Below are 115343 nucleotides of genomic sequence, written 5' to 3'. Positions count from 1 at the left end.
ACCCCCAAGGGTGTGCTGGTCGAGCACCGCGCCGTTGTCAACTACCTCAACTGGTCCACCCACCACTATCCGGCGGCCCGTGGCGCGACCCTGGTCCCGACGTCCGTGGCCTTCGACCTGACCGTCACAGGCCTGTACACCACCCTGACCGTCGGCGGCCGAGTCTATCTGTCCACCCTCGACGACCTCGCATCCCGCGAGAACACCGTCCCGGTGGCGTTTCTGAAGGCCACCCCCTCGCATCTGCCGATGCTGGAGGAGCTGCCCGGGCAGTGGTCGCCGGGCGAGATGCTGATCCTCGGAGGCGAGGCGCTGGCCGCCGATGTCCTCGCGCAGTGGCGCAAGGAGCACCGTCGGGTCACGGTCGTCAACGCCTACGGGCCGACCGAAACGACGGTCAACGTCACCGAATACCGCATCGGCCCGAAGGACAAGCTGCCCGAGGGCCCGGTGCCCATCGGCCGGCCGTTCTGGAACGTCCGGGCCTATGTGCTCGACGACCGGCTGCGGCCTGCGCCGACGGGTGTGGTGGGCGAGCTGTACATCGCGGGTGTGCAACTGGCCCGTGGCTACGTGGGCCGGTCCGGCCTCACCGCGGAGCGGTTCGTGGCCTGCCCCTTCGAGCCCGGCGTACGGATGTACCGGACCGGCGACCTGGCACGCTGGCGTCCGGACGGCAATCTGGAGTACGCGGGCCGGGCCGACGAGCAGCTCAAGATCCGCGGATTCCGGATCGATCCGGGCGAGGTCGCAGCCACCCTCCAGGACCACCCGGACGTACGGCAGGCCGCCGTCGCGGCCCACGGGACGGAGCAGGGCGACACCCGGCTCGTCGGGTACGTCGTACCGAAGGCGCGGACGGGGCCGGCCACGGACGGCGCGACGTCCACCGCCCCCACCGGTTTCGACGCCGCCGCTCTGCGCGCGCATGTCGCGGAGCGGCTGCCGGAATACATGGTGCCGTCGGCGGTGGTGGCCCTCGACGAGATCCCACTGACGCCCAACGGCAAGCTGGACCGACGGGCCCTGCCCGCGCCCGAGTTCGGCGCCACCAGCGGCGGCCGCGCGCCGCGCACGCCGCGGGAGGAGGTGCTGTGCGGCCTGTTCGCGGGCGTACTCGGTGTGGCGCGGGTCGGCATCGATGACAGCTTCTTCGAGCTGGGCGGGCATTCCCTGCTCGCCACCCGACTGGTCGCCCGGATCCGTCAGGTCCTGGGCGTCGAGGTGCCGATCTCCGAGGTCTTCGAGGCGCCGACCGTGGCCGGTCTTGCTCCCCGGCTGGACGTGGGCGGCCGGGCCCGTGCGGCGCTGGAACCCCGCCCGCGCCCGGACGCGGTGCCGCTTTCCTTCGCCCAGCGCCGCCTGTGGTTCCTGCACCGGCTCGAGGGGCTGTCGGCCGCGTACAACTGGCCCTTCGCGATCCGGCTGTCGAAAGCGGTGGACCAAGAGGCGCTGCAGGCGGCGCTGCACGACCTGGTGGACCGGCACGAGTCGCTGCGAACGGTCTTCCGTGAGACGGACGGTGAACCGCGGCAGGTCGTGCTCGACCCTGCAGAGGCCCGACTGCCCCTGCACACGGAGGTGGTGGCGCCGGAACGGCTGCACCAGGCAGTACAGGACGCCGTCGGCCACCGCTTCGACCTCGACGGCGAACCACCGGTGCGGGCACGGCTTTTCGTACCGAATGCCTCCGCCGCCGCTGACGGGCCGGTGCTGATGCTCCTGATGCACCACATCGTCGCCGACGGCGCCTCGCGAGCACCGCTGATGCGTGACCTCGCCCGGGCGTACGAGGCCCGGCTCGCCGGGGCGGCCCCCGACTGGCAGCCGCTGCCCGTGCAGTACGCCGACTACGCGCTCTGGCAGCAGGAACTTCTCGGCCGGACCGACGACCCGGACAGCCTGGTCTCGCAGCAACTCGCGTACTGGAAGAACGCGCTGGACGGTATCCCCGCCCAGCTCGAACTGCCCACGGACCGCCCGCGGCCCACCGTCGCCGGCTACCGCGGCGAGGTCCTTCCCTTCACCCTGGACGCTGAGCTGCACGCCGGACTGGGTACGGTCGCTGCCCAATCCCAGTCGACCCTTTTCATGGTCCTGCAGACGGCGTTCTCCGCCCTGCTCACCCGGCTCGGCGCCGGCCACGACATTCCCGTCGGCGTCCCCCTCGCGGGTCGCACCGACGAGGCGCTGGCCGACCTGGTGGGGTTCTTCGTCAACACCCTGGTGCTGCGCACCGACACCGGCGGCAACCCGGCCTTCGACCGGCTCCTCGCGCGTGTCCGGGACGGCGCGCTGACCGCGTACGCTCACCAGGACCTGCCGTTCGAGTACCTGGTCGAGGCGCTCAACCCGGTCCGGTCGCAGGCCAGCAACGCGCTGTTCCAGGTGATGTTTGCGCTCCAGAACATGGACACGGCCACGCTGAGTCTCCACGACATCGAGGCCACGCCGTACCCGCTGGACAGCGACAGCGCCAAGTTCGACCTGTTCCTGAGCCTGACCGAGGCGCAGACGGACCAGGGCGCGGCCGGTGGGCTGAGCGGAACGCTGGAGTACGCCACCGAACTGTTCGACCATGCCACAGCCGAGAAGATCGTCGCGTGGTATGAGCACTTCCTGCGCGCGGTGGTGAGCGACCCGGCGGTGCGTATCGGCGACGTCGAACTGCTGTCCGCCGACGAGCGGACCGAGGTGCTGGTCACCCGCAACGGTCTCGCGGCCCCGCCGCCCGCCCTCTGGCCGCACGAGCGGTTCGAGCGGCAGGCAGCGCTGGCCCCCGGCGCGCTCGCGGTGCGCGCCGGCGACGAGGAGGCGGACTACGGGCGGCTGGACCGGCGCGCCAACCAGCTGGCGCGGCTGCTCCTTGACAGCGGTGTCGGCGCGGAGAGCGTGGTGGCGCTGGCGCTGCCCCGCTCGGTGGACATGGTCGCGGCGATGCTGGCCGTCATGAAGGCCGGCGCGACCTATCTGCCGCTGGACCCGGCCCACCCCGCCGACCGGCTGGCGTACCTCCTCGGCGACGCCGCCCCCGCCGCCCTGATCACCACCGCGGCCATCCGTGCCGGCTTGCCCGACCCGCTGCCGGCACTGTCCTTCCTGCTCGGCGACGCCGACGTGGAGGACCGGCTGAGTGCCCTCGCGGCGGACGAGGTGACTGATGCCGAGCGCCGAATGCCGATCCATCCCGAACACGCCGCATACGTCATCTACACCTCGGGATCGACCGGCTACCCCAAGGGGGTGGTGATCTCCTACATGAGCATCAGCCACTTCCTCGACGCCGTTCTGGCCCGCGTCCCGCTGACCCGGAACGACCACATGGTGGCCGCCACCACCATCACCTTCGACATCGCCGCCGTGGAGATCTACGCGCCGCTGCTCGCCGGTGCGAGCGTGGACATCGCCACCGCGGAGGTTGCCAAGGACCCGGTCGCCCTGCGGCGGCTGATCGCCGACCGCGGTGCGACGGTGTTCCAGGCCACGCCCTCGATGTACCGCTCGATCCTGGCGCGGGCCCCGGAGGGGCTGTCGGGCGTACGCCTGCTCGTCGGCGGCGAAGCGCTGCCCGCCGAGCTGGCCGGGCGGCTGCACGCCCAGGGCGGCGGCGCGGTCAACCTCTACGGCCCGACCGAGGCTACGGTCTGGGCGACTGCCGCCGAGGTGACCGGACCGGCGGACGGCCCGCCTCTGATCGGCCTGCCGCTGCGCAACGCCCGGGCGTACGTGCTGGACGAGCGGCTGCGGCCGACCCCGGACGGCGTCGTCGGCGAGCTCTACCTGGCCGGCCCGTGCCTGGCCCGCGGCTACCGCGGCCGCTGCGGGCTCACCGCTGAACGCTTCGTGGCGAACCCGTTCGACGCGCCCGGCGACCGGATGTACCGCACCGGCGACCTCGTCAGATGGCGTGCCGACGGCCGACTGGAGTTCGTCGGCCGGGCCGACGACCAGGTCAAGGTGCGCGGCTTCCGTATCGAACTGGGCGAGGTCGAGGCCGCGCTGTCCCGGCAGGAGGGTATCGCCGCGGCCACCGTGCTCGTCCGCGAGGACAACGGCGACCCGCAGCTGGTCGGTTACGTCGTACCCGACGAGGACTGGGCGGACCGCTACGACTGTGCGGAGGCCGGCCGTCAGGTCGACTCCTGGCAGGAGGTCTATGAGTCGGTGTACCAGGGTCAGGCCGAACGCGGCGGCTTCTGGGAGGACTTCGGGATCTGGACGAGCAGCTACGACGGAGAGCCGATACCGCTCAGCGAGATGCAGGAGTGGCGTTCCTCGGCCGTCGCGGAGGTCCTGCGGCTCGCGCCGGGCAAGGTCCTGGAGCTGGGCGTCGGCAACGGTCTGATCTTGTCGCAGGTGGCACCGCACTGTGACGCCTACTGGGGCACCGACTTCTCGGCGTCGGCCATCGAGAGCCTGCGGACGCGGACGGCGGCCCGGGGGGATCTCGCGGAGCGCGTCGAATTACGCGCCCAGGCCGCCGACGACACCTCGGGCCTGCCACGGGACTTCTTCGACACCATCGTCGTCAACTCCGTGACCCAGTACTTCCCGCACGCCGACTACCTGACCGACGTCATCCGCAAGAGCCTGGACCTGCTGGTTCCCGGCGGTTCCCTCTTCCTCGGTGACATTCGCAACCTGCGGTTGCTGCGCCACCTCCAGGCGGGGGTGGTCGCACACCGGCAGGCCGTCGGCACGGACACCTTCCCGGACGCACTCGCGGTCCGGGACGCCGCACGGGCGCTGGTGGAGCAGAGAGTCATGGAGGAAGAGGAACTGCTCCTCGCTCCCGACTTCTTCGTCATGCTCGCCGAAACCCTGGCGGACGCCGGTGGCGTCGACATCCGTCTCAAGCGCGCCGGCCACGCCAACGAGCTCTCCCGTTACCGCTACGACGTGGTGATCCACAAGTCCCCCGTCGACACGATGACGGTGGACAGCCTGCCGGAGCTTTCCTGGGAGGCGGTGGGCGCCGCTGCAGGGGGGCTCGCGGCGGTGCTGCGTGACCATCCCGGTGGGCTGCGCCTGGCCGACGTGCCCAACGCCCGGCTGCGGGCCGACCACCGGGCGCTGAGCTCCTTCGAGGGGGGCGGCGCGGACCAGGAGACCGCCACCGACGCCGGCCTCGACCCGGAGGCGGTGTACGAAATCGCTGGCGTTCAGGGCATGGAGGCCGTGGCGACCTGGTCGAACTCCGGCCGGGACGACGCCTTCGACGCCGTCTTCCGGCCCGCCGGGACAGCCTCGCCGGTGGCCGCCTACCGCGGCTCCCAGGCGACCCGGGCCCACGCCCAGCACGCCAACAGCCCCGCCAGATCCCGTCGGCTGATCGAGCTGAACCGGGAACTCCGTGCCCAGCTGCGCAGCTGGCTGCCGGAGTACATGGTCCCCGCAGCCTTCGTCATCCTGGACCGGCTGCCGCTGTCCCCCATCGGCAAGCTCGACCGCACGGCGCTGCCCGTACCCGACTACGGAGCGCTCAGCGCAGGCCGCGAGCCGCGGTCCCCTCAGGAAGTCGCGCTGTGCGGGCTGTTCGCGGAGGTGCTCGGCCTGGAGCGGGTCGGCATCGACGACAGCTTCTTCGACCTCGGCGGCCACTCCCTGCTCGCCACCCGGCTGGTCAGCAGGATCAGGGGCACGTTCGGGGTGGAGGTGCCCATCGGCACCGTCTTCGACGATCCGACCGTGGCCGGGCTCGCCCGGCGCCTGGCCGGCAGTGGCCGGGCACGCGCCGCGCTGGTCGCGATGGACCGCCCCGGGGCCCTACCCCTTTCGTACGCGCAGCGCCGCCTGTGGTTCCTGCACAAGCTGGAGGGCCCCTCGCCGACGTACAACATGCCGCTGGCGCTGCGGCTGACCGGCCGGCTGGACCGGGATGCGCTGCACGCCGCGCTGCGGGACGTGGTCGCCCGGCACGAGTCGCTGCGTACGGTTTTCCCCGAAGTCGACGGCGAGCCCCGCCAGTTGGTGCTGGATATGGACCGGGCCTGGATCGGCTGGGAGACCCGGGCGGTCACCGAGGAGGAGCTGCCCGCGGCGCTGGACGCCGCGGCGCGGCACGGATTCGACCTCGCCACCGAGGTGCCGCTGCGCGCCTGGCTCTTGGAGACCGGCCCCGACGACTGCGTCCTGCTGATGCTGCTGCATCACATCGCTTGTGACGGCTGGTCCCTGGCACCACTGGCCAAGGACCTGGCCGCCGCCTATACCGCGCGCACCCGAGGCAACGCCCCGCAGTGGGCCGAGCTCCCCGTCCAGTACGCCGACTTCACGCTGTGGCAGCGGGAGGTGCTCGGTGACGAGGACGCCCCGGACAGCGCCCTGGCCCAGCAGGTGGCGTTCTGGCGGCGGACGCTGGACGGCGCGCCGGAAGAGCTGGCTCTGCCCACCTCCCGTCCCCGCCCCGACCAGCCCGGTCACGCAGGCGAGACCGCAGTGTTCGAGCTGCCCGCGCCGGTGCACCGCGCGCTGGTGGACCTGGCGGCCGAGTCCGGAGCGACCGTCTTCATGACGCTCCAGGCCACCTTGGCGGTGCTGCTTGCCCGATTGGGTGCCGGCGACGACATCGTCGTGGGTACCCCGATCGCCGGCCGCACCGACGAGGCTCTCGACGATCTGGTCGGGTTCTTCGTCAACACCCTGGTGCTGCGCACCGACCTGTCGGGCAATCCCACCTTCACCGAGCTCCTCGGCCGGGTCCGCAAGGCCGACTTGGACGTCTACGCCCACCAAGACCTTCCCTTCGAGCGGCTGGTCGAGATCCTCAATCCCGGCCGGTCCTCGTCCCGGCACCCGCTGTTCCAGGTCATGATGTCGCTGGGCAACACCGGCCGGGCCGAACTGACCCTGCCCGGACTCGACGTCCGCTTCACCGAGACCGGCACCGTGGCCGCCAAATTCGACCTCGACTTCCTCTTCACCGAGCACTTCGCCGACGACGGTGCGCCTGCGGGGATGGCCGGCGCGCTGCGCTACGCCACCGACCTGTTCGACCACGAGGCCGCGGAGGCGCTCGTGAACCGGCTGGGCAAGGTCGCCGAGGCGCTGGTCGCCGACCCGCAGCGGCCCGTTGGTGAGATCGACGTCCTGACCGACGCCGAACGCCACCGGGTGCTGTACGAGTGGAACGACACCGGCCGGGCCGTCCCGGACACCACCCTCGTGGAGCGCTTCCAGGCTCAGGCGCAGGCCACCCCGGACGCGGTGGCGGTGGAGGCCGGGGGATCGAGGCTCACCTACGGACAGCTCAACGCGCGCGCCAACCGGCTCGCCCACCATCTGGCCGGGCAGGGCGTCGGCCCCGAGCGGTTCGTCGGCCTGGCCGTGCCGGCCTCGCCCGAGGCGCTGGTCGCGCTTCTCGCTGTGCTGAAGACCGGGGCCGCCTACGTGCCTTTGGATCTCGGATACCCCGCTGAGCGGCTCGTCCACGTCCTGGACGACACCAGGCCGGTGTGCGTGCTCACCACGACCGGTGCGCGGTCCGCGCTCCCGGCGACGGACCACGTCTACCTCGCGCCCGACAACCCGGAGACCGCGGCGGCGCTGGCCGGACTGCCGTCGCACGACCTGTCCGACGCCGACCGCACCGCCCCGCTGCTGCCCCGGCACCCCGCGTACGTGCTCTACACGTCCGGTTCGACGGGGCGGCCGAAGGGCGTGGTGATCGAGCACCGCTCGGTGATGAACTACCTGACCTGGGCGACATACCACTACCCAGCCGCGCGTGGGGCGACGCTGGTGCACTCACCGCTCGCCTTCAACCTCACGGTGACGGCCCTGTACACCACCCTCCTCAGCGGCGGCCGGGTGTGTCTTCACGGGCTCGAAGAGCCGCCGTCGCGTGCGGAGGGCGGCGAGGGCCCGGACGGCGTCCCGGTGACGTTCCTGAAGGCGAGCCCGTCGCAGCTGCCGCTGCTGGAGGCGCTGCCCGAGGAGTGGTTGCCGGGCGGGACGCTGATACTCGGGGGCGAGGCGCTGACCGGCGAGGCGGTCGGACCCTGGCGTGCCGAGCACCCCGACGTGACCCTGATCAATGCGTACGGGCCGTCCGAGCTGACCGTCAACTGTGCACAGTTCACCCTGCCGGCGGGCGTGGAGACGCCCTCTGGCCCGGTGCCGATCGGCCGCCCCTTCTGGAACACGCACGCCTATGTGCTCGACGCCGGGCTGCGGCCCGTGCCGCCGGGGACGACGGGCGAGCTGTATGTGTCCGGCGTCCAGGTCGCCCGCGGCTATCTCGGCCAGCCCGGCCTCACCGCGGAACGGTTCGTACCGTGCCCGTTCGAGCCGGGGGCGCGGATGTACCGTACGGGAGACCTGGCGCGGTGGCGCGTGGACGGGCAGCTGGAGTTCGCCGGGCGCGCGGACGAGCAGGTGAAGATCAGTGGATTCCGTGTCGAACCAGGGGAGATCGCGGCCGCTTTGACGTCGCATCCGTCGGTACGGCGAGCGGTGGTCGTCGCCCGCGAGGACGGTCCGGGCGACGTGCGACTGGTCGGCTACGCAGTGCCCGGCGAGGGCACGACGGAGCTCGATGCCCAGGGGCTGCGGGCCCATCTGGCCGAGCGGTTGCCGGAGTACATGGTGCCGTCGGCGGTGGTGGCCCTCGACGAGATCCCGCTGACCCCGAACGGCAAGCTGGACCGCAGGGCCCTGCCCGCCCCCGACTACGCGGGCCCCGGCCGGCGCGCGCCCCGAACGCCGCACGAGGAGATGCTGTGCCGGCTGTTCGCCGAGGTCCTGGGCGTGGAGTGGGTCGGTGTCGATGACAGCTTCTTTGAACTCGGCGGTCATTCGCTGACGGCGATCCGGCTCCTCGTCCGGATCTGTGACGCCTTCGGTGTGGAGCTGCCGTTGCGGGTGCTCTTCGAGACGCCCACCGTGGCCGGCCTGGCCGGTCGGCTCGACGCCGCCGGCGAGGAAAACGCCCTCGACGTCCTTCTACCGTTGCGTACGCACGGCACCCGCAGCCCGCTCTTTTGCATTCACCCCGGCAGCGGGCTGAGCTGGTGCTATGCCGGCCTTCTCCCGCACCTCGACCAGGATATTCCGGTGTACGCTCTGCAGGCCCGCGGTCTGACGGGGGGAAAGCTGCCGGAATCAGTGGAGGAGGCGGCCCAGGACTATCTGGAGCACATTCTCCGGATTCAGCCGGAAGGCCCCTACTACCTTCTCGGCTGGTCATTCGGCGGCGGTGTTGCCCATGCGATCGCGGCATTGCTGGAAAAGCAAGGGCGAGAGGTGGGACTGCTGACACTGCTCGACTGCTTCCCGGTCAGCCCCGCCGACCGCCGGGAGGTGGAAGAAGGAATGGCCAAGGCGCGGGTGGCGGACATATACCGGGCCATGCTGGCGCTGTTCGACGTCGAGCTGGATGACGAGGAGGCCGAGTCGCTCGGCCACGAGAGCGTCATGGACATCCTGCAGACGAAGAACACCGCCCTGGCCGGCCTCACGGAAACCGAGGTCGGAGCCCTGTTGGAAGTGACGATGAGCAATGCCCGGCTGGCCTTGGACGCGGCCCCGCGGCCCGTGTCCGCGCCGACGTTGATCCTGGCCGCCACCGAGGGGGAGAAGGAGCACACGCTGGAACCCGGGGTGTGGGACCCCTATCTCACCGGTGAAATCCATTTCCAGAGGATAGATTGCCTGCACACCCACATGATGAACCCGGAGCCCATGCGGCAGCTCGGTCCTATCGTGTCCGAAAAGCTTCGACAGGCATTCACGGATGTCACCGGGTGAGCCACGAATGCGGGTCGCTCAACGCTGCATTCCTGTGCGTTGAGTGACCCGCGAAATCTCAACTCGTGATTACGTTTGACCTTGACGACGTCCCGGCCGACTGGTTGACTCGAATACTCGAGGATCTCCTGTCACTTGCCCGGGAAACCCATGCGCCGCGCCGGAAAATCGCTTGACCAACTGCGCCGGGCGGACCACAGAAACGCGAATCCGGCCGGCTGTCAACCGATATGTGACACCGTCAGAAAAAGGGAGCGACACGTTGGACGCCAACGGATCTCCGCAGTCCGACCGCAACGTCCTTGGCACGGACAACGAGCCGAGCCCCTCACCCGAAGAGGTGCTGTGCGGACTGTTCGCCGAGGTCCTCGGCGTGGACCGGGTGGGCCCGCACGACGACCTCTTCGAGGCCGGCGGTCATTCGCTGACGGCGATCCGGCTCCTTGTCCGGATCCGCGGCGCCCTCGGCGTGGAGCTGCTCATCAAGGACATCTTCGAGTCCGCCACCCCGGCCGCGCTGGCCGAGCGGCTCACCGGCGCCGCCGGCGGCAGCGCCCGCACCGCACTCGCTCCCATGGAGCGGTCGGACGTGGTGCCGCTGTCGTTCGCACAACGCCGCCTGTGGTTCCTGCACAGGCTCGAGAACCGCTCGGCGACCTACAACGTTCCGCTGGCCCTCCGGCTGACGGGCACGGTGGACGCGGAGGCGCTGCACGCCGCCCTGCTCGACGTGATCGGCCGGCACGAGGCGCTGCGCACGCTCTTCCGCGAGGTCGACGGCGAGCCGTACCAGCTCATACAGGACCTGGACGAGATCGAGTTCGCCTGGGACCACCAACCGGTCGCCGAGTCCGACCTGCCGCGAACCTTGCGCGAGGCAGCGCGCTACGGCTTCGACCTCGCCACCGAAATCCCCGTTCGTGCCTGGCTGTTCGAGACCGCGCCCGATCGAAGCACCCTCCTGCTGCTCCTGCACCACATCGCGAGTGACGGCTGGTCGATGGCCCCGCTCGCCCGCGACGTCATGACCGCCTACACCGCTCGGGTCGCGCACGGCTCCCCGCAGTGGTCCGAACTCCCCGTCCAGTACGCCGACTACGCCCTGTGGCAGCGCGAGCAGCTGGGCGACGCACAGGACCCGGACAGCGTGTACGCACAGCAACTCGCGTACTGGCGCGACGAGCTGGCCGATCTGCCCACCGAGGTGTCCTTCCCCTCGGACCGCCCGCGGCCCGCGGTGGCCGACTACGAGGGAGCCCGCCTCGTCTTCCGCCTCGACGGCGACCTGCACCGGCGCGTAGTGGAGCTCGCCCACCGGACGAACACCACCGTCTTCATGGTGTTGCAGGCAGGTATGGCGGCGCTGCTCACCCGGCTCGGCGCCGGCACCGACATCCCGCTGGGCAATGGCGTCGCCGGCCGTACGGACGAAGCCCTCGACGAGCTGATCGGCCTCTTCGTCAACACCTTCGTGCTGCGCACCGACACCTCCGGCGACCCGAGCTTCAAGGAGCTGCTCGGCCGCGTACGGGAGCGGAGCATTGCCGCGCACGAGCATCAGGACGTGCCGTTCGAGCACCTGGTGGAAGTGCTCAACCCCCAGCGCTCCACCAGTCATCACCCGTTGTTCCAGGTCGCCATGGTGCTCCAGAACACACCGTCGGAGCGGTTCCGCCTGCCCCGGCTCCAGGTACAGAGCGAGTTCATCGGCACCGGCACCTCGCGCTTCGACATGCTGATGGAGATGTACGAGAGCCACGACGACACCGGCGCCGCGACGGGCATCGAGACCGTCGCCGAGTACGCGACCGCTCTCTTCGAGCACTCGACGATCGAAGGCCTGCTGGACCGGTGGGCGCGGCTGCTGGATCAGGTGGTCGCGGACCCGTCGCTGCCGATCGGCAGCGTGGAACTGCTCGCCGAGCACGAGCGCCGCGAGCTGCTGTCGGCACGGAACGACACCGCCGTCGAGGTCCCGCCCGCGACGCTCGCCCAGCTCTTCGAGGCACGGGTGCGAGAGTGCGCCGACGCGGAGGCACTGGCGACCGGCGCGGTATCGCTGTCGTACGGGGAGCTGAACGCCCGCGCCAACCGGCTGGCGCGCTGGCTGATCGAGCGGGGTGTGGGCCCGGAGAAGACGGTGGCGGTGGAGCTGCCGCGCTCGGTCGAGATGGTGGTCGCCGTCCTTGCGGTCCTCAAGGCCGGCGGTGCCTACATCCCGATCGACCCGGACTACCCGGCGGCGCGGCGCGCCTTCATGCGCGCCGACGCCGCTCCGCTCCTCGTCCTGGACGAAGCCGCTCTGGCGCGGGATCTGTCGGCCCTCCCGGACACCGACCCCGAGACCACCGTCCGGCCCGAGCACCCGGCGTATGTCATCTACACCTCCGGCTCCACCGGCGCCCCCAAGGGCGTGGTGGTCACCCACAGTGGTGTGGCGAGCCTGGCGCACGCGCAGGCCGAGCGACTCGGCGTGGGCTCCACCGCCCGGGTGCTGCAGTTCGCTTCGCCGAGTTTCGACGCGGCCTTCTGGGAGCTGGTGATGGCTTTCGGCTCCGGCGCCACGCTGGTGGTGCCGGAGGACGGACGTCTGGTGGGCGAGGCCCTCCGCGGTTTGCTCGCGGAACAGCGGATCACCCATGTCACCCTGCCGCCGTCCGTGCTGGGCGCGCTCCCCGCGGGCGCGGAGTCGGAGCTGCCGCTGCTGACATCGGTGGTGCTCGCCGGTGAGGCGTCCCCCGCCGAGCTGGTGGCACGCTGGTCGTCGGGCCGCCGCGTGACCAACGCCTACGGCCCGACCGAATCGACGGTCTGCGTGTCGATGGGCGGTGCGCCGGCCGACGGCGTGGTGCCGATCGGCGAGCCGGTGACCAACACCCGGGTGTATGTGCTGGACGCGGGCCTGCGGCCGGTGCCCGCCGGAGTGGTGGGCGAGTTGTATGTGGCGGGCGCGGGGCTGGCGCGTGGTTATGTCGGTCGTGCGGGGTTGACGGCGGAGCGGTTTGTGGCGTGTCCGTTCGAGCCGGGGGCGCGGATGTACCGGACTGGTGACCTGGTGCGGTGGCGGGTGGATGGCCGGCTGGAGTTCGCGGGTCGCGCTGATGAGCAGGTGAAGTTGCGTGGTTTCCGTATTGAGCCGGGTGAGATCGAGTCGCTGCTGATCGGTTCGGAGGGTGTTCGTCAGGCGGTGGTGGTTGCTCGGGAGGATGTGCCCGGTGATCACCGGTTGGCCGCTTACGTGGTGCCGGACCTGGAAGCCGCCGAGGCTGCGGGCGCCGTCGAAGAGGCCCAGGTGGAGGAGTGGCGTGAGATCTACGACGCGGTCTACTCCGGACCGGGCGCGGGCGGCTTCGGTGAGGACTTCTCTGGCTGGAACAGCTCGTACACGGGCAAGCCTATTCCGCTCGACCAGATGCGGGCGTGGCGTGATGCGGTCGTGCAGCGGGTGCGAGACCTCGGTGGTCGGCGCGTGCTGGAGGTGGGTGTCGGCTCGGGTTTGCTGATGGCGCATCTGGTCCGGGGGGTGGAGGAGTTCTGGGGTACGGATCTCTCCGGTGCGGTGATCGACCGCTTGTCGGCGCAGGTTGAGGCCGAGGGTCTGTCGGATCGGGTGCGGTTGCGCTGTCAGGCTGCTGATGTGGTCGAGGGGCTGCCGACGGCGTACTTCGACACGGTGCTGATCAATTCCGTTGTTCAGTATTTCCCTGATGGGGCTTATTTGGCGCGGGTGATCGATCGGGCGTTGGATCTGTTGGCGCCGGGCGGGCGTGTGGTCGTTGGTGATGTCCGGCATGCGGGTTCGCTGCGTGCGTTGCATGCGGCGGTGAACGGTGGTCGAGGGGCTGGTGCGAGGGCGGTGGTCGACCGCGCCGTCCTCATGGAGAAGGAGTTGGTGGTCGCGCCGGAGTTCTTCGCTGAGCTGGCGAAGGGTGACGAGCGGGTCGGTGGTGTGGATATCCGGCTCAAGCGGGGTGACTACCACAATGAGTTGACCCGGCATCGTTATGAGGTGGTGCTGCACAAGGCTCCGGTGCGGGTTGTGGATGTGGCCGACGCGCGGCGGGTGGTGTGGGGGCGTGAGATCACCGCCCTGGACGAGCTGGACAGCCGGTCGCTCGGTGCGGAGCCGGTACGTCTGACGGGGATACCCAGCGCGCGGCTGGTGGCCGAGGTGGCGGCCGAGTGCCGGCTCGACGGCCACGACGCCGAGGACATCGGTGAGGCGGTGGACCCGGAGGATCTGGTTGTCTGGGGCCGGGAGCGGGGTCTGCGGGTGGTGACCACGTGGTCGTCGCGGTCGGTGGCGCTGTTCGACGCCGTGGTCCTGCCGTCGTCGGAGCCGAGCGACGCCGTCCTGACCGGGGTCTATCGGCCCGCCGCCACGCGCGGCCCGTGGGTGAACAACCCGCTGGCCGCGCGGGGTATCGGTGCGGTGGTGAAGGCGGCGCGTGAGCGGCTGGGCGAGCGGCTGCCGGAGTACATGGTGCCGTCGGCGCTGGTGGTGCTGGACCGGCTGCCGTTGACGCTCAATGGCAAGCTGGACCGCCGGGCGCTGCCGGTTCCTGACTATGCGGCGGCGGCCGGTGGGCGGGCACCACGGACCCCGCAGGAAGAGGTGTTGTGCGGCCTGTTCGCCGAGGTCCTCGGTGTCGGCCGGGTCGGTATCGACGACGGCTTCTTCGACCTCGGCGGGCACTCGCTCCTCGCCACCCGCCTGGTCAGCCGCATCCGCACCGCACTCGGCGCCGAACTGCCGATCAAGGACGTCTTCGAGGCGCCAACGGTGGCCCGCCTGGCGTCGCGGCTGGAGGGCGGGGGCCGGACCCGTACGGCACTGGCGCCGATGGAGCGCCCGGACGTGGTGCCGCTGTCGTCCGCGCAGCGCCGCCTGTGGTTCCTGCACAAGCTCGAGGGCCCGTCGGCGACATACAACATGCCCCTGGCGTTCCGCCTGACGGGCACGGTGGACGTGGAGGCGCTGCACGCCGCACTGCGCGATGTGATCGGCCGGCACGAGTCGCTGCGCACCGTCTTCCCCGAGATCAACGGCGAACCGCACCAGTTGGTGCTCGACGCCGCAGACGCCGCATTCGGCTGGGAGCGGCAGTCGGTCACCGAAGCGCAGCTGCCCGGCGTCCTGGAGGAGGTGTCCCGTTACGGCCTCGACCTTGCCTCCGAAATACCCATCCGGGCCTGGCTCTTCGAAACCGGCGCCGGCGACAGCGTCCTGCTGTTGCTGCTGCACCACATCGCCGCTGACGGTTGGTCCATGGGACCGCTGGCCGGCGACCTCGTCGCCGCCTACACAGCACGCTCGCAGGGCACCGCCCCGCAATGGTCCGAACTACCGGTGCAGTACGTCGACTACACCCTCTGGCAGCGCGAGCTGCTCGGCGACGAGAACGACCCGGACAGCCTGTTCGCGCGCCAGGTCGACTACTGGCGCGGACAGCTGCGCGACCTTCCCGAGCAGGTGGGCTTCCCCACCGACCGGCCGCGGCCCGCGGTCGCCTCGTACGAGGGCGAGATCGTCACGTTCGAGGTGGATGACGAGCTGCACCGGCGCATGGCTGAACTGGCGCGCGCCTCCGGCTCGACCGTGTTCATGGTGCTGCAGGCAGGTATGGCGGCGCTGCTCACCCGCCTCGGCGCGGGCACCGACATCGCGCTGGGCAGCGGTCTGGCGGGTCGTACCGACGAGGCGCTGGACGATCTCGTCGGACTGTTCGTCAACACCTTCGTGCTGCGCACGGACACCTCGGGTGACCCGAGCTTCGAGGAGTTGCTGGGCCGGGTCCGGGAGACCAGCCTGGCCGCGTACGCCCATCAGGACGTGCCGTTCGAGCACCTGGTGGAACTGCTCAATCCCCAGCGCTCGACCTCCCACCACCCCCTCTTCCAGGTCGCCCTTGTCCTCCAGAACACCCGCCAGGGCGACTTCACCCTCCCGGACCTGCGCGTCAGCACTACCGAAGTGGACCCCGGCACATCGCGGTTCGACATGCTGCTCTCGCTCACCGAGCGCCATGACGCCGCCGGGAATCCCGCGGGCATCGAGAGCGTGGTGGAGTACTCCACGGACCTGTTCGACCGTTCCACCATCGAAGGGCTCTTCGACCGGTGGATGCGCTTCCTCGGGCAGGCGCTGAGCGAACCGACACAGCCGATCAGCCGGGCCGGTCTGCTGACCGATGCCGAGCGGCGGCAACTCCTCACCGACTGGAACGACACCGCGGCCGAGGTCCGCGACCGGACACTGGTAGGCATGCTGGAAGCGCAGGTGCAGCGCGCCCCGGACGCCACCGCCGTGCTCTTCGGCGGGATGACCCTCACGTACGCCGAGCTCAACGCGCGGGCCAACCAACTCGCCCGCCACCTCGTCGAGCTGGGTGTCGGTCCGGAGAAGCTGGTGGCGGTGGCCCTGCCGCGCTCCGCGGACACGGTCGTGGCGCTGCTCGCGGTGATGAAGGCCGGCGGAGCCTATCTCCCGCTGGACCCCGACGACCCGGCCGAGCGCCTGCGGTACACGCTGAACGATGCACGACCTGTACTGGCGGTCGTCTCCGGCGGTAGCGATCTGCTCTCCCTGGGGACCGGGGTCCCGTTCGTCGTCATCGACGACGAAGAGACCGCCGCCGCTGTCGCCCGGCGGTCCCCGGCCGATCTGACGGACGCCGACCGCACGGCCCCGCTGAACCCGGCCAACCCGCTGTACGTCATCTACACCTCGGGCTCCACCGGCCACCCGAAGGGCGTGCTGGTCGAGCACCGAGGACTGGCCAACAACCTCCAGTGGATGCAGGACGCCCACCCGGTCGGATCCGCCGATGTGCTGCTGTTCCGCACCTCGGTGCGGTTCGACTCCGTCGGACTGGAGATCTGGTTCCCGCTGATCTCCGGCGCCGCGATCTGCGTGGCCCCCGGCGAGGTGATCCGCGACCCTCAGCGACTGGTCGCCCACATCGCGGAGAACGGCGTCACCGTCGCCCAGTTCCCCCCGTCGCTGCTCGCCAACCTGCCTCACCCGCCCGCCACACACAAGGTCAGTCGCATCTGGTCGAGCGGCGAGGAGCTGCACACCGATCTCGCGGCGCGGATGAGTGAGGCCTGGGGCAGCGAAGTCTCGAACCTGTACGGTCCGACCGAAATGACCATCCAGGTCGCCTCCTCCACCTGGACGGGCACGGATGACGACGGCCGCGTGGTCCCGATCGGACGGCCCACCTGGAACACCCGGATGTTCGTCCTCGACGCCGGTCTCCAGCCGGTGCCTGTGGGCGTCGTGGGCGAGCTGTACGTCACCGGCGTTCAGGTAGCGCGTGGTTATGTCGGTCGTGCGGGGTTGACGGCGGAGCGGTTTGTGGCGTGTCCGTTCGAGCCGGGGGCGCGGATGTACCGGACTGGTGACCTGGTGCGGTGGCGGGTGGATGGCCGGCTGGAGTTCGCGGGTCGCGCTGATGAGCAGGTGAAGTTGCGTGGTTTCCGTATTGAGCCGGGTGAGATCGAGTCGCTGCTGATCGGTTCGGAGGGTGTTCGTCAGGCGGTGGTGGTTGCTCGGGAGGATGTGCCCGGTGATCACCGGTTGGCCGCTTACGTGGTGCCGGACCTGGAAGCCGCCGAGGCTGCGGGCGCCGTCGAAGAGGCCCAGGTGGAGGAGTGGCGTGAGATCTACGACGCGGTCTACTCCGGACCGGGCGCGGGCGGCTTCGGTGAGGACTTCTCGGGTTGGGACAGCTCGTACACGGGTGAGCCGGTGCCGCTGGTTGAGATGCGGGCGTGGCGTGATGCGGTCGTGGAGCGGGTGCGTGAGCTGGGTGGTGGTCGGGTCCTTGAGATCGGTGTGGGTTCCGGTCTGTTGATGGCTCATCTGGCGGAGGATGTGGCGGAGTACTGGGGCACTGACTTCTCGGCTGCGGTGATTGACCGCTTGTCGGCGCAGGTTGAGGTCCAGGGTCTGTCGGACCGGGTGCGGTTGCGCTGTCAGGCTGCTGATGTGACCGAGGGGCTGCCGACGGCGTACTTCGACACGGTGCTGATCAATTCCGTTGTTCAGTATTTCCCTGATGGGGCCTATTTGGCGCGGGTGATCGATCGGGCGTTGGATCTGTTGGCGCCGGGCGGGCGTGTGGTCGTTGGTGATGTCCGGCATGCGGGTTCGCTGCGTGCGTTGCATGCGGCGGTGAACGGTGGTCGAGGGGCTGGCGCGAGGGCGGTGGTCGACCGCGCCGTCCTCATGGAGAAGGAGTTGGTGGTCGCGCCGGAGTTCTTCGCTGAGCTGGCGAAGGGTGACGAGCGGGTCGGTGGTGTGGATATCCGGCTCAAGCGGGGTGACTACCACAATGAGTTGACCCGGCATCGTTATGAGGTGGTGCTGCACAAGGCTCCGGCGCGGGTTGTGGATGTGGCCGGGGCCCGGCGGGTGGTGTGGTCCGGGGATGTGGATCTGGCCGGGTTGCTGGGGCATGTTGCCGGGGCGGTGCGTCTGGAGGGTGTTCCCAACGCGCGGCTGGCCGGTGAGGTGGCTGCCGAGCGGGTGCTCGATGGTCAAGATGCCGAGGACTTGGGGAAGGCGGTGGACCCGGAGGATCTGGTTGTCTGGGGCCGGGAGCGGGGTCTGCGGGTGGTGACCACGTGGTCGTCGCGGTCGGTGGCGCTGTTCGACGCCGTGGTCCTGCCGTCGTCGGAGCCGAGCGACGCCGTCCTGACCGGGGTCTATCGGCCCGCCGCCACGCGCGGCCCGTGGGTGAACAACCCGCTGGCCGCGCGGGGTATCGGTGCGGTGGTGAAGGCGGCGCGTGAGCGGCTGGGCGAGCGGCTGCCGGAGTACATGGTGCCGTCGGCGCTGGTGGTGCTGGACCGGCTGCCGTTGACGCTCAATGGCAAGCTGGACCGCCGGGCGCTGCCGGTTCCTGACTATGCGGCGGCGGCCGGTGGGCGGGCACCACGGACCCCGCAGGAAGAGGTGTTGTGCGGCCTGTTCGCCGAAGTCCTCGGTGTCGGCCGGGTCGGTATCGACGACAGCTTCTTCGACCTCGGCGGGCACTCACTCCTCACCACCCGCCTGGTCAGCCGCATCCGCACCGCACTCGGCGCCGAGGTCCCGATCGCCACCGTCTTCGAGGCCCCCACGGTGGCCGGGCTGGCGGTGCACCTCACCGACAACGGCAGGACCCGTACGGCACTGGTGCCGATGGAGCGCCCGGACGTGGTGCCGCTTTCTTTCGCACAGCGTCGCCTGTGGTTCCAGTACAAGGTCGAGGGCCGGACCGCGACGTACAACATGCCGCTGGGGCTCCGCCTGACGGGCGGCGTGGACGTGGAGGCGCTGCACGCCGCACTGCGCGATGTGATCGGCCGGCACGAGTCGCTGCGGACCGTCTTCCCCGAAATTGACGGCGAACCACACCAGTTGGTTCTCGATGCGCAGGCCGTGACGCTGAGCTGGGAGCGCCGGTCGGTGGAGGAGGAGGAGCTGCCGGAGGTCCTGGAGGAGGCGGCGCGTTACGGCTTCGACCTCTCCTGCGAGATACCGGTCCGTGCCTGGCTGTTCGAGACCGGTCCCGAGGACAGTGTCCTGCTGCTGCTGGTGCATCACATCGCGGGCGACGGCTGGTCCATGGGCCCCATGGCACGTGACCTGGTGTCCGCCTACACGGCCCGTACCGAAGGCGCCGCGCCACAGTGGTCCGAACTGCGGGTGCAGTACGTGGACTACACCCTCTGGCAGCGCGAGCTGCTCGGCGACGAGAACGACCCGCAGAGCATCTACTCCCAGCAGGTCGGCTACTGGCGCCACCAGCTGGCAGGGCTGCCGGAGCAGGTGACCTTCCCCGCCGACCGCCCCCGGCCGGCCGTGGCCTCGTACGAGGGCACACACCTCGGCTTCGAGATGGACAGGGAGCTGCACCAGCGACTGGTACGGCTGGCACGGCGTTCGAACACCACGGTGTTCATGGTGTTGCAGGCAGGTATGGCGGCGCTGCTCACCCGCCTCGGCGCGGGCACCGACATCGCGCTGGGCAGCGGTATCGCCGGCCGTACGGACGAGGCGCTGGAGGATCTGGTCGGGCTGTTCGTCAACATGTTCGTGCTGCGCACGGACACCTCGGGTGACCCGAGCTTCGAGGAGTTGCTGGGCCGGGTCCGGGAGACCAGCCTGGCCGCGTACGCCCATCAGGACGTGCCGTTCGAGCACCTGGTGGAACTGCTCAATCCCCAGCGCTCGACCTCCCACCACCCCCTCTTCCAGGTCGCCCTTGTCCTCCAGAACACCGGCCAGGGCGACTTCACCCTCCCGGACCTGCGCGTCAGCTCCGAAGAGGTCGGCATCGGCCGTTCCCGCTTCGACATGCTGCTCAGCCTGTCCGAAAGCGTCGGCGAGCAGGGGGTGACCGGGACCATCGAGTACTCCACCGATCTCTTCGACCGTTCTTCGGTGGAGGGGTTGTTGGCGCGGTGGGTGCGGTTGCTGGAGCAGGTGGTGGCGGATCCGTCGTTGCCGATCGGGCGGGTGGAGGTGTTGGCGGAGGCTGAGCGTGAGGAGCTGTTGACGGCGTGGAACGACACGTCTGTTGAGGTTCCTTTGGTGACGTTGGCGAGTTTGGTCGAGGCTCAGGCGTTGCGGGCTCCGGGTGCTACGGCGTTGGTGCGGGCTGGTGAGGTGTTGTCGTACGCGGAGTTGAATGCGCGGGCGAACCGGTTGGCGCACTGGTTGATCGGTGAGGGTGTCGGTCCGGAGACGCGGGTGGGGGTGATGTTGCCGCGGTCGGTGGATCTGGTGGTTGCGGTGGTTGCCGTGCTCAAGGCCGGTGGTGCTTATGTTCCGGTGGATGTGGATTATCCGGCGGAGCGGCGGGCTTTTATTTTGGCGGATGCGGCTCCGGTGTTGTGTCTGGATGAGGAGGCGTTGGCGCGGGATGTCTCGGGGTTCCCGGATGTTGATCCGGGGGTTGTCGTTGAGTTGGATCATCCTGCGCATGTGATCTATACGTCGGGTTCGACGGGTCGTCCCAAGGGTGTGGTGGTTTCGCATCGGGGTGTGGCGAGCTTGGCGCATACGGAGATGGAGTTGTTGGGGCTGAGTGTGTCGAGTCGGGTGTTGCAGTTTGCTTCGCCCAGTTTCGACACTGCTTTTTGGGACATGTTGGTGGCGTTTGCGGCGGGTGCTGCTTTGGTGGTGCCTGAGCGTGGGCGTTTGGTGGGTGAGGAGTTGCGGCGTGTGCTGGCCGAGGGTCGGGTGACGCATGCGTTCATTCCGCCGTCGGTGGTGGCGACGTTGGCGCCGGGGGTGGCGGGTGAGCTGACGGATTTCGTGTGTCTGGTGGCGGGTGCGGAGGCGGTGCCGCCGGAGTTGGTGGCGCGTTGGTCGCCGGGGCGTCGGGTGATGAACATGTATGGCCCGACGGAGTCGACTGTTGCCGTGACGATGGCGGGTCCTCTGGGTGGGGGTGTTGTGCCGATTGGTCGTCCGGTGGCCAATACTCGGGCGTTTGTGCTGGACGAGGGGTTGCGTCCGGTTCCGGTGGGTGTTGCGGGTGAGTTGTATGCGTCGGGTGCGGGTTTGGCGCGTGGTTATGTCAATCGTCCTGGTCTGACGGCTGAGCGGTTTGTGGCGTCTCCGTTCGAGCCGGGTGCGCGGATGTATCGCACGGGTGACTTGGCGCGGTGGCGTGCGGATGGCCAGTTGGAGTACCTGGGGCGTGTCGACCACCAGGTCAAGGTCCGCGGCTTCCGTATCGAGCCCGGCGAGATCGAATCCCTGCTTCTCGACCACGAAGGCGTGCGCCAGGCGGCGGTCGTGGCCCGCGAAGACACCCCCGGCGACCAGCGGCTGGCCGCTTACGTGGTGCCGGACCTGGAAGCCGCCGCCGCGGCGGGCGCCGTCGAAGAGGCCCAGGTGGAGGAGTGGCGTGAGATCTACGACGCGGTCTACTCCGGACCGGGCGCGGGCGGCTTCGGTGAGGACTTCTCGGGTTGGGACAGCTCGTACACGGGTGAGCCGGTGCCGCTGGTTGAGATGCGGGCGTGGCGTGATGCGGTCGTGGAGCGGGTGCGTGAGCTGGGTGGTGGTCGGGTCCTTGAGATCGGTGTGGGTTCCGGTCTGTTGATGGCTCATCTGGCGGAGGATGTGGCGGAGTACTGGGGCACTGACTTCTCGGCTGCGGTGATTGACCGCTTGTCGGCGCAGGTTGAGGCCCAGGGTCTGTCGGACCGGGTGCGGTTGCGCTGTCAGGCTGCTGATGTGACCGAGGGGCTGCCGACGGCGTACTTCGACACGGTGCTGATCAATTCCGTTGTTCAGTATTTCCCTGATGGGGCCTATTTGGCGCGGGTGATCGATCGGGCGTTGGATCTGTTGGCGCCGGGCGGGCGTGTGGTCGTTGGTGATGTCCGGCATGCGGGTTCGCTGCGTGCGTTGCATGCGGCGGTGAACGGTGGTCGAGGGGCTGGCGCGAGGGCGGTGGTCGACCGCGCCGTCCTCATGGAGAAGGAGTTGGTGGTCGCGCCGGAGTTCTTCGCTGAGCTGGCGAAGGGTGACGAGCGGGTCGGTGGTGTGGACATCCGGCTCAAGCGGGGTGACTACCACAATGAGTTGACCCGGCATCGTTATGAGGTGGTGCTGCACAAGGCTCCGGCGCGGGTTGTGGATGTGGCCGACGCGCGGCAGGTGGTGTGGGGGCGCGAGATCACCGCCCTGGACGAGCTGGACAGCCGGTCGCTCGGTGCGGAGCCGGTACGTCTGACGGGGATACCCAGCGCGCGGCTGGTGGCCGAGGTGGCGGCCGAGTGCCGGCTCGACGGCCACGACGCCGAGGACATCGGTGAGGCGGTGGACCCGGAGGATCTGGTTGTCTGGGGCCGGGAGCGGGGTCTGCGGGTGGTGACCACGTGGTCGTCGCGGTCGGTGGCGCTGTTCGACGCCGTCGTCCTGCCGTCGTCGGAGCCGAGCGACGCTGTCCTGACCGGGGTCTATCGGCCCGCCGCCACGCGCGGCCCGTGGGTGAACAACCCGCTGGCCGCGCGGGGTATCGGTGCGGTGGTGAAGGCGGCGCGTGAGCGGCTGGGCGAGCGGCTGCCGGAGTACATGGTGCCGTCGGCGGTCATTGCGCTGCCCAGGCTCCCGCTGAACCCGAACGGCAAGCTGGACCGCCGGGCGCTGCCGGAGCCGGACTATGCGGCGGCGGCCGGCGGCCGCGGACCGCGCAATCAGCGGGAAAAGGTGCTGTGCGCCCTGTTCGCCGAGGTCCTCGGCGTGGACCGGGTCGGTATCGACGACGGCTTCTTCGACCTCGGCGGGCACTCCCTGCTCGCCACCCGCCTGGTCAGCCGCATCCGAAGTGAGCTGACGGCGGAGGTCTCGATCGGCACCCTCTTCGAGGTCCCGACCGTGGCCGGGCTGGCCGAACGCATGGCCGCGGCACCGCAGACGGCAGCCGCGAAACGACCGGCGCTGCGCCGGATGACGCGGCAGACCGGCAAGTCCTGAGGAATTCCCGGGAAAAGCAAGGGCTTCTCCCGGGAGGTTGGCAAGTCCACCGAGAAATGAACGAGGAACAGTCATGACGAACCCCTTTGAGGCCCCCGACGGTACCTACCTCGTACTCGTCAACGACGAGGGCCAGCACTCGCTGTGGCCCGAGTCCATCGAGGTGCCGGACGGCTGGACCGTCGCCAAAACCGCGGACACCCGGGACGCCTGTCTCGCCTACGTAGAGGAGAACTGGACGGATATGCGTCCGGCCAGCCTGGTCAAGGCCATGGTCGCTGCGGACGACTGAGCCGACACAGCCGGACGCCGCATTCCCGGTGGCGCTCCCCGTGCGGAGCGCCACCGGTAACTCACCACCTTCACGAGGCAGCAAGGACCATGGGCACATCGACAGACGCCGGCACGCACAGCGAAGCCGGGATTGTTTCCGCCATTCCGCGATGGCGCACCGCACCACGGCAGGCCGATATGCCGACGATTACATACGACTGCCAGGTTCCCGCTGACACCGTCCGAAGGCTCACCGGGCTCACCGAGCGCCTCCAGGTGCCTCTTGAGTCCCTCCTGTTAGCGGCGCATGCGGCGGTGCTGGCGGCGCTCACCGGCGAGCCCGACGTGCTGACGGGATACGCCGCGCCCGGCGGTGGCGGCGTGCCCCTGCCGTGCGCGCTGTCGGTGGCGGACGGCGCCTGGCGGGACCTTGTGCTGACGGCCCGCCGGGCCACGCCGGGAGCCCCGCCCCCGGTGAGCGCGGCACGGACGGACACCCCGGAATACGAGGTGGTCCTTGATCTCTCCGCACTCGCCGGAGCCGTTGTTCTCGCCGAGGAGCCGGCCGGATGGAGGGATGACGCCTCTGGTACCGAGCTCCAGGTGCCCCTCGTCCTGCGCCTCGCCTTCGCCCCGGCGCCGGACGGCCTGCGGCTGCGGGTGCTCGGCCACGGAGACGTCCTGGACCGGCCGTATGCGCAGCGGATCGCCGGATATCTGCTGACGGCCCTGGAGCTGATGGCCGAGGACGACACCGCCGGGCACCGCCGCCGCAGCTTCCTGTCCGCGCAGGAACTCGCCTATCAGATCGATGGTCTGGCCGGACCGCGGCGCGACCTCCCGGACCGCCGGATACACGAGCTGTTCGAGGAGAAGGTACGCGAGCACCCCGACCGGATCGCCGCCGTGTACGACGGAACGGAATGGACGTACGACGCGCTCAACCGCCGAGCCAACCGGCTCGCCCACGCGCTGCTGGCCCTGGGGCTGCGACCCGAAGACGTGGTGGCCGTGGTCACCGAGCGGAACCTCGACTGGATGGCCGCGGTGCTTGCGGTCTTCAAGGCCGGCGGGGTCTATCTGCCGGTGGAGCCGCACTTCCCCGCCTCCCGCATCGCCGCCATGCTCACCCGCAGCGCATGCCGTTTCGTGCTCACCGACCTCGGCAGCACCGGCACTCTCGACCAGGCACTGACGGGGCCCGGCGCCCCGCCCCGGCTCGTGATCTCCGACGTCCTGACGGGGGGCCGGGACGGCGAGGACCCCGAGGAGCGGCGCGACACCGATCCGGGCGTTGCCGTCGCGGCCGAGCAACTTGCCTATGTCTACTTCACCTCCGGCTCGACGGGCGAACCGAAGGGCGCGATGTGCGAGCACGCCGGCCTGCTCAACCATCTCTTCGCCAAGATCGAGGACCTGGAGATAGGCCCCACCCAGGTGGTCGCCCAGACGGCGCCGCAGTGTTTCGACATCTCGCTGTGGCAGCTGGTGGCCGGGCTGCTGGTGGGCGCCCGGACCCTGATCGTCGGGCAGAAGGAGATCCTGGACATCCGGCGGTTCGTCGACGCCATCGTCGAGGGCGAGGTCGAGGTGCTTCAGGTCGTCCCGTCCTATCTCGAGGTGATGCTCACCTATCTGGAGGAGCAGCCACGCGCCCTCGACCGGCTGCGCAGCGTCTCCGCGACCGGTGAGGCGCTGAAGAAGGAACTGGTCGAGCGCTGGTTCGCCGCGTTCCCGGACATCGCGTTGGTGAACGCCTATGGCCTGACCGAGACCTCTGACGACACCAACCACGAGGTGATGCACCAGGTGCCGCGCCATGAACGGGTGCCACTGGGACCAGCGGTCCGCAACGTGCGCGTGTATGTCGTGGACGAACGAGGCGAACCCGTCCCGCTGGGCGCGCCGGGGGAGATCGTGTTCTCCGGGGTCTGTGTGGGCCGCGGCTACATCAATGACCCGGAGCGCACCGCGGCCGCCTTCGGAACCGATCCGCACCGACCGGGGGAGCGGCTCTACCGCTCCGGCGACATCGGCCGGTGGCTTCCGGAGGGCTCGTTGGAGTTCCTCGGCAGACGCGACGCACAGACCAAGATCAGGGGATTCCGTATCGAGATCGGGGAGATCGAGAACCACCTGCTGCGCGTGCCAGGCGTCCGGGACTGTGCCGTCGTCGTGGCGGAGACCCCCGGCCAGGAGAAGCATCTGGTCGCGTTCTACGCGGCGGACGCCCCCCTGGACTCGGTCGGCGTGCGGCGGGCTCTGGGCGAAGCGCTTCCCCCGTACATGGTCCCGCAGCTCCTCCACCACCGGGACGCGCTGCCGCTGACCGGCAACGGCAAGATCGACAAGAAGCGGCTGGCACAGGACGCGGCCGAGGTGGCGTCCACCACCGACGCGGCTTTGGATGGCGGAGCCGACGACACCTCGTGGACGGCGACGGAGCGGCGGCTGGCCGAGCGGTGGGCCCAGGTGCTGAACCTCCCGGTCGGGGAGATCACCCGCCACCATCATTTCTTCGAGTCCGGCGGCACCTCACTGTCGGCGGTGCGCCTCGGAGTGGCGCTCGGCGACTCGGTGACCCTCCAGCAGATCGTCGAGCACCCGGTCCTGGCCGAACTTGCCCAGGCAATCGACGCGTACGCGCAGCAACGGAAGGAACCCACGGCATGACGCATCCGTCCGAGCCGGCGGCTCTCGAGGAGACCGCGGCACCCTTGGGCCGAGCCGCGGAGCTCGACCTCGAACTGGCCCCGGGCAAACCCCCGATCCTGCGGGTCGTGGAGTCCGTCGCACCCGGCCATCTCCCGGAGTGGATCGGCGAGCGCGCGGACGCCCTGGAAGCCGCCCTGCTGCAGCATGGCGCCGTGCTGATCCGCGGCCTGGGAGTGCGGGACGCCGTCGCCCTCGGCGGGGTCGGCGAGCGGCTCTCCGGTACAGTCGTGCCCGAGCGGGAGGCGTTCGCCCGGCGCCGTCCGCTCGGCGGACCGGTGGTCTCGTCCCTGGAGTGGCCGCCCGACCAGCCAATGTGTATGCACCACGAGCTCAGCTACGGGCTGGAGTTCCCCCAGCTGCTCACCATCGGCTGCTTCACTGCGCCGGCCCGTGGCGGCATCACCGGACTCGCCGACGCGCAGGCCGTCCTCGCCCATTTGCCGGAGCCGCTCGTCACCCGATTCACCGAGCAGGGCTGGTCGCTGGTCCGCGCGTACAACGATCTGGTGGGGGTGAGCTGGCAGGAGGCGCTCGGCGTCGCCGACCGCGCCGCGGCGGAGGCCTACTGCCGGGCCAACGGCACCGACTTCGCCTGGCAGCCCGACGGCGGACTGCACACCACCCAGCGCCGTTCGGCCGTGATCCGGCATCCCCGGACCGGCGACCGAGTGTGGTTCAACCAGATCGCGTTCCTCAACGAATGGACGATGGAACCGGCGGTCAGGGAGTACCTCGTGATGCAGTTCGGCGAGCGCGGGCTGCCGTTCAACACCCGCTACGGCGACGGCTCGCCCATCGACGCGGAGACCGTACGGATCATCAACGACGTCTACGAAGCGTCGACCCTGCGGGAGCCCTGGCAGGTTGGGGACGTCCTGCTGGTCGACAACGTTCGCATGGCGCACAGCCGCGAACCGTACGGCGGACAGCGCGAGGTGGGCATGGTCCTGGGCGCCCCTGTACGGCTCGCCGACTGTTCACCCACTCATCGGCCCGCCGTGGCGTCCTGAACCGCCTGTCGGGCTGTCGATTCCCCATCCGGCTGAATGGAGCCGTCCCACGTCATGAACGCACACACACCCCTTCGCCGTCGTGCCGGGCGCACAGGTCCACGAGGTGCTGACCGGGCAGGAGCGGCGCATCGGGTTCTTCGGGGCCGGGCTCATCGCCACAACCACACCGGCAGCCGGGGCACCGTCGCTCTGTGCGGCCGGGTGTCCCTGCCCGACGTCAGTCGCTACGGACAACGACGCTCGCGGCGGCCGTCATGGCTGGGGGGGCCGCCGTGCCGGTGATCACCACGCCCGCCCCCCTGCTCGGCAGCCCGTGTACCTGAAGTGCGAGGGGTTCAACTTCGCTGGGTCCATCAGGCTCGAGGCGGCCGCGAGCGCGGTGACACAGACCGAGAAGGCGGGATTGCTCACCGAGGACTCCCTCTTTGCGGAGTCCTCCTCGGACAACCTCGGAGTGGCGCTGAGCATCATCGCGGCCAACAAGGGCTACCGCTAGGTGTGTGTCACGGACAGCCGATGCGACGCTGGTCGCGAAGGACCGGGTGTTCGGGGCCGCGGCGCGCTGCCTCACGTCGGCCGATCCCGGGGTGCGGTGACCATGCTGTGTCGAGGTTCCCGCACCCCGCCCCGGGCCGGCTACGGCGCGTCCGCCCCGTCCGCCGACCGTTCCTCGTCGGCCGCCCGAGCGGCGAGCGCTCGCCGGTCGACCTTCCCGTTGGCGTTGCGCGGCAAGGACGGCAGCCGGTGCACCGTGTCGATGATCGAATGCCGGGGGAGATGCTGGGCGCAGTGCCGTTTGAGAGCGATGAGTGACGGATCATGACCTTGCGCGAGCACGATGTACGCCACAATATGGGCGTCGATTCCACTGCCCACCACCACGGCGGCGGAATCGGCGATTCCCTCATGGCTCTGCAGAACCGCCTCGATCTCGCTGAGTTCGATGCGGTTCCCACGGACCTTCACCATGGCGTCCCGCCGGCCGACGAACTGGAGGTTGCCATCTTCCAGTACGAGGGCGATATCGCCGGTCGCATAGGTGCGGTCGGTCACCTGCGGGCGCCCCCAGTAGCCGAGCATGACGCTCGGTCCGCTGACGACGATTTCGCCCTCCTCGCCCGCTCGGGCCGGCTGCCCGTCAGAGCGGAGTGCGGTGACGGTGTTACCGCACCAGGCGGTGCCGATGGGCACGGGGAGAATACGGTCGGCTGGAATCTCGTCGACCGTGTAACCGGTGCTGATAATTGTCTCGGCCGGTCCATAGAGATTCATGAACTGAATATGCGGAAGGTGTTCACGGAGTTGTCGGAGCGGGGTGATCGGGAACTCCTCGCCGGCGAACAGCAGAAAGCGCAATGCAGGTATCTCGGTGCTCAGCAGTCCGCCGTGTCGCATCATCAGAATCAGCGCGGCCGGCACCGAGTACCAGACGGTGATCGCCTGCTCCAGGAGAAACTTGACCAGCCCTTTGGGGGAATACGAGGTCTCCTGCGGAACGAGGTGCACCGAGGCGCCTACCGTGAACGGCACGTAGATATCGTTCACCGACAGGTCGAAGTGAAAAGGTGCGTGATTGGCGTAGCGGTCGTCGGCCTGCGCCTTCTGTGCCTTGGCGGCCCATGAGACAAAGGCCCACGCGCTGCTGTGGCTGTGGCACACGCCCTTGGGCTCGCCGGTCGAACCGGAGGTGTAGAGGATGAAGGCAAGGTCGTCGTCGGTGACCTCGGGTTCCGGCACCCGCCGGCCGGGTGGGGCGGTCCGGAGGGTGGCAAGCTCCTGCCAGGGGGTGCCGTCGGGCCAGGCGCACAGTGTGACGGTTTCCGTACCGAACTCGGCGAGCAATTCCCTGCGCTCGGGCCGGGTCACCATCGCCGCGGGAGCGAAGTCCGAGACCAGTTTCGCTATCCGTCGGGGTGGCGCCTGCGGGTCGAGCGGAACGTAGGCGGCTCCCAGGCGCAGCGTGGCCTGCATGACCGCGATGGCCGCCACGGATTTATCGAGCCAGATACCGACTCGGTCGCCGGCGCGTACGCCGCGGTCCGCGAGTTCACGCGCAAGCTCGTCGGCCCAGGCGTCTAATTGTCCATACGTCGCCTCACCCTCCGGCCCGACCACGGCCACGGCATCGGGTGTTTGTCGGGCTGCGTCCCGAACAAGTTGGTGCAGCATCACGGTCTGGTCTCCATGTCTCTCGGCCTGCGTCCGTCCTGCGTTGTCCGTAAAGCGTTGATCCTTGACAGATGTTCTGGCGCGACAGTAGCATGAATTACCGTCAGGTGTCTGTTTCTCAGGTAGATCAACGAGGACTTGGGGGGTATATAGGTGAAGGATAGTGAGACGTTTGAGGCTGTCAAGCTATTCATTGAAGAGAGGGTGCTGAAAGGGCAGGGGGAAGTGGATGCGGACACCCCGCTGCTGGAATGGGGAATTCTGGACTCGCTCTCCGTGGCCAGGCTCGGCGGTTTTATCGAGAGGCGTTTCGATGTGGTCCTGCCCGGTGGCAGTGACATCGGCGAAAAATTTCACAGCTTGTCCAGTGTATGCGAGTTCATTGCCGAGCTGCGCGCCCGGGATACAGTGGAAGGCTGACAGATGACCGCACCGCTGGCGTTGTCCTCGGCCCAGACCGGCGTCTGGATGGCGCAACAACTCGATCCGGACGACAGATCCTTCAACATCGGGGAGTACTGCGACATCGAGGGCCCGGTGGACCCGGTCCTTTTCGAGGCGGCGCTGCGCGAAGTCGTCGCCACCACCCCTGCCCTGCGGGCGCGGTTCGACATCGGGGACGAGGGACTGTGCCAATACGTGGACGACTTCGTCGACGTGCCTCTGCACCATATCGACGTCAGCGGTGAGCCGGATGCCCTGGCCGCCGCGGAGCGCTGGATGCGGCGGGACCTGGCGAAGGAGTACGACCTCGCCAAGGGCCCGCTCTTCACCTGGGCGTTGTTCACCCTGGGCGCTGGACGCACGCTGTGGTACCGCGCCGCCCACCACATCGTCGTGGACGGCTTCGGGCTGTCCTTGATCGCCTCCCATGTCGCCGACGTCTACACCTCCCTGGTGACCGGACGCCCCCGCCGGCCGCGGCCGCCGGGCACCCTCGAGCAGGTCATCGAGGCGGACACCGCGTACCAGGATTCCGAGGAGTACGCGGACGACCGCCGATTCTGGCTGTCACGGCTGGCCGACCAGACCGAGGTGGCGAGCCTCACCGACTGGCGCCCGCCCCGCGGCCGCGCCGCCCTCCGAGTGAGTGGCCACCTCCCGCCCTCCGACGTCGAGGTGCTGCGTGCTGCGGCCCGCCGGCTCGAGGTGACCCTGCCGGAGGTCATCATCGCCGCGGTCGCCGTACAGCTGTATCGCGCCACGGGTGTCCGCGAGCTGGTCGTCGGCCTGCCGGTAACCGGGCGCACGGAACCCCTGATGCGCCGGGTGCCGGCGATGCTGACCAATGTGGTGCCGCTGCGTTACGCCTTGAGTTCGGGACTGGACTTCGCGGCTGTCGTGGAACAGACCTCGCACCGCCTGGAAGAGGCGATCGAGCATCAGCGCTATCCGCAGGAACACCTGGCGCGTGAGATCCCGGGACTGCCCAAGGGACGACGGCAGTTCGGCCCCGACGTCAACATCATGTCCTTTCCATACCGGGGGGACTACGCCGGGCACTCTGCTGTCGTGCACTCCCTGAGCCCCGGCCCGGTGGAAGATCTGTCGATCAATGTGTACGACCGGTTGCGCGGCCAAGGGCTGGAGATCTGCTTCTACGGCAACACCGAGCTCTACGGGCATGACCAGCTGGCCGGACACCTGAGCGACTTCCTGTCCCTGCTCCGCTCCGTCGACGGACTGCGGCTGACCTGATCCGGGCGCAGCCAACGGGCTTTCGCGTTGCCGCGTGTCCAGTCCGCAGCCGTCACGGTGAGTCGGCCGAACGGCTTCCCCTGCCTCGATCCCGGCGGGTCGTCTCATCACTTGCGTAGTCCAGAGGTGGTGCACAGAGCGGACCGGCTTATGCAGGTGCCACCCTCTGTCACCACCTCTGGCAGGTCATGAGACGTATGCCGGGCCGTCAGCGTCTTTGCCCACAGCCGACCTGAAAGTCAGTTTCCTCGCTTCTCCTCGCCGCGCAGCTTGCGTCGGGGAGCGGACGGCCTCGGAGTCATGCGTGGTCCGCGCGGCGCAGATGCGTCAGGCCCTCGGCTATCCGTGCGATGCCCTCGCCGATGGTGTCTTCGTCGGCGCTGAGGCTGATGCGGAAGCACTGTGTGTCGTGGCCGCCCGGGGTCGTGCCGGTCGGCGGATGCACGAAGAAGTGGCGTCCGGGGACGATGAACACCTTCTTCGTCTTCATCAGCCCGTACAGGGCCATGTCGTCGAACCAGTCCTCGTCGATCCATAGCCAGCAGAACATGCCGCCCTTGCCCGCGTGCAGCCGCCAGTTGACCGAATCGGGCAACAGATCGGCCAGCAGGCGCTCCACGGCCAGGCGTCGCGCCTGATAGAAGGGGGCGATCACCTCGGAGGCGAGCTTGTCCAGGAGCCTGGTGGTCAGTGACCGGGCCGCCACTAGCTGCATCAGTTGGGGTGCGTGCAGAGCGGAGTTGGCCATGAACGACACCATGGGCCGGATATACCGGGCCGGTCCGATGGCAAAACCGATCCGTTCTGCCGGGAGGCCGGCCTTGGATAAGGTGAAGCAGTTGATCAGGTGCTCGTCCCACTGCGGTGTCAGGCGTGAGGCGGCGATACGCGGGAAGGGCGCCCCGTAAGCGTGATCCACGACCAGGGGCGCATCGCGCTCTCGCGCAACGCCGAGCAGACGGGCGAGTTCGCCGTCGTCGATGCTGCGGCCGGTCGGGTTGCTCGGGCTGGACAGCAGGAACATGCCTGCTTTGGGGCACCGCTCCAGGGCGTCGAAGTCGAAGCCGTAGTGGAACGACCGGTCACCCGTCACCTGGACTCTGGGGGCGATTCCGACCACGCCCTCGCGGTCCAGCGAGAGCCCCTGGTAACCGGCGTAGTCCGGAGTCATGGGCAGTATGAGGCGCTGGGGCGGTTCCGTGCCGGCCGAGCCCGTGAACAGGGCCGCCGCGATGAAGCAGAGCATCTGGCTGCCCGGCCCCACCACCACGTTGTCCGCGGTGATGTCCCACCCGTAACGGGTGTTGAAGTCGTCGACGATCGCGTCGACCAGCGTCGGCATACCTCGCGACGGCCCGTACCGGCAGCTCACCGAGGCGAAGTCCTCCGTGGCGGCCGTTATGGTCAGCTCTCTCCAGGCGTCCACCACCTCGTCGATGGGAGAGGGGTTGCCGATGCTGAGGTTCAGCCAGTCGGAAGAGCCCGCGGCGGTCGAGGTCGCGATGTCCTCCATGATGGTCCGCAGCCCGGACATGCCGGACATTTTTTCCCCGATTTGTGACAGTCCCACCGTTTCCGTTGTCCCTTCTGCGAATCTGGGTCCGAGGGGCGTCAGAGGATGCCGACGTTCTGTGCCGGGGCGGCCGGATCGAGTGGTTGATGGTGGTCGCCGACCGCAGGCAGGTGCACCAGGCGTCCGAGCTCGAATCCCGTCCGACGCCGGTCTCCTTCTTGCCCCTCGAAGGCGTCGCCGATTTCCGTTTCGGGAGCGCCTTGGAGTTTCCTGTTCCACGCTGTGGATACAACTTGATTGACCCTACAGTGCGCTGGCGAAAGATGTCCGGCGAGATTCGACAACGCATCGCGGGTGCGAGGGGAATGGCCAAAGGCCCGACAGCTGTTGCCCGTTGGCAGCCGCTGGGTTCGGCGGCGAGGGCGTGCCCGGTCATTTCCTGCCTCGTACCGTTCACGCTGCACTTCGAGCGCAGCGCGCCGGTCGAGACGATCGCGGTCGTGATGCGCCCGAGCGACAGCGGTCCGTGATCGCCCGCCCTGCGGGCGGAGAAATCCTCTCCTGGATGTCGGGGCAGATCGTCGTCGAGTTCCCGCCAGCTGTCGTGGTCTGGATCACAGCCTGCGGATTGAGTACGGTCCCCCGTGGATGTCCGTACCCCCGCGTGACGACCGAAGCCCGGATGCGAGGATGAGGCACCATGACAGCAGGGTGGTGTGCTCGCGCGATACGGGCCGCGGTGTTCGCGGCCATGTGCGTGCTGCTGGCTGCCCTGGGCCACGTCCTGATGTCCGGCAGCGACGTGCCGGCGTGGGCGCTGGCCGCCGGCGGAGCTGTGACCGGTGCCGTGGGCTGGTGTCTGGCGGGGCGTGAGCGCGGGCTGCCGTTGATCGTGACGGTCGTGGTCGCCGCCCAGACGGTGCTCCACGAGGCGTTCTCCTGCGCCCAGTCGACGTCCGGCACGTCCGACGGCTCCGCCTCCATGGGCATGAGCGGCATGGGCTCCATGGACATGGGCGCCATGCCTGTGGACCACACGGGTATGAGCCCCATGGATCACATGGGGCACTCCATGGACGGCGGTTCGTCGTCGTTCGGCATGCTCGCCGCCCACTTGCTCGCCGCGGTGCTGTGCGGCCTGTGGCTGGCGTGCGGCGAGAAGGCTGCCTTCCGGATCCTGCGGGCGGCGGTCGGATGGCTGGCGGCGCCGCTGCGGTTGCTGCTTGCCCTGCCCGGTACCCCCGATCGCCCCCGTGTCCACCTGCGACGCCGCCGCTCGGCCCGGGCGCCGCGTCTCCTCCTCCTCGTCCACGCGATCACGTCTCGGGGTCCGCCCGTGGGAACGGCTGTCGTCTGAAGACAGCTGGTTTCCCGAGGCTGCCAGCGCGCGCCTCGGGCCATGGCCGTACGACCGCACAGGCGCTGTAGCGCCACAGCGACGCCGTAGGGCCGTCTCTCCCACTTTCACCGGACCGCGCGCCGCCGTGCCCTGGTCCGGATCACGGTTGACCCGAGAAGGACACCAGGTGATTACCTCTGCCCTGCCCACGTCGCGCGCCAAGAGCTACGAACCGGCAGCGCCCGACGACTCGATCACCGCATGGGCGTTGGCCGCCCGAGGCGGTGACGCGCACGCGGTCGAGCAGTTCGTGGGCGCCCTGCACCGGGACGTCCGGCGCTATGTCGCCCACCTCTGCGGCGATCCGCAGGCGGCGGACGATCTCGCGCAGGACACCTTCGTGCGGGCCCTCAGCAGCCTGCACCGGTTCGAGGGGCGTTCCTCGGCGCGGGCGTGGCTGCTGTCCATCGCCCGCCGAGCGGTGATCGACAGCTACCGGTACGCCGCCGCCCGCCCGCGCCTGACCGACGTACCGGACTGGCAGTTGGCGATCGAACTGACCCAGCCGTGCGACCTGCCCGGCTTCGACGACGGCATAGCACTGCTGGATCTGCTGGCGTCGCTGCCCGAGGACCGTCGGGAAGCGTTCACCCTCACGCAGCTGCTCGGCCTGCCTTATGCGGAGGCCGCCGAGGTGAGCAACTGCCCGATCGGCACGGTCCGCTCCCGCGTGGCCCGCGCCCGCGCAACGCTGATGGACCTGTTGGACGATGGGGGCACCTCCCACGCCGTCAAGGCAGTGGGGGAGGACCAGCCCGCCGCGCTGGCGGCCTGACGCTCCGGGAGGGCGCCGGTGCCGGTTGGAAGAACGGCACCGGCACCCTCGCCGCCGGAGTAGCGGGAGCGGTTCATCTGAGCCGGATCGCCAACTGGCCGGGAACTCAAGGCACCTTCGCTCCGACTACTGGAGCGGGTGGCGATGGCTCGCCCGTGTACCGAGTGGATCCGGGAGTTGTTCGATGCGTTCTCGTATGTGGGGCGGTACCGCGGCCGTCGTACTGGGCGGCTTGCTGGTGGCGGGCTGCGGCGGCGGGATGAAGGACACGGCGGACGGGAACGAGGGGCAGGCCGGGAAGGCGGCTTCCGGTGGCTACCCGGTGTCCGTCACCGACTGCACGGGCGCCAGGACCACCTTCTCCAGCGCCCCGAAGAGAATCGTCACCAGCAACGCCTCCAGCCTGGAGCTGTTGCTGCGCCTCGGTGCCGGCGACCAGGTGATCGGCACCGGTTTCCCGCCCGGCAGGGGCACACTCCCCGGCACCCTCGACGCGCAGGCGCAGAAGGTCAAGGTGCTCAGCCAGACCGTGATCCCCAAGGAGAAGCTGCTCGGCTCCGGCGCCGACCTCTACATCGACACGTTCGCCTCCATGGGGAGCATGGGCGGCGGAATGGGCGACACGCCGACGCCGGAGGAGTTCGAAGCAGCCGGGATCAAACACATCTACCTCAAGTCCACCGCCTGTGCCGCCCAGAGCAAGAGCCCGGTGACCGACCTGTCGGCGGTGGAGGCCGACATCACCTCCCTCGGCGCGGTCACCGGCACGAGCGCGCGGGCGAAACAGCTGGTCGCCGGAATGAAGGAGCAGGTGGGCGCCGTCCAGAAGGCGGTCGGCGGCACGTCGCAGAGCGCGCGGCCGACGTACTTCTTCTTCGACTACGACGCCGGTACCAAGCAGCCCTCCGTCACCTGCAACCGCCAGATCGCCAACGCCGTGATCACCCTGGCCGGCGCCCGCAACGCCTTCGCCGACTGCGACGGCGACTACAAGCAGGTCGGCTGGGAGGACGTCATCGCCAGGAACCCGGACTGGATCCAGCTCGGGGTGCGCAACCGGGGTGGTGAGGCGGCGAACAAGAAGGCGTTCGACGAGGCCGAGCAGTGGCTGAGGTCCAACCCGGCCACCAAGGGCCTGAAGGCGGTCAAGGAGGGCCACTTCCTGCGCATCGGCTCCGAGCAGACCACCATCGCGGGAGTCGAGAACGCCGACACAGTCGAGGCCATCGCCAAGACCCTCTACCCGGGCAAGGTCGCCTGATCGTGGCCTTCACACTGGTGCGCCGGAAGGCCGCGGCTGCGCAGGAGCGCGGCAGCCTGCCCGCCGGTCCGCTCGCGGCCGTTCTGGCCGTGGCGCTGCTGGCCGCGCTGACGGCCGCCGTGGCCTGGGGCTCGACGTCGATCCCGCCCGGCGAGGTGTGGAGCGTGGTGTGGCGGCGGCTGTCCGGCGAGGCTCCGCGCCCCGGCACGGACGACCTCATCGTCTGGCAACTGCGGGTGCCGCGCGCCCTGCTCGCCGCGCTCGTCGGCGCGGGACTCGGTGTCGTCGGCACGGCCGTCCAGGCGCTGGTGCGCAACCCGCTGGCCGACCCCTACCTGCTGGGCATCTCCAACGGTGCCTCCCTCGGCGCGGTCGCCGCGATCGTCCTCGGCCTCGGCGCGGGCGGGGCACTGGGACTGGGCCTGTCCGGAGCGGCCTTTGCCGGCGCGCTGGCGACGTTCGCGCTGGTGTGGGCGGTGGCCCGGCGCGGTGGCGGGTTCGCGCCGCTGCGGCTCGTGCTTGCCGGGGTCGCGATCGGCCAGTTCCTCTCGGGGTTCACCAGCTACCTCGTGCTGCAGGCCGGGGACGAGCAGCAGACCCACAGCGTCCTGTTCTGGCTCATGGGCAGCCTCAGCGGAGCGACGTGGGAACTGCTCGCGTTGCCCGCCGTCGCCGTACCCGCCGCACTGCTGTGGCTCCAGGCGCGCGCCCGGGGCCTGAACGCCCTGCTGATGGGCGACGAGACGGCGGCCGGACTGGGCATCGACGTCACCCGGCTGCGCCGCGAGCTGTTCACCGTCACCAGTGTGCTGACCGGTGTCCTGGTGGCGGCCTCCGGCGCGATCGCCTTCGTCGCATTGATGGTGCCGCATGTTTGCCGCTTGGTCGTGGGAGGCGACCACCGACGCCTGCTGCCGGTCTCCGCGTTGTTCGGCGCTCTGCTGGTGGTGGTGGTCGACATCGTGTGCCGTACGGCGATGGACACGCAGGAGCTGCCGGTCGGCGTGGTCACCTCTCTGCTGGGGGCTCCGGCCCTGTTGTATCTGCTGGACCGGCGGCTGGGGAGCGGCAGTTGAGGATCGAGATCGAGGACCTGCACGTCGCCTACGCCGGCCGGACGGTGGTCGCGGGCGCCCATCTCGTCGCCGCCGAGGGCGAGATCACCGGCCTGGTCGGCCCGAACGGCAGCGGCAAGTCCACGCTCCTGCGCACCGTCTACCGGCACCTGAAGCCCACCGCCGGGCGAGTACTTCTGGCCGGTACCGACCTGCGGGAGATGACCCCGCTCCAGTCGGCGCGGCACGTGGCGGCCCTGCCGCAGGAGCGCGGGAGCGACTTCGAGCTGACCGTGCGCGAGGTCGTCGCGATGGGCCGTACGCCCTACAAGCGGGCCTTCGCCGGCGAGGACGACGCCGACCGGGACATCGTCGCGCAGGCGCTCACCGCCGTCGGCATGGCGGAACGAGCCGGACGCCGCTTCACGGCCCTGTCCGGCGGTGAGCGCCAACGCGTCCTGCTGGCAAGGGCGTTCGCACAGAACCCGGACATCCTGGTGCTGGACGAACCGACCAACCACCTCGACATCCGCCACCAGGTCGACCTGCTCGCCCTCCTGCGCGCACAGCGCCGTACGACCCTGGTGTCGCTGCATGACCTGAATGCCGCGGCCTCCGTCTGTGACCGCCTCCACGTCCTGCACGACGGAGCGGTCGTCGCCTCCGGCCCGCCGCGGGAAGTCCTCACGCCCGCGCTGATGGCGGAGGTGTTCGGAGTGCGAGCGGCGGTCGTCGACCATCCCCTGACCGGTGACCCACTCATCGCCTTCGACCACCGGACACCGGCGGACGAGGCACCGCCAGCCGTGCCGCTGGAGACGCCCACCCGGGGATGAACAGGCTGATGAACGGGCTCGGGCAGGACGACATCGCGTCCTGCCCGCTCGGCCGTCTGCCGTGATCAGGCGGCGATGGCGTACCCGGCCTCGACCATCACCGCGCGCAGCCGCTCGTCCTCAAGGTCCGTGCCGTGCACGGTGACGGCGTCGGCGGCGAGGTCGCAGTTCATTGCCGTGACGTTGTACTGCTTCTGGTCCATGGCGCAACTCCAGGGCCGACGGCGGACGTTCAGGCAGACGCCGTCGCCTCAGCAGTCGGCTGTGCGGAGCCCGGAGTTCCCCCGTACGCACGCCGATTCGATGTCCGGCGGCAGAGAAGGAACCTTCCGCGGCACGCACCGGACAGCGGGCGTGTTGAGCACTGCGGGGGAGGGCGGCCGGATGGCGCGGCTCCGGCGCGACGTGCACGGCGGCTCCCACGCGGAATGGCCTCGGGACCCTGAGCCCAGGACGATCCGGCGCGGCTGGGCGGGGATCAACGGGGGAACTTGGCGTTGTTCACGGCCACCGTGGCCGTTGTCGTAGCCCGGTATGGCTGGCTGATCCGTCGTCGACGGAGCGTTCGGCGCGGCTGTCGGCTGTGCCGCCGGGCTGATCCTCTGCGCGCTGCTGTACCTACTGCTGGAGTCGGCCGTGTCGGGCAAGCCGGCACGCGGCGGCCGCCGCGACTGATCGACGCGGGCGGATTCAGCCTGCCCGCCAGGATTTTTGGACGCGCCCGGGAACTCGTGTGCGATCTCACCCGACTTGTGGGACGAGGCTGCCGTCCGGCAGCCCACCCACGACCGTGAGGGGCGGCAACGGTGACAGGCCACAGTCCCGGTTCCCAACAGCCCGACCACATACCCGCCGGCGGTGAGGACCGCTGGCTGCTCGTTGCGGTGGCCGGCCTGCTGTCGTTCGTGGCGATGCTGGACATGAACATCGTCAACGTGGCCCTGGCGGACATCGCCGACGGTCTGCACGTCTCCGCCGCGGCCGCCCAGTGGGCGGTTCTTGGTTATCAACTGCCCGTGGTCGCTCTGCTGTTGCCTGTCGGCCGGTGGCTGGACGGGGTGGGGATGCGTTCCGCCCTGCTGGTCGCGACCGCGGGCTTCGGTCTGTGCAGCGCGCTGGCGGCCGCCGCGCCCTGGGCGTCCTGGCTGATCGGCGCCCGCCTCGCGCAGGGCGCGTTCGGGGCAGTGCTCTTCGTACTGATGCCGGTTCTCGCCCTGCGTTCGGTACGGCCGGAACTGCGCGGGCGGGCCATGAGCGTGCCCGCGACGCTGGGCCCGCTGGGCGCGGTGACCGGTCCGGCGATGGGCGGATTGCTGCTGGACCACCTGGGCTGGCGCGCCGTCTTCCTGGTCAAGATCCCTTTCTGCCTGCTGGCTCTGGTCGTGGCGTGGAGGGCGATGCCGAGGGACGGCGGCCTGCGCCTGCCCGACCGGCGGTCGGCGGCGGATGTGCTGCTGGTGGGTTCCGGGGTGACCGCCCTGCTGCTGGCGCTGACCCTGGCGTCGGGAAGCCCAGGGTGGCTGGTGCTCGCGCTCGCCGCCGTACCGCCGTTGTGGTGGTGGCTGCGGGGCCCGGGCGGCCGCCCGGTCGTCGGCGCACTGCAGGCGGCGAGCCTGTTCCGGGCGCATGCAGCGGTGCTGGCGTTGGCAGCCGGGTTCGCGGCGATGCACTACGTCGTCGCCCTGCACCTCCAGCGCGACGACGGCGTCAGCGCCACCACGACCGGTCTGACCGTGCTCGCCTTCCCGCTCGGCATGGGGTTGGCCGGGCCGGTCGGTGGTCGCCTCGCCGACATCCCCCACGCTCGGCTCCGCTCGCGCGGGGGGACCCCCACCGGGGCCCGGCCGGTGGCGGTCATCGGCGCTGCCCTCACCGCCGCCGGTCTGCTCCTCCTCGTTCCGCTGGGGGGTGACTGGTCACCGGTGGACGTGGCCTGGCGGCTGGCGCTGGCCGGCCTCGGCATGGGCCTGAACGGCGGCCCGACCCAGGCCCTCGTCATGGGCGCCGCCCCGGCGGACCGCACGGCGACCGTGGGCTCCTCCGTACAGCTGGCCCGCAGCCTCGGCTTCACCCTCGGGCCGGCCCTGGCCACGGCCGCCTGGGGTCCGGCCGGAGGCGATGACGGCGCGATGGCCGGGCTGACCCTGGCGGCGGCCGCCGCCTGTATCGCCGTACCCCTGCTCGCCCTGGACGGACGTAGGCCCGCGCCCGTCCCCGAGAAGACCACCGACGCGGCTGCCACCGCTCGCCATCCCTGACCGAGGAGTCCTCCCCATGTGCGGAATCACCGGCTGGGCGTCCTTCCACAGCGACGCCCGTCCCCAGGCCCCGGTCATCGAGGTCATGACCGCCACCCTCACCCCGCGGGGCCCCGACGCCGCAGGCGTCTGGCTCGGTGAGCGGGCCGCGATCGGCCACCGACGCCTGGCCGTCATCGACCTCGAAGGCGGCGTACAGCCGATGACCGACCGGCCCGAAGACCCGTCCATCGTCCTCAGCTACAGCGGCGAGGTCTACAACCACCACGAACTGCGCACCGAACTGCGCGCCCGGGGCCATGCGTTCCGCACGCGCAGCGACACCGAGGTGGTGCTGCGCGCGTACGCCGAGTGGGGCGAGGCGGTGGCCGAGCACCTGGAGGGCATGTTCGCCTTCGCCGTCTGGGACGAGGGCGCCCAGCGACTGCTCCTGGTCCGCGACCGGCTCGGGGTGAAGCCCCTGTTCTGGGCCACTGTCGACGGCGGCCTCGCCTTCGCCTCCGAGCCCAAGGCCCTGTTCGCCCATCCGGAGATACGGCCCCGGGTGGACGCGGACGGGCTGCGAGAGGCGTACAGCCTGCTGTTCAACACCGGCCCGACCGTGTGGTCCGGAGTCAGGGAGGTCGAGCCGGGCGGCGTGCTCGTGCTGGACCGGGGCGGTATCCGTGAACGCCGCTACTGGCGGCTGGAGGCCACCGACCACACCGACGACCAGGACACGGCCATCGAGCGGATCCGCACCCTGGTCGGTACCGCAGCGCGCAGCCAGCTCGAAGCGGACGTCCCGCTGTGCAGCCTGCTGTCCGGTGGCATCGACTCCACGGTCCTGACCGCTTTGCTCGCCGGCGAACTCCGCCTGCGCGAAGGCCCGGAGGCCCGGATCCGCTCCTACGCCGTCGACTACAGCGACCAGGCGGAACAGTTCACCGGCGACGTCCTGCGCACCGGCCACGACACGCCCTACGCCATCGAGGCCGGCGCCTTCATCGGTACCGACCACAGCACGGTCGTCCTCGACCCGCGCGCCCTGCTCGACCCCGAGCACCGCAAGGCCGTCGTCGTGGCCCGCGACTCACCCATCGGTGTCGGCGACATGGACACCTCGCTGTATCTGCTGTTCGGTGAGATCCGCCGGCACTCCACCGTCGCCCTCTCCGGCGAGGCGGCCGACGAGGTCTTCGGTGGCTACCCCTGGTTCCACAACCCGAAGGCCCTGGCAGCGGAAACCTTCCCGTGGCTGCTGGTGACGGGCGACGAGGCGGCCATGCCCCTGAACCCGGAACTGGACCTGCGTGTCGGTGAGTTCCGCGACGACACGTACCGCACCGCGCTGGCCGCCGTACCTCATACGGACGGCGAGAGTGCCGCCGAACACCGGCAACGCGAGATGCAGCACCTGTCCCTGACCCGCTGGCTGCGCCAGCTCCTGCACCGCAAGGACCGCCTCAGCATGGCGCAGGGACTGGAGGTCCGCGTGCCGTACTGCGACCACCGGCTCGTCGAGTACGCGTTCTCCACCCCGTGGGCGCTGAAGAGCTTCGACGGACGGGAGAAGAGCCTGCTGCGAGCGATGGGCGCCGGCCTCGCTCCGGACTCGGTGCTGCACCGCCCCAAGAACCACTACCCGGCCACCCACCACCCCGACTACAACCGCGGCCTGCAGGGCCTGGCCCGCGACGCGCTCGCCACCGAACAGGTCCGCGCCCTGACTGACGAGACCCGCATCAAGCCCTGCCTCGACACCCCGCCCGACCGACTGGAGTGGGGTCACCGCCTGCGCCTCGAACGCGTCGTCGACCTCGCCCTCTGGCTGGACCACTACCGGCCCGAACTCGCCTTCTGAGGAGCCTCCCATGACCCTCCAGGAACAGCATCCAGTAGCAGATCCGGACACGTTGCCCGACCCGGTGCCGCTGACGGGCTGCCCCTACAAGAGCAACCCCTACCCCCTGTATGAGCAGATGCGCGAGGCCGGCCCCGTCCACCGGGTCCTCTTCCCCAGCGGCGTCCAAGCGTGGCTCGTCACCGGCTACGACGCCGCCCACGCCGCGCTGAACGACGACCGCCTCGGCAAGGACCACGACCGAGGCAACGACCGCTGGCGCGCCCGAGCCTCGATCATGCCCGAGCCGCAGCACTCCCAGCTCCAGGTGCACCTCCTTCATCAGGACCCGCCCAAGCACACCCGGATGCGCCGCTTCGTGACGGACGCCTTCACCCCGCGCCGCATCGAGCAGCTCCGCCCCCGCTTCCAGGAACTGGCCGACGCCCTCGTCGACGCACTGCCGGAGCACGGCCCCGCGGACCTCGTCACCGGCTTCGCCGCCCACTTCCCCTTCCAGGTCCTCGCCGAAGTCATCGGCCTCCCGAAGGAACTCGCGGCCCGTTTCGACCGCGACTGGGGCAAAGTCGTCCAGCCGGTCGGCCCCACCGACCCGGGCCGCCCCCTCTACGAGGCCCGCCTGCACGGCCTGCAGAGCTACATCGCCGATGTCGTGGCCCACAAGCGTGAACACTGGGACGACGACCTGCTCAGCCGCCTCGTCGTGGCCCGCGACCGCCGGGAACTGTCACAGGAGGAGCTGGACTCGATGATCTTCCAGCTCCTCGTCGCGGGCCAGGAGCCGGTCACCAACCAGATCACCACGGCCCTGATCGCCCTGTTCCGCAATCCGGACCAGCTCGCCCGTCTACGCGGCAACCCGGACCTGCTGCCCCGCGCCGTCGAGGAACTCCTCCGCTACGACAGTGCCTTCGAGCTCACCACCTGGCGCTTCTTCGACGAGGACAGCGACCTGCACGGCACGCGCGTACCCGGCGGCGACTCGGTGATCGTCTCCCTGTGCGCGGCCAACCGGGACCCGCGCCGCTTCCCCGACCCGGACATCCTGGACTTCGACCGCTCGCCCAATTCACACCTCGCCTTCGGCCACGGCATCCACTTCTGCCCCGGAGCCGCCCTCGCCCGCGCCGAACTCCGGCTCGCCCTCGGCGTACTCCTCGCCCGCCTGCCCGGCCTTCATCTGGTCATCAGAGACGAGGACATCGAGTGGATCCCGGCCGTCCTCGGCCGTGGCACCAACCACCTCCCCGTCGGCTACGAACGCCGCCTCTGACACCGACGTACCGCTGACCGGGTCCGGCCCCACCAGCCGACCCGGCCCCGGCTGACCCACGCCCACTGACCCCAGGCGCCCGGCTTCCCCTCCCGCCACGGCGCCATGTCGACGTGTCCTCGTACCCCCTCGTACCCCAGGAGGAACGACATGCCCCTGACGACCACGCCGGACACCCTCCCAACGAGCATCGCCACCGAGATCCTGAACCTGCTCCTGCCCCACCACCGCACGACCGACCCCGCCCCCGCTCCCGCGGAAGCGTTCCCGCATCAGCTGCGCAGCATCGCCGCCTTCGTACGCGATGGCGCCCACATCGTCTTCACGCTGCCCGGCTTCCCTTGTAAGTCCCCCAACCCGGCCAAGGTCCTCGGCCACCTCCCCGACCAGGGTGAACGCCTCTCCCTGACCTTCCTGAACACCCTGTGCACCCAGATCGAGCGGATCTACCCGCCCGGCGCCCGTCTGATCATCTGCTCGGACGGCCATGTCTTCGGCGACCTCATCGGCGTCCCCGACGACCACATCGACGCCTACGCCGACGACCTACGCATACAGATAGGCCGGATGGGCCTCCACAGACTGTCCGTCTTCGATCTCCGCGACGTCCTCGGCGACCTCCCGCACGACACGAAACGCACCCACATCCATGAGCGCCACGCCCCCACCCTGGAAGCACTCCGGGCCGAGAAACGCGCCGACGAACAGGCCCTGGCCCTCTACCGGGGCATCACCCGCTTCCTCGTCGAGGACACCGCCGACTGGACCGGCACCCGCTCCGCCCTCCAACGCGCATGTCGACAACGGGCTTACGGCGTCATCCAGCGCAGCCGCGCCTGGGGCACCCTGATCGCCGAACACCACCCCCGCGCGGTACGCCTCTCCATCCATCCTCAGCCCGTCGGCGCCCCGAAATTCGGCATCCGCCTCCTCGACGCCCCCGACGTCTGGACGACCCCCTGGCACTCCGCCGCCTTGCGCCGTAGCGACGGCAGGTGGACTCTCATGCCCAGAGCCGAAGCCGCCCGGATGGGTCGACTGGTGCGGCAAGGCGGCAGAGACAGCCACTTCGACCAGAACCGGTCAGCTCGCCTGCCTGGGCTCGGCGAGGATGCACCGACGCGAGGCGGAAAAGGCGTGGCCCAGCTGCGTCCCAGGCCGTACGTGCCATGGTCGACGAAGGACAGCAGGTAAGGCGGGCCACACGGCTGTCCGTCGACGCCGGTCACGAGTGGACGATGAGTCGACTCATTGCCAGCCCGCCCAGTCCAGATCAAGATCCGTGGATGATGGAGTGGTGTGTCAGCGGTCCATCAGGACGAACACGCCCCACCCGAGGTATTCGCGCTGGTACCTGGCGTGCTGGACGGGTGCCGCAGCGAGTTCCGCGCGCATCTCGTCGGCGAGCTCGTCGTCGGGGTTGGTATCCAGCCAGCGGCGGATGTTGAGCCACTGCGCTGCGGCGTACCGGTCCCAGCTGTCCTGGTCGGCGAGGACCATTTCGACGACGTCACAGCCCAGGGTGCGGAACTGTTCGAGCAGTTCCGGCAGCGGGAGCAGATCGTCCTGGCGGGTCATGTGGCAGCCCTCGACGGTGGCCTGGTCCTGGGGCTCGCGGCGCCAGTACGGTTCGCCGATCAGCATCATGCCGCCGGGAAGGAGACTGCGCCGCAGGAGTTGGACGGTGCCCGTCACGCCTGCGCCGACCCAGGTGGCGCCGACGCAGGCGGCGATGCCCACCGGATCGTCGGCAACGTGGCCCGAGGCGTCCGCGTGTACGAAGCCGACCCGGTCGGCGACGCCCAGCTCCACGGCCCGTTCGCGTGCGGTGTCCAGGAAGACTGTGCTGATGTCCACCCCGGTGCCGGTCACGCCGTGGTCGCGGGCCCAGGTGCACAGCATCTCGCCCTTGCCGCAGGCGAGGTCGAGCACGTGGGTGCCCGGCGACGGGCTGATGGCCTGGCCCAGGATGGCCAGTTTCTCGCCGGTGAACGGGTTGCAGAGGCGATGGCTGCTCTCGCGGATGGTGAAGCTACGTGGCAGGTCCACTACGGGGATTCCTTCGGTCCGGGGAGGTCACAACGGTTGGGTGAAGCGGCCGACGGGAGTGGGCCGCGACTGCCTGAAACGTCATCAAATGCACCTCTTCGAACGTGGGAAGGTCGGGACCGGCCGAGGGTACGGGCGTCGAGATCGCCGTGTCCATCGCGTTTCCCGTCCCGCCGATACGCGCCTCATGCGATGCGGGCTGCCGGGCGTTCGACGAGGTGTCCGCGTTCGAAGCGGGCTCCGGCGCGGACGAGGGCGACGAGGTGCGTGTTACGGGCGGATCAGCTGGTCGGGCGCGCCTCCCGCGTAACGTCGGCGTCAGGAACCCTGCGGAAAGGGGGCCGCCGCGATCGTCCCGGCTTGCGGCACGCTGCCGGTCGCCCTCCTGGCCGGCGGCGGAGGACCCGGCGAGGCGTGGCGTCTCATTGCTGATCCTGCTCCGCTTCGCGGGCACCGACCTGTACGTCAAGAGCGTGACCCGTGAGCGCGGCAACCTCGGCTACCGGTGGGCCTCAGGTGTCCACCACTGTCTGCCGGTCGTCGCGGCCTGCGCACGCGTGCGCCGGGCGGCCGTCGCCTCTGCCTCGGCTGGGCTGTCGGGATGCCACTCCTCGGACCAAGCCGCGGGTTAGTCCGGCTTCAGCGGTCCTGACAAGACTCGGCGCCCTGCGGGCAAGGACCCATGCGCCTGCTGTCGACAAGGTGAGGAGCCCTGGATGGTGTCAGAGGCAGTTCGCGAGGCCCGCCCATGACGACCGACTTCGATGTTGTAGTGATCGGTGGCGGCCCCGCGGGGTCGACGGCCGCGGCGTATCTCGCCATGGCGGGACTCTCGGTGGCGGTGTTCGAGAGCGAGATGTTCCCCCGGGCCCACGTGGGTGAGTCCCTGGTGCCGGCCACGACGCCGGTGTTGCACGAGACCGGCGCCATGGCAGCGGTCGATGCGGCGAACTTCCCCAAGAAGTATGGCGCTTCGTGGACCGCGTCGTACGCCCTGCGCGTGCCGAGCAACGGTTTCGTGGGAATGGGCCACCGGCTCACCGCCGACGTCCAGTTCGTCGAGCGCGACCAGGAGGGGGTCGACCGCGACTACACCTTCCATGTCGACCGGGGGAAGTTCGATCTGCTCCTGCTGAAGAACGCCGAGGAGAAGGGCGCCAAGGTCTTCTCCGGTGTCCGCGTGCTCAAGGTGGACTTCAGCGACCCGGAGCAGGTCGGCCTGACCTGCCGCCTGGGGTCCAAGGAGGTCGGCTTCAGCGCGAAGATGGTCGTCGACGCGTCGGGTCGGGGCACCACGCTCGGCCGGCAACTCAAACTGAAGGTGAGCGACCCGGTCTTCGACCAGTACGCGCTGCACACCTGGTTCGAGGACGTGGACCGGGCGGCGCTGGCGAGCAACCCTCAGGAGACCGACTTCATCTTCGTGCACTGGCTGCCGGTCAAGGACACCTGGGTGTGGCAGATTCCCATCACGGACACCATTACGAGCATAGGAATCGTGACCCAGAAGAAGCGGTTCGCCCAGGCCAATGCCGACCGCGAGAAATTCTTCTGGGACTTCGTGGACACCCGGCCCGAACTGGCGGAGATGCTGAGAAAGGCCAAGCGGGTCCGTCCGTTCAAGGCGGAGGGTGACTACAGCTACGCGATGCGGCAGATCTGTGGCGACCGTTACGTTCTCATCGGGGACGCGGCCCGCTTCGTCGACCCGATCTTCTCCAGCGGAGTGAGCGTCGCGCTCAACAGTGCGCGGATCGCCTGCAAGGACATCATCGCGGCGCACAAGGCCGGTGGTGACTTCTCGAAGAAGAGCTTCGCCCCGTACGAGGAGAAGCTGCGCAAGGCCGTGGGCTACTGGTACGAGTTCATCACCATCTTCTACCGGCTCAACGTCCTGTTCACCGCGTTCGCGAAAGACCCCCGGTACCGGATCGACGTGCTGCGCATGCTGCAGGGCGATGTGTACGACGGTGACGAGCCGAAGGCGCTGCAGGCGATGCGGGAGGTCGTGAACGCCGTCGAGAGCGATCCGGAGCATGTCTGGTACCCGTTCCTCGGCACCCTGCGCGCACCCACCGCGGCGCCCCAGTTCTGAGCGTGGCGCCCCAGTTCCGACCTTCGCGAGACAAGGAAGAGAACGAGAAGAGGGGATCCTCGGGGATCCCCTCTTCTCGTTCTTCGCTTTCGCCCGTGCGTCAGGCGGCCTCGGGGCGGCGCGACAGGACGCGCCGGATCTCGGTGTAGGTGGCGCCGTGCGCGGCCAGGACGTCGGCCACGACGCCGGGCGGGGTGGCCAGGGCGAGCAGCAGGTGCTGGTCGCCGATTTTCTTGGCACCGTTCTCCGCGGCCTCGTGCAGCGCCCGCTGCAGCACTGTCCTGGAGCCCTCGGAGAAGGGCCGGTACTCGGGGCGCCAGCCGGGCTTGGTGCTGTCGCGGACGGCGATCGCGTCATCGCCGTGCGCAGCCTCCGTCCGCTCCAGCACGGCCGACAGGTCGATGCCGATATCGGCCAGGGCGTCGGCGTCGGCCTGCGACAACCCGGCGCGCCGGGCGGCCTCGGCCAGCGCGCGCTCGACGGAGTCGCGCTGTTCGACGACGCCGAGTGCGGCGAGCGCGCCGCCGGCGGCGGTCTGGGGCAGGTCGAAGAGGGACAGCAGCAGGTCCTCGGGGCGCAGTCCGGTGGCACCCGCCCGTTCGGAGCGCTGCACCGCGGCCCGGAGGACGGCGCGCGCCTCTTTGGTGAGCTTTTCGAACATCAGTGCCTCCCGTATTTCTTGTGCACGGCCTGCCTGCTCACTCCGAGCTCATCGGCGATTTCCTGCCAGGACCAGTTCTGATTGCGTGCATTGCGCACCTGGACGGCTTCCAGTTGCTCCAGGAGACGCCGCAGCGCGACGACCGCGCGGAGGCCGACTCTCGGATCCCTGTCGCCCGCCTGTGCGGCGAGATCGGTAGCTCGAGTCACGTATGTCAATCTACATTGACAACCGGGTGGGTGTCAACCCAGGTTTACATGAGTCGGGATTCGGGATTCGAGCCGTTCTCGGCACGTGAACGTGAAGCAGGGCCGACGGGCTCCGGGCGGGGGTTCCCGGAGCCCGTCGGCCCTGCGATCAGGGTCCGACGCGGTACGCAGGTACCGCATCGGATGCCGGCGTCAGCCGACCGGCGTGCCGAACCACGTGCGCAGTGCCGCGTCGAGACCCGCGGCGCTGCTCTCGGTGGCGGTGTCGTCGGAGGTGGCCCAGGCGATCCGGCCGTCCGGGCGCAGCAGCAGCGCGGTGGCGTCGATCTCGGCCGCCGCCTCGGCCGCCACGACGTCGACCCGGCCGGCCCAGTGACCGGCCTGGCCGCTGTGGGCGCCCGACGTGGTGAAGTCGACGAGGACACCCCGGCCGCCGTGCAGCAGTCGGCCGAGCGAGGTCGGCTCGCCGGCGGTGAGCGGCACGTCGCCGAGCCTGCTGCCCTGCAGCGCGTGGGCGGCCACGGTCTCGGGAAGCTGCGCGTACCGGAACGGGTACTGCACGTCGAGACCGCCCACCATCCGTACGAAGTGGGCGTTGACCTCGGGGATGTGGAACAGCTCGGTCAGCACGGTCCGCAGCGGCGACACCTGCTTCATGGGGTGGAGGAGGGCCAGCTGCGCCCGCGTGGTGAGGCAGGCGCGCTCCCCGACCGGGTGCCGCTCCTCGTGGTACGTGTCCAGCAGCGACTGAGCGGCCCGGCCCTGGAGGTGGGCGGCGAGCTTCCAGCCGAGGTTCACCGCGTCCTCGATGCCGGTGCTCAGCGCCTGCCCGCCGAGGGGGAAATGGACATGCGCCGCGTCGCCGGCCAAGAACACCCGGCCGCTGCGGTACGCGATGGCCTGGCGGGTCGGCGGGTTCCACCGCGCGAGCCAGCGCGCGGTGCCGGACGTTGACACGTCACCGGTGATGCGCCGGATCGCCTCGTCCAGTTCCGCGCGGTCCACCGGTACGTCCTCGGCCACCGTCCCCGCACCGAACTCCCCGGTGGCGACGCGCAGCACGTCCGGTCCGACCGGCGAGACCGTGAAGAACCCGGTGTCGGTCTGGTTGACCCCCAGCTTCGCGAAGAGCGGATCGTCCGTCGCGACCTCCACGTCGCCCACGATGCCCCGGAACTCGTTGTCCGTGCCCACGAAGTCGATGCCCGCGAGGGTACGGACACTGCTGTCGGCGCCGTCGCAGCCGACGACGTACGAGGCCCGGACCGTCTCCTCGCCGGACCCGGTGCGCACCGTCACCAGCACACCGCTCTCGTCCTGGTCGATGCCGACCACCTCGGCGCCGCGCCGGACGGAGACGCCCAGCTTCACGGCCTGCTCCTCCAGCCGCCGCTCCAGCTGCGAGTGCGCGACGGCGAACGCGAACGCCCGGGACTCCGGCAGCCGCGTCGGGTCGAGCCAAAGGTGAGCGAAGTGCGCTGCCGGGAAGGTGAAGCCGTCGCCCTGGAGCGTCTCCATCAGGCCGCGCTGGGTCAGCAGCTCGACCACGGTGGCGTTGACGGCCATCCCGCGCGACCGGGTGCTCGGCTGGTCGCGGCGCTCCAGGACGACCGTGTCCACCCCGGCCAGACCGAGCTCGTAGGCGAGCATCAGCCCGACGGGACCGCCGCCTGCGATGACAATGGGGTTACTCATGACGGGCTCCTATGCCTGTACTCGGGTGGGGTCGGGGTGCCGACCGGAGGGCGGATCCGGGACGGGCGCCCCGGCCGCTTCGGCGTGCAGATGGCGGGCGAGAGCGGTCGGCGTCGGATGGTCGTAGACGGCCGTCAGGGACATGGGCAGCCCCGCCTCACGGATGAGCGTGGTCAGTTCCAGAGCGGTGAAGGAGGAGAAGCCCAGATCCGTGAACTCGCCGTCCGGGTCCACGGATTGCGCCGAGGCGTGGCCGAGCACGGCGGCGGTCCGGCCGCGCACCAGCTCCAGCAGGACGTCGAGGCGTTCCTCCTCGGGCACGTCCGCGAGCCGTAGGGGGACGTGGTCCGCGCACGCGTCGAGCTCCGACGCGTGCCGGGCGCCCGGCACACCGCGCAGCAGCGCGACGTCCCCGCCCAGCGCCGGTGCCAGGCGCGCCCAGTCGGCGTCGGCGACCACGAGGGAGCGAGGCCGTCCCGCCGCGGCCCCGGCGAGGCCGCCGAGCAGTGCGGCCGGCGCGGTCGGAGGCGCCGCGCGCAGGCCCGGCGTGACCGGTGCCCGCGGATCGCCGTCCTGCCACGGCACGACCTGGAGGCAGAGCGCGGGCAGCCCCTCCGCCATGCGGGCGTCCGCCAGCGCGGCCAGCGCGCTGTGTGCGGGGGCCGCGTTGCCGAAGCCCGGCACGGCGAGGGCCCCCGCCAGGCCGGCGACCAGCAGCATGGGCGCGCCCCACGCACGGGCCAGCGCCTCCAGCGCTCCTGCCGTGGCCAGATCGCCGAAGTCCCGCTCGATGCCTTTGCGGTCCAGCGGCTCGGGCGACTGCCCCTCCGCCGCACGGGCGACGTGCAGTACGGCCGTCACCGGGCGCTCCGCGGACACGGCGGCCACCAGGGCCGTGCGTACCGCGGGGTCGGAGGGATCGCCGGGCACGGTCGTGACACGGTCGCCCAGCTCGGCCAGGAGCGCGTCGACCGCGTCGCTGTCCCTGTCCCGCTCGTCCAGCGGGAGCAGGACGTGCACGCCGTCGTGTCCGGCCACGCTCCGGGCCAGCTCCCGCCCGGTCGCGGTGCCCGCCCCCGCGACGACGACCGTCCCCTCCGGCCGCCAGACCTGCCGGGCGTCCTCACCGGGCCCCTCCAAGGGTTCCAGTTCGTCCAGCGCCACGGGCAGGAGCCTGCGCGCGAACACGCTCCCGGAACGCAGCGCGACCTGCGGCTCGCCGAGGCCTGCGCCGAGGACCCGGCCCAGCAGCCGGGCGTATCGGGTGTCCGCTTCCGCCCCTGCCGCCGCCCCCGTCTCCGGCGGCAGGTCGACCAGTCCGAGACGGCGCTCGGGACGTTCGGCGGCCAGTGCCTGCCCCAGTCCCCAGAGTTGAGCCTGGCGCAGGTCCGGCGGACCGTCCTGCGGCGTCACGCGGACACCGCCGCGCGTGGCGATCCAGACCGGCAGTGGCCCCGTCACCTCGTCCAGGGCCCGCACCAGGTCCAGGGTGGCGGTCAGCGCGGGGGTCGGTGCCGTACCGTCCGCTGCCGAGGCACCCCCGGCACCGGTGTCCGGCGCCCCGTCGTCGGCGAACGCCAACAGGGACAGCACCCCGTCGACGGCCGCGGAAGCGGCGAGCAGAGCGCTGAGCCGGCCGGCCAGATCCGCACCACCCCGCGGGCCGGCACCCACCGGAAGCACCGTCACCTCGACGCCTTCCGCCGCCAGGGCCGTGACGACGCCGCCCGAGACCTCACGCTCCGGCACCACCAGCAGCCAGCTCTTGGCGGCGCCGGACTCGGCCGGACCAGCCGGCTCCCAGCCGATCCGGTAATGGCGGTTGCGCCGGCGGCGCCAGTCGGTCAGCAGCGGCAGCGCCGCTTCGAGCGCGGACCGCACCTGCCCGCCGACCCCCAGGGCCGCGGCCAGCGCCTCCGGGTCCTGTCTGTCGACGGCCTCCCAGAACCTGCTCTCCGCCGCGTCCGACGCACTGCCGGACCGCGCGCCCGACGGAGCCGCCTCCAGCCACAGGCGCCGCCGCTGGAACGCGTACGTCGGCAGCTCCACGGTCCCCGTGGCCCGCTCGGCGAAGAAACCGGGCCAGTCCACCGCGGCACCCCGGATGTGCGCGTGCGCCAGCGCGGACAGGAAGGTCTGCGCCTCGGGTCGCCGGGCGCGCAGTACCGGCACGGGCACGAGGCGCCCCTCGGTGCAGGTACCGGTCACTGCCGTCAGCACCGCGTCGGGGCCCAGCTCCAGGCATGCGGTGACGCCCGCCTGCTCCAGTGCGGCGACCCCGTCGGCGAAGCGGACGCAGTCGCGTGCCTGGCCGACCCAGTAGGCGGGATCCGTCAGCTCACCGGGCCCGGCCAAGCGACCGGTGCGGTTCGACACCACGGGTATGCGCGGAGCGGAGTACGTCAGACCGCGCGCGACCGCACCGAACTCGGCCAGCATCGAATCCAGCCGGGGCGAGTGGAAGGCGTGGCTCACCTTCAACCGGGACACCTTGCGGCCCCGGCCGCGGAACTCCGCCGCGATCTCCTCGACCGCGTCCTCGTCCCCGGAGACCACCGTGGCGGCGGGCTCGTTCACCGCCGCGAGCGCCGCCCGGGGCCCGTACGCCGCCAGGACGACGCGCACCTCCGACTCGCCGGCCTGCACGGCCGCCATGGCGCCCCCCTCGGGCAGCGCCTCCATCAGGCGTCCGCGCGCGGAGACCAGGGCGCAGGCGTCGGGCAGGTCCAGCACGCCCGCCGCATGGGCGGCGGCGATCTCACCGAGCGAGTGCCCGAGCAGGGCGTGCGGCCGCAACCCGTGGTGTTCGAGCAGACGGAACAGGGCCGTCTCGACGGCGAAGAGCGCCGCCTGTGTGTAGACGGTCCGGTCCAGCAGCCCCACCAGGTCACTGTCCCGCTGCGCCCACACGACCTCCCGCAGCGGATGCGGGAGATGCGGGTCGAGGTGGGCGCACACGGCGTCGAAGGCCTGCGCGAAGACAGGAAACGCCCGGTGCAGCTCCTGCCCCATGCCGGGACGCTGTGATCCCTGCCCGGAGAACAGGAACGCCAGGCCCCCGCGGGAGGCCGTGCCCTTGAGGACGTTGCCCGCGGGCTGGTCCTGCGCCAGGAAGCCCAGTCGGTTGAGCAGGTCGGTGGTGTCGGTGGCGATGACGGCGGCGCGGTGGTCGAAGTGGGTGCGGGTGGTGGCGAGTGTGCGGGCGACGGCGGTGGTGTCGAGGTGGGGGTGGTGGGTGAGGTGGTGGTGCAGGCGGGTGGCTTGGGCGCGCAGGGCGGTTTGGGTCTTTGCGGACAGGAGGTAGGGCAGGGGGGTGTGTGCGGGGGGTTGTTCGGTGTGCTGGTTGGTGGTGGGTGGGGGTGCTGCTTCGAGGATGAGGTGGGCGTTGGTGCCGCTGATGCCGAAGGAGGAGACGGCGGCGCGGCGGGGGTGGCCGGTGTCGGGCCAGGGGGTTTGCTGGGTGAGGAGTCTGACCGCGCCTGATTCCCAGTCGACGTGGGGTGTGGGTTGGTCGATGTGGAGGGTCTTGGGCAGGATTCCGTGGTGGATGGCTTGGACCATTTTGATGACGCCGGCGATGCCTGCGGCGGCTTGGGTGTGGCCGATGTTGGATTTGACGGAGCCGAGCCACAACGGTCGTCCGTCGGGCCGGTTCTGGCCGTAGGTGGCGAGGAGGGCCTGGGCTTCGATGGGGTCGCCGAGGGTGGTGCCGGTGCCGTGTGCTTCCACCGCGTCGATCAGGTCGGGTGTGAGGCCTGCGTTGGTGAGGGCCTGGTGGATGACGCGTTGCTGGGAGGGGCCGTTGGGTGCGGTCAGGCCGTTGCTGGCGCCGTCCTGGTTGACGGCGGAGCCGCGGATGACGGCGAGGACGGGGTGGCCGTTGCGCTGGGCGTCGGAGAGGCGTTCCAGCAGGACGAGACCTGCGCCTTCACCCCAGCCGGTGCCGTCGGCGGCCGCGGCGAAGGGTTTGCAGCGGCCGTCGGGTGCCAGCCCGCGTTGCCGGCTGAACTCCACGAAGATGCCGGGGGTGGCCATGACGGTGACGCCGCCGGCGAGGGCGAGTTCGCACTCGCCGGAGCGCAGTGCCTGCGCGGCCAGGTGCATCGCAACCAGCGAGGACGAGCAGGCCGTGTCGATCGTGATCGCCGGGCCTTCGAGGCCGAGCGTGTACGACACCCGGCCCGACGCCACGCTTCCCGCGCTCCCGCTGCCCAGCAGACCTTCGAACGCGGCGCCGCCCGCGTCCATGAGGCGTGCGCCGTAGTCGCTGTACATGACGCCGGTGAAGACGCCGGTGCGGCTGCCGCGGAGCCGGGTGGGGTCCAGGCCGGCGCGTTCGAGGGTTTCCCAGGCGGTTTCGAGCAGGAGGCGCTGCTGGGGGTCGATGGTGAGGGCTTCGCGGGGGCTGATGCCGAAGAACTCGGCGTCGAACTCGCCCGCGTCGTACAGGAACCCGCCTTCCCGCGCATACGACGTGCCGCGGTGATCGGGATCGGGGTCGTACAGACGTGCCAGATCCCAGCCCCGGTCGGACGGGAAACCCCCGATCGCCTCGTCGCCCGCGGCGACCAGACGCCACAGGTCCGCCGGGCCCCGCACGCCGCCCGCGTACCGGCAGCCCATGGCTACGATGGCGATCGGCTCCCGCAGGTCCGACTCCAGTTGCGCGAGCCGCTCACGCGTCTCGTGCAGGTCCGTCGTGACCCACTTGAGGTAGTCGACGAGCTTGTCTTCGTTCGTCATGCCGTATCCATCCCCATGTGTTCCTCCCGGCGGTTGTTCACGGCGTTCAACTCCGCTTGAACTCACGGTCGATGAAGGCGAAGACCTCGTCGGTGGACGCTGCCCTGATCTGCTCCGCCACGGCCGTGCCGCCGGCGGACTCCTTCCACTGCGCCGTCAGGGACTGCAGGCGGCGCGCGATCTCACCGCGCTCGCCGTCGTCCGGGTCGAGCGCGGACAGGGCGGCCGCGATCCGGTCGAACTCGGCCAGCACCGACTTCCGTACGGGCTCCGGCGCGGTCAACCGCTTCAGGTGCTCGCCGAGCACGCGAGCCGTCGGGTAGTCGAAGACGAGCGTGGCGGGCAGCCGCAGACCGGTGATCACGTTGAGCCGGTTGCGCAGCTCCACCGCGGTGAGCGAGTCGAAACCGAGCTCCTGGAACGCCCGGTCCGGGTCGATGGCGGCGCCACCCTCATGCCCCAGTACCCCGGCGACCTGACCCCGCACCACGTCCAGCAACAGATCCAGCTGCTCCTCGTCTCCGAGCCCGGTCAGCCGCTCGGCCAGCGACGGTCCCGCCGTGTCCGCCCGGCGGGCCGGGGTGCGTACCAGACCGCGTAGGACGGGCGGCAGCAGACCCGAACCAGCCTGGGCGGCCAGTGCGGCCGTGTCGAGCTGCGCGGGCAGCAGCAGCGGACGGCCGGCGGACAGGGCGGTGTCGAGCAGGGCCAGCGCGTCCTCGGTCGGCAGCGGCGCGAGCCCGTTGCGGTTCATCCGCACCCGGTCGGTCCGCTCCAGATGGGCCGTCATGCCGCTGCCCTCCTCCCACAGCCCCCAGGCGAGGGCGGTGGCGGGCAGCCCCCGGGCACGCCGGTGAGCGGCCAGCGAGTCCAGGAAGGTGTTGGCGGCCGCGTAGTTGCCCTGACCGGGACTGCCCAGCAGACCGGCCGCCGACGAGAACAGCACGAAGGCCGCGAGGGACCGGTCCCGGGTCAGCTCGTGCAGGTTCCACGCCCCGGCCGCCTTGGGACGCAGGACGGCGTCGACCCGGTCACCGGTCAGGGAGCCGACCATCGCGTCGTCGATCACACCGGCGGCGTGGATCACCGCGGTGAGCGGGTGCTCCGCGGGAACACCCGCGAGGACCCCGCGCAGCTCCTCGCGGTCGGCGTTGTCACAGGCGGCGAACGTGATCTGGGCGCCGAGCGCGGCGAGTTCCTCACCCAGCTCCGCCGCCCCCTGCGCGTTGCCACCGCTGCGGCTGGTGAGCAGCAGGTGCCGGACCCCGTGCCGGGTGACGAGATGGCGGGCCACCAGGCGGCCCAGCGTGCCGGTGCCACCCGTGATGAGCACGGTGCCCCCGGAGTCCAACGGGGAGGAGCCGGCGGCACCTTCGGCGGCGGAGCGGGACAACCGCGGTACGAACCACTCGCCCCCGCGCACGCAGACCTGGGGTTCACCGACCGCGACGGCGGCCGCCACGGCGGTCGTCGCCGCGTCGTCCGCGCCGAGGTCGACGTCGAGGTCGACCAGGAGGAACCGGTCCGGGTTCTCCGACTGCGCGCTGCGCACCAGGCCCCACACCGGGGCGGCCGCCAGGTCGCGCACATCCTCGTCGGCGCGTACGGCGACGGCACCGCGGGTGACCAGGACCAGCCGCGAGGCCGCGACAGCGGGCTCCGCCAGCCAGCCCTGCAGCAGGGACAGCACCTCCTGCACGGTCGCGGACGCGGCGGCGGCAGGTCCGCCGAGGTTTCCCGAGTCGCCCGAGCCACCGGCGATCACCGGCGCGACGACGAACTCCGGGACGGCAGCGCCCTCGGAGAGCGCCTTGCGCAGCGTCTCCAGGCCGTCGTAACGGACCGGCGAGTCACCGGTCGCGCCCACCGCGGGCAGCACATCGCCCAGGACCGCCCAGACGCCCTTCCCGTCGGCCGGCCCCACCGAGGCCGACGCCCGCACCCAGCCCGGCTCGTACAGCGCTCCCCGCCTGCCGTTGCGGACGGCCGCGAGCTGTTCGGGCCGGACCGGCCGCAAGCTGAGCGAGCCCACGGAGCCGAGGGGACGCCCCGTGGCGTCGGCGACATGGAGCGCGGTGCCCCCGCCGTCCACCGGCGACAGCCGCACCCGCAGCGCCCGCGCGCCGTCGGACCACAGCGACACGCCCGCCCAGGCGAACGGCAGCCGCAGCTCCGACCCGGTCGGCTCCGCTCCCGCCACGGCCAGGGCGTGCAGCGCGCTGTCCAGCAAAGCGGGGTGGAGACCGAAGCCGGCCGTCGGGGTGTCCTCGGGCAGGCCGACCTCCGCGTAGACCACGTCGTCCCGCGTCCACACCTTCCGCAGCCCCTGGAAGGCCGGGCCGTACGCCAGCCCCGAGGCGGTGAACCGCTCGTAGACGTCCGAGAGATCGACCCGTTCGGCTCCGGCCGGGGGCCAGTCGGACAGTGCTTCGGGCGAGACGGGGGCGACGTCCGCGAGCAGTCCGTGTGCGTGTCGGGTCCACGACTCGTCCGGCAGGGCGGACGCTGCCTGCGAGTACACGGCCACCGGCCGCTGCCCGCCCTCGTCGGCTGGCTCGACGACCACCTGGATCCGTACGTCACCCCGCTCGGGGAGGATCAGCGGCGCCTCCAGGGCCAGTTCGGCGACCCCGCCGTAGCCCGCCTGGGCCGCGGCGTGCGCCGCCAGCTCGACGAACGCGGTACCGGGTAGCAGCACCGTGTCCAGCACCGCGTGATCGGCGAGCCACGGATGCGTACGGAGGGACAGGCGGCCGGTCAGCACGTGCCCCCTTCCGGCGATCTCCACGGCCGCGCCCAGCAGCGGGTGACCGGCCTCGGTGAGCCCAGCCATGGTCACGTCACCGGCGCCGCGGGACGACTCCACCCAGTGGCGGGTGCGCTGGAACGCGTACGTGGGAAGCGGCACGGCCGGGTGGTGCCGGCCCAGGCAGGCGGCGGCCCAGTCGACCGGCGCCCCGTGGACGTGCGCCAGGGACAGGGCCGTGAGGAACTCGCGGCGGCCGTCCCTGTCCCGGCGCAGTGTCCCGATCGCCGTGGCGGCGGCCTCCCGTGCCTCCGCCGTCTGCTCGATCCCGACGGTGAGCACGGGATGCGGGCTGATCTCGACGAAGAGCGAGTGCCCTGCGTCCAGGAGGGCGCCGGTGGTCTCGGAGAACAGCACCCGGCGGCGGATGTTGCGGTACCAGTAGTCGGCGTCCAGGCCGCTGGTGTCGATCTCCGTGCCCGTGACGGTCGAGTAGAACGGGATGCCCGCCGTGCGAGGGGTGAGGTGGGCCAGGCGGCTCAGCAGCTCTTCCCGGATCCGCTCGACGTGGTCGGAGTGCGAGGCGTAGTCCACGGGGATCAGCCGCGCCCTGACGCCGTCGGCCACGCAGGCGTCGACGAGTTCCCGTACGGCCTGCGCGTCCCCGGAGACCACCGTGACGGTGGGTCCGTTGACCGCGGCTGTACCGACCCGGCCGTTCCAGCCGGACAGCCGCTCCTCCAGGTCCGCCGCGGGCAGCGCAACCGACGCCATGGTTCCCGAACCGGCCAGCGGCAGCAGGAGCTTGCTGCGCAACGCCACTACGGCGGCCGCGTCGTCCAGGCAGAGCGCGCCCGCCACATACGCGGCGGCGATCTCGCCCTGCGAGTGCCCGATCACCGCGTCCGGCCGCACACCCGCCGCCTTCCACAACTCGGCCAGCGAGACCATGACCGCGAACAGCGCCGGCTGCAGGACGTCGACCCGGTCCAGACCCGGAGCACCGGGCGCCCCGCGCAGGACATCCAGCAGCGACCAGTCGACGTAACGGTCCAGCGCCCGCTCGCAGGCGGCCATGTGCTCAGTGAAGACCTCCGAACTCTCCAGCAGGTCCTCCGCCATGCCCCTCCACTGCGAACCCTGCCCAGGGAAGACGAACACCGTTCCGGCCCCGTCGGCCACCCCGCCTACGACCCCCTCCGCGGGCTCGCCCGCCGTGAGCGCCGACAAGCCCCGCAGCAACTGGGCACCGTCCGCGCCGAGCACCACGCCCCGGTGCCGGAAAGCCGACCTGGTGGTGGCCAGGGCATGGCCGACGGCTGCGGGATCGAGCTCCGGATGCTCGGTGACGTACTGATGCAGCCGGGCGGCCTGCGCCCGCAGAGCGGCCTCGGTACGGCCCGACAGCGCCCATGGTGTGACGGGCGCGCCGAGAGCGGGCCTACCAGGGGCATCGGTGTGCTGGTTGGTGGTGGGTGGGGGTGCTGCTTCGAGGATGAGGTGGGCGTTGGTGCCGCTGATGCCGAAGGAGGAGACGGCGGCGCGGCGGGGGTGGCCGGTGTCGGGCCAGGGGGTTTGCTCGGTGAGGAGTCTGACTGCGCCTGATTCCCAGTCGACGTGGGGTGTGGGTTGGTCGATGTGGAGGGTCTTGGGCAGCACGCCGTGGCGGATGGCCTGGACCATTTTGATGACGCCGGCGATGCCTGCGGCGGCTTGGGTGTGGCCGATGTTGGATTTGACGGAGCCGAGCCAGAGGGGTTGGTCGGTGGTCCGGTTCTGGCCGTAGGTGGCGAGGAGGGCCTGGGCTTCGATGGGGTCGCCGAGGGTGGTGCCGGTGCCGTGTGCTTCCACCGCGTCGATCAGGTCGGGTGTGAGGCGGGCGTTGGTGAGGGCCTGGTGGATGACGCGTTGCTGGGAGGGGCCGTTGGGTGCGGTCAGGCCGTTGCTGGCGCCGTCCTGGTTGACGGCGGAGCCGCGGATGACGGCGAGGACGGGGTGGCCGTTGCGCTGGGCGTCGGAGAGGCGTTCCAGCAGGACGAGGCCTGCGCCTTCGCCCCAGCCGGTGCCGTCGGCGGCCGCGGCGAAGGGTTTGCAGCGGCCGTCGGGTGCCAGCCCGCGTTGCCGGCTGAACTCCACGAAGATGCCGGGGGTGGCCATGACGGTGACGCCGCCGGCGAGGGCGAGTTCGCACTCGCCGGAGCGCAGTGCCTGCGCGGCCAGGTGCATCGCAACCAGCGAGGACGAGCAGGCCGTGTCGATCGTGATCGCCGGGCCTTCGAGGCCGAGCGTGTACGACACCCGGCCCGACGCCACACTGCTCGTGGTACCCGTGAGCAGGTACCCGTCCAACGCGTCCGCGGACCGCTCCGCGCCCAATCCGTAGTGCTGGGCGGCCATGCCGACGAACACACCGGTCAGTGTGCCGCGCAGGGCCTCCGGGCGCATCGCGGCACTCTCGATCGTCTCCCAGGCGGTCTCCAGCAGCAGTCGCTGCTGGGGATCGACGGCCAGCGTCTCGCGCGGATTGATGCCGAAGAACCCGGCGTCGAACTCGTCGGCGTCGGAGACGAAACCGCCCTGGTTCACATAGGACGTGCCCGCATGCTGCGGGTCGGGATCGTAGAGCCGCTCCAGGTCCCAGCCCCGGTTGTCCGGGAAGTCCGACAGGCCGTCCCGGCCCGCCGCCACCAGATCCCACAGCCCCTCGGGGTTGGCCACACCACCGGGGAAGCGACATGCCATGCCGACGATCGCGATCGGGTCCTCGTTCCCGAGCGGTTCCGCCGGCCGCGCAGCGGCCGCGACGGCCGGGCTCGTCTCTTCCGCACCGAGCAACTGGGACTTCAGGTGCGCCGCCAGCGCCGCCGCGGTCGGGTGGTCGAAGACCAGGGTGGCGGGCAGTCTCAACCCCGTGGCAGCGTTCAGCCGGTTGCGCAGCTCCACGGCCGTCAGCGAGTCGAAGCCGAGGTCTTGGAAGGTTCGGTCCGCGGCGATGGTGCTCAGCGTCTCGTGCCCCAGCACCGCGCCGATGTCGCCACGCACCAGATCCAGCAGGTGACGGTCCCGCTCGCCCTCCGGTAGCCGGGCGAGGGTGTGCTGCAGGGCCGAACCGCCGCCACCGGCCGTCACTGCACGTGGCGGCGCGGTCCGCAGCAGTCGGCGGGCGATGGCCGGCAGGTCGTCGCTGCTCGCCAGGTTCCGCAACGCCTTCGGGTCGAATCGTGCCGGGACGTACGACGGGAGGGCGCCGCCCAGGCAGGCGTCGAACGCCGCCAGCCCCTCCTCGGTACGCAGCGGGACCAGGCCGCCCTCGGTGAGGCGTTGGTGTTGTTGGGTGGTGAGTTGGGCGGTGATGGTGCTGGTTTGTTGCCAGAGGCCCCAGGCGAGTGAGGTGGCGGGGAGGCCTTGGGTGTGGCGGTGGTGGGCGAGGGTGTCGAGGAAGGTGTTGGCGGCGGCGTAGTTGGCTTGGCCGGGGTTGCCGAGGGTGCCGGCGGCTGAGGAGAAGAGGATGAAGTGGGTGAGGGTGGGGGTGTGTTGGGTGTGGGTGTGGAGGTGCCAGGCGGCGTCGGCTTTGGGTTTGAGGGTGGTGGTGAGGTGGTGGGGGGTGAGGGTGGTGAGGGTGGCGTCGTGGGTGGTTGCGGCGGTGTGGATGACGGTGGTGAGGGGGTGTTCGGTGGGGATGGTGGTGAGGAGGTTGGCGAGTTGTTGGGGGTCGGAGACGTCGCAGGCGGTGATGGTGACTTTGGTGCCGAGTTGGGTGAGGTGTTGGGTGAGTTCTGTGGTGTGGGGGGCGTTGGGTCCTTGGCGGCTGGTGAGGAGGAGGTGTTGGGGGTGGTGGTGGGTGGCGAGGTGGGTGGCGATGAGGCGGCCGAGGGTGCCGGTGCCGCCGGTGATGAGAATGGTGCCGTTCGGATCGAGAGGCTGCGGAACGGTCAGGACGACCTTCCCGATATGACGCGCCTGGCTCAGGAACCGGAACGCCACCGGAGCCTGGCGCACGTCGAACGCGGTCACCGGAAGCGGGCGCAGCACCCCACTGGCGAACAGCCCGGACAGGTCGGTCAGCATCTCCTGAATACGATCGGGCCCGGCCTCGATCATGTCGAAGGCGCGGTACCGCACCCCCCGATGAGCCGCCGCGACCTCGTGCGGATCCCGGATGTCGGTCTTGCCCATCTCCAGGAAGTGGCCCCCGCGCGGCAGCAGCCGCAGCGAGGCGTCGACGAACTCGTGAGCCAACGCGTCCAGTACGACATCGAAGCCCTCCCCGCCCGTCGCCGCACGGAACGCGCCCTCGAAGTCGAGCGTGCGGGAACTGGCGATGTGCTCCTGGTCGAAGCCCTGCGCACGCAGCGCCGCCCACTTCGGCGGGCCGGCGGTGCCGAACACCTCGGCGCCCCAGTACCGGGCCAGCTGGGTGGCCGCCATGCCGACACCACCCGCCGCGGCATGCACCAGCAGCCGCTGGCCCGGCCGTAGCCCGGCAAGGTCGGAGAGGGCGTAGAACGCCGTCAGGAAGACCACCGGCGCACCGGCCGCCTGGGCGAACGTCCACCCCTCGGGGATCCGCACGATCAGCCGCTGGTCGGTCAGGGCCACGGGGCCCATGCCCCCGTCGACCAGACCCATCACCCGGTCACCTACCGCGAAACCGGTCACCCCTGGACCGACCTCCGTGACGACACCGGCCGCCTCGCTCCCGATCACCGCCCGACCCGGGTACATGCCCAGCGAGATCATGACGTCCCGGAAGTTCATGCCCGCCGCGCGCACACCCAGCCGCACCTGCCCCTCACCGAGCGGCGCGGCGTGCTCGGAGCACTCCTCCAGCGTGAGGTTCTCGACCGTCCCGAACTCCTTCATGCCGACCCGCCACGCACCCGCCCCGGCCGGCGGCACGAGATCCGGCGCCGTGTCCGACCGGCCCAGCCGCGGCACGTGCACCGCTCCCGCACGCAACGCCAGTTGGGGCTCGCCCGACGCCAGTGCCGCCGTCAGCCGCTCGGCGGACGCCGTGCTCCCGTCGGTGTCGACCAGGACGAACCGACCGGGATTCTCGGACTGCGCGACCCGCACAAGCCCCCACACAGGGGCCCCCGCGGGATCACCGGCGTGCTCACCCGCCTGCGCCGTGACGGCACCGCTCGTGACCACCGCGAGCCGGGCATCCGCCCACCGGTCGTCGGCCAGCCAGGCCTGTACGAGATCCAGCGCCCAGCGGGTCACCGCGTGGACCCTGGCGATCGTGGGGTCGTGCCCTTCCTGCCCCTGCTGCCGGCTGTGCGGTTCCTGTCCGCTCCCGGCCGCCGGGAGTGTGTCCGGCACGTACGCCACGACGGTGGCGGGCACAGCGGCTCCGGCCGCGAGGGCCTCGCCCAGCGCGGCGAGGTCGGCGTACACGGGGCCGCTCTCCCCGCGGGCGGCCGACGTCTCCGCCGGCGGACCGGCGCCCAGCACCGCGAGGGCTTCGTGCGCCACCACGTCCGGGCTCTGCTCCGTAAGCGTGGAGTCCACGGTCTCCGTGACGTCCGCGACCTCGATGACCGGCCAGTCCACGCGGTGCACGTCGTCGGTGCGCGCGGCCTGTGCCGCGTTGAGCTGCTCGGCGGTGACGGACCGCACGGTGAGCGCCCGGACCGTCGCCACCGGCCGCCCGGAGAAGTCGCTCAGCGCAACGGTGAGCGTGTCCCCCGTGCCCTTCGTCAGCCGGGCCCGCACCGCGGTGGCACCCACGGCGTGCACCGCCACCTCGCCCCACGAGAACGGTAGTTGCACCTCCTCGGTCCTGCCGAGTCCCGCCAGAACGGAGGCGTGCAGCGCGGCGTCGAGCAGCGCGGGATGCACGGCGAATCCCTCCGCGTCCGCGCCCTCCGGAAGCTCCACCTCGGCGTACACGTCCTCGCCGTGCCGCCACGCGGCCCGCAACCCGCGGAATGTCGGACCGTACTCCAGCCCGAACTCGGCGAACTGCTCGTAGAGATCGACGTCAGGCAGCGGCTCGGCACCGGTCGGCGGCCACGACTCGGCGTCCGTGGTGACGGGCTGGTCACCGGCCGCACGTGAGGCAAGCACACCCTCCGCGTGGCAGGTCCAAGCCGTGTCCCTGTCACCGGACCCCTCCGCCTGCGCGTAGACGGCGACGGAACGCCGGCCCCCTTCACCGCTCGGACCCACGACGACCTGCAGCCGGACCGCCAACTGCTCAGCGAAGACCAGCGGCGTCCGGATGGTCAATTCCTCGACCTGGTCGCAGCCCACCTGATGGGCCGCGTGCAGCGCGAGGTCCACGAAGGCCGTTCCCGCGAGCAACACCGAGCCCATGACGGCGTGATCCGCCAGCCACGGGTGGGTTCCGACCGAGACACGCCCGCTCAGCAACAGTCCCTCACCGTTGGCGAACTCGGCCGCGGCGCCCAGCAGGGGGTGCTCCGCCGCGACCAGACCGACGGACGGCATGTCACCCGCCCTGGCCGTCTGCCGGGGCCAGTAACGCACCTTGTCGAAAGAGTAGGTGGGGAGGGGGGTGGGTGGGGTGTGGGGGAGGGCGTTGTCCCAGTTGATGGGTGTGCCGGTGTTGTGGAGTGTGGTGAGTGCGTGGCTGAGGGTGTGGGTGGGGTGGTGTTTGGGGTTGAGGGTGTGGGTGATGGTGGCTGGCGGGGTGGTGTCGTTGTGGGTGTTGAGGGTGTGGTTGTTGAGGGTGGTGAGGGTGGTGTCTGGTCCGATTTCGAGGTAGGTGGTGACGCCGTGGTGGTGGAGGTGGGTGATGGATTGGTGGTAGTGGACGGGTTGGCGGGCGTGGGTGGTCCAGTGGTTGGTGGGGAGGGGGTGGGTTGTGGTGGTTGCGGTGTGGTTGGTGATGAGGGGGGTGTGGGGGGTGTGGTGGGTGAGGTGTCGGGTTGTGTGGGTGAGTTGGTCGAGGATGGGGTCGAGGTGGGGTGAGTGGTAGCCGTGGGTGGTGTTGAGGGTTTTGGTTTTGATTCGTTGTTGCTGGTAGTGGGTGGTGATGTGGTGGATGGTGGTGTGGTGGCCTGCGATGACGGTGGTGGTGGGGGTGTTGTGGGCGGCGATGGTGACGTCGGTGATGTGGTGTTGGTTGAGGTAGTGGGTGATGGGTTCGGGGGGGAGGTTGATGCTGGCCATGGCGCCGGTGGGGGGGAGGGTGTGCATGAGGTGGGCGCGGGTGGTGATGAGGTGGGCGGCGTCGGTGAGGGTGAGGATGCCGGCGGTGTGGGCGGCGGTGATTTCGCCGAGGGAGTGGCCGAGGTGGTAGTGGGGGTGGATGCCGTAGTGGTCGGTGAGGAGGTGGTAGAGGGCGGTCTGGAGGGCGAAGAGGGCGGGTTGGGTGTAGAGGGTGGTGTTGAGCAGGCCGGTGAGGGGGTCGTTGGGGGTGGCCCACATGATGTGTTGGAGGGGGTGGTCGAGGTGGGGGTCGAGGGCGTGGCAGATGCGGTCGAGGTGGTGGGCGAAGGCGGGGTTGGTGGTGTAGAGGTCGTGGCCCATGCCGGGGTGCTGGGTGCCCTGGCCGCTGAAGCAGAACGCGATCTTCGCTTCGCTGTCGGTGGTGGTGGTGGTGAGGTGGGTGAGGTGGGGGTGGGGCTGGTTGTGGGTGAGGGCGTGGAGGGCGTTGAGGCGTTGGGTGGGGGTGCCGTGGGTGATGGCGGCGCGGTGGCTGAAGTGGGTGCGGGTGGTGGCCAGGGCGCGGGCGACGGCGGTGGTGTCCAGGTGGGGGTGGCGGGTGAGGTGGGTGTGCAGGCGGGCGGCTTGGGCCTGGAGGGCCTGGGGGGTGCGGGCTGAGAGCAGCCACGGCGCCGGCCCCTCCGTGCCCGGGTCGTCGTCCGCTGTTTCCTGATCGGCCGGCGCCTCGACCGGCGTCTCGACCGGTGTCTCGCACGGCGCCGCCTCAAGAATGACGTGGGCGTTCGTCCCACTCACACCGAACGAAGACACGCCCGCCCGAGCAGGACGGCCGGACTGTGGCCACGGGACGGCTTCGGTGAGCAGTCTGACCGCGCCCGACTCCCAGTCGACGTGCGGTGTGGGTTCGTCGATGTGGAGGGTCTTGGGCAGCACGCCGTGGCGGATGGCCTGGACCATTTTGATGACGCCGGCGATGCCTGCGGCGGCTTGGGTGTGGCCGATGTTGGATTTGACCGAGCCGAGCCAGAGGGGTTGGTCGGTGGTCCGGTTCTGGCCGTAGGTGGCGAGCAGGGCCTGGGCTTCGATGGGGTCGCCGAGGGTGGTGCCCGTGCCGTGTGCTTCCACCGCGTCGATCAGGTCGGGTGTGAGGCGGGCGTTGGTCAGGGCCTGGTGGATGACGCGTTGCTGGGAGGGGCCGTTGGGTGCGGTCAGGCCGTTGCTGGCGCCGTCCTGGTTCAGTGCACTGCCGCGGATGACGGCGAGGACCTGATGACCGTTGCGCCGGGCGTCGGAAAGCCGTTCCAGCAGGACGAGGCCCACCCCCTCGCCCCAGCCGGTGCCGTCGGCAGCCGCGGCGAAGGGCTTGCAGCGGCCGTCAGGTGCCAGCCCGCGCTGCCGGCTGAACTCAGTGAAGATCGCCGGGGTGGCCATGACGGTGACGCCGCCGGCCAGGGCCAGTGCACACTCGCCCGAGCGCAGCGCCTGCACGGCGAGATGAATGGCCACCAGGGACGAGGAACAGGCCGTGTCGACGGTCACCGCCGGACCCTCGAAGCCGAAGGTGTACGAGACCCTGCCGGAGACCGCGCTCGCCGATGTGCCGGTCACCAGGTATCCCTCGGCCGCCTCAAGGCCGCCGGCGAGATGCTGGGAGTAGTCTTGGCCGTTGACCCCCGCGAAGACCCCCGTGCGGCTACCGCGCAGCGCTCCGGGAATGATCCCTGCGTACTCGAACGCCTCCCACGCGGCCTCCAGCAGCAGTCGCTGCTGCGGGTCGGTGGCCAGCGCCTCACGGGGGCTGACGCCGAAGAACTCGGCGTCGAAGCAGTCGGCGTCGTAGACGAAGGCGCCCTCGCGCGCGTATGTCTTCCCGCTGCGATCCGGGTCGGGGTCGTAGAGCTCCTCGGTGTTCCACCCGCGGTGCGCGGGGAACTCCGAAACCGCGTCCCGGCCGTCCAGCAGCAGCTCCCACAGGGCGTCAGGGGATTCCGCGCCCCCTGGGAAACGGCAGCTCATCCCTACCACGGCGATCGGCTCGGTGTCCTTCGCCTGGGCTTCGCGCAACCGGCGATTGGCCTGCTGGAGATCGGCGGTCGCCCGCTTGAGATAGTCGCGCAGCCGCTCCACGTTCGCAGCGGTGTCGCCCCCGGCGGAGTTCGCGTTCATAAGACCTCTTCGCATCAGGACGTGCCGAGTCAGGACAGGCCGAGTTCGTTGTCGAGTACCAGGAACAGTTCGTCGTCAGAGGCCGACTCGAGGTCGGCGACCGGTGTCTGCTCGGCCCCGGCCGGAACGGGCTCGGCCCTGAGTTTCCACAGCAGGGCCTGCAGACGGTCCGTGACGGCGGAGAGCCGCTCGTCCTGTTCCGGCAGGGCCAGGACGGCGGCCTCCCACGCATCCAGACCCGCCAGCAACCCGTCGGAGGCGGACGGCCGTTCGCCCCCGACGAGGGTCAGCAGGTGCCCGGCGAGTGCGTCGCAGTTCGGATAGTCGAAGACAAGCGTGGCGGGCAGCCGCAGTCCGGTGGTGGCCGTGAGCCGGTTGCGCAGTTCGACCGCGGCCAGGGAGTCGAACCCGAGCTCCTTGAACGAGAGATCGGGGCCGATGTCCTGAGCGGAGGAGCGCCCCGTGACCGCAGCGACCTGACGCTTGACCAAGTCCAGTACGAGCGAGTGCTGCTCGGAGTCGGGCAGTCCTGTCAGCCGCTGCACGAGCGGAACGCCCGACGTGCCGGGTCCGGTGCGCCTCGCGGGGACGCGTACCAGGGTGCGCAGGAGCGCCGCGAGGGTGCCGTCGGCCGCCGTCGCGCGGAGCGAGGCCATGTCGAACCGCGCCGGCAGGAGGACCGGCCGGTCCAGGCCCAAGGCCGCGTCGAACAGCGCCAGCCCCTCGGCCGCGGACAGTGCCACCGCACCCTGGCGGTTGAGGCGCGCGCGGTCCGCGTCGTCCAGGTCGCCGGTCATCGCACCGCCTTGCTCCCACAGGCCCCAGGCGAGCGAGACGGCGGGCAGGCCGGCGGACCGGCGGTGCCGGGCCAGGGAGTCGAGGAAGGCATTGGCGGCGGCGTAGCTCGCCTGCCCGGGGTTGCCGAGGGTGCCGGCGGCAGAGGAGAAGAGGACGAACGCCGCCAGGCCGGCCCCTCGCGTCTGCTGGTGCAGATGCCAGGCGGCGTCGGCTTTGGGCCGCAGCACGGTGTCGAGGCGCTCGGACGAGAGAGAGGACAGGACACCGTCGTCGAGCACGCCCGCCGTGTGGACGACGGCGGTCAGTGGGTGCGCCACTGGGACGGAGGCGAGCAGCTCCGCCAACGCGGCCGGATCCCCGACGTCGCAGGCGGAGACCGTCACCCGCGCACCCAGCGCGGTGAGTTCCGCGGCCAGTTCGTCCGCCCCGGGAGCCCGCGGGCCGCGGCGACTGGTCAGCAGCAGGTGCTGTACGCCGTACCTGCTGACCAGGTGGCGGGCCACCAGGGCGCCCAGGGCGCCGGTGCCGCCGGTGACGAGTACCGTTCCCTCGCCGTCGAGGACGACGGGCCCGGCCTGGCCGGACGCCGGCGGCAGAGCGCGAACCAGCCGCGGCACCAACAGCCCGCCGTCCCGGACCGCCACCTGCGGCTCCTCGCAGGCGAGGGCCGTCGGCAGGGCCGCCACGGAGGTCCGCTCATGGTCGAGGTCGACGAGGCGGAACCGGCCGGGGTTCTCCGTCTGGGCCGAGCGCAGCAGCCCCCAGCACGCGGCCCCTCCCGGATCCCGCACCTCGTCGGACGCGATCGCGCCGACCGCGTCACGAGTGACCGCCACCAGGCAGCAGGACGCCAGCCGTTCGTCGGCGAGCCATTCCTGGGCCCGGGCCAGCACCTCGTGGGCGAGGGTACGCGCCCGGTGCGCTGCGTCACTGCCGCTCGTATCCGTTTCCGTGCAGGGCAGCACCACCCAGCGCGGGACGGGCAGTCCGGCGTCCAGGGCCGCGGTGAGGGCGGCGACGTCCGGATAGCGCGGGCAGTCCGCCGGCGCGAGGTCGTCCGCCGCCGGCCCGTCCGGGCCGAGGACGGCCCACTCCCCGGGCGGCGTCTGCGGGTCGGCGACAGCCGACCACTCCACCTGGAACAACAGGTCGTTGGACGCGCCGTCATGGTGCAGCCTCCCAGGGTCCACCGGCTCCAGCGCGAGCCCCGCGAACGTGGCGACGGGCGAACCCGTCGGGTCCGCGAGGTCCATCGCGTACGTGCCGGGCCCGGTAGGACGCAGCCGGGCCCGCAGCGCGGAACCGGCACGGGAGTGCAAAGCGGCCCCCGTCACCCGGCGGAGCCAGCGGACCCGCCCGCTGCCCGCCCGGTCGGCGCCGTCACCCCCGATGGCGGGCCCGTCCCCTGAGTCGAGCAGCACGGTGTGCAGCGCCGCGTCCAGGAGCGCGGGATGGACGGCGAAGCGTGTGTCCTCGGCGTCCTCGGGCAGATCGACCTCGACATAGAAGGCCGAGTCGTCCCGCCAGGCGGCGCGCAGGCCCTGGAACAGCGGGCCGTGCGCCACACCGGCGCCGACCAGCCGGTCGTACAGCCCGGAGACAGCGACGGCCGACGCGCTCGGCGGCGGCCAGGCGGTCAGGGAGGCCGGCTCGGCCGGGTCCGCCACGACGAGCCGGCCCGTGGCGTGCCGCGTCCAGTCGGTGTCGGACCCGGCCCGTTCGGCCCGGGTGTGGACGGACACGCTCCGCCCGCCCGCCGGATCGCTCGCCCCGACGGTGACCCGCAGCTGCAGGGCACCCTGATCCGGCAGCAGCAGCGGCGCGTCGAGGGACAGATCGGCGAGTTCCGCGCAGCCGGTCCGCCCTCCCGCATACAGTGCCAGCTCGACCAGGGCGCTGGGCGGCAGCACCGTGACGTCCAGCGCCGTGTGCTCTGCCAGCCACGGCTGGACGGCGAGCCCGAGCCGCCCGGTGAGGACCGTCCCCTGCTCCTCCGGCAGCACTGCCTCCGCGGTGAGGAGGGGGTGGTCCGCGACCGCCAGCCCTGCCGAGGTGACGTCGGAACCAGCCGGAGGCGTGTCGAGCCAGTACGACTCGCGCTGGAAGGCGTAGGTCGGCAGGTCGGCCCGTGCGGCCGGACGCTCCGCGAAGTGGGATGCCCAGTCCACGACGTTCGCCGTGACATGGGCCTCAGCCACTGAGGTCAGCAGCCGCAGCCGGCCGCCATCGTCACGGCGGAGCGTGCCGAGCGCGACACCACCGCCAGCGCCGCGCCCGTTCCCGGCCCGCTCGCTTCCGATGTCGTCGAGTGTCTCCTGGGTGCCGATGGTCAGCACGGGGTGCGGACTGCACTCGATGAACAACCGGTGGCCGCTGTGCCGGAGCGCCCGTACGGCCTCTTCATACCGGACCGTCCGCCGCAGGTTGGAGTACCAGTAGTCGGCGTCCATGGCAGTGGTGTCCAGCAGGCTGCCGGTGAGCGTCGAATACAGCGGCACGGTCGAGGGACGCGGTGTGATGTGGGCGAGAGCATCGAGTACCCGGCCGCGGATGCGCTCGACGTGGGGCGAGTGGGAGGCATAGTCGACGTGGATCGTTCGGGCGCGGACACCCTGCTCCCGGTAGGCGGCGACGATACGGTGCACGGCGTCGGTGTCACCCGCGATGACCGTGGTGCCGGGGCCGTTGACGGCGGCGACGGAGGCACGCCCGTCGTGGTGTCGCGCCAGGTCGGCGGCGACCCGGTCGGCGGGCAGGGGAACGGAGGCCATGGTGCCGGTGCCGCCGAGTTCGGTGAGGGCGCGGCTGCGCAGGGCCACGACGGCGGCGGCGTCGTCCAGGGAGAGCGCCCCGGCGACACACGCGGCGGCTATCTCTCCCTGGGAGTGGCCGACGACGGCGTCCGGACGTACCCCGTAGGAACGCCACACCTCGGCGAGCGAGACCATCACGGCGAACAGCGCCGGCTGCACCACGTCGACCCGGTCGAGCATCGGTCCCGCCTCCGAGTCCCGCAGCACGTCGGTCAGCGACCAGTCGACGTACGGTGCCAAGGCCTTTGCGCAGGCTTCGATGCGCTCCCGGAAGGGGGCGGAGGAGGCGAGGAGTTCGCTCGCCATTCCGGGCCACTGGGAGCCCTGGCCGGGGAAGACGAAGGCGACTCTGCCGTCAGCCGTCCGTCCGTGCAGGGTGTTGGGGGCGGTTTCGCCGTTGGCCAGTGCGGTGAGGCCTTCGAGTAGGTCGGCGGTGTCGGTGGCGATGATGGCGGCGCGGTGGTCGAAGTGGGTGCGGGTGGTGGCCAGGGCGCGGGCGACGGTGGTGGTGTCGAGGTGGGGGTGGTGGGTGAGGTGGGTGTGCAGGCGGGCGGCTTGGGCCTGGAGGGCCTGGGGGGTACGGGCTGAGAGCAGCCACGGCGCCGGCCCGTCCGCCGCGGGAGCCGGTTCGGCCGGTGTCTCGGTGGGGGGTGTCTCGGCCGGTGCTGCTTCGAGGATGAGGTGGGCGTTGGTGCCGCTGATGCCGAAGGAGGAGACGGCGGCGCGGCGGGGGTGGCCGGTGTCGGGCCAGGGGGTTTGCTCGGTGAGCAGTTTGACCGCGCCTGATTCCCAGTCGACGTGGGGTGTGGGTTGGTCGATGTGGAGGGTCTTGGGCAGGATTCCGTGGTGGATGGCTTGGACCATTTTGATGACGCCGGCGATGCCTGCGGCGGCTTGGGTGTGGCCGATGTTGGATTTGACGGAGCCGAGCCACAACGGTCGTCCGTCGGGCCGGTTCTGGCCGTAGGTGGCGAGGAGGGCCTGGGCTTCGATGGGGTCGCCGAGCCGGGTGCCGGTGCCGTGCGCTTCGACGGCGTCGACTTCGGTGGGTTGCAGGCCTGCGTTGGTGAGGGCCTGGTGGATGACGCGTTGCTGGGAGGGGCCGTTGGGGGCGCTGAGCTGGCTGCTGGCGCCGTCCTGGTTGACGGCCGAGCCGCGGATGACGGCGAGCACGGGGTGACCGTTGCGCTGGGCGTCCGAAAGCCGCTCCAGCAGGACGAGACCTGCGCCTTCACCCCAGCCGGTGCCGTCGGCGGCCGCGGCGAAGGGCTTGCAGCGGCCGTCGGGCGCCAGCCCGCGTTGCCGGCTGAACTCCACGAACAGCGTCGGTGTCGCGAGCACCGTGACCCCGCCGGCGAGGGCGAGTTCGCACTCGCCGGTGCGCAGTGCCTGCGCCGCCAGGTGCATCGCGACGAGCGAGGACGAGCACGCGGTGTCCACGCTGACGGCGGGGCCTTCGAGGCCGAAGGTGTACGACACCCGTCCCGACGCGACGCTGTAGGCACTGCCCAGCCCCAGGTGCCCTTCGAAGCCGTCGGGCATCCGCTGGATCATCCGTGCCGCATAGTCCCCGTACATGACGCCGGTGAAGACGCCGGTGCGGCTGCCGCGGAGCCGGGTGGGGTCCAGGCCGGCGCGTTCGAGGGTTTCCCAGGCGGTTTCGAGCAGGAGGCGCTGCTGGGGGTCGATGGTGAGGGCTTCGCGGGGGCTGATGCCGAAGAACTCGGCGTCGAAGTGGTCGGCGTCGTGGAGGAAGCCGCCCTCGCGGGCGTAGCTCGTGCCGGTGGTGTCGGGGTCGGGGTCGAAGAGGTTGTCGAGGTCCCAGCCGCGTCGGGTGGGGAAGTCGCCGATGGCGTCGCCGGCGTGGGTGAGCAGGTGCCACAGGTCCTCGGGGGAGCGGACGCCGCCGGGGTAGCGGCAGGCCATCGACACCACGGCGATCGGCTCCCGGGAAGCCTGCGTCAAGTGATCCTGCAGACGCCGCAGCCGCTCGTTCTCCAGCAGCGACGCGCGCAGCGCTGCAACGACCTTGCCTTCCGCGGGCACGCTCATCATCAGCTCCGTCCGTCGTGGGACTGGTCGGACCGGCCGTGCGTGTCCCGCGCACGAACGCCCTGACAGGATGCGAGCCGGGCGTGATCGGTCTTCGTCATGGTCACCAGGCCCTCTTAAGCCGAGCTAGGCGAGTTCTGAAGATGGCGGAGAGCCCGCACTGCCCCTGGGAACAGCAGTGCGGGGGCCGCCGGCGAACCGGGCGGCCCCCGCACGGGACCTTGTCGCGGCCCGGTTCCCGACCAGGGCCGCGTGCCGTCACCAGCTGACCGGCAGCTCGTGGACTCCGTACGTGTTCATCGCCTCTCGGGTTCTGACGTCCTGCGGCGACGCGGCCAGCCGCAACCCGGGGAAGCGGCGCAGCAGCAGCCGCAGCGCGATCCGGATCTCGGTCCTGGCCAGGTTGTGGCCGATGCACTGATGCAGACCGTGCCCGAACGCGAGACTGCCGACACCGCCTCCCTCGGCGTGGAAGGTGTCGGGATCCTCGAAGCGCCGGCCGTCACGGTTGACCGCCGAGGTGGAGATCGTGACGGTCTCGCCCTGCCGTACCAGCACCCCACCGATCTCGACGTCCTTGAGGGCGGCCCGCGAGACGAACTGGACCACCGACAGATAGCGCAGCAGCTCGTTGACCGTCTGGTCGCCCACCTGGCTCCCGTCGCCCAGCGCGGCCCGCGCCTTCTCGTCCTGAAGCAGCAAGTACACGCTCATCGCAATCATGTTCGCCGTGGTCTCATGACCCGCGACCAGCATCAGGAACGTCAGCCCGGCGAGCTCCTCGTCGTTGAGCTCACCGACAGCGATCAGCTCGCTGAGCAGGTCGTCGCCCGGAGCGGCCCGCCGCGCCCTGACCAGTTCGTGCATCAGCTCACTGGTGCGCCGTGCGGCGGCCGCGACCTCCGCGCGCGGGGTGGCCGCCGAGAGCATCGGCACCCGCAGCTTCTGCAGCTCCGCCGCCAGATCGGCGTCGGCACCCATCAGCTCACAGATCACTAGGACCGGCAGTGGCAGCGCGAACGCCGCCATCAGATCGGCCGGAGACCCGCCGGCCTCCAGCGCGTCCAGGCAGGCCGTGGCGATCCGCTCGATCGCCGGCTCCAGCTCCCGTACCCGCCGCACCGTGAAGTGCCGGCTGAGCGGCTTGCGGTAGCGGGTGTGCTCCGGCGGGTCCATGCCGATGAACATGCCGGGCTGCGCCGGACCGAGCTTGCCTCCCATCACGATGGGCGAGCTGCGCAGGTCGTGACGCGCACTGAACGCAACGTCGGCGAGCACCTCCTGCGCCAGCTCGTAGCCCGTGACCAGCCATCCCTGATGACCGTCGGGATAGGTCATCCGGGCGATCGGCCGCTCCTCACGGAGCGCACCCAGCTCCTCCGGCGGAGAGAAGGGGCAACCCCGGGCCGTCGGCATCCCGTCAACCACGTGTTCGGTGTGCGTCATTGCGCTCTCCTCGCATTCCTTGAGTTCATCGATGGCCTTCATCGGCCCGCACCCGGTTCCGCAGCCGCGGCGGACGGCTCCTGTGCGTCCTGCTCGAGCAGGGCCATCCGGACGAGGTCGTCGACACCCGCGGTCTCGATCGCGTCCGCCCGGTCCAACTCCTCGGGATCCGCCGCACCGTACGTTTCACCCGGCCCGTCCGCCAGGCGCACCAGCACGTCGAGCAGGCCGGCCTCCCGCAACCGGGCTGCCGAGACCCTCGCCAGGGCCCGGCGCAGTCTGGCCTCGTCGTCGTCCCCCTCGCTCCTGGCCTCCGCGGCGGGAACCACGAGGGTGCGCAGGTGGCGGGCCAGGGCGGCTGGTGTCGGATGGTCGAACGCCAGGGTCGGGTGCAACTGCAGGCCGGTGACCGCGTTCAGCCGGTTGCGCAGTTCGACGGCGGTCAGCGAGTCGAAACCCATGTCCATCAGGCCGCGCTCGGTGTCAACCGTGTCGGCCACGGAATGGCCCAGGACCAGGGCGATCTCGCCGCACACCAGGTCGAGGAGGAGGCGGTCCTGCTCGGCTGGTTCCAGGCCTGCCAGCCGCTGGACGACAGAACGGGCGCCGGCCCGTGCACGCCGGACGGGAACGCGCGCCAAGTGACGCAGCGGCGCCGGCAGTTCCCGGACCTCTGCCGCCGATCGCAGGCCGTGGGGATCCAGCTGGATGGGGAGGAGGGTGGGTTTGGTGGTGGTGAGGGTGGTGTCGAGGAGGTGGAGGGCTTGGGTGGTGGTGAGGGGGGTGGTGCCGTTTTGGGTGAGGCGTTGGTGTTGTTGGGTGGTGAGTTGGGCGGTGATGGTGCTGGTTTGTTGCCAGAGGCCCCAGGCGAGTGAGGTGGCGGGGAGGCCTTGGGTGTGGCGGTGGTGGGCGAGGGTGTCGAGGAAGGTGTTGGCGGCGGCGTAGTTGGCTTGGCCGGGGTTGCCGAGGGTGCCGGCGGCTGAGGAGAAGAGGATGAAGTGGGTGAGGGTGGGGGTGTGTTGGGTGTGGGTGTGGAGGTGCCAGGCGGCGTCGGCTTTGGGTTTGAGGGTGGTGGTGAGGTGGTGGGGGGTGAGGGTGGTGAGGGTGGCGTCGTGGGTGGTTGCGGCGGTGTGGATGACGGTGGTGAGGGGGTGTTCGGTGGGGATGGTGGTGAGGAGGGTGGCGAGTTGTTGGGGGTCGGAGACGTCGCAGGCGGTGATGGTGACTTTGGTGCCGAGTTGGGTGAGGTGTTGGGTGAGTTCTGTGGTGTGGGGGGCGTTGGGTCCTTGGCGGCTGGTGAGGAGGAGGTGTTGGGGGTGGTGGTGGGTGGCGAGGTGGGTGGCGATGAGGCGGCCGAGGGTGCCGGTGCCGCCGGTGATGAGGATGGTGCCGTTGGGGTTGAGGGGGGTGTGGGTGGTTGGTTGGGTGGTGGTTTTGGTGAGTTGGGGTGTGTGGTGGGTGTTGTTTCGGATGGTGGTTTGTGGGTGGGTGGTGGTGAGTTGGTGGAGGAGGGTGGTGGTGAGGGTGGTGGTGTGGGGTGGGGTGTCGAGGTCGATGAGGGTGATGCGGTGGGGGTGTTCGGTTTGTGCTGTGCGCAGTAGTCCCCAGGTGGTGGCGTGGGGGAGGTTGGGGGTGTGGGTGTCGTGGGTGGTGGTGTTGGCGTGGTGGGTTATGACGGTGAGTTGGGTGTGGGTGAGGTGGGGGTTGGTGAGGAAGTCCTGGGTGAGGGTGAGTGTGTGTTGGGTGAGGTGGTGGGTGTCGGGGAGGGGGTTGGGGTTGGTGGGGTCGGTGGGGGGGAGTGTGGTGAGGAGGATGTCGGGGGTGGGGTGGTTTTGTTCGGTGAGGGCGTGGGTGAGGTCGGTGAGGTTGGCGTAGGTGGGGATGGGGTGGTCGGGGTCGTGGGGGAGTGGGGTGCCGAGGATGGCGACGCGGGGGGTGCCGGGGGGCGGTGCCGGCTCCGCAGGAACCCACTCCAACTCCCACAACGCGTTGCGCAAGGCCGGGTCGCCCACAGCCAGTTGATCGGCCGTGACGGGGCGGACCGTCAGCATCTCCACCGCCACCACCGGCTTTCCCGAGGGGTCGGTTGCGGTGAGCGTCAGGGTGTCCTCGCCGGTGCGTGACAGCCGGACTCGCAGGGCCGTGGCACCGGTCGAGTGCAGCGTGACACCGCTCCACGAGAACGGCAGCCGCGTCGGTTGTGGCTCCGAGGCACCAGACAGCCCGATGGCGGAGACGTGCAGGGCCGAATCCAGCAGGGCGGGATGGACACCGAATCCCGCCGTGCCGACTTCATGGGCAAGACCGACCTCGGCGTACACCTCGTCCCCGCCCCGCCATGCGGCCTGCAGTCCCTGGAACACCGAACCGTAGTCCAGTCCCATGTCGCTCAGCCGCGCGTAGACGTCGTCGACCTCTACGGCGACCGCGGCCGGAGGCGGCCACTCCGTGGGGAACTCGGGCACGGACTGCGTATCGGCCGCGAGTGTTCCCTCAGCGTGCCGAACCCACTCCGCGCCGTCGACGTCATCGCCCCGCCTCGAATGCACCGCGACGGACCTGGTCCCCCCGTCGTCGGGGGCGCCGACGGTCACCTGCACGCGAACGGCATCATCCTTGGGCACGGCCAGGGGCTCGTACAGCGTCAAGTCCCGGACACAACCGGCGCCCACGTGTGCACCGACGTGGAGCGCGAGGTCGATGTAGGCGGTGCCGGGCAGGAGAGGCGTCTCCAGGACGGCGTGGTCGGCGAGCCAGGGGTGGCTGGTGAGGGAGAGCCGTCCGGTGAAGAGGTGCCCGCCGTCGGGGAGCGGCACGCCGGCACCGAGCAGCGGGTGAGCCGTCGCGTTGAGGCCCGCGGCGGTGACGTCCGCGGTGATCGCCGGATTCAGCCAGTACTGCTGGTGTTGGAAGGGGTAGGTGGGGAGGGGGGTGGGTGGGGTGTGGGGGAGGGCGTTGTCCCAGTTGATGGGTGTGCCGGTGTTGTGGAGGGTGGTGAATGCGTGGCTGAGGGTGTGGGTGGGGTGGTGTTTGGGGTTGAGGGTGTGGGTGATGGTGGCTGGCGGGGTGGTGTCGTTGTGGGTGTTGAGGGTGTGGTTGTTGAGGGTGGTGAGGGTGGTGTCTGGTCCGATTTCGAGGTAGGTGGTGACGCCCTGGTGGTGGTGGAGGTGGGTGATGGATTGGTGGTAGTGGACGGGTTGGCGGGCGTGGGTGGTCCAGTGGTTGGTGGGGAGGGGGTGGGTTGTGGTGGTGGCGGTGTGGTTGGTGATGAGGGGTGTGTGGGGGGTGTGGTGGGTGAGGTGTCGGGTTGTGTGGGTGAGTTGGTCGAGGATGGGGTCGAGGTGGGGTGAGTGGTAGCCGTGGGTGGTGTTGAGGGTTTTGGTTTTGATGCGTTGTTGCTGGTAGTGGGTGGTGATGTGGTGGATGGTGGTGTGGTGGCCTGCGATGACGGTGGTGGTGGGGGTGTTGTGGGCTGCGATGGTGACGTCGGTGATGTGGTGTTGGTTGAGGTAGTGGGTGATGGGTTCGGGGGGGAGGTTGATGCTGGCCATGGCGCCGGTGGGGGGGAGGGTGTGCATGAGGTGGGCGCGGGTGGTGATGAGGTGGGCGGCGTCGGTGAGGGTGAGGATGCCGGCGGTGTGGGCGGCGGTGATTTCGCCGAGGGAGTGGCCGAGGTGGTAGTGGGGGTGGATGCCGTAGTGGTCGGTGAGGAGGTGGTAGAGGGCGGTCTGGAGGGCGAAGAGGGCGGGTTGGGTGTAGAGGGTGGTGTTGAGCAGGCCGGTGAGGGGGTCGTTGGGGGTGGCCCACATGATGTGTTGGAGGGGGTGGTCGAGGTGGGGGTCGAGGGCGTGGCAGATGCGGTCGAGGTGGTGGGCGAAGGTGGGGTTGGTGGTGTAGAGGTCGTGGCCCATGCCGGGGTGTTGGGTGCCCTGGCCGCTGAAGCAGAACGCGATCTTCGCTTCGCTGCTGTTGTCGGTGGTGGTGAGGTGGGTGAGGTGGGGGTGGGGTTGGTTGTGGGTGAGGGCGTGGAGGGCGTTGAGGCGTTGGGTGGGGGTGCCGTGGGTGATGGCGGCGCGGTGGTTGAAGTGGGTGCGGGTGGTGGCCAGGGCGCGGGCGACGGCGGTGGTGTCGAGGTGGGGGTGGCGGGTGAGGTGGGTGTGCAGGCGGGCGGCTTGGGCCTGGAGGGCCTGGGGGGTGCGGGCTGAGAGCAGCCACGGCGCCGGCCCGTCCGCCGCGGGAGCCGGTTCGGCCGGTGTCTCGGTGGGGGGTGTCTCGGCCGGTGCTGCTTCGAGGATGAGGTGGGCGTTGGTGCCGCTGATGCCGAAGGAGGAGACGGCGGCGCGGCGGGGGTGGCCGGTGTCGGGCCAGGGGGTTTGCTCGGTGAGCAGTTTGACCGCGCCTGATTCCCAGTCGACGTGGGGTGTGGGTTGGTCGATGTGGAGGGTCTTGGGCAGCACGCCGTGGTGGATGGCCTGGACCATTTTGATGACGCCGGCGATGCCTGCGGCGGCTTGGGTGTGGCCGATGTTGGATTTGACGGAGCCGAGCCAGAGGGGTTGGTCGGTGGTCCGGTTCTGGCCGTAGGTGGCGAGGAGGGCCTGGGCTTCGATGGGGTCGCCGAGGGTGGTGCCGGTGCCGTGTGCTTCCACCGCGTCGATCAGGTCGGGTGTGAGGCGGGCGTTGGTCAGGGCCTGGTGGATGACGCGTTGCTGGGAGGGGCCGTTGGGTGCGGTCAGGCCGTTGCTGGCGCCGTCCTGGTTCAGTGCACTGCCGCGGATGACGGCGAGGACCTGATGACCGTTGCGCCGGGCGTCGGAAAGCCGTTCCAGCAGGACGAGGCCCACCCCCTCCCCCCAGCCGGTGCCGTCCGCTCCGGCGGCGAACGACTTGCAGCGGCCGTCACGGGCCAGCCCCCGCTGCCGGCTGAACTCGATGAACGTGGTTGGCGAGGCCATGACGGTGACTCCGCCGGCCAGGGCGAGTTCGCACTCGCCCGTCCGTAGTGCCTGTGCCGCCTGGTGCATGGCGACCAGGGACGAGGAGCAGGCCGTGTCGACGGTCACCGCCGGACCCTCGAAGCCCAAGGTGTAGGAGATACGGCCCGAGGCCACGCTGTACGAATTTCCGGTGCCGAGAAAGCCCTCGAAGCCTTCCGGTGTGCGTTGCATCAGACGGCCGGCGTAGTCGCCGTACATGACACCGACGAAGACGCCGGTACGACTGCCACGCAATGAGTGCGGAGTGAGGCCCGCCTGTTCGATCGTCTCCCAGGCGGTCTCCAGCAGCAGTCGCTGCTGCGGGTCCGTGGCCGCTGCCTCACGGGGGCTGATCCCGAAGAAATCCGGGTCGAACTCGTCGGCGTCGTACAGGAAGCCGCCCTCGCGGGTGTAGCTCTTGCCGATGGCCTCGGGATCCGGGTCGTACAGGCCCTCGACGTCCCAGCCACGATTCGTGGGGAACTCTCCGATGCCGTCCCGCCCCGCGGCGACCAGGTCCCATAGGCCATCGGGCGACGTGACGCCGCCGGGGTACCGGCAGGCCATGGACACGATAGCGATCGGCTCGTCGGTGGACCGGGCCGCGACGGCTGTGGTCGCCGGGTCCTTCTCCCTGCCGATCAGGGACTGGCGCAGGAAGCCTGCGAGTGCCTGGGCCGATGGGTAGTCGAACACGACCGTTGCCGGGAGGGGCAGACCGGTGGCGCCGGAGAGTTGGTTGCGCAGTTCGACGGCGGTCAGCGAGTCGAAGCCGAGCTCCTGGAAGGCCCGTTCGGGGTCTACGGACTCGGGTGAGGTGTGCCCCAGAACTGCCGCGGTCTGCTGCCGCACCAGGTCGAGGAGGAGGCGGTCCTGCTCGGCGGGTTCGAGGCCTGCCAGTCGGCGTCCGAGCGGGGCCGTCTCGGTGGTGAGGCGAACCGGCGTCCTGACCAGGCTGCGCAGCATCGGCGACAAGGTGCCGGCTTCCGCACGCGCACGGAGTGCGCGTGGCTCCACCCGCATGGGGAGGAGGGTGGGTTTGGTGGTGGTGAGGGTGGTGTCGAGGAGGTGGAGGGCTTGGGTGGTGGTGAGGGGGGTGGTGCCGTTTTGGGTGAGGCGTTGGTGTTGTTGGGTGGTGAGTTGGGCGGTGATGGTGCTGGTTTGTTGCCAGAGGCCCCAGGCGAGTGAGGTGGCGGGGAGGCCTTGGGTGTGGCGGTGGTGGGCGAGGGTGTCGAGGAAGGTGTTGGCGGCGGCGTAGTTGGCTTGGCCGGGGTTGCCGAGGGTGCCGGCGGCTGAGGAGAAGAGGATGAAGTGGGTGAGGGTGGGGGTGTGTTGGGTGTGGGTGTGGAGGTGCCAGGCGGCGTCGGCTTTGGGTTTGAGGGTGGTGGTGAGGTGGTGGGGGGTGAGGGTGGTGAGGGTGGCGTCGTGGGTGGTTGCGGCGGTGTGGATGACGGTGGTGAGGGGGTGTTCGGTGGGGATGGTGGTGAGGAGGGTGGCGAGTTGTTGGGGGTCGGAGACGTCGCAGGCGGTGATGGTGACTTTGGTGCCGAGTTGGGTGAGGTGTTGGGTGAGTTCTGTGGTGTGGGGGGCGTTGGGTCCTTGGCGGCTGGTGAGGAGGAGGTGTTGGGGGTGGTGGTGGGTGGCGAGGTGGGTGGCGATGAGGCGGCCGAGGGTGCCGGTGCCGCCGGTGATGAGGATGGTGCCGTTGGGGTTGAGGGGGGTGTGGGTGGTTGGTTGGGTGGTGGTTTTGGTGAGTTGGGGTGTGTGGTGGGTGTTGTTTCGGATGGTGGTTTGTGGGTGGGTGGTGGTGAGTTGGTGGAGGAGGGTGGTGGTGAGGGTGGTGGTGTGGGGTGGGGTGTCGAGGTCGATGAGGGTGATGCGGTGGGGGTGTTCGGTTTGTGCTGTGCGCAGTAGTCCCCAGGTGGTGGCGTGGGGGAGGTTGGGGGTGTGGGTGTCGTGGGTGGTGGTGTTGGCGTGGTGGGTTATGACGGTGAGTTGGGTGTGGGTGAGGTGGGGGTTGGTGAGGAAGTCCTGGGTGAGGGTGAGTGTGTGTTGGGTGAGGTGGTGGGTGTCGGGGAGGGGGTTGGGGTTGGTGGGGTCGGTGGGGGGGAGTGTGGTGAGGAGGATGTCGGGGGTGGGGTGGTTTTGTTCGGTGAGGGCGTGGGTGAGGTCGGTGAGGTTGGCGTAGGTGGGGATGGGGTGGTCGGGGTCGTGGGGGAGCGGGGTGCCGAGGATGGCGACGCGGGGGGTGCCGGAGGGCGGTGCCGGCTCCGCAGGCACCCACTCGACCTCGAACAGGGAGTTGCTCATGTCGGCATCAGCGGGTGCCAACTGCTCCGCAGTGACCGGCCTCGTCGTCAGCGTCTCGACCGTGATGACCGGGGCGCCGGTGTCATCCGTCGCGGTGAGCGTCAGGGTGTCCTCGCCGGTGCGTGACAGCCGGACTCGCAGGGCCGTGGCACCGGTCGAGTGCAGCGTGACACCGCTCCACGAGAACGGCAGCCGTACGTCGGGCTCGCCGTCCCCGGTTCGGGCCAGGCTCAGTCCCAGGGGATGCAGCGCACTGTCCAGGAGCGCCGGGTGCATGTCGAACAGGGCGCCGCTCGGTGCGTCGTCGTGGGCCACCTCCGCGTAGAGCGTCTCGCCTTTCCGCCAGGCGGCGCGCAGGCCTTGGAAGGCCGGACCGTAGTGATAGCCGAGGTCGGCGAGCTGGTCGTAGAACGCGTCGACGTCGACCCGTTCAGCATCTCGCGGCGGCCACGAGGCCGAGTCCGCGGGCGCTGAGCAAGTCTGGTGCTCCGCCAGCAATCCGTGCGCATGTTCGGTCCAGGAGCGTTCCGCGGGGTCCCCGCTTTCGCTGCCTTCGGGTCGTGAGCGGACGGTGATGCGGCGGTTTCCGTTCTCGTCCGGTGCGGCGACCGTGACCTGGAGCTGCACGGCACGCTGCTCGTTCAGAACGAGCGGTGTCCGGAGCGTCAACTCGGCCACGTGAGGGCAGTCGAGGTGCTCGCCGGCGTGGAGAGCGAGGTCGATGTAGGCGGTGCCGGGCAGGAGAGGCGTCTCCAGGACGGCGTGGTCGGCGAGCCAGGGGTGGCTGGTGAGGGAGAGCCGTCCGGTGAAGAGGTGCCCGCCGTCGGGGAGCGGCACGCCGGCACCGAGCAACGGGTGCACACTCCTTTCGAGCCCGGCCGCAGTGACGTCCGTGTCGGCGGCGGCCGTGAACCAATGGCGTTGGTGTTGGAAGGGGTAGGTGGGGAGGGGGGTGGGTGGGGTGGTGGGGAGGGTCTTGTCCCAGTCCACGGGTGTGCCGGTGTTGTGGAGTGTGCTGAGTGCGTGGCTGAGGGTGTGGGTGGGGTGGTGTTTGGGGTTGAGGGTGGCGGTGGCGGTGGTTGGCGCGGTGTCGTTGGTGTTGGTGAGGGTGTGGTTGTTGAGGGTGGTGAGGGTGGTGTCTGGTCCGATTTCGAGGTAGGTGGTGACGCCGTGGTGGTGGAGGTGGGTGATGGATTGGTGGTAGTGGACGGGTTGGCGGGCGTGGGTGGTCCAGTGGTTGGTGGGGAGGGGGTGGGTTGTGGTGGTGGCGGTGTGGTTGGTGATGAGGGGTGTGTGGGGGGTGTGGTGGGTGAGGTGTCTGGTTGTGTGGGTGAGTTGGTCGAGGATGGGGTCGAGGTGGGGTGAGTGGTAGCCGTGGGTGGTGTTGAGGGTTTTGGTTTTGATGCGTTGTTGCTGGTAGTGGGTGGTGATGTGGTGGATGGTGGTGTGGTGGCCTGCGATGACGGTGGTGGTGGGGGTGTTGTGGGCGGCGATGGTGACGTCGGTGATGTGGTGTTGGTTGAGGTAGTGGGTGATGGGTTCGGGGGGGAGGTTGATGCTGGCCATGGCGCCGGTGGGGGGGAGGGTGTGCATGAGGTGGGCGCGGGTGGTGATGAGGTGGGCGGCGTCGGTGAGGGTGAGGATGCCGGCGGTGTGGGCGGCGGTGATTTCGCCGAGGGAGTGGCCGAGGTGGTAGTGGGGGTGGATGCCGTAGTGGTCGGTGAGGAGGTGGTAGAGGGCGGTCTGGAGGGCGAAGAGGGCGGGTTGGGTGTAGAGGGTGGTGTTGAGCAGGCCGGTGAGGGGGTCGTTGGGGGTGGCCCACATGATGTGTTGGAGGGGGTGGTCGAGGTGGGGGTCGAGGGCGTGGCAGATGCGGTCGAGGTGGTGGGCGAAGGTGGGGTTGGTGGTGTAGAGGTCGTGGCCCATGCCGGGGTGTTGGGTGCCCTGGCCGCTGAAGCAGAACGCGATCTTCGCTTCGCTGCTGTTGTCGGTGGTGGTGAGGTGGGTGAGGTGGGGGTGGGGTTGGTTGTGGGTGAGGGCGTGGAGGGCGTTGAGGCGTTGGGTGGGGGTGCCGTGGGTGATGGCGGCGCGGTGGTTGAAGTGGGTGCGGGTGGTGGCCAGGGCGCGGGCGACGGCGGTGGTGTCGAGGTGGGGGTGGCGGGTGAGGTGGGTGTGCAGGCGGGCGGCTTGGGCCTGGAGGGCCTGGGGGGTGCGGGCTGAGAGCAGCCACGGCGCCGGCCCGTCCGCCGCGGGAGCCGGTTCGGCCGGTGTCTCGGTGGGGGGTGTCTCGGCCGGTGCTGCTTCGAGGATGAGGTGGGCGTTGGTGCCGCTGATGCCGAAGGAGGAGACGGCGGCGCGGCGGGGGTGGCCGGTGTCGGGCCAGGGGGTTTGCTCGGTGAGCAGTTTGACCGCGCCTGATTCCCAGTCGACGTGGGGTGTGGGTTGGTCGATGTGGAGGGTCTTGGGCAGCACGCCGTGGTGGATGGCCTGGACCATTTTGATGACGCCGGCGATGCCTGCGGCGGCTTGGGTGTGGCCGATGTTGGATTTGACGGAGCCGAGCCAGAGGGGTTGGTCGGTGGTCCGGTTCTGGCCGTAGGTGGCGAGGAGGGCCTGGGCTTCGATGGGGTCGCCGAGGGTGGTGCCGGTGCCGTGTGCTTCCACCGCGTCGATCAGGTCGGGTGTGAGGCGGGCGTTGGTCAGGGCCTGGTGGATGACGCGTTGCTGGGAGGGGCCGTTGGGTGCGGTCAGGCCGTTGCTGGCGCCGTCCTGGTTCAGTGCACTGCCGCGGATGACGGCGAGGACCTGATGACCGTTGCGCCGGGCGTCGGAAAGCCGTTCCAGCAGGACGAGGCCCACCCCCTCGCCCCAGCCGGTGCCGTCGGCAGCCGCGGCGAAGGGCTTGCAGCGGCCGTCACGGGCGAGGCCCCGCTGCCGGCTGAACTCAGTGAAGATGCCGGGGCTCGGCATGACGGTGACGCCGCCTGCCAGAGCGAGGGTGCACTCGCCCGTCCGTAGTGCCTGTGCCGCCTGGTGCATGGCGACCAGGGACGAGGAGCAGGCCGTGTCGACGGTCACCGCCGGACCCTCAAGGCCCAGCACGTAGGAGATACGGCCGGAGGCCACGCTGTTGGCGATCCCCGTCAGGAGGTAGCCGTCGGCACCGGTTCCGCCACCGTGACGCAGGGACGCGTAGTCCTGGCTGGCGATGCCGGCGAAGACGCCGGTGGGGGTGGAGTGGAGGGAGTCGGGGGCGATGCCGGCGTGTTCGAGGGCTTCCCAGGCGGTCTCCAGGAGGAGGCGCTGCTGGGGATCCATGGCGGCGGCCTCGCGGGGGCTGATGCCGAAGAACTCGGCGTCGAACTCGTCGGCGTCGTACAGGAAGCCGCCCTGGCGGACGTAGGTCTTGCCGCCGGCGTCCGGGTCGGGGTCGTACAGGCCCTCGACGTCCCAGCCGCGGTTGGCGGGGAAGTCCCCGATGGCGTCCCGGCCCTCGGCGACCAGCTGCCACAGCGCCTCGGGAGAGCTGACGCCACCGGGATAGCGGCACGCCATCCCGACGATCGCGATCGGCTCGGTGGAGCGCTCCTCGACGTCACGCAGACGCCGCTGGGTCTGACGGAGGTCACCCATGACTCGCTTCAGATAGGTGAGGTGCTTTTCGGCGTTTTCCGGCATCGTGACTTTTCTCCCGTGACCCTGTGGTGCGTAGCTTTGCTGGACTTCAGGAATGGCCGAGTTCGCGGTCGATCAGGTCGAAGATCTCTTCCGACGACGCCGACGCGAACTCGTCGTCCGACTCCTCCGGCGCTGCGGCGGTGTCCTCCGCGCGCCGCACCCTCCGCGCCAGCGCCTCCAGGCGCTCGACGACCCCGGCCGGTGCACCGCCGCTGGCAGCCCAAGCGCTGATCGAGCCTTCGAGAGCGGTCAGTTCGGCGAGGACGTCGTCGGCCTCCGGTTCCTGAGGCGCCAGGACCTCGGCGAGCAGGTGGTGTGCGAGGAGCCGCGGCGTGGGGTGGTCGAAGACGAGCCCCGCCGGAAGCCGCAGACCGGTTACGGCGTTGATGCGGTTGCGCAGTTCTACCGCGGTCAGCGAGTCGAACCCCAGCTCCTTGAACGCTCTGTCGGCGGCGACTCCGTCGGTGTCGGTGTGCCGCAGAACGACGGCCGCTTCCGCACGGACCACATCGAGGAGGAACTCCTCGCGCGCGTGGACCGGCAGACCGGCCAGACGCTCCGTCATGGCCGCCACCGATTCCACCGCCCCCGCGGGGTCCCCGTGGCCGGTGCCCTGTAGCGCGTGCTGCGCCTCGGCTATCTCGGACAGGAGGGTACTGGGACGGCTGGATGTGAAACCGAGCACGAAACGGTCCCAGGCGATGTCGGCGACCACGAGGTACGTCTCCTCCTGTTCCACCGCCGTGACCAGGGCGGCGACCGCCGACTCCGGTTCCATCTCCAGGATGCCCCGCCGGTCCATGTAGTCCCCGACGTCCTCGGCGACGAGCATGCCTCCGCCGCCCCACGTGCCCCAGGCGACGGAGGTGGCCACCTCCCCGCGCGCCCTGCGGGCCTCGGCGAGGGCATCCAGGTACGCGTTGCCCGCTGCGTAAGCCGCGTTGCCACCGCTGCCCCAGACGGCCGAGCTGGACGAGAAGAGCACGAACGCCTCCAGGGCCCTGCCCTCCTCGCCGCTCAGCAACTCGTCCAGGACAGCAGCCCCCAGGACCTTGCCGACCGTGATCCGCTGGAGGTCGGGCAGACCCGTGTCGCACACATCGGTGAACTGCTGCGCCACACCCGCCGCATGGAAAACAGCCGTCAGGGGCTCCTCGGCCGGTACGGAAGCGAGGAGGGCGGCCGCGGCTCCGCGATCGGCGACATCGCAGGAAACGATGGTCACCCGCGTGCCGAGAGCGGTGAGCTCGGTGGTGAGTTCGGCCGCTCCAGGGGCTTCCGGGCCGCGTCGGCTGGTGAGCAGCAGGCGCTCGGCGCCGTTCCGAGCAAGCCACCGCGCGACGTGGGCACCGATGCCTCCGGTGCCCCCGGTGACCAGGACCGTGCCTCTCGGCTGCCACGCACGCGCGGAGGCCCCGTCGGCCGGACCCTGCGGTGCCCGTACCAGTCGGCGCCCGTACACACCACCGACGCGCACGGCGACCTGGTCCTCGTCCCCCGCACTGGCAAGTACGGCCGCGAGCCGGTCGGTGACCTGCTCCGTCCACTCCGTCGGCAGGTCGACCAGACCGCCCCACTGCTTCGACCGCTCCAGAGCCACGGACCGTCCGAGCCCCCAGACCTGTGCCTGAGCCGGACGGACAACGGAATCGCCGTGCCCCGTGAGCACACCTCCGACGGTGACGTTCCACAAGGACCCTCCGGACCCGCTGTCCGACATCGCCTGGACGAGGGCGAGTGTCGTGGCGAGGCCGAGCGGTACTGCCGGATACGCCGGATGGGGAGCGTCGTCCAGCGCGAGCAGTGACAGCACACCCTCGATGCGCCCCACGCCGCCGGAGAGTTCACGCAGCCGGTCGGCGAGAGTCCGGCGGTCGGCCGTTGCCGAATCCACGCTCCAGGTCTCCACGATCGCACCGTGCTTGCGCAGCGCGTACCCGCACTGTGCCGTCACGTCGTCCTCGGTCAGAGAGTCAGGGACCACCAGCAGCCAGGTTCCCTCAAGGCGCGGCCCGGGCGCCGCGGCCAGCGGGCGCCAGGCGATGCGGTAGCGCCACCCGTCCACCTGCTCGCGCTGCCGCCGGCGACGGTGCCAGGAAGCGAGGGACGGCAACAGCTGCTTCAGCGGCTGGTCGTCGGGGACGCCCAACTCCCCAGCCAAAAGCGCCACATCGTTGCGTTCCACCAGGTTCCAGAACCCGGCGTCCGCCCGCACTTCGGTCCCGGAAGCCCGCTTCTCCGGCTCGTCCAGCCAGTACTGCTGGTGTTGGAAGGGGTAGGTGGGGAGGGGGGTGGGTGGGGTGTGGGGGAGGGCGTTGTCCCAGTTGATGGGTGTGCCGGTGTTGTGGAGGGTGGTGAATGCGTGGCTGAGGGTGTGGGTGGGGTGGTGTTTGGGGTTGAGGGTGTGGGTGATGGTGGCTGGCGGGGTGGTGTCGTTGTGGGTGTTGAGGGTGTGGTTGTTGAGGGTGGTGAGGGTGGTGTCTGGTCCGATTTCGAGGTAGGTGGTGACGCCCTGGTGGTGGTGGAGGTGGGTGATGGATTGGTGGTAGTGGACGGGTTGGCGGGCGTGGGTGGTCCAGTGGTTGGTGGGGAGGGGGTGGGTTGTGGTGGTGGCGGTGTGGTTGGTGATGAGGGGTGTGTGGGGGGTGTGGTGGGTGAGGTGTCGGGTTGTGTGGGTGAGTTGGTCGAGGATGGGGTCGAGGTGGGGTGAGTGGTAGCCGTGGGTGGTGTTGAGGGTTTTGGTTTTGATTCGTTGTTGCTGGTAGTGGGTGGTGATGTGGTGGATGGTGGTGTGGTGGCCTGCGATGACGGTGGTGGTGGGGGTGTTGTGGGCTGCGATGGTGACGTCGGTGATGTGGTGTTGGTTGAGGTAGTGGGTGATGGGTTCGGGGGGGAGGTTGATGCTGGCCATGGCGCCGGTGGGGGGGAGGGTGTGCATGAGGTGGGCGCGGGTGGTGATGAGGTGGGCGGCGTCGGTGAGGGTGAGGATGCCGGCGGTGTGGGCGGCGGTGATTTCGCCGAGGGAGTGGCCGAGGTGGTAGTGGGGGTGGATGCCGTAGTGGTCGGTGAGGAGGTGGTAGAGGGCGGTCTGGAGGGCGAAGAGGGCGGGTTGGGTGTAGAGGGTGGTGTTGAGCAGGCCGGTGAGGGGGTCGTTGGGGGTGGCCCACATGATGTGTTGGAGGGGGTGGTCGAGGTGGGGGTCGAGGGCGTGGCAGATGCGGTCGAGGTGGTGGGCGAAGGTGGGGTTGGTGGTGTAGAGGTCGTGGCCCATGCCGGGGTGTTGGGTGCCCTGGCCGCTGAAGCAGAACGCGATCTTCGCTTCGCTGCTGTTGTCGGTGGTGGTGAGGTGGGTGAGGTGGGGGTGGGGTTGGTTGTGGGTGAGGGCGTGGAGGGCGTTGAGGCGTTGGGTGGGGGTGCCGTGGGTGATGGCGGCGCGGTGGTTGAAGTGGGTGCGGGTGGTGGCCAGGGCGCGGGCGACGGCGGTGGTGTCGAGGTGGGGGTGGCGGGTGAGGTGGGTGTGCAGGCGGGCGGCTTGGGCCTGGAGGGCCTGGGGGGTGCGGGCTGAGAGCAGCCACGGCGCCGGCCCGTCCGCCGCGGGAGCCGGTTCGGCCGGTGTCTCGGTGGGGGGTGTCTCGGCCGGTGCTGCTTCGAGGATGAGGTGGGCGTTGGTGCCGCTGATGCCGAAGGAGGAGACGGCGGCGCGGCGGGGGTGGCCGGTGTCGGGCCAGGGGGTTTGCTCGGTGAGCAGTTTGACCGCGCCTGATTCCCAGTCGACGTGGGGTGTGGGTTGGTCGATGTGGAGGGTCTTGGGCAGCACGCCGTGGTGGATGGCCTGGACCATTTTGATGACGCCGGCGATGCCTGCGGCGGCTTGGGTGTGGCCGATGTTGGATTTGACGGAGCCGAGCCAGAGGGGTTGGTCGGTGGTCCGGTTCTGGCCGTAGGTGGCGAGGAGGGCCTGGGCTTCGATGGGGTCGCCGAGGGTGGTGCCGGTGCCGTGTGCTTCCACCGCGTCGATCAGGTCGGGTGTGAGGCGGGCGTTGGTCAGGGCCTGGTGGATGACGCGTTGCTGGGAGGGGCCGTTGGGTGCGGTCAGGCCGTTGCTGGCGCCGTCCTGGTTCAGTGCACTGCCGCGGATGACGGCGAGGACCTGATGACCGTTGCGCCGGGCGTCGGAAAGCCGTTCCAGCAGGACGAGGCCCACCCCCTCGCCCCAGCCGGTGCCGTCGGCAGCCGCGGCGAAGGGCTTGCAGCGGCCGTCACGGGCGAGGCCCCGCTGCCGGCTGAACTCAGTGAAGATGCCGGGGCTCGGCATGACGGTGACGCCGCCTGCCAGAGCGAGGGTGCACTCGCCCGTCCGTAGTGCCTGTGCCGCCTGGTGCATGGCGACCAGGGACGAGGAGCAGGCCGTGTCGACGGTCACCGCCGGACCCTCAAGGCCCAGCACGTAGGAGATACGGCCGGAGGCCACGCTGTTGGCGATCCCCGTCAGGAGGTAGCCGTCGGCACCGGTTCCGCCACCGTGACGCAGGGACGCGTAGTCCTGGCTGGCGATGCCGGCGAAGACGCCGGTGGGGGTGGAGTGGAGGGAGTCGGGGGCGATGCCGGCGTGTTCGAGGGCTTCCCAGGCGGTCTCCAGGAGGAGGCGCTGCTGGGGATCCATGGCGGCGGCCTCGCGGGGGCTGATGCCGAAGAACTCGGCGTCGAACTCGTCGGCGTCGTACAGGAAGCCGCCCTGGCGGACGTAGGTCTTGCCGCCGGCGTCCGGGTCGGGGTCGTACAGGCCCTCGACGTCCCAGCCGCGGTTGGCGGGGAAGTCCCCGATGGCGTCCCGGCCCTCGGCGACCAGCTGCCACAGCGCCTCGGGAGAGCTGACGCCACCGGGATAGCGGCACGCCATCCCGACGATCGCGATCGGCTCGGTGGAGCGCTCCTCGTTCTCCCGGAGCTGCTGGCGTGCCTGGTGCAGGTCCGTGGTCACCCGCTTGAGGTAGGTGCGGAGGGTGTCCTCGTTCGCCATACGACTGTCAGCTCCTTGGAATCCCGGTCCGGTCGTGTTCGGTCATGCGTCCTTGAGCCATGTGCCGGCGGGTCTCGCGTCCTCGACAGGCGTCTGCTCGCCGTCGTCGCTCCGCGGCCGTTCCCGTCGGGTTACAGCTCGTTCTCGATGAAGGCGAAGATCTCGTCGTCACTGGCCGAGTCGATGAGCCCGGCGACATCCGCCTCCGGCGCGGCCCCGGACCGGGCACCGGGGACGTCCATCTGGTCGAGCCGGAAGAGGAAGTCCCTCACCCGGCCGGAGATCTCGTCGCGTACGTCCTGGTCCGCGGCGGCGGCGAGCGCGAGCTTCTCCAGGCGCTCCAGGCCGTCCAGGACCACCTGGTGGGCGGCCGCGCCCCGGGGGGCCAGCTCCGAGTGCAGGCGAGCGGCGAGCGCCGTCGGCGTCGGGTTGTCGAAGACCACGGTCGAGGGCAGGCGCAGGCCGACGGCTTTGCCCAGCCGGTTGCGCAGTTCCACCGCCGTCAGCGAGTCGAAGCCGAGCTCCTTGAACGCCCGTGACTCGTCGATGGACGAGTGGTCCGAGTGGCCGAGCACCACGGCGGCGTTCGTGCGGACGAGCTGCACCAGGAGGTCGAGCTGTCGGTCGGGAGTGATCCCGCTCAGCCGCTGTGCCCAGTCCTCGGCCGGCGTGTCCTGCGCGGGGCCGGAGCCGATCGCACGGCGCCCTGGGGAGCGGACAAGTCCCCGCAGGATCGGCGGGAGCGTTCCCGCCGCGGCCAGCGAGCGCAGCACCCCGAGGTCGAACCGGACCGGGACGGCAACGGCACGGTAGGAGCCGAGCGCGGCGTCGAGCAGGGACAGGGCCTGGGCCGTCGGCATGGCCGTGATGCTGGCCCGGGCCAGCCGTGCCCGGTCGGCATGCTGGAGCTGTGCGGTGAGCTGGCTGGTCTGTTCCCACAGGCCCCAGGCGAGCGAGGTGGCGGGCAGGCCGAGGGACCTGCGGTGCTGGGCCAGGGCGTCGAGGAAGGTGTTGGCAGCGGCGTAGCCCGCCTGCCCCGCGTTGCCGAGCACACCCGCGGCGGAGGAGAACAGGACGAAGGCGGCGATGTCGAGGTCCTTCGTCAGCTGGTGCAGGTTCCAGGCGGCGTCGATCTTCGGACGCAGGACGGTGTCTACACGCTCGGGTGTCAGGGCGGGGAGAACGGCGTCGTCGAGGACGGCGGCGGCGTGCACTACGACCGTGAGCGGATGGGCGTCGGGGACCGAGGTGAGCAGCGCTGCCAGGGCCTCGGGGTCCGCGGCGTCGCAGGCGGCGATGGTGACCTCGGCGCCCAGAGCGGCCAGGTCGGCCCGCAGTTCCCCGGCTGTCTCGGCATTCTCGCCCTGACGACTGGTCAGCAGCATGCGGCGGATGCCGTGTTCGGTCACCAGGTGCCGGGCAGTCAGACTCCCCAGAGTTCCGGTGCCACCGACGACGAGCGCGGTCCCGTCGGGGTCGAGGGCGCGCGGAAGGGTGAGTACCAGCTTGCCGGTGTGGCGTGCCTGGCCCAGGTACCGCAGGGCGTCGGGTGCCGTGCGCACGTCCCATGCGGTGTAGGGCAGCGGGCGCAGTGCACCGCGCGCGAAGAGACCGGCCAGCTCGGCCAGCATCTCCTGGACGTGCTCGGGTCCGTCGGAGTCCAGGTTGAACGTCCTGTACCGCACCCCGGGATGAGCGGCGGCCACTTCGGAGGGGTCGCGCCGGTCGGTCTTGCCCATTTCCAGGAAGTGGCCCCCGCGCGGCAACAGCCGCAGCGAGGCGTCGACGAACTCGTGGGCCAGGGAGTTGAGAACGACGTCGACGCCCTCGCCGCCGGTGGCCGCCAGGAACTCGTCCGCGAAGTCCAGTGTGCGGGAGTCGGCGATGTGGTCCTCGGCGAACCCGTCGGCCCGCAGCAGGTGCTGCTTGGGAAGGGAGGCGGTGGTGAAGATCTCCGCACCGAGGTGCCGGGCGAGTTGGACGGCGGCCATTCCGACGCCGCCGGTCGCGGTGTGAATCAGCACGCGCTGCCCGGGACGCAGGTTTGCCAGGTGCTTGAGACCGTAGTAGGCCGTGAGGAAGACCACCGGGGTCGATGCCGCCTGGGAGTTGCTCCAGCCGGCGGGTACCGGCATGACCAGCCGGTGGTCGGTGACCGCGAGCGGCCCGAGCGCGCCGGTGAACAGACCCATGACCCGATCGCCCACCGCGATGCCGGAGACACCGGGACCGGTCTCGACGACCACGCCGGCCGCCTCGCTGCCCATGATCTCCTGTCCGGGCACCATGCCCAGCGCGACCAGCGCGTCCCGGAAGTTCAGTCCGGCCGCCCGTACGGAGATCCTGACCTCTCCGTCCGCCAGCGGCCGTTGTGCCGCCGGGTTGTCGACCGCCGCAAGCGACTCCAGGGTGCCGGGCTCGGCCACGTCGATCCGCCACGTACGGTCCCCGGGCAGCTCCAGCGCCCGAGAGGCTCCGGCGCGGGCCAGCCGCGGTGCGTGGAACACCCCTTCACGCACGGCGAGTTGGGGTTCACCGGTCGCCAGTGCCGCGGTCACCAGTGCGGTGGACCGGTCGGTGCCGTCGAGGTCGACCAGTACGATCCGGTCGGGGTTCTCCGACTGCGCCGTGCGCACCAGGCCCCAGATGGCGGCCTGCGACAGGTCACGGTCCGCCTCCTGGTCGGTCACGGCGACCGCCCGGTCGGTGAGGACGGCCAGTCGGCTGCCGGCGAAACGGTCGTCCGCCAGCCAGCCCTGGAGCAGGCCGAGCACGGCGTCCAACGCCACCCGGGTACGGTGGGCAGGGTCCTCGTCCGTACGTCCGGGGGCGAGGACGAGGACGCTTTCCGGAACCGGGGCACCCTCGTCCACCGCCCGCACCAGCGCGGTCAGGTCCGCATACACCGGCACCGAACCCACCGCGTCGGCGGCGGTCGGCAGCCCGTCGCCGACGACGGCGATCGGCCCGTCCGCGGCGGCTCGGGCCGGGACCGGAACGGCCGTCCAGTCCAGCTGGAACAGCGCGTCGTGACGGTCGGGCCGCGCGGCGGACAGCAGATCGGTGCTGAGCGGACGCATGGTGAGCGACCCGATGGCGGCGACCGGCGTGCCCGATGTGTCGGCCACATCCAGGGCCACCGTGTCGTCGCCTGTGCGGGTCAGCCGTACGCGGAGCCGGGACGCGCCGGTGGCGTACAGCCTGACGTCGTTCCAGGCGAACGGCAGCTGCACCCCTGCGGCCACGTAGCCGCCCGTTCCGCCGTCGGCGGTGTCCAGGCCGATCGAGTGCAGCGCGGCGTCCAGGAGTGCGGGGTGGACGCCGTACCCGGCCGGGTCGCCCGGCTCCTCCAGCACGACGTCGGCGTACACCGCCGTCCCGTCCCACCAGGCGCCGCGCAGCCCCCGGAACGGGGCCCCGTAGGCCAGGCCGATCCCGGCCAGCCGGTCGTACAGGTCCGTGTGGTCGAGTGCGGTGGCGTCGGCCGGCGGCCAGGTCCCGAAGTCGAAGGCGTCGGGCGCGCCCTCCGGTTCGAGTACGGCCGTGGCGTGCACCAGCCACGGCGTTCCCGGCTCGGCGTCCGCGGGGCGCGAGTGGACGGTGCAGCTCTGCCGGCCGTCGTCCTCCGTGGCGCCCACCGTGACCCGAAGGTGGACGGCTCCCCGATCGGGCAGCACCAGCGGTGCCTGAAGAGTGAGTTCGCCGATCCGACCGCAGCCGCTGTGAGCACCGGCGTGCAGCAGGACGTCCACGAACGCGGTCCCCGGCAGCAGCACCTGTTCCAGGACGGCGTGCCCGGCCAGCCACGGATGTGTCTGGAGGGAGAGACGGCCCGTGAACACGTACCCCTGGCCGTCGGGGAGTTCCACGAGCGCGCTCAGCAGCGGGTGATCGGTCGGTGTCAGTCCGGTGGCGGCGGCATCCGCGGTGATCGGCGCGTCCAGCCAGTGCGGCTGGTACTGGAAGCCATACGTGGGCAGCGGCACGGTCCGACCCGCGCCCAGCACGGCCGGCCAGTCCACGGCGACTCCCTGCAGATGGGCGTCGGCGAGTGCGGTGATGATCCGCGTCCGGTCGCCGTGGTCGCGTCGCAGCGTGTGCAGTACGGCGACGTCGGCGTCCGCGTCCCCCGCCGTCTCCTGCAGCGACGCGGCCAGCATGGGATGCGGACTGGTCTCCAGGAACACCCGGTGCCCGTCGGCCAGCAGCGCTCGGGTCGCCGCCTCGAAGTCCACCGGCTCGCGCATGTTGCGGTACCAGTAGGCGGCGTCGAGCCCGCTGGTGTCGAGCAGTGCGCCGGTCACCGTCGAGTAGAACGGCACCGACGAGGAGCGCGGAGCCACCGGGGCCAGTACCTCGGAGAGGTGGTCGTGGAAGACGTCCACCTGCGCGGAGTGCCCGGCGGTGTCGATACCGGGGATCAAGCGCGCCTGTACGCCCTCCCCGTGGAGCTCCGCGACCAGTTCCCGCAAGGCCTCCGGCTCACCGGCCACCGCGGCCGTCCCCGGGCTGTTCACGGCGGCGACCGAGAGCCGTTCGCCCCAGCGCTCCAGGCGGGGTCGCAGCTCCGGCGCGCCGAGCGAGACGGCCGCCATGCCGCCGCGCCCGGCCAGCCGCAGCCAGGCCCGACTGCGCAGCGCCACGACGCGGGCGGCGTCCTCCAGCGACAGACCGCCCGCGACGTACGCGGCGGCGATCTCACCCTGGGAGTGCCCGACCACCGCGGACGGCTCGACGCCGCCCGCCCGCCACACGGCGGCGAGCGACACCATCATCGTGAACAGAACCGGCTGCACCACGTCGACCCGGTCGAACGACGGCGCGCCGGGCTCACCGCTCAGCACGTCCAGTACCGACCAGTCCAGGAACTCCCTCAGCGCGGCGTCGCACTCCTCGGCCTTCTCCCGGAACGGGGCCGAGGAGGCGAGGAGTTCGCTCGCCATTCCGGGCCACTGGGAGCCCTGGCCGGGGAAGACGAAGACGACTCCGCCCTCCGTCGTCCGTCCTTGCAGGGTGTGGGGGGCTGTTTCGCCGTTGGCCAGTGTGGTGAGGCCGTTGAGCAGGTCGGTGGTGTCGGTGGCGATGACGGCGGCGCGGTGGTCGAAGTGGGTGCGGGTGGTGGCGAGTGTCCGGGCGACGGCGGTGGTGTCGAGGTGGGGGTGGTGGGTGAGGTGGTGGTGCAGGCGGGTGGCTTGGGTGCGCAGGGCGGTTTGGGTCTTTGCGGACAGGAGGTAGGGCAGGGGGGTGTCTGCGGGGGGTTGTTCGGTGTGCTGGTTGGTGGTGGTGGATGGGGGTGCTGCTTCGAGGATGAGGTGGGCGTTGGTGCCGCTGATGCCGAAGGAGGAGACGGCGGCGCGGCGGGGGTGGCCGGTGTCGGGCCAGGGGGTTTGCTCGGTGAGCAGTTTGACCGCGCCTGATTCCCAGTCGACGTGGGGTGTGGGTTCGTTGATGTGGAGGGTCTTGGGCAGCACGCCGTGGTGGATGGCTTGGACCATTTTGATGACGCCGGCGATGCCTGCGGCGGCTTGGGTGTGGCCGATGTTGGATTTGACGGAGCCGAGCCAGAGGGGTTGGTCGGTGGTCCGGTTCTGGCCGTAGGTGGCGAGGAGGGCCTGGGCTTCGATGGGGTCGCCGAGGGTGGTGCCGGTGCCGTGTGCTTCCACCGCGTCGATCAGGTCGGGTGTGAGGCCTGCGTTGGTCAGGGCCTGGTGGATGACGCGTTGCTGGGAGGGGCCGTTGGGGGCGCTGAGCTGGCTGCTGGCGCCGTCCTGGTTGACGGCCGAGCCGCGGATGACGGCGAGCACGGGGTGACCGTTGCGCTGGGCGTCCGACAGCCGCTCCAGCAGCACCAGCGCGGAACCCTCGGCCAGGGCCGTGCCGTCGGCGGCCGCCGCGAACGCCTTGACCCGGCTGTCCGCGGCGAGCCCGCGCTGCCGGCTGAACTCCACGAAAGTGGTGGGCGTGGCCATGACGGTGACTCCGCCGGCGAGGGCGAGTTCGCACTCGCCGGTGCGCAGTGCCTGCGCCGCCAGGTGCATCGCGACGAGCGAGGACGAGCACGCGGTGTCCACGCTGACGGCGGGGCCTTCGAGGCCGAAGGTGTACGACACCCGTCCCGACGCGACACTGTGGGCGCTGCCCGTGCCCAAGTAGGCCTCGACCTCCCCCGGAGCGTCGTGGACGAGGCGTGCGCCGTAGTCGCTGTACATGACGCCGGTGAAGACGCCGGTGCGGCTGCCGCGGAGCCGGGTGGGGTCCAGGCCGGCGCGTTCGAGGGTTTCCCAGGCGGTTTCGAGCAGGAGGCGCTGCTGGGGGTCGATGGTGAGGGCTTCGCGGGGGCTGATGCCGAAGAACTCGGCGTCGAAGTGGTCGGCGTCGTGGAGGAAGCCGCCTTGGCGGGCGTAGCTCGTGCCGGTGGTGTCGGGGTCGGGGTCGAAGAGGTTGTCGAGGTCCCAGCCGCGTCGGGTGGGGAAGTCGCCGATGGCGTCGCCGGCGTGGGTGAGCAGGTGCCACAGGTCCTCGGGGGAGCGGACGCCGCCGGGGTAGCGGCAGGCCATCGACACCACGGCGATCGGCTCGGCGATCCCCGTCTCGGCCGCGTCCAGCCGCCGGCGCGTCTGGTGCAGTTCCGCGGTCACACGCTTGAGGTAGTCGCGCAGCCGGTCCTCATTCGACATCTGACGCTGATCCTTCACGGTGCTCCTCACCTGTCACCTGCATGAACGGAAGGCCTGGGGTGAACGTGGAACCCTGGCCGTACGGTGCTCCCCGGCCGGACGTGGAACCCCGGCCGACGGCGGGACCTCGGCCGTACGCGGAACCGTGGCCGAGTGCCGGACCCGGCCCGGCCAGGAGGCATGGGATGCACGCGAGACCCGGGCCGAACGGGAGACACGCGCTGCACGGCGAACCCGACCCCAAGGCGAACCCGAGGCCCCCCGTCGCGGCGTCCGCGGCCCGTTCCCCGTCTCCCTCGTGACCGGCCCCGTCGCGGGGGCCGGGCGCGCCCGGCGCTGCGGCCGGGCTCACGAGATGCCCAGTTCGTTGTCGATGAAGTCGAAGACCTCGTCGTCGGTGGCGAACTCGACCCGTTCGTCGGCCTCGGCGTCCGGCACCCCCGACCTCGCCGGGCCGCCGCCCAGCTGCTGCAGCAACTCCCTCAGCCGTGTCGAGAGCCTGGTGCGGGCCTGCGGCGAGTAGTCCCCGAGCGCGGACTCCAGCCGGTCCAGATCGTCGAGTGCCGACTTCTCCGACGGTGCGTCGTGGACGACGAGTTCGGTCCGTAGCCGCAGGGCCAGGCCGGACACGGTGGGATGGTCGAAGACCACGGTCGTGGGCAGGCGCAGACCGGACGCCGCGTTGAGCCGGTTGCGCAGCTCCACGGCGGTCAGTGAGTCGAACCCCATGTCGAGGAACCCGCGTTCCACCGCCACGCGCTCCGGCGTGTCGTGACCGAGCACGGTCGCCACCAGGCCGCGCACCAGCTTCACCACAACCTGGTGCTGCTGAGGCTCGCCCAGACCGCGCAGCTGCTCCCGCAGTGCCGCGGCCCGGTCGTCGGCGTACGGACCGGCTGCCGTCGGGGTCCGTCGGCCGGGTGCGCGCAGCAGGTCCCGAAGCAGCGGGGGCAGCAGACCGGCGTCCGCCTGCGCGCGCAGCCGCGGCGGATCGAGCCTGGCCGGTACGGCAAGGGGGCGGTTCGCCGCCAGTGCGGTGTCGAAGAGGGCCAAGCCCTCCACGGCACCGAGGGCGGTGATCCCGGAGCGGTTGAGTCGGGCCCGGTCGGCCTGGTCCAGGGCGCCGCTCGTCTGCTCCCACAGCCCCCAGGCGAGGGACACAGCGGGCAGACCGAGCGCACGCCGGTGGTGGGAGAGGGCGTCGAGGAAGGTGTTGGCGGCGGCGTAACCCGCCTGCCCGGCGTTGCCCACCAGGCCCGCCACCGAGGAGAACAGCACGAACGCGGACAGCGGGCGGTGCCGGGTCAGCTCGTGCAGATGCCAGGCGGCGTCCACCTTGGGGCGGAACACAGCCTCCAGCCCCTGCGGGGTCAGCGAGGCAACCGTCGCGTCGTCCAGGGCCACCGCGGCGTGGAAGACCGCCGTGAGCGGGTGCTCCTCCGGGACGCCGGACAACAGGGCGGCCAGCGCCTCCCGGTCCGTGACGTCGCACGCCGCGACGGTCACCTCGGCGCCGAGGCCGGTCAGATCCGCCACCAGCGCACCGAGGCCGTCGGCGTGCGGGCCGCGGCGGCTGGCGAGCAGCAGGTGCCGTACGCCGTGTCCGACCACCAGGTGACGGGCCAGGACGGCACCGAGCGTGCCGGTGCCCCCGGTGATGAGGACCGTTCCCGCGTCCAGGGCGGGCGGTGCGGTGTCGGACCGTCCGGCCGGCGGCGCGGCCGACCTGTCGCGGGCGATCCGCGGGACCAGGACGGCGCCGCCGCGCAGCGCCGACTGCGGCTCACCCGCCACCGCGGCGCTCAGCGCGGCGGGCAGTGCCTCCGGCGCCCCCTCGTCGAGGTCGACGACCACGAACCGGCCGGGGTGCTCGGACTGCGCCACCCTGACGAGCCCCCAGACCACGGCGGCCGCGAGATCCGGTACGTCCTCGTCGGCACCCGCGGCGACCGCCCGCCGGGTCAGCAGGACGAGCCGGGAGCTGTCCAGCCGGTCGGCGGCCAGCCAGTCCTGCACGAGGCCGAGCGTACGGCGGGCCACGGCGTGCGCCTGCTGGACGGTGTCCGCCGGGCTGTCCGGGTCCGCACCGGGGACCGGGACGAGCACCAGGTCCGGCGGCGGAGCACCGCGCCCCATCGCCGCGAGCAGGGCGGACAGGTCGGCGTGCCGGTCGAGGCCCGCCAAGTCGTGCCACGTGTCCGGTGGATCGCCCAGCACCGCCCAGCGTCCGGCGGCGGGAGCCACGGCATCCGCAGACGGTACCGGGGTGACCCAGTCGACGCCGAGGAGCGGCTCTCGGCTGCCGGAGACGCGACGCAACTGGTCGGCACCGACCGGCCGCACCGCCAGCGACCCCACGGACGCCACCTCGCGGCCCGTACTGTCACTCAGCGTCAACGACACCGCGTCAGCGCCGACCGGCGACATCCGCACCCGTACGGCCCGGCCGGCACCCGCCTCGACCGACACCCGGGAGAAGGCGAAGGGCAGTGGGACCCGGCGCTCGCCCCCCTCCGCCTCCGGCAGCGCGCCGGGGCGCAGGAACACCGGGTGCAGGGCCGCGTCCAGCAGCGCCGGATGGATGCCGAACCCGTCGGCAGCGGTGGACTCGCCCAGCTCCGCCTCCGCGTACAGGACCTCGCCCGCACGCCAGGCAGCGCGCAGCCCCTGGAACACCGGGCCGTAGCCGATGCCGGCGTCCGCGAGGTGCTCGTACAGGTCCTCGATGTCCACCCGCTCGGCACCGGCCGGCGGCCACGGGGCGGGTGCGGGCCCGGCGGCCGGCGGTGCGGGCGGGCCGAGGACACCGGTGGCGTGCTCGACCCACGCGGCCGCACCGTCGGCGCCGGCGGAGCCCGCCTGCCGCGAACGGACGACCAGCGTGCCGCGGCCGTCCGCGTCCGGCGCCCCGGCCAACATCTGCAGCTGCACCGCGCCCTGTTCGGGAAGGACGAGCGGCACATGCAGGTTCAGTTCCTCGATCAGGCCCGCGCCGCGGTGCTCCGCGGCGTGCCGCGCCAGCTCGACGAACGCGGCTCCCGGCAGCAGCACGTTCTCCAGGACCGCGTGGTCGGCCGTCCAGGGATGGTCGGCAGGGCTCAGCCGACCGCTGAACAGCAGTCCACCGTCCGGGAGTTCGGTCACCGCTCCGAGCAGCGGATGGTCCGCGGGGCTGAGCCCGACGGACCGTAGGTCGGTACCGGCGGCGTCGGCGGCGAGCCAGTAGGGCCGGCGCTGGAAGGCGTAGGTGGGCAGGTCCACGGGGGGCGTCGGCACCTTGTGCGGCAGGCGCCGCCAGTCCACCGCCGCGCCCCGCGTGTAGGCGAGGGCGAGCGAGCCCATGACGCGGGCCGGGCCGCCCTCCCTACGGCGCAGCGTTCCCACCACCGCGGCTTCGGCACCCACCGCCTCGATGGTCTCCTGGAGCCCGACGGAGAGCACCGGGTGGGGGCTGACCTCGATGAAGAGCCGGTGCCCGTCGGCGAGCAGCCGCCGCGCGGCCTCCTCAAGGCGCACCGGCCGGCGAAGGTTGCGGTACCAGTAGGCGGCGTCCATGGTCGTGGTGTCCAGGGGACCCGCGGTCACCGTCGAGTAGAACGGGATGTCTGAGACGCCTCCACGGACGCCGGCCAGGGCCTCCAGCAGAGTGCCCTCGACACGTTCGACGTGGGGAGAGTGGGAGGCGTAGTCGACGGGCAGTTCCCGGGCGCGGACGCCCTGGTCCTGGTAGTCGGCCACGATGCCGCGTACGCCGTCGACGTCACCCGCGATCACGGTGGTGCGCGGGCCGTTGACGGCGGCGACGGTGACACGGCCCTCGTGGTCCCGGGCCAGCAGGCCGGAGACCTCGTCGGCGGGCAGCGGAACGGAGGCCATGGTGCCGGTGCCACCGAGCCCGGTGATGACATGGCTGCGCAGGGCGATGACCGCGGCCGCGTCGTCCAGGGAGAGCGCCCCGGCCACGCAGGCGGCGGCGACCTCGCCCTGTGAGTGGCCGACGACTGCGTCGGGGTGCACGCCGTAGGAGCGCCACAGCTCGGCAAGCGAGACCATCACGGCGAACAGCACCGGCTGCACCACGTCGACGCGTTCCAGCGGCGGCGCCCCGGGCTCCCGGCGCAACACGTCGATCAGGGACCATCCGGTCAGCGGATCCAGTGCCTTCGCGCACTCCTCCACGCGGCGCGCGAACACCGGTGAGTCCTGGAGCAATTCGTCCGCCATCTCCAGCCACTGGCCGCCCTGGCCGGGGAAGACGAACACCGTCCTGCCGGGGGCCGGGGCGGCCGCGTCGTGGAGCAGGCCGCTCGCGGACTCACCGCGGACCAGTGCCTTCAGGCCCTCCAGGCGCTCCTCGTCGTCGTCGGCCAGGATCGCGGCGCGCCGGTCGAAGTGGGCGCGGGCGGTGGCCAGCGCGTGACCGACCTCTTCATGACCGAGTCCCGGCCGCTCGGTCAGGTGCCGGTACAGCCGCTCGGCCTGCTCGCGCAGCGCGGTGTCCGTCCTGGCCGAGAGCACCCAGGGAAGCACCGGGCGGGGTGACGCCGGGACGGACTCGGCTCCCGGACCCTCAGCATGGTCCGAGGACGCCTCGCCGGCCGGCCCGGTGGACCCGGCGGCGGACGGGGGGATGTCGTCGGCGGGCGGTGCTTCGAGGATGACGTGGGCGTTCGTGCCGCTGATCCCGAACGAGGAGACGGCGGCCCGGCGGGGGCGGCCGGTGTCGGGCCAGGACGTCTGCTCGGTGAGGAGCTTGACCGCTCCCGCCTCCCAGTCCACGTGCGGGCTGGGGGCGTCCACGTTGAGGGTTTTCGGCAGGATGCCGTGCCGGAGGGCCTGCACCATCTTGATCACGCCCGCCACACCGGCGGCGGCCTGGGTGTGGCCGATGTTGGACTTCACGGAGCCGAGCCACAACGGCCGTTGCGCGGGCCGGTCCTGACCGTAGGCCGCCAGCAGTGCCTGGGCCTCGATCGGGTCCCCGAGCGACGTGCCGGTGCCGTGCGCCTCGACCGCGTCCACCTCGGCGGGCTCCAGGCCCCCGTTGGCCAGCGCCTGGCGGATGACGCGTTGCTGGGAGGGGCCGTTGGGCGCGGTCAGCCCGTTGCTGGCGCCGTCCTGGTTGACGGCGGAACCCCGGACGAGGGCCAGGACCCGGTGGCCGTTGCGCCGCGCGTCCGACAGCCGCTCGACGAGCAGCAAGCCGACCCCCTCGGCGAACCCGGTACCGTCGGCGGCCGCCGCGAACGCCTTGACGCGGCCGTCCGGGGCCAGCCCTCGCTGCCGGCTGAACTCGATGAACGTGGCCGGCGTGGCCATCACGGTCACACCACCGGCCAGCGCCAGATCGCACTCGCCGGAACGCAGCGCCTGCGCCGCGAGGTGCAGGGCGACCAGGGACGAGGAGCAGGCCGTGTCCACGGTGACGGCCGGACCCTCGAAGCCGAAGGTGTAGGCGACCCGGCCAGACGCGACACTGCCGTGGCTGCCGTTGCGCAGATAGCCCTCGATCTCCTCGGGAGCGGTACGCAGCCGGCCGCCGTAGTCGCCGTACATGACGCCCGCGAAGACGCCGGTCCGGCTGCCGCGCAGTCCGGAGGGATCGATCCCGGCCTGCTCCAGCGTCTCCCAGGCCGTCTCCAGCAGCAGCCGCTGCTGCGGGTCGGTGGCCAGTGCCTCGCGCGGGCTCATCCCGAAGAACTCCGCGTCGAAATGGTGCGCGTCGTCCAGGAAGCCACCCCGGCGGGTCGAACTGCGGCCCGCCCGTGACGGGTCCGGGTCGTATAGTTCCTCCACGTCCCAGCCGCGCTCCGAGGGAAAGTCACCGACCGTCTCGCGGCCGTCCAGCAGCAGCTGCCACAGCTCGTCCGGCGAGGTCACACCGCCGGGGAAGCGGCAGCCGATCCCGACGACGGCGACCGGCTCGTTGGCGGCCGCACGCGCGGCGGCGGTCCGCGACTCCGCTGCACCGGCGGACCCGCCGCCCAGTTCGACGTCGATGTACCGGGCCAGCGCGGCGGGTGTGGGATGGTCGAACACCAACGTGGACGGCAGGCTCAGACCAGTGGCCGCGTTGAGGCGGTTGCGCAGCTCGACCGCGGTCAGCGAGTCGATGCCCAGCTCCTTGAACGCCCGGTCGCCGTCGACGCTCGCCGTGTCCGCGTGGCCAAGGACCGTCGCCAGGTGCGTGCGCACCAGCTCGGACACCGCGTGGCCGCGCGCCTCGCCCGGCAGCGAGGCCAACGTCTCCACCCAGGAGCCGTCCGTTCCTGCGGCACCGGCACGGCGTACGGGGGTGCGGACCAGCCCGCGCAGCACTGCCGGCAGGGTGCCCGCCTCGGCCTGCCGGCGCAGCACCGCACCGTCCAGCCGGGCCGCGGCCACCGCGGCCTCACCGGACCGCCGGGCCGCGTCGAAGAGCTCCAGGCCCTGCTCGGTCGTCAGCGGGGTCAGACCACCACGCGTCAGCCGGGCGCGGTCGGCGTGCGTGAGATGGCCGGTCATCCCCGTGGCCTCGCCCCACAGGCCCCAGGCGACCGAGGTCGCCGGCAGTCCGGCCTCGTGCCGGTGCTGCGCGAGAGCGTCGAGGAAGGCGTTGGCCGCGGCGTAGTTGGCCTGACCGGCGGTGCCCACGGTGCCGACGACCGACGAGAACAGCACGAAGCCGGTGAGCGGCAGATGCCGCGTCAGCTCGTGCAGGTGCCAGGCCGCATCGGCCTTCGGCCGCAGTACGGTGTTCGTCTGCTCCGCCGTGAGCCGCTCGACCACCGCGTCGTCCAGCGCACCGGCCGCGTGGACCACCACCGACAGCGGGTGCGCCTCGGGGACGGTGGCGAGCAGCGTCGCCACCGCGTCACGGTCGGCCACGTCGCAAGCGGCGAAGCGCACTTCGGCGCCGTACGCCGTGAGTTCGTCGGCCAGTGCGGCCGCGCCTTCCCCGGACGCGCCGCGCCGGCCGACCAGCAGCAGGTGCCGGGCGCCGTGGGCGGTCACCAGGTGACGTGCCGTCAGGCTGCCGAGAATACCCGTGCCACCGGTGATCAGGACTGTTCCGTCCGGGTCGATCCGCACCCCGTCCGCGGCACCGTCCGGGACGACAGCGGGCCTGGTCGTGGGGTAGGGGGACTCCGGCAGCCGGGTGAGCCGCGGCACCAGGACGGTGCCCGCGCGCACCGCGAGCTGTGGCTCGTCGCCGCAGACCGCCTCCATGAGCGCCGTCGCCGAGGAACCGGCGCCATCGAGGTCCAGCAGGGTGAAGCGGCCGGGGTGCTCGCTCTGCGCGACGCGCACCAGCCCCCACACGGCCGCCGCGGCCGGGTCGGGGCCCTGTCCGTCGCCGGCCCCGTCCCCGGCGGCGGCGATCGCGCCGCGCGTGACGACGACCAGCCGGGACGAGCTGAACTCCGCGCGGCTCAACCATTCCTGGAGGAGCGCGAGGGTGTCGCGCACCGCCCGGTGAGCGGCCTCCGGGACCGCCTGCCGCTGCCCGCCGGCTGGTGCGGACCCGGGTACGACGGACAGCACGACGTCCGGTACCGGCCGGCCGGACCGGACCGCGTCCAGCAGCCCAGCGAGATGCGGGTGGCGCTCAAGCGCGGGTCCCCGACCGTCGTCGCCGGGCGAGCCGGCCGTGACACGCGTCCCGTGCTCGTCGCCGAGCAGGCACCAGCGGCCCGGATCCGCCGGAGTGCCGGCGCCACCCGCGGCCATCCACTCCAGCCTCAGCAGCCCCTCGGGCCGCACCGCACCGGCGCCGCGCAGCACCGCGGGGGAGGCCGGGCGAGTGGCCACCGAGCGGGCCGCGGCGATCGGCGTGCCCTCGCTGTCGAAGAGCGTCAGTCCGAACTCGCCCGCGCCCCCGCGGGTCCAGCGCACCCGCGCCGCGGGCTCCCCCGGCGACCACAGCGACACCCCGGTCCAGGCGAACGGCAGCCGGATCCGGCCCTCTTCGTCCGTGCCCAGCTGTCCGGCGGGTGCCAGGACGTGCAGCGCCGCGTCCAGCAGGGCGGGATGCAGACCGAAGCGGTCCGCGTCGCCCACCTGCTCGGGCGCCAGCCGGACGTCGGCGTAGATCTCCTCGCCGAGCCGCCACGCGGCCTGCACTCCCTGGAACGCCGGGCCGTACTCGTAGCCGTCGTCGGCGAGGCAGGCGTACAGCTCGTCGACGTCGACCGGCTCCGCGGAGCGCGGCGGCCACGGCCCGCTCGAATGCGGGCGCCCTGCGATGGCGGGCTCGGCCGTGCCCACGGCGTGGCAGGTCCACTCCTCACCGTCGGCGTCGTCGGTGTCCGGCCGCGAGTACACCCCGACCGGACGCCGTCCTGCCGGGTCGGCGGCGCCGACCGTGACCTGGAGCCGCACCGCGCCGGAGGCGGCCAGCACCAGCGGTGTCCGCAGGGTGAGGTCGGTCAGCTCGGCGCAGCCGGCCCGTCCCGCCGCGTACAGGGCCAACTCCACGAAGGCGGTGCCGGGCAGCAGCACCGTGCCGTGCACCGCGTGGTCGGTCAGCCACCGGTGGGTCTGCGTCGAGATCCGGCCGGTGAACACCAGGCGGTCCTCGTCGGCGGCGTCGAGCCGTGCACCCAGCAGCGGGTGGTCCGCCCGGCCGAGCCCCAGCCCGCCGGGAGCGCCCGACGCGACGGGCGCCGTCAACCAGTGACGCTGCCGTTGGAAGGCGTACGTCGGCAGGTCCACCGCCCGCGCCGCACCCTCGGCCACCGGCCAGTCGACGGCCGCACCGTGCACGTACGCCTCGGCGAGCGAGGTGTGCAAGCGTGGCAGGCCCCCCTCCTGCCGGCGCAGCGAGCCCACCACGACCACGTCGCCCGCGGCCTCCGTGTCCTCGGCGGTGTCCTGGACCCCCACGGTCAGGACCGGGTGCGGGCTGGTCTCGACGAACAGCCGGTGGCCATCGGCGATCAGCGCGCGCGTGGCCCGCTCGAACTCGACGGTCTGCCGAAGATTGCGGTACCAGTAGTCGCCGTCCAGCCTCGCGGTGTCGATCCGTCCGCCGGTCACCGTCGAGTAGAAGGCGGTCGCCGACGACCGCGGCGCGATGTCGGCGAGCACCTCCCGGAGCTCCTCCTCGATCGCCTCGACCTGCGGGGAGTGCGCGGCGTAGTCCACCGGGATCCGGCGCGCCCGGACCTCCTGCGCGGTGTACTCGGCCAGCAGTTCGTCGAGCGCCTCCGGATCCCCGGCGACCACTGTGGAGGCCGGGCCGTTGACCGTGGCGACGTCTAGCCGGCCCGCCCACCGCTCCAGCCGCGGCGCCACTCGGGCCGCGGGCAGCGGCACCGCGAGCAGACCACCGGTGCCCGCTATGCCCCGCAGCGCCCTGCTGCGCAGTGTGATGACCCTCGCGGCGTCGTCCAGGGAGAGGGCGCCGGCCACGTACGCGGCCGCGATCTCGCCCTGCGAATGACCGACGACCGCGTCCGGCCGCACACCGTACGACCGCCACAGCGCGGCCAGCGACACCATCACGGCGAACAGCGCGGGCTGCACCACGTCCACCCGGTCCAATGGCGCCGCACCCTCGCGCTCCAGCAGGACATCGGTCAGTGACCAGTCCGTGAACGGCGCCATCGCCCGGTCGCACGCCTCGATCTCCGCGCGGAACACCGCCGAGGAGCTCATCAGGGCAGCGGCCATCCCGGCCCACTGCGACCCCTGACCGGGAAAGACGAAGACCGTACGGCCGCTCGCCCGCACCGTGCCGCGCACCAGGTTCGGCGCATTGCCGTCGGCCGCCAGCGCACGCAGCCCGGAACGGAATCCGTCGCGGTCCCCGGCGACCACCACCGCCCGGTGCTCCAGTGCGGCACGGGAGACGACCAGGGCCGTGCCGGCGGCGTCGATGTCCAGCCCCGGGTCGCCGTCCAGCAGCGCCAGCAGCCGGGCTGCCTGGCCGCGCAGGGCGGCCTCCGACTTCGCCGAGACCACCCACGGCACGACCTCGGCGCCCGACCCGCCCACGGGACCGGCCGCGTCCTGCGCGCCGCTGCCCTGGCCGCCGGCGCCCTGGACGCCGTCGTCGGACGTGCCCTCGGACGCCTGTTCCAGGATCACGTGGGCGTTGGTGCCGCTGATGCCGAAGGAGGAGACGGCCGCCCGGCGGGGGCGGTCCGTCAGGGGCCACTCCCGCTCCTCGGACAGCAGCGACAGGTTGCCCACGGACCAGTCCACGTGCGGGCTGGGCGCGTCGATGTGCAGGCTGCGGGGCAGCAGCCCGTGCCGCAGGGCCATCACCACCTTGATCACGCCGCCGACCCCCGCGGCCGCCTGGGTGTGCCCGATGTTGGACTTCAGCGAACCCACCCACACCGGCCGGTCCGCCGGACGGTCCTGGCCGTAGGTGGCCAGCAGCGCCTCGGCCTCGATCGGATCACCGAGCGCCGTGCCCGTGCCGTGCGCCTCCACCGCGTCGACGTCCGCCGCAGCAAGCCGTGCGTTCGCCAGCGCCTGCCGGATGACCCGCTGCTGCGCCAGGCCGTTGGGCGCGGACAGGCCGTTGCTCGCGCCGTCCTGGTTGACGGCGCTTCCGCGGATCAGCGCCAGTACCCGGTGGTTGTTGCGCCGTGCGTCGGACAGACGCTCCAGCAGGAGCATGCCTGCACCCTCTGCCCAGGACGTGCCGTCGGCCGCCGCGGCGAACGCCTTGGACCGGCCGTCGGCCGCCAGGCCCCGCTGCCGGCTGAACTCCACGAACATCCCCGGGCTCGACATCACCGTCACGCCGCCGGCCAGCGCCATCGAGCACTCGCCGTTGCGCAGCGCCTGCCCGGCCAGGTGCACGGCGGTGAGCGACGACGAGCAGGCGGTGTCCACGGTCACCGCGGGACCCTCGAAGCCGAACGTGTAAGCCACCCGGCCCGATGCGACGCTGCTGGTGGTGCCGGTCAGCAGGTGTCCGTCCAGGCCCGCCGGGGCCTCGTGCAGCCGGGGACCATAGTCCTGCGCGGTCGCCCCCACGAAGACACCCGTCGCCGAACCGCGCAGGGCCGCCGGATCGATGCCCGCACGCTCCAGTGTCTCCCAGGCCGTCTCCAGCAGCAGACGCTGCTGCGGGTCCATCGCCGCCGCTTCGCGCGGACTGATCCCGAAGAACGCCGCGTCGAACTCGTCCGCGTCATGGAGGAAACCGCCCGACCGCACGTACGACGTCGCGTGCGCCGCCGGATCCGGGTCGTACAGGCCGTCGAGGTCCCAGCCCCGGTTGCCGGGGAACTCGCCGATGGCGTCCGTCCCTTCGGCCACCAGTCGCCACAGGTCCTCCGGAGAGGCCACGCCTCCCGGGTAGCGGCATGCCATGCCCACGATCGCGAGGGGCTCGGGCTCCTCGGCGGCGCGTACGGGGACAGCGGAGACGCCTTCCGTACGCCCGCCCCGCTCGCCGCCCTCCGGAGCACCGGAGGCTTCCTGGAGGTACGCGACCAGGGCGGCGGGCGTCGGGTAGTTGAAGGTGAGCGCGGTCGGCAGCCTCAGCCCGGTCACGGTGCTCAGCTGGTTCCGCAGCTCCACCGCGGACATGGAGTCCATGCCCAGATCCCGGAACGGCGTGTGGAGTTCGACCTCGTCCGCCGACGAGAAGCCCAGCACCCGCGCGACGAGCGCGCGCACGAGGTCGAGCAGGGAGCGGCGGCGGTCCTCCTCCGACACAGCGGCGTCGGTCACCGGGGCAGCCGCGACCGGGGTCGGTTCGAAGGTCGACGTCGGCCAGTACTGCTGGTGTTGGAAGGGGTAGGTGGGGAGGGGGGTGGCTGGGGTGTGGGGGAGGGCGTTGTCCCAGTTGATGGGTGTGCCGGTGTTGTGGAGGGTGGTGAGTGCGTGGCTGAGGGTGTGGGTGGGGTGGTGTTTGGGGTTGAGGGTGGCGGTGGCGGTGGTTGGCGCGGTGTCGTTGGTGTTGGTGAGGGTGTGGTTGTTGAGGGTGGTGAGGGTGGTGTCTGGTCCGATTTCGAGGTAGGTGGTGACGCCGTGGTGGTGGAGGTGGGTGATGGATTGGTGGTAGTGGACGGGTTGGCGGGCGTGGGTGGTCCAGTGGTTGGTGGGGAGGGGGTGGGTTGTGGTGGTGGCGGTGTGGTTGGTGATGAGGGGTGTGTGGGGGGTGTGGTGGGTGAGGTGTCTGGTTGTGTGGGTGAGTTGGTCGAGGATGGGGTCGAGGTGGGGTGAGTGGTAGCCGTGGGTGGTGTTGAGGATTTTGGTTTTGATTCGTTGTTGCTGGTAGTGGGTGGTGATGTGGTGGATGGTGGTGTGGTGGCCTGCGATGACGGTGGTGGTGGGGGTGTTGTGGGCGGCGATGGTGACGTCGGTGATGTGGTGTTGGTTGAGGTAGTGGGTGATGGGTTCGGGGGGGAGGTTGATGCTGGCCATGGCGCCGGTGGGGGGGAGGGTGTGCATGAGGTGGGCGCGGGTGGTGATGAGGTGGGCGGCGTCGGTGAGGGTGAGGATGCCGGCGGTGTGGGCGGCGGTGATTTCGCCGAGGGAGTGGCCGAGGTGGTAGTGGGGGTGGATGCCGTAGTGGTCGGTGAGGAGGTGGTAGAGGGCGGTCTGGAGGGCGAAGAGGGCGGGTTGGGTGTAGAGGGTGGTGTTGAGCAGGCCGGTGAGGGGGTCGTTGGGGGTGGCCCACATGATGTGTTGGAGGGGGTGGTCGAGGTGGGGGTCGAGGGCGTGGCAGATGCGGTCGAGGTGGTGGGCGAAGGCGGGGTTGGTGGTGTAGAGGTCGTGGCCCATGCCGGGGTGCTGGGTGCCCTGGCCGCTGAAGCAGAACGCGATCTTCGCTTCGCTGTCGGTGGTGGTGGTGGTGAGGTGGGTGAGGTGGGGGTGGGGCTGGTTGTGGGTGAGGGCGTGGAGGGCGTTGAGGCGTTGGGTGGGGGTGCCGTGGGTGATGGCGGCGCGGTGGCTGAAGTGGGTGCGGGTGGTGGCCAGGGCGCGGGCGACGGCGGTGGTGTCCAGGTGGGGGTGGCGGGTGAGGTGGGTGTGCAGGCGGGCGGCTTGGGCCTGGAGGGCCTGGGGGGTGCGGGCTGAGAGCAGCCACGGCGCCGGCCCCTCCGTGCCCGGGTCGTCGTCCGCTGTTTCCTGATCGGCCGGCGCCTCGACCGGTGTCTCGGCCGGTGTCTCGCACGGCGCCTCGACCGGCGCCGCCTCAAGAATGACGTGCACGTTCGTCCCGCCCATCCCGAAAGCACTGACCCCCGCCAGCATGGGCCGATCGGGGTGCGGCCAGGCGCTGAGGGAGGTCTGCACCCGCAGACGGAGCGCGTCCAGGTCGATCCGCGGGTGGGGGGTCGAGAAGTTCCGGCTGGGCGGCAGCTGTCCGTGCCGCAGGCTGAGGGCGGTCTTGAGGAGCCCGACGAGACCCGCCGCGCCTTCGAGGTGCCCGACGTTGGTCTTGACCGATCCGACGAGGAGCGGTGCGTTCGCCGGCCGCGCCGTGCCGTAGACGGCGCCGAGCGCCGCCGCCTCCACCGGGTCGCCGACCGCGGTGCCGGTCCCGTGCAGCTCCACGTACTGGACGTCGGCCGGGTCCGTGCCCGCCTGTTCGCAGGCGCGCCGCAGTACGTCGCTCTGCGCTTCGGCGCTCGGCACTGTCAGTCCGTCCGTGGCACCGTCGTTGTTGGCGGCGCTGCCGCGGATCACACAGTGCACGGGATTGCCGTCCGCCAGGGCCGCCGCCAGCGGCTTGAGCACCACGACGACCGCACCCTCGCCGGGCACGTAGCCGTTGGCCCGGGCGTCGAACGTGAAGCACTCTCCGTCGTCGGACAGACCGCCGAACGCGGCGGCCTCCGCGACGCGTTCGGGGGAGAAGTTGAGGTTGACGCCGCCGACGAGGGCGAGGTCCGACTCGCCCGCGCGCATGCTCTGGCAGGCGAGATGGACGGCGAGCAGCGAAGACGACTGCGCGGCATCCACGGTCAGGCTGGGACCGTGCAGTCCGAGGGCGTACGAGACGCGGTTGGCGATGACACCGCGGCTGGTGCCCGGGAGCGTGTGATGGCTCGCCGTTCCGGCGCCCCGGGAGTGCAGCAGGTTCGCGTAGTCGTTCCAGATGGATCCGACGAACACGCCGGTGCGGCTGCCCCTGAGGGTGTCCGGGACGATCGCGGCATCTTCCAGGGCGGCCCAGCTCAGTTCCAGCATCAGCCGCTGCTGGGGGTCCATCTCCACCGCCTCGCGCGGTGAGATGCCGAAGAAGGCGGCGTCGAAGCCTCCGACGTCCTCAAGGAACCCGGCGCGTCGTCCGTCGCCGTTGCCGGACACCTGATCCGGTCGTGTGGTGACCGCGCTCGCACCATTGGCCAGCAGCTGCCAGAAAGCGTCCGGATCGTCCGCCGAGGGCAGCCGGCAGGAGAAGCCGATCACCGCGAACAGTTCCGGGGAAACGCGGGTGTTGGACACCGCGGAGGCGTACTCGCTCGGCATGTTCTTCGTGACCCTTTCTGTCCCGCTCGCGTTCGTCGGGCCGCGACCGGCCCAGGAGCCGCCGCTCCGGGCGTGCCACAGGGCTCCGATCACTCGACGACCGCCCGGTTCGGCGCAGACCTCGCCTGCCGCCGTCAGGGTCACCCGGTCGACTAACCGGGTCCTTGGTGCCGTCTAAAGCCAAGGCCGTGAAGCCGGGCCGCCTGGGCACACACCGGGAGCTGGCATGCGCCGGGGCCTCGCGCCAGGGGCCGGCGTGCTCGGGACGCGCCGCGCCTTAATCCCGCTGTAGTCCGCCTTAAGGCCGCCGGGGAACAGTGAGCCGCGCGCAACCAGGCCGCACCGCTTGTTCCGGACCCGGCCGGCGGACACACATCTGCCCCCGGCGGCCCAGCCCCATTCGTTCAACGGCGCCCCACTGGAGTCCCTATGAACCCTGATTTCGACGTCGTGGTCATCGGCGGTGGCCCTTCGGGCTCGACCGTGGCCTCCTACCTGGCAAGAGCCGGACTGTCGGTGGCGGTCTGCGAGAGCGAACTGTTCCCCCGTCCGCACGTCGGCGAGTCGCTGGTGCCGGCCACCACCCCGGTGCTCGTCGAGATCGGTGTCATGGACCAGATCGACGCCGCCGGCTTCCCCCGCAAGTACGGAGCGGCCTGGACCTCGGCGGAGTCACGCAACGTCCCGCACAACGGGTTCACCGGCCTCGACCACGACTTCCGGGCGGCCGAGGTGCAGTTCGTCGAGCGCAACCAGCCGGGCGTGGACCGCGACTACACGTACCACGTCGACCGCGGCAGGTTCGACCTGATCCTGCTGAAGCACGCCGAGGAGCAGGGCGCCCGCGTCTTCAACGGTGTCCGGGTGCTCGGCGTCGACTTCGACGGCGACCCGGAGATCGTGACGGTCAACTGCCGTATGGGTCCCCGTGAGTTCGGCCTGACCGCCCGCATGGTGGTCGACGCCTCCGGTCGGCAGACCACCCTCGGCCGGCAGATGAAGCTGAAGGTGTCCGACCCGGTCTTCAACCAGTACGCCATCCACAGCTGGTTCGAGGGACTCGACCGGTCGGAGCTGGCGGTGGAGCCGGACAAGACGGAATACATCTACGTGCACTTCCTGCCCGTGGAGGACAGCTGGGTCTGGCAGATCCCGATCACCGACACCATCACCAGCGTGGGTGTGGTCACCCAGAAGAAGCGCTTCGCCGCGGCCAACGAGAACCGGGAGCAGTTCTTCTGGGACATGGTCGGCAGCCGGCCCGACCTGCTGAAGGCCCTCAAGAAGGCCGACCAGCTGCGGCCGTTCAAAACCGAGGGCGACTACAGCTACACCATGCAGGAGATCTGCGGAGACCGCTTCGTGCTGATCGGTGACGCGGCCCGGTTCGTCGACCCCATCTTCTCCAGCGGCGTCAGCGTCGCCCTGAACAGCGCGCGGCTGGCGGCCAAGGACATCATCGCCGCCCATGAGGCGGGTGACTTCGGCAAGAAGCGGTTCGAGAGGTTCGAAGCCAAGATCCGTACCGCGGTGAAGAACTGGTACGAGTTCATCTCCATCTACTACCGCCTGAACGTCCTGTTCACCGCCTTCGTCCAGGACCCGCGCTACCGCCTCGACGTACTGAAGATGCTGCAGGGCGACTTCTACGACGGCGAGGAATCCGACACGCTGCGCGCCATGCGGGAGATCGTCACCGCGGTGGAAAACGACCCCGACCACCTGTGGCACCCGTACCTGGGCACCCTCCGGGCCCCCTCGCCGTGGGCGCAGACCGCGCCGGAAACCGTCTGACGACAGGAGACCGCCATGAAGACAGAGAACCTGTACCTACGGTCCATCGGCGTGTCGCTGCCCGCCGAGCGGGTCACCCTGGCCGAGGCGTTCGAGGCGGGCCACTGCCGGCCGAACGAGTTCACGGGCAGCGACCTGGTGGAGGTGCCCGTGGCACCGGGGACGCCGGGCGTGGAGCTGGCGGCCGACGCCGCACGCCGGGCCCTGGACCTGGCCGGACTCCCGGTCGAGCAACTGGCTCTGCTGATCCACGCCACCATGTTCAGCGAGGGCCCGGAGGGCTGGGCGCCGGTCGGCTATGTGATGCGCGAGCTGGGCTGCGGGCAGATCCCCGGCTTCGAGGTGAGCCAGGGTTGCAACGGCACGCTGGCCGGTGTCGAGCTCGCGGCGGGCTGGCTGGCGCTCGCCCCGGAGGGCGCCGGTGCCCTGGTGACCGCCGGTCTGCAGGCCGATCTGCCGCAGGTCGAGCGGTGGCGCAGCGCCGGATTCGGCATGGCCATCGGCGACGGCGGTTCCGCGCTGCTGCTCGGCAAGGAGGAGGGCATCGCCCGTATCGAGGCGGTGAACTCGCTGACCTACGCCGACCTGGAGGCCATGCACCGGGGCGATCTCCCGCTCGCCCAGGGGGGCACCGGTGCCCCGGCGAAGGTCGACGTACCGGGCCGTGCGCGGGAGTTCGCCATTGCCAGACGGTACAACCAGTTCGACTTCCACCGGATCTTCACCATGATGTACGCCGAGGTGACCCAGCGGACGCTGAAGGAGGCCGGGTTCACCACCGACGACCTCGAGCGGGTCGTCTTCACCAACGCCGGGGCCGAGATCATCGAGGCCGACCTGCTGCAGCCCCTGGGTCTGCCGCTGTCCAGGGCGACCTGGGACTTCGGCCGCACCATCGGGCACATCGGCGCCAGCGACCAGGCCATCTCGCTCGACCACCTGCTGCGCAGCGGCCAGCTCGACGCCGGTGACCGCGTCCTGCTGGTCGGCGGAACCCAGGGCTACAACGTCTCCAGCGTCGTCCTCACCGTGACCGAGGCCGGTGCCGCTCTGCGCGACGGTACGCCCCCGGCCGCGCCCCGGCCGGAGAGGACGGACTCGTGAAGGTCCTGTTCGTCCCCTGGTCGCAGCCCACGTTCTACTACCAGATGGTCCCGCTGGCGTGGGCGCTGCGTGCCGCGGGCGCCGAGGTGCGGGTGGCCGGGCAGCCGCAGCTGGCCGACGCGGTCAAGCGCTCCGGCCTGACCATCACCCAGGTCGGTGCCGGCTACGACTACCTGCCGGCCTTCCAGCGGATCGCGGACGAGATCGCCCGCCACAACCGCGAGCACCCGGACCGCAAGGCCGACCTGGAGCGGAAGGCCGCGCCCACGCCGGAGATGCGCAGACGAGTGTTGGAGCGGAAGTTCGCGCCGTTCGTGGAGACGGCCACCGCGATGGCCGGGGAGCTCGTCGAGCTGGCCGGGGCGTGGCGACCGGACCTCGTGGTGAGCAACCCGTTCGTCCTGGCCGCCCCGCTCGCGGCCCACGCGTCCGGTGCCCGGCTCGTGCACCACCTGACGGGGCCCGCCGTGGAGCGGCAGATGGGGTTCTTCCCGGGCAGCGGCGCCGCGCCCGAGCTGTGGACGCAGTCCCTGCTGCGGCTCTTCGAGGGGTACGGGGTGCCGGTCCGCCCGGAGTACGCGAGCGCCACCGTCGACCCCTGTCCGCAGAGCCTGCAGTACCCCGGGACACCCGACCGGCTGCCGGTCCGGTTCGTCCCGTACAACGGCCCGGGCGACGCCCCGCTGTGGCTCTCCCGGCCCGCCGGGCGGCCTCGGGTGTGCGTCACTTGGGGCACCACGACCACCCAGCTGGGCGGCGAGGACTCGTTCCTCGTGCCGGACATCCTGGCCGCCCTGTCCGGGCTCGACACGGAGGTCGTCCTGGCCGTCAAGGGCTCCGACCGCGAGCTGCTCGGCGAGGTCCCCGCGAACGTACGAGTGGTCGAGGACCTGCCGCTGCACCTGCTGCTGCCCAGCTGTGACGCGATCGTCCACCAGGGCGGCACCGGCACCATGCTCACGGCGGCCTCGTTCGGCGTACCCCAGGTCCTGATCGCAGGGATGCTCGACCAGGTGGCGACCGCGACCCGGCTGGCGTCGTCCGGCGCCGGCCTGCACCTGGACGCCGCCGGGTTCTCCCCGGCGGCCCTCACGGCCGCGGTCGGCGCCGCCCTGGCCGACGGCACCGTCCGCAAGGCGGCCGACGCGCTGCGGCAGGAGATCGCCGACCAGCCCTCTCCCGCCGACGTGGCCGGGCAGTTGGCCGACGCTCCGGCCGTCCACGCGGCCTGACGCGCACGGCCCGCTCCCGCTCATCCCATCGCTCAGGAGGAAGACCGTGCGTGTCCTGTTCACCCCGATGGCCTGGCCGACCCACTACTACCAGATGGTGGGGCTGGCCTGGGCCTTCCGAGCGGCCGGCCACGATGTCCGGGTGGCCGGGCACCCGCAGCTCGCCGACCCGGTCACCCGCACGGGCATCATCGCGGTGACCGC

37 protein-coding genes and 1 pseudogene (2 of these 38 cut by a window edge) are annotated in these 115343 nt (G+C 71.0%); 23 read left to right on the top strand and 15 right to left on the bottom strand.

Annotated elements, in window-relative coordinates; all coding sequences use genetic code 11:
* The 6 genes and pseudogenes from S1361_RS05315 to S1361_RS40230 form a co-directional block, all read left to right on the top strand.
* Positions 1–9747, top strand: partial view of a non-ribosomal peptide synthase/polyketide synthase gene (locus S1361_RS05315; protein ID WP_279577652.1) — the final stretch only. 12399 nt of this gene lie to the left of the window's left edge; only the last 9747 of its 22146 coding nucleotides appear in the window; the start codon falls outside the window, past its left edge; its stop codon occupies positions 9745–9747.
* 262 nt (positions 9748–10009) lie between these two features.
* Positions 10010–23233: a non-ribosomal peptide synthetase gene (locus tag S1361_RS05310; RefSeq protein ID WP_208030672.1), complete on the top strand. Its 13224-nt coding sequence runs from the start codon at positions 10010–10012 to the stop codon at positions 23231–23233.
* 73 nt (positions 23234–23306) lie between these two features.
* Positions 23307–23525 (top strand): MbtH family protein, encoded by a 219-nt coding sequence (locus tag S1361_RS05305; RefSeq protein ID WP_208030671.1) that lies wholly within the window; start codon positions 23307–23309, stop codon positions 23523–23525.
* A gap of 89 nt (positions 23526–23614) precedes the next feature.
* Positions 23615–26179 (top strand): non-ribosomal peptide synthetase, encoded by a 2565-nt coding sequence (locus S1361_RS05300; protein WP_208030670.1) that lies wholly within the window; start codon positions 23615–23617, stop codon positions 26177–26179.
* Positions 26176–27231: a TauD/TfdA family dioxygenase gene (locus tag S1361_RS05295; protein ID WP_208030669.1), complete on the top strand. Its 1056-nt coding sequence runs from the start codon at positions 26176–26178 to the stop codon at positions 27229–27231. The genes S1361_RS05300 and S1361_RS05295 overlap by 4 nt, the downstream gene beginning before the upstream one ends.
* A 316-nt stretch (positions 27232–27547) precedes the next feature.
* Positions 27548–27727 (top strand): annotated as a pseudogene (locus S1361_RS40230) (2,3-diaminopropionate biosynthesis protein SbnA); the annotation flags it as partial.
* 143 nt (positions 27728–27870) lie between these two features.
* Here S1361_RS40230 and S1361_RS05290 read toward each other — a convergent pair.
* Positions 27871–29403 (bottom strand): amino acid adenylation domain-containing protein, encoded by a 1533-nt coding sequence (locus S1361_RS05290; protein WP_208036475.1) that lies wholly within the window; start codon positions 29401–29403, stop codon positions 27871–27873.
* Between the two features lie 153 nt (positions 29404–29556).
* Between S1361_RS05290 and S1361_RS05285 the strand changes: the two genes are divergently transcribed.
* Both S1361_RS05285 and S1361_RS05280 read left to right on the top strand, forming a co-directional pair.
* Positions 29557–29823, top strand: a complete 267-nt coding sequence (locus tag S1361_RS05285; RefSeq protein WP_208030668.1) for an acyl carrier protein — start codon at positions 29557–29559, stop codon at positions 29821–29823.
* Positions 29824–29826: 3 nt separating this feature from the next.
* The gene (locus S1361_RS05280) at positions 29827–31101 is read left to right on the top strand and encodes a condensation domain-containing protein (RefSeq protein ID WP_208030667.1); all 1275 of its coding nucleotides are present in this window, start codon (positions 29827–29829) and stop codon (positions 31099–31101) included.
* Positions 31102–31399: 298 nt separating this feature from the next.
* On the opposite strand, the gene S1361_RS05275 is transcribed toward S1361_RS05280, so the two are convergent.
* Entirely contained in the window at positions 31400–32614 is a 1215-nt protein-coding gene (locus tag S1361_RS05275) for an aminotransferase class I/II-fold pyridoxal phosphate-dependent enzyme (RefSeq protein WP_208030666.1), read from the bottom strand.
* A gap of 146 nt (positions 32615–32760) precedes the next feature.
* On the opposite strand from S1361_RS05275, the gene S1361_RS05270 reads away from it, so the two are divergent.
* From S1361_RS05270 to S1361_RS05245, 6 genes are all read left to right on the top strand, one after another.
* Complete coding sequence (locus S1361_RS05270) at positions 32761–33144, top strand: hypothetical protein (RefSeq protein ID WP_208030665.1); 384 nt, start codon at positions 32761–32763, stop codon at positions 33142–33144.
* Positions 33145–33314: 170 nt separating this feature from the next.
* The gene (locus S1361_RS05265; RefSeq protein ID WP_208030664.1) at positions 33315–33971 is read left to right on the top strand and encodes a hypothetical protein; all 657 of its coding nucleotides are present in this window, start codon (positions 33315–33317) and stop codon (positions 33969–33971) included.
* Between the two features lie 169 nt (positions 33972–34140).
* Positions 34141–34788, top strand: a complete 648-nt coding sequence (locus S1361_RS05260; RefSeq protein WP_208030663.1) for a sigma-70 family RNA polymerase sigma factor — start codon at positions 34141–34143, stop codon at positions 34786–34788.
* 184 nt (positions 34789–34972) lie between these two features.
* Positions 34973–36049: an ABC transporter substrate-binding protein gene (locus S1361_RS05255; protein ID WP_208030662.1), complete on the top strand. Its 1077-nt coding sequence runs from the start codon at positions 34973–34975 to the stop codon at positions 36047–36049.
* Positions 36050–36051: 2 nt separating this feature from the next.
* Positions 36052–37125 carry a FecCD family ABC transporter permease gene (locus S1361_RS05250; RefSeq protein ID WP_208030661.1) on the top strand — a complete coding sequence of 358 codons (1074 nt, stop codon included), beginning with the start codon at positions 36052–36054 and terminating at the stop codon, positions 37123–37125.
* The gene (locus tag S1361_RS05245; protein ID WP_208030660.1) at positions 37122–37940 is read left to right on the top strand and encodes an ABC transporter ATP-binding protein; all 819 of its coding nucleotides are present in this window, start codon (positions 37122–37124) and stop codon (positions 37938–37940) included. Before S1361_RS05250 ends, S1361_RS05245 begins: the two co-directional genes overlap by 4 nt.
* 65 nt (positions 37941–38005) lie before the next feature.
* Here S1361_RS05245 and S1361_RS05240 read toward each other — a convergent pair whose 3' ends face one another.
* Positions 38006–38143 carry a hypothetical protein gene (locus S1361_RS05240; RefSeq protein WP_208030659.1) on the bottom strand — a complete coding sequence of 46 codons (138 nt, stop codon included), beginning with the start codon at positions 38141–38143 and terminating at the stop codon, positions 38006–38008.
* A gap of 603 nt (positions 38144–38746) precedes the next feature.
* On the opposite strand from S1361_RS05240, the gene S1361_RS05235 reads away from it, so the two are divergent.
* The 4 genes from S1361_RS05235 (at position 38747) to S1361_RS05220 (ending at position 44508) form a co-directional block, all read left to right on the top strand.
* Positions 38747–40198: an MFS transporter gene (locus S1361_RS05235; RefSeq protein WP_208030658.1), complete on the top strand. Its 1452-nt coding sequence runs from the start codon at positions 38747–38749 to the stop codon at positions 40196–40198.
* A 16-nt stretch (positions 40199–40214) separates the two neighbouring features.
* Positions 40215–42041, top strand: a complete 1827-nt coding sequence (asnB, locus tag S1361_RS05230) for an asparagine synthase (glutamine-hydrolyzing) (RefSeq protein ID WP_208030657.1) — start codon at positions 40215–40217, stop codon at positions 42039–42041.
* A 10-nt stretch (positions 42042–42051) separates the two neighbouring features.
* Complete coding sequence (locus S1361_RS05225) at positions 42052–43314, top strand: cytochrome P450 family protein (protein WP_208030656.1); 1263 nt, start codon at positions 42052–42054, stop codon at positions 43312–43314.
* Between the two features lie 150 nt (positions 43315–43464).
* Positions 43465–44508 carry an L-tyrosine/L-tryptophan isonitrile synthase family protein gene (locus tag S1361_RS05220; protein WP_208030655.1) on the top strand — a complete coding sequence of 348 codons (1044 nt, stop codon included), beginning with the start codon at positions 43465–43467 and terminating at the stop codon, positions 44506–44508.
* A gap of 108 nt (positions 44509–44616) precedes the next feature.
* Here the strand turns inward: S1361_RS05220 and S1361_RS05215 are convergent, their stop codons facing one another.
* Positions 44617–45363 carry an SAM-dependent methyltransferase gene (locus S1361_RS05215; RefSeq protein WP_208030654.1) on the bottom strand — a complete coding sequence of 249 codons (747 nt, stop codon included), beginning with the start codon at positions 45361–45363 and terminating at the stop codon, positions 44617–44619.
* A gap of 748 nt (positions 45364–46111) precedes the next feature.
* Here S1361_RS05215 and S1361_RS05210 point away from each other — a divergent pair.
* The gene (locus tag S1361_RS05210) at positions 46112–47458 is read left to right on the top strand and encodes an NAD(P)/FAD-dependent oxidoreductase (RefSeq protein WP_208030653.1); all 1347 of its coding nucleotides are present in this window, start codon (positions 46112–46114) and stop codon (positions 47456–47458) included.
* A gap of 100 nt (positions 47459–47558) precedes the next feature.
* On the opposite strand, the gene S1361_RS05205 is transcribed toward S1361_RS05210, so the two are convergent.
* The 11 genes from S1361_RS05205 to S1361_RS05085 form a co-directional block, all read right to left on the bottom strand.
* A complete protein-coding gene (locus tag S1361_RS05205; protein WP_208030652.1) occupies positions 47559–48119 on the bottom strand; it encodes a Clp protease N-terminal domain-containing protein in 561 nt (186 codons plus the stop codon).
* Entirely contained in the window at positions 48119–48328 is a 210-nt protein-coding gene (locus S1361_RS05200) for an HTH domain-containing protein (protein ID WP_208030651.1), read from the bottom strand. The genes S1361_RS05205 and S1361_RS05200 overlap by 1 nt, the downstream gene beginning before the upstream one ends.
* Positions 48329–48520: 192 nt before the next feature.
* The gene (locus S1361_RS05195; RefSeq protein WP_208030650.1) at positions 48521–50023 is read right to left on the bottom strand and encodes an FAD-dependent monooxygenase; all 1503 of its coding nucleotides are present in this window, start codon (positions 50021–50023) and stop codon (positions 48521–48523) included.
* A gap of 9 nt (positions 50024–50032) precedes the next feature.
* Complete coding sequence (locus S1361_RS39840) at positions 50033–54832, bottom strand: type I polyketide synthase (protein WP_481906717.1); 4800 nt, start codon at positions 54830–54832, stop codon at positions 50033–50035.
* Positions 54813–66830 carry an SDR family NAD(P)-dependent oxidoreductase gene (locus S1361_RS38990; protein ID WP_481906716.1) on the bottom strand — a complete coding sequence of 4006 codons (12018 nt, stop codon included), beginning with the start codon at positions 66828–66830 and terminating at the stop codon, positions 54813–54815. The genes S1361_RS39840 and S1361_RS38990 overlap by 20 nt, the downstream gene beginning before the upstream one ends.
* Before the next feature lie 14 nt (positions 66831–66844).
* Complete coding sequence (locus S1361_RS05150) at positions 66845–72472, bottom strand: type I polyketide synthase (protein ID WP_425087975.1); 5628 nt, start codon at positions 72470–72472, stop codon at positions 66845–66847.
* A 264-nt stretch (positions 72473–72736) separates the two neighbouring features.
* Complete coding sequence (locus S1361_RS05145; protein ID WP_208030647.1) at positions 72737–73924, bottom strand: cytochrome P450; 1188 nt, start codon at positions 73922–73924, stop codon at positions 72737–72739.
* Between the two features lie 38 nt (positions 73925–73962).
* Positions 73963–84888 (bottom strand): type I polyketide synthase, encoded by a 10926-nt coding sequence (locus tag S1361_RS38985; RefSeq protein ID WP_341829285.1) that lies wholly within the window; start codon positions 84886–84888, stop codon positions 73963–73965.
* A 46-nt stretch (positions 84889–84934) separates the two neighbouring features.
* Entirely contained in the window at positions 84935–89908 is a 4974-nt protein-coding gene (locus S1361_RS39835) for a type I polyketide synthase (RefSeq protein WP_208030646.1), read from the bottom strand.
* Positions 89909–90039: 131 nt separating this feature from the next.
* Positions 90040–96585 carry a type I polyketide synthase gene (locus S1361_RS05090; protein WP_208030645.1) on the bottom strand — a complete coding sequence of 2182 codons (6546 nt, stop codon included), beginning with the start codon at positions 96583–96585 and terminating at the stop codon, positions 90040–90042.
* A gap of 348 nt (positions 96586–96933) precedes the next feature.
* Positions 96934–111009: a type I polyketide synthase gene (locus S1361_RS05085; protein ID WP_208030644.1), complete on the bottom strand. Its 14076-nt coding sequence runs from the start codon at positions 111007–111009 to the stop codon at positions 96934–96936.
* Between the two features lie 429 nt (positions 111010–111438).
* Between S1361_RS05085 and S1361_RS05080 the strand changes: the two genes are divergently transcribed.
* The 4 genes in view from S1361_RS05080 to S1361_RS05065 are tightly spaced (at most 46 nt apart) and all read left to right on the top strand, a layout consistent with a single transcriptional unit that may run on beyond the window.
* A complete protein-coding gene (locus S1361_RS05080; RefSeq protein WP_208030643.1) occupies positions 111439–112803 on the top strand; it encodes an NAD(P)/FAD-dependent oxidoreductase in 1365 nt (454 codons plus the stop codon).
* A gap of 15 nt (positions 112804–112818) precedes the next feature.
* Positions 112819–113907, top strand: a complete 1089-nt coding sequence (locus tag S1361_RS05075) for a ketoacyl-ACP synthase III family protein (RefSeq protein ID WP_208030642.1) — start codon at positions 112819–112821, stop codon at positions 113905–113907.
* Positions 113904–115139: a nucleotide disphospho-sugar-binding domain-containing protein gene (locus tag S1361_RS05070; RefSeq protein ID WP_208030641.1), complete on the top strand. Its 1236-nt coding sequence runs from the start codon at positions 113904–113906 to the stop codon at positions 115137–115139. Before S1361_RS05075 ends, S1361_RS05070 begins: the two co-directional genes overlap by 4 nt.
* Positions 115140–115185: 46 nt before the next feature.
* Positions 115186–115343, top strand: partial view of a nucleotide disphospho-sugar-binding domain-containing protein gene (locus tag S1361_RS05065; protein WP_208030640.1) — the 5' end (the start) only. 1063 nt of this gene lie beyond the right edge of the window; the window shows 158 of its 1221 coding nt (coding positions 1–158); its start codon is at positions 115186–115188; the stop codon falls past the right edge of the window.

This window comes from Streptomyces cyanogenus, assembly GCF_017526105.1.
GTDB classification, from domain to species: domain Bacteria; phylum Actinomycetota; class Actinomycetes; order Streptomycetales; family Streptomycetaceae; genus Streptomyces; species Streptomyces cyanogenus.
The sequence above is the reverse complement of the archived record's forward strand: the minus strand, read 5'-3'. Positions and strand labels throughout refer to the sequence as shown.

Coding starts and splice junctions, on each gene's coding strand:
- S1361_RS05280 (WP_208030667.1), top strand. CDS start 29,827: ATGACCGCACCGCTGGCGTTGTCCTCGGCCCAGACCGGCGTCTGGATG.
- S1361_RS05145 (WP_208030647.1), bottom strand. CDS start 73,924: ATGACGCACACCGAACACGTGGTTGACGGGATGCCGACGGCCCGGGGT.
- S1361_RS05080 (WP_208030643.1), top strand. CDS start 111,439: ATGAACCCTGATTTCGACGTCGTGGTCATCGGCGGTGGCCCTTCGGGC.
- S1361_RS05210 (WP_208030653.1), top strand. CDS start 46,112: ATGACGACCGACTTCGATGTTGTAGTGATCGGTGGCGGCCCCGCGGGG.
- S1361_RS05265 (WP_208030664.1), top strand. CDS start 33,315: ATGACAGCAGGGTGGTGTGCTCGCGCGATACGGGCCGCGGTGTTCGCG.
- S1361_RS39835 (WP_208030646.1), bottom strand. CDS start 89,908: ATGGCGAACGAGGACACCCTCCGCACCTACCTCAAGCGGGTGACCACG.
- S1361_RS05240 (WP_208030659.1), bottom strand. CDS start 38,143: ATGGACCAGAAGCAGTACAACGTCACGGCAATGAACTGCGACCTCGCC.
- S1361_RS05195 (WP_208030650.1), bottom strand. CDS start 50,023: ATGAGTAACCCCATTGTCATCGCAGGCGGCGGTCCCGTCGGGCTGATG.
- S1361_RS05255 (WP_208030662.1), top strand. CDS start 34,973: ATGCGTTCTCGTATGTGGGGCGGTACCGCGGCCGTCGTACTGGGCGGC.
- S1361_RS05225 (WP_208030656.1), top strand. CDS start 42,052: ATGACCCTCCAGGAACAGCATCCAGTAGCAGATCCGGACACGTTGCCC.
- S1361_RS05085 (WP_208030644.1), bottom strand. CDS start 111,009: ATGCCGAGCGAGTACGCCTCCGCGGTGTCCAACACCCGCGTTTCCCCG.
- S1361_RS05275 (WP_208030666.1), bottom strand. CDS start 32,614: ATGGAGGACATCGCGACCTCGACCGCCGCGGGCTCTTCCGACTGGCTG.
- S1361_RS05305 (WP_208030671.1), top strand. CDS start 23,307: ATGACGAACCCCTTTGAGGCCCCCGACGGTACCTACCTCGTACTCGTC.
- S1361_RS38985 (WP_341829285.1), bottom strand. CDS start 84,888: ATGCCGGAAAACGCCGAAAAGCACCTCACCTATCTGAAGCGAGTCATG.
- S1361_RS05290 (WP_208036475.1), bottom strand. CDS start 29,403: ATGCTGCACCAACTTGTTCGGGACGCAGCCCGACAAACACCCGATGCC.
- S1361_RS05075 (WP_208030642.1), top strand. CDS start 112,819: ATGAAGACAGAGAACCTGTACCTACGGTCCATCGGCGTGTCGCTGCCC.
- asnB (WP_208030657.1), top strand. CDS start 40,215: ATGTGCGGAATCACCGGCTGGGCGTCCTTCCACAGCGACGCCCGTCCC.
- S1361_RS05090 (WP_208030645.1), bottom strand. CDS start 96,585: ATGTCGAATGAGGACCGGCTGCGCGACTACCTCAAGCGTGTGACCGCG.
- S1361_RS05220 (WP_208030655.1), top strand. CDS start 43,465: ATGCCCCTGACGACCACGCCGGACACCCTCCCAACGAGCATCGCCACC.
- S1361_RS05270 (WP_208030665.1), top strand. CDS start 32,761: ATGGTGGTCGCCGACCGCAGGCAGGTGCACCAGGCGTCCGAGCTCGAA.
- S1361_RS05205 (WP_208030652.1), bottom strand. CDS start 48,119: ATGTTCGAAAAGCTCACCAAAGAGGCGCGCGCCGTCCTCCGGGCCGCG.
- S1361_RS38990 (WP_481906716.1), bottom strand. CDS start 66,830: ATGCGAAGAGGTCTTATGAACGCGAACTCCGCCGGGGGCGACACCGCT.
- S1361_RS05300 (WP_208030670.1), top strand. CDS start 23,615: ATGGGCACATCGACAGACGCCGGCACGCACAGCGAAGCCGGGATTGTT.
- S1361_RS05295 (WP_208030669.1), top strand. CDS start 26,176: ATGACGCATCCGTCCGAGCCGGCGGCTCTCGAGGAGACCGCGGCACCC.